Annotated in this window: 94 protein-coding genes, 1 tRNA gene and 3 pseudogenes (1 of these 98 running past the window's edge); 39 read left to right on the top strand and 59 right to left on the bottom strand. The window is 62.9% G+C overall.

The window, feature by feature from the left end; translation table 11 throughout:
- Positions 1–350: the 5' portion of a peroxiredoxin gene (locus tag ABD050_RS12775; RefSeq protein WP_343889745.1), read on the bottom strand. It extends 193 nt beyond the left edge of the window; the window shows 350 of its 543 coding nt (coding positions 1–350); it begins with the start codon at positions 348–350; its stop codon lies beyond the left edge, outside the window.
- Positions 351–479: 129 nt separating this feature from the next.
- Positions 480–1,310 carry a CsgG/HfaB family protein gene (locus ABD050_RS12770; RefSeq protein WP_425542452.1) on the bottom strand — a complete coding sequence of 277 codons (831 nt, stop codon included), beginning with the start codon at positions 1,308–1,310 and terminating at the stop codon, positions 480–482.
- A 238-nt stretch (positions 1,311–1,548) separates the two neighbouring features.
- Here ABD050_RS12770 and lepA point away from each other — a divergent pair, with 238 nt between their 5' ends.
- The gene (lepA, locus tag ABD050_RS12765) at positions 1,549–3,360 is read left to right on the top strand and encodes a translation elongation factor 4 (protein ID WP_343889742.1); all 1,812 of its coding nucleotides are present in this window, start codon (positions 1,549–1,551) and stop codon (positions 3,358–3,360) included.
- Positions 3,361–3,566: 206 nt separating this feature from the next.
- Here the strand turns inward: lepA and ABD050_RS12760 are convergent, their stop codons facing one another.
- Both ABD050_RS12760 and ABD050_RS12755 read right to left on the bottom strand, forming a co-directional pair.
- Positions 3,567–3,878: a type II toxin-antitoxin system RelE/ParE family toxin gene (locus ABD050_RS12760; protein WP_343889741.1), complete on the bottom strand. Its 312-nt coding sequence runs from the start codon at positions 3,876–3,878 to the stop codon at positions 3,567–3,569.
- The gene (locus ABD050_RS12755) at positions 3,875–4,129 is read right to left on the bottom strand and encodes an antitoxin (RefSeq protein WP_343889740.1); all 255 of its coding nucleotides are present in this window, start codon (positions 4,127–4,129) and stop codon (positions 3,875–3,877) included. The genes ABD050_RS12760 and ABD050_RS12755 overlap by 4 nt, the downstream gene beginning before the upstream one ends.
- Before the next feature lie 786 nt (positions 4,130–4,915).
- On the opposite strand from ABD050_RS12755, the gene ABD050_RS12750 reads away from it, so the two are divergent.
- The 7 genes from ABD050_RS12750 to ABD050_RS12720 all read left to right on the top strand — a co-directional run bounded on the left by ABD050_RS12750 (position 4,916) and on the right by ABD050_RS12720 (position 12,646).
- Entirely contained in the window at positions 4,916–6,817 is a 1,902-nt protein-coding gene (locus ABD050_RS12750; RefSeq protein WP_343889739.1) for an HAD-IIIC family phosphatase, read from the top strand.
- Positions 6,818–6,820: 3 nt separating this feature from the next.
- The gene (locus tag ABD050_RS12745) at positions 6,821–7,066 is read left to right on the top strand and encodes an acyl carrier protein (protein WP_343889738.1); all 246 of its coding nucleotides are present in this window, start codon (positions 6,821–6,823) and stop codon (positions 7,064–7,066) included.
- A gap of 3 nt (positions 7,067–7,069) precedes the next feature.
- Positions 7,070–8,068, top strand: coding sequence for an alginate O-acetyltransferase AlgX-related protein (locus ABD050_RS12740; protein WP_343889737.1), 999 nt, complete (start codon positions 7,070–7,072; stop codon positions 8,066–8,068).
- A complete protein-coding gene (locus ABD050_RS12735; RefSeq protein ID WP_343889736.1) occupies positions 8,068–9,585 on the top strand; it encodes an MBOAT family O-acyltransferase in 1,518 nt (505 codons plus the stop codon). Before ABD050_RS12740 ends, ABD050_RS12735 begins: the two co-directional genes overlap by 1 nt.
- A 34-nt stretch (positions 9,586–9,619) precedes the next feature.
- Positions 9,620–11,065, top strand: a complete 1,446-nt coding sequence (locus ABD050_RS12730; RefSeq protein WP_343889735.1) for a MaoC/PaaZ C-terminal domain-containing protein — start codon at positions 9,620–9,622, stop codon at positions 11,063–11,065.
- 331 nt (positions 11,066–11,396) lie between these two features.
- Positions 11,397–11,828 (top strand): VOC family protein, encoded by a 432-nt coding sequence (locus ABD050_RS12725; RefSeq protein ID WP_343889734.1) that lies wholly within the window; start codon positions 11,397–11,399, stop codon positions 11,826–11,828.
- Positions 11,829–12,028: 200 nt separating this feature from the next.
- The gene (locus ABD050_RS12720; protein WP_343889733.1) at positions 12,029–12,646 is read left to right on the top strand and encodes an outer membrane protein; all 618 of its coding nucleotides are present in this window, start codon (positions 12,029–12,031) and stop codon (positions 12,644–12,646) included.
- A 90-nt stretch (positions 12,647–12,736) separates the two neighbouring features.
- On the opposite strand, the gene ABD050_RS12715 is transcribed toward ABD050_RS12720, so the two are convergent.
- The 11 genes from ABD050_RS12715 to ABD050_RS12665 all read right to left on the bottom strand — a co-directional run bounded on the left by ABD050_RS12715 (position 12,737) and on the right by ABD050_RS12665 (position 27,872).
- Positions 12,737–13,843: an NADH:flavin oxidoreductase/NADH oxidase gene (locus ABD050_RS12715; protein ID WP_343889780.1), complete on the bottom strand. Its 1,107-nt coding sequence runs from the start codon at positions 13,841–13,843 to the stop codon at positions 12,737–12,739.
- Between the two features lie 589 nt (positions 13,844–14,432).
- Positions 14,433–15,143 (bottom strand): NTP transferase domain-containing protein, encoded by a 711-nt coding sequence (locus tag ABD050_RS12710; protein ID WP_343889732.1) that lies wholly within the window; start codon positions 15,141–15,143, stop codon positions 14,433–14,435.
- Positions 15,140–16,228, bottom strand: coding sequence for an inositol-3-phosphate synthase (locus ABD050_RS12705; RefSeq protein ID WP_343889731.1), 1,089 nt, complete (start codon positions 16,226–16,228; stop codon positions 15,140–15,142). The genes ABD050_RS12710 and ABD050_RS12705 overlap by 4 nt, the downstream gene beginning before the upstream one ends.
- Entirely contained in the window at positions 16,225–17,103 is an 879-nt protein-coding gene (locus tag ABD050_RS12700; protein WP_343889730.1) for a CDP-alcohol phosphatidyltransferase family protein, read from the bottom strand. The genes ABD050_RS12705 and ABD050_RS12700 overlap by 4 nt, the downstream gene beginning before the upstream one ends.
- 96 nt (positions 17,104–17,199) lie before the next feature.
- A complete protein-coding gene (locus tag ABD050_RS12695; protein ID WP_343889729.1) occupies positions 17,200–19,203 on the bottom strand; it encodes a putative bifunctional diguanylate cyclase/phosphodiesterase in 2,004 nt (667 codons plus the stop codon).
- Positions 19,204–19,352: 149 nt separating this feature from the next.
- Positions 19,353–20,696 (bottom strand): c-type cytochrome, encoded by a 1,344-nt coding sequence (locus ABD050_RS12690; RefSeq protein WP_343889728.1) that lies wholly within the window; start codon positions 20,694–20,696, stop codon positions 19,353–19,355.
- Positions 20,693–22,876 (bottom strand): xanthine dehydrogenase family protein molybdopterin-binding subunit, encoded by a 2,184-nt coding sequence (locus ABD050_RS12685; protein WP_343889727.1) that lies wholly within the window; start codon positions 22,874–22,876, stop codon positions 20,693–20,695. Before ABD050_RS12685 ends, ABD050_RS12690 begins: the two co-directional genes overlap by 4 nt.
- A gap of 45 nt (positions 22,877–22,921) precedes the next feature.
- The gene (locus ABD050_RS12680) at positions 22,922–23,377 is read right to left on the bottom strand and encodes a (2Fe-2S)-binding protein (protein WP_343889725.1); all 456 of its coding nucleotides are present in this window, start codon (positions 23,375–23,377) and stop codon (positions 22,922–22,924) included.
- Positions 23,378–23,503: 126 nt separating this feature from the next.
- Positions 23,504–24,886, bottom strand: a complete 1,383-nt coding sequence (locus tag ABD050_RS12675; protein WP_343889724.1) for an efflux transporter outer membrane subunit — start codon at positions 24,884–24,886, stop codon at positions 23,504–23,506.
- 173 nt (positions 24,887–25,059) lie between these two features.
- Positions 25,060–26,214 carry an HlyD family secretion protein gene (locus tag ABD050_RS12670; RefSeq protein ID WP_343889723.1) on the bottom strand — a complete coding sequence of 385 codons (1,155 nt, stop codon included), beginning with the start codon at positions 26,212–26,214 and terminating at the stop codon, positions 25,060–25,062.
- Complete coding sequence (locus ABD050_RS12665; protein ID WP_343889722.1) at positions 26,211–27,872, bottom strand: MFS transporter; 1,662 nt, start codon at positions 27,870–27,872, stop codon at positions 26,211–26,213. Before ABD050_RS12665 ends, ABD050_RS12670 begins: the two co-directional genes overlap by 4 nt.
- A gap of 330 nt (positions 27,873–28,202) precedes the next feature.
- Between ABD050_RS12665 and ABD050_RS12660 the strand changes: the two genes are divergently transcribed.
- From ABD050_RS12660 to ABD050_RS12640, 5 genes and pseudogenes are all read left to right on the top strand, one after another.
- Positions 28,203–31,547, top strand: a complete 3,345-nt coding sequence (locus tag ABD050_RS12660; protein ID WP_343889721.1) for a trifunctional glycoside hydrolase family 18/polysaccharide deacetylase/glycosyltransferase family 2 protein — start codon at positions 28,203–28,205, stop codon at positions 31,545–31,547.
- A 36-nt stretch (positions 31,548–31,583) separates the two neighbouring features.
- Positions 31,584–32,345, top strand: a complete 762-nt coding sequence (modA, locus tag ABD050_RS12655; protein ID WP_343889719.1) for a molybdate ABC transporter substrate-binding protein — start codon at positions 31,584–31,586, stop codon at positions 32,343–32,345.
- A gap of 15 nt (positions 32,346–32,360) precedes the next feature.
- Positions 32,361–33,050 carry a molybdate ABC transporter permease subunit gene (modB, locus tag ABD050_RS12650; protein ID WP_343889718.1) on the top strand — a complete coding sequence of 230 codons (690 nt, stop codon included), beginning with the start codon at positions 32,361–32,363 and terminating at the stop codon, positions 33,048–33,050.
- The gene (locus tag ABD050_RS12645; protein ID WP_343889717.1) at positions 33,040–33,642 is read left to right on the top strand and encodes an ATP-binding cassette domain-containing protein; all 603 of its coding nucleotides are present in this window, start codon (positions 33,040–33,042) and stop codon (positions 33,640–33,642) included. Before modB ends, ABD050_RS12645 begins: the two co-directional genes overlap by 11 nt.
- A gap of 52 nt (positions 33,643–33,694) precedes the next feature.
- Positions 33,695–33,883: pseudogene (locus tag ABD050_RS12640) on the top strand (SDR family oxidoreductase); the annotation flags it as partial.
- Between the two features lie 187 nt (positions 33,884–34,070).
- Here the strand turns inward: ABD050_RS12640 and rpoC are convergent.
- Both rpoC and rpoB read right to left on the bottom strand, forming a co-directional pair.
- On the bottom strand, positions 34,071–38,342 hold the full coding sequence (gene rpoC / locus ABD050_RS12635) for a DNA-directed RNA polymerase subunit beta' (protein WP_343889716.1): 4,272 nt from the start codon (positions 38,340–38,342) through the stop codon (positions 34,071–34,073).
- A 74-nt stretch (positions 38,343–38,416) separates the two neighbouring features.
- Entirely contained in the window at positions 38,417–42,568 is a 4,152-nt protein-coding gene (rpoB, locus tag ABD050_RS12630) for a DNA-directed RNA polymerase subunit beta (RefSeq protein ID WP_343889715.1), read from the bottom strand.
- A 96-nt stretch (positions 42,569–42,664) separates the two neighbouring features.
- On the opposite strand from rpoB, the gene ABD050_RS12625 reads away from it, so the two are divergent.
- From ABD050_RS12625 to ABD050_RS12615, 3 genes are all read left to right on the top strand, one after another.
- Positions 42,665–42,895 (top strand): hypothetical protein, encoded by a 231-nt coding sequence (locus ABD050_RS12625; RefSeq protein ID WP_343889713.1) that lies wholly within the window; start codon positions 42,665–42,667, stop codon positions 42,893–42,895.
- Positions 42,892–44,166, top strand: coding sequence for a hypothetical protein (locus ABD050_RS12620; protein ID WP_343889712.1), 1,275 nt, complete (start codon positions 42,892–42,894; stop codon positions 44,164–44,166). The genes ABD050_RS12625 and ABD050_RS12620 overlap by 4 nt, the downstream gene beginning before the upstream one ends.
- 133 nt (positions 44,167–44,299) lie before the next feature.
- Positions 44,300–45,610 carry a hypothetical protein gene (locus ABD050_RS12615; protein WP_343889711.1) on the top strand — a complete coding sequence of 437 codons (1,311 nt, stop codon included), beginning with the start codon at positions 44,300–44,302 and terminating at the stop codon, positions 45,608–45,610.
- A gap of 427 nt (positions 45,611–46,037) precedes the next feature.
- Here the strand turns inward: ABD050_RS12615 and ABD050_RS12610 are convergent, their stop codons facing one another.
- The 9 genes from ABD050_RS12610 to ABD050_RS12570 all read right to left on the bottom strand — a co-directional run bounded on the left by ABD050_RS12610 (position 46,038) and on the right by ABD050_RS12570 (position 53,009).
- Positions 46,038–47,018 carry a right-handed parallel beta-helix repeat-containing protein gene (locus ABD050_RS12610; RefSeq protein ID WP_343889710.1) on the bottom strand — a complete coding sequence of 327 codons (981 nt, stop codon included), beginning with the start codon at positions 47,016–47,018 and terminating at the stop codon, positions 46,038–46,040.
- Positions 47,019–47,561: 543 nt separating this feature from the next.
- Positions 47,562–47,942 (bottom strand): 50S ribosomal protein L7/L12, encoded by a 381-nt coding sequence (rplL, locus tag ABD050_RS12605; protein WP_343889709.1) that lies wholly within the window; start codon positions 47,940–47,942, stop codon positions 47,562–47,564.
- A gap of 63 nt (positions 47,943–48,005) precedes the next feature.
- On the bottom strand, positions 48,006–48,527 hold the full coding sequence (rplJ, locus tag ABD050_RS12600; RefSeq protein WP_343889708.1) for a 50S ribosomal protein L10: 522 nt from the start codon (positions 48,525–48,527) through the stop codon (positions 48,006–48,008).
- 305 nt (positions 48,528–48,832) lie between these two features.
- Positions 48,833–50,569, bottom strand: a complete 1,737-nt coding sequence (locus tag ABD050_RS12595) for a VanW family protein (RefSeq protein WP_343889707.1) — start codon at positions 50,567–50,569, stop codon at positions 48,833–48,835.
- 127 nt (positions 50,570–50,696) lie between these two features.
- Positions 50,697–51,395, bottom strand: coding sequence for a 50S ribosomal protein L1 (rplA, locus tag ABD050_RS12590; protein ID WP_343889705.1), 699 nt, complete (start codon positions 51,393–51,395; stop codon positions 50,697–50,699).
- A gap of 4 nt (positions 51,396–51,399) precedes the next feature.
- The gene (gene rplK, locus ABD050_RS12585) at positions 51,400–51,831 is read right to left on the bottom strand and encodes a 50S ribosomal protein L11 (RefSeq protein ID WP_343889703.1); all 432 of its coding nucleotides are present in this window, start codon (positions 51,829–51,831) and stop codon (positions 51,400–51,402) included.
- 172 nt (positions 51,832–52,003) lie between these two features.
- Positions 52,004–52,540, bottom strand: coding sequence for a transcription termination/antitermination protein NusG (gene nusG, locus ABD050_RS12580; protein ID WP_343889702.1), 537 nt, complete (start codon positions 52,538–52,540; stop codon positions 52,004–52,006).
- Positions 52,541–52,554: 14 nt separating this feature from the next.
- Entirely contained in the window at positions 52,555–52,752 is a 198-nt protein-coding gene (secE, locus tag ABD050_RS12575) for a preprotein translocase subunit SecE (RefSeq protein ID WP_343889779.1), read from the bottom strand.
- Positions 52,753–52,932: 180 nt separating this feature from the next.
- Positions 52,933–53,009, bottom strand: a tRNA-Trp gene (locus ABD050_RS12570).
- Between the two features lie 313 nt (positions 53,010–53,322).
- Between ABD050_RS12570 and ABD050_RS12565 the strand changes: the two genes are divergently transcribed.
- The 3 genes and pseudogenes from ABD050_RS12565 (at position 53,323) to ABD050_RS12555 (ending at position 55,690) form a co-directional block, all read left to right on the top strand.
- On the top strand, positions 53,323–53,544 hold the full coding sequence (locus ABD050_RS12565; RefSeq protein ID WP_343889701.1) for a hypothetical protein: 222 nt from the start codon (positions 53,323–53,325) through the stop codon (positions 53,542–53,544).
- Positions 53,545–53,620: 76 nt separating this feature from the next.
- Positions 53,621–54,355, top strand: a complete 735-nt coding sequence (locus ABD050_RS12560; protein WP_343889700.1) for a helix-turn-helix domain-containing protein — start codon at positions 53,621–53,623, stop codon at positions 54,353–54,355.
- A gap of 226 nt (positions 54,356–54,581) precedes the next feature.
- Positions 54,582–55,690, top strand: a pseudogene (locus tag ABD050_RS12555) (IS110 family RNA-guided transposase).
- 347 nt (positions 55,691–56,037) lie between these two features.
- On the opposite strand, the gene ABD050_RS12550 reads toward ABD050_RS12555, so the two are convergent.
- The 11 genes from ABD050_RS12550 to ABD050_RS12500 all read right to left on the bottom strand — a co-directional run bounded on the left by ABD050_RS12550 (position 56,038) and on the right by ABD050_RS12500 (position 66,864).
- On the bottom strand, positions 56,038–56,565 hold the full coding sequence (locus ABD050_RS12550; protein ID WP_343889778.1) for a HupE/UreJ family protein: 528 nt from the start codon (positions 56,563–56,565) through the stop codon (positions 56,038–56,040).
- Positions 56,566–56,593: 28 nt separating this feature from the next.
- Entirely contained in the window at positions 56,594–57,223 is a 630-nt protein-coding gene (ureG, locus tag ABD050_RS12545; protein ID WP_343889699.1) for an urease accessory protein UreG, read from the bottom strand.
- Positions 57,220–57,966, bottom strand: coding sequence for an urease accessory protein UreF (locus tag ABD050_RS12540; protein ID WP_343889698.1), 747 nt, complete (start codon positions 57,964–57,966; stop codon positions 57,220–57,222). Before ABD050_RS12540 ends, ureG begins: the two co-directional genes overlap by 4 nt.
- On the bottom strand, positions 57,932–58,432 hold the full coding sequence (locus tag ABD050_RS12535; protein WP_343889697.1) for an urease accessory protein UreE: 501 nt from the start codon (positions 58,430–58,432) through the stop codon (positions 57,932–57,934). The genes ABD050_RS12540 and ABD050_RS12535 overlap by 35 nt, the downstream gene beginning before the upstream one ends.
- Positions 58,433–58,443: 11 nt before the next feature.
- Positions 58,444–60,153, bottom strand: coding sequence for an urease subunit alpha (gene ureC / locus ABD050_RS12530; RefSeq protein WP_343889696.1), 1,710 nt, complete (start codon positions 60,151–60,153; stop codon positions 58,444–58,446).
- Complete coding sequence (locus tag ABD050_RS12525; protein WP_343889695.1) at positions 60,153–60,479, bottom strand: urease subunit beta; 327 nt, start codon at positions 60,477–60,479, stop codon at positions 60,153–60,155. Before ABD050_RS12525 ends, ureC begins: the two co-directional genes overlap by 1 nt.
- Positions 60,476–60,778, bottom strand: a complete 303-nt coding sequence (locus tag ABD050_RS12520) for an urease subunit gamma (RefSeq protein ID WP_343889694.1) — start codon at positions 60,776–60,778, stop codon at positions 60,476–60,478. Before ABD050_RS12520 ends, ABD050_RS12525 begins: the two co-directional genes overlap by 4 nt.
- Positions 60,779–60,781: 3 nt before the next feature.
- Positions 60,782–61,444 (bottom strand): urease accessory protein UreD, encoded by a 663-nt coding sequence (locus ABD050_RS12515; protein WP_343889693.1) that lies wholly within the window; start codon positions 61,442–61,444, stop codon positions 60,782–60,784.
- 184 nt (positions 61,445–61,628) lie between these two features.
- Positions 61,629–63,155 carry an amino acid permease gene (locus ABD050_RS12510; protein WP_343889691.1) on the bottom strand — a complete coding sequence of 509 codons (1,527 nt, stop codon included), beginning with the start codon at positions 63,153–63,155 and terminating at the stop codon, positions 61,629–61,631.
- Between the two features lie 107 nt (positions 63,156–63,262).
- Positions 63,263–63,676, bottom strand: a complete 414-nt coding sequence (locus ABD050_RS12505; protein WP_343889690.1) for a DUF3830 family protein — start codon at positions 63,674–63,676, stop codon at positions 63,263–63,265.
- A 428-nt stretch (positions 63,677–64,104) separates the two neighbouring features.
- The gene (locus tag ABD050_RS12500) at positions 64,105–66,864 is read right to left on the bottom strand and encodes a TonB-dependent receptor plug domain-containing protein (RefSeq protein ID WP_343889689.1); all 2,760 of its coding nucleotides are present in this window, start codon (positions 66,862–66,864) and stop codon (positions 64,105–64,107) included.
- A 520-nt stretch (positions 66,865–67,384) separates the two neighbouring features.
- On the opposite strand from ABD050_RS12500, the gene ABD050_RS12495 reads away from it, so the two are divergent.
- The 4 genes from ABD050_RS12495 to ABD050_RS12480 all read left to right on the top strand — a co-directional run bounded on the left by ABD050_RS12495 (position 67,385) and on the right by ABD050_RS12480 (position 73,469).
- The gene (locus tag ABD050_RS12495) at positions 67,385–69,016 is read left to right on the top strand and encodes an amidohydrolase family protein (RefSeq protein ID WP_343889688.1); all 1,632 of its coding nucleotides are present in this window, start codon (positions 67,385–67,387) and stop codon (positions 69,014–69,016) included.
- A gap of 45 nt (positions 69,017–69,061) precedes the next feature.
- Positions 69,062–70,585, top strand: a complete 1,524-nt coding sequence (locus tag ABD050_RS12490; protein ID WP_343889687.1) for a serine hydrolase domain-containing protein — start codon at positions 69,062–69,064, stop codon at positions 70,583–70,585.
- Positions 70,586–70,655: 70 nt separating this feature from the next.
- Complete coding sequence (locus tag ABD050_RS12485) at positions 70,656–71,687, top strand: alpha/beta fold hydrolase (protein WP_343889686.1); 1,032 nt, start codon at positions 70,656–70,658, stop codon at positions 71,685–71,687.
- 51 nt (positions 71,688–71,738) lie between these two features.
- Positions 71,739–73,469 (top strand): N-acyl-D-amino-acid deacylase family protein, encoded by a 1,731-nt coding sequence (locus ABD050_RS12480; RefSeq protein WP_343889685.1) that lies wholly within the window; start codon positions 71,739–71,741, stop codon positions 73,467–73,469.
- A gap of 91 nt (positions 73,470–73,560) precedes the next feature.
- Here the strand turns inward: ABD050_RS12480 and ABD050_RS12475 are convergent, their stop codons facing one another.
- The 3 genes from ABD050_RS12475 to ABD050_RS12465 are packed head-to-tail and all read right to left on the bottom strand — an operon-like array spanning position 73,561 to position 77,435.
- Entirely contained in the window at positions 73,561–74,835 is a 1,275-nt protein-coding gene (locus ABD050_RS12475; protein WP_343889684.1) for an alanine racemase, read from the bottom strand.
- Between the two features lie 55 nt (positions 74,836–74,890).
- Complete coding sequence (locus ABD050_RS12470) at positions 74,891–76,996, bottom strand: malate synthase G (RefSeq protein WP_343889683.1); 2,106 nt, start codon at positions 76,994–76,996, stop codon at positions 74,891–74,893.
- 10 nt (positions 76,997–77,006) lie between these two features.
- Positions 77,007–77,435, bottom strand: a complete 429-nt coding sequence (locus ABD050_RS12465; RefSeq protein ID WP_343889777.1) for a GlcG/HbpS family heme-binding protein — start codon at positions 77,433–77,435, stop codon at positions 77,007–77,009.
- Between the two features lie 121 nt (positions 77,436–77,556).
- Between ABD050_RS12465 and ABD050_RS12460 the strand changes: the two genes are divergently transcribed.
- The gene (locus tag ABD050_RS12460) at positions 77,557–78,468 is read left to right on the top strand and encodes a LysR family transcriptional regulator (protein WP_343889776.1); all 912 of its coding nucleotides are present in this window, start codon (positions 77,557–77,559) and stop codon (positions 78,466–78,468) included.
- Positions 78,469–78,615: 147 nt separating this feature from the next.
- On the opposite strand, the gene ABD050_RS12455 is transcribed toward ABD050_RS12460, so the two are convergent.
- From ABD050_RS12455 to paaG, 7 genes are all read right to left on the bottom strand, one after another.
- Positions 78,616–78,987, bottom strand: a complete 372-nt coding sequence (locus ABD050_RS12455) for a hypothetical protein (protein WP_343889682.1) — start codon at positions 78,985–78,987, stop codon at positions 78,616–78,618.
- Positions 78,988–79,215: 228 nt separating this feature from the next.
- Entirely contained in the window at positions 79,216–80,793 is a 1,578-nt protein-coding gene (locus tag ABD050_RS12450) for an aldehyde dehydrogenase family protein (protein WP_343889681.1), read from the bottom strand.
- Positions 80,777–82,156: a phenylacetate--CoA ligase PaaK gene (gene paaK, locus ABD050_RS12445; protein ID WP_343889680.1), complete on the bottom strand. Its 1,380-nt coding sequence runs from the start codon at positions 82,154–82,156 to the stop codon at positions 80,777–80,779. Before paaK ends, ABD050_RS12450 begins: the two co-directional genes overlap by 17 nt.
- A gap of 187 nt (positions 82,157–82,343) precedes the next feature.
- On the bottom strand, positions 82,344–82,970 hold the full coding sequence (locus ABD050_RS12440) for a TetR/AcrR family transcriptional regulator (RefSeq protein WP_343889679.1): 627 nt from the start codon (positions 82,968–82,970) through the stop codon (positions 82,344–82,346).
- Positions 82,971–83,057: 87 nt separating this feature from the next.
- Positions 83,058–83,366 carry an EthD family reductase gene (locus ABD050_RS12435; RefSeq protein WP_343889678.1) on the bottom strand — a complete coding sequence of 103 codons (309 nt, stop codon included), beginning with the start codon at positions 83,364–83,366 and terminating at the stop codon, positions 83,058–83,060.
- Positions 83,366–85,393: a phenylacetic acid degradation bifunctional protein PaaZ gene (gene paaZ / locus ABD050_RS12430; RefSeq protein WP_343889677.1), complete on the bottom strand. Its 2,028-nt coding sequence runs from the start codon at positions 85,391–85,393 to the stop codon at positions 83,366–83,368. Before paaZ ends, ABD050_RS12435 begins: the two co-directional genes overlap by 1 nt.
- Before the next feature lie 20 nt (positions 85,394–85,413).
- On the bottom strand, positions 85,414–86,205 hold the full coding sequence (paaG, locus tag ABD050_RS12425; RefSeq protein WP_343889676.1) for a 2-(1,2-epoxy-1,2-dihydrophenyl)acetyl-CoA isomerase PaaG: 792 nt from the start codon (positions 86,203–86,205) through the stop codon (positions 85,414–85,416).
- Positions 86,206–86,368: 163 nt separating this feature from the next.
- On the opposite strand from paaG, the gene pcaF reads away from it, so the two are divergent.
- The 8 genes from pcaF (at position 86,369) to ABD050_RS12385 (ending at position 92,717) form a co-directional block, all read left to right on the top strand.
- The gene (gene pcaF, locus ABD050_RS12420) at positions 86,369–87,571 is read left to right on the top strand and encodes a 3-oxoadipyl-CoA thiolase (RefSeq protein ID WP_343889675.1); all 1,203 of its coding nucleotides are present in this window, start codon (positions 86,369–86,371) and stop codon (positions 87,569–87,571) included.
- 73 nt (positions 87,572–87,644) lie between these two features.
- On the top strand, positions 87,645–88,640 hold the full coding sequence (paaA, locus tag ABD050_RS12415) for a 1,2-phenylacetyl-CoA epoxidase subunit PaaA (RefSeq protein WP_343889674.1): 996 nt from the start codon (positions 87,645–87,647) through the stop codon (positions 88,638–88,640).
- A 32-nt stretch (positions 88,641–88,672) separates the two neighbouring features.
- The gene (gene paaB / locus ABD050_RS12410) at positions 88,673–88,957 is read left to right on the top strand and encodes a 1,2-phenylacetyl-CoA epoxidase subunit PaaB (protein ID WP_343889673.1); all 285 of its coding nucleotides are present in this window, start codon (positions 88,673–88,675) and stop codon (positions 88,955–88,957) included.
- Positions 88,957–89,715, top strand: a complete 759-nt coding sequence (paaC, locus tag ABD050_RS12405) for a 1,2-phenylacetyl-CoA epoxidase subunit PaaC (RefSeq protein ID WP_343889672.1) — start codon at positions 88,957–88,959, stop codon at positions 89,713–89,715. The genes paaB and paaC overlap by 1 nt, the downstream gene beginning before the upstream one ends.
- A 4-nt stretch (positions 89,716–89,719) precedes the next feature.
- The gene (paaD, locus tag ABD050_RS12400; RefSeq protein WP_343889671.1) at positions 89,720–90,217 is read left to right on the top strand and encodes a 1,2-phenylacetyl-CoA epoxidase subunit PaaD; all 498 of its coding nucleotides are present in this window, start codon (positions 89,720–89,722) and stop codon (positions 90,215–90,217) included.
- A gap of 14 nt (positions 90,218–90,231) precedes the next feature.
- A complete protein-coding gene (locus ABD050_RS12395; protein ID WP_343889670.1) occupies positions 90,232–91,314 on the top strand; it encodes a 2Fe-2S iron-sulfur cluster-binding protein in 1,083 nt (360 codons plus the stop codon).
- 233 nt (positions 91,315–91,547) lie between these two features.
- Positions 91,548–92,054, top strand: a complete 507-nt coding sequence (locus ABD050_RS12390) for a flavin reductase family protein (RefSeq protein WP_343889669.1) — start codon at positions 91,548–91,550, stop codon at positions 92,052–92,054.
- Positions 92,055–92,342: 288 nt separating this feature from the next.
- Positions 92,343–92,717, top strand: a complete 375-nt coding sequence (locus tag ABD050_RS12385; protein ID WP_343889668.1) for a nuclear transport factor 2 family protein — start codon at positions 92,343–92,345, stop codon at positions 92,715–92,717.
- An 82-nt stretch (positions 92,718–92,799) separates the two neighbouring features.
- On the opposite strand, the gene glnT is transcribed toward ABD050_RS12385, so the two are convergent.
- From glnT to ABD050_RS12330, 11 genes and pseudogenes are all read right to left on the bottom strand, one after another.
- A complete protein-coding gene (gene glnT / locus ABD050_RS12380; RefSeq protein WP_343889667.1) occupies positions 92,800–94,092 on the bottom strand; it encodes a type III glutamate--ammonia ligase in 1,293 nt (430 codons plus the stop codon).
- Between the two features lie 116 nt (positions 94,093–94,208).
- On the bottom strand, positions 94,209–95,540 hold the full coding sequence (locus ABD050_RS12375) for an FMN-binding glutamate synthase family protein (RefSeq protein ID WP_343889666.1): 1,332 nt from the start codon (positions 95,538–95,540) through the stop codon (positions 94,209–94,211).
- Positions 95,541–95,550: 10 nt separating this feature from the next.
- Positions 95,551–96,237 carry a GltB/FmdC/FwdC-like GXGXG domain-containing protein gene (locus ABD050_RS12370; RefSeq protein WP_343889665.1) on the bottom strand — a complete coding sequence of 229 codons (687 nt, stop codon included), beginning with the start codon at positions 96,235–96,237 and terminating at the stop codon, positions 95,551–95,553.
- The gene (locus tag ABD050_RS12365; RefSeq protein WP_343889664.1) at positions 96,237–97,022 is read right to left on the bottom strand and encodes a class II glutamine amidotransferase domain-containing protein; all 786 of its coding nucleotides are present in this window, start codon (positions 97,020–97,022) and stop codon (positions 96,237–96,239) included. Before ABD050_RS12365 ends, ABD050_RS12370 begins: the two co-directional genes overlap by 1 nt.
- Before the next feature lie 180 nt (positions 97,023–97,202).
- On the bottom strand, positions 97,203–97,769 hold the full coding sequence (locus ABD050_RS12360) for a helix-turn-helix domain-containing protein (RefSeq protein ID WP_343889774.1): 567 nt from the start codon (positions 97,767–97,769) through the stop codon (positions 97,203–97,205).
- 112 nt (positions 97,770–97,881) lie between these two features.
- A pseudogene (locus ABD050_RS12355) lies at positions 97,882–98,624 on the bottom strand (bifunctional 5,10-methylenetetrahydrofolate dehydrogenase/5,10-methenyltetrahydrofolate cyclohydrolase).
- Between the two features lie 4 nt (positions 98,625–98,628).
- Positions 98,629–99,486, bottom strand: coding sequence for a formyltetrahydrofolate deformylase (purU, locus tag ABD050_RS12350; protein WP_343889663.1), 858 nt, complete (start codon positions 99,484–99,486; stop codon positions 98,629–98,631).
- Positions 99,487–99,508: 22 nt separating this feature from the next.
- Complete coding sequence (locus tag ABD050_RS12345; protein ID WP_343889662.1) at positions 99,509–100,012, bottom strand: sarcosine oxidase subunit gamma; 504 nt, start codon at positions 100,010–100,012, stop codon at positions 99,509–99,511.
- Positions 100,005–102,956 (bottom strand): sarcosine oxidase subunit alpha family protein, encoded by a 2,952-nt coding sequence (locus tag ABD050_RS12340; protein WP_343889661.1) that lies wholly within the window; start codon positions 102,954–102,956, stop codon positions 100,005–100,007. The genes ABD050_RS12345 and ABD050_RS12340 overlap by 8 nt, the downstream gene beginning before the upstream one ends.
- Positions 102,953–103,204 (bottom strand): sarcosine oxidase subunit delta, encoded by a 252-nt coding sequence (locus ABD050_RS12335; RefSeq protein ID WP_343889660.1) that lies wholly within the window; start codon positions 103,202–103,204, stop codon positions 102,953–102,955. The genes ABD050_RS12340 and ABD050_RS12335 overlap by 4 nt, the downstream gene beginning before the upstream one ends.
- Positions 103,205–103,217: 13 nt before the next feature.
- On the bottom strand, positions 103,218–104,471 hold the full coding sequence (locus ABD050_RS12330; RefSeq protein ID WP_343889659.1) for a sarcosine oxidase subunit beta family protein: 1,254 nt from the start codon (positions 104,469–104,471) through the stop codon (positions 103,218–103,220).
- A gap of 80 nt (positions 104,472–104,551) precedes the next feature.
- Here ABD050_RS12330 and ABD050_RS12325 point away from each other — a divergent pair, with 80 nt between their 5' ends.
- The gene (locus tag ABD050_RS12325; RefSeq protein WP_343889657.1) at positions 104,552–105,568 is read left to right on the top strand and encodes a GlxA family transcriptional regulator; all 1,017 of its coding nucleotides are present in this window, start codon (positions 104,552–104,554) and stop codon (positions 105,566–105,568) included.
- A gap of 124 nt (positions 105,569–105,692) precedes the next feature.
- Here the strand turns inward: ABD050_RS12325 and ABD050_RS12320 are convergent, their stop codons facing one another.
- A complete protein-coding gene (locus ABD050_RS12320) occupies positions 105,693–106,475 on the bottom strand; it encodes a TetR/AcrR family transcriptional regulator (protein WP_343889655.1) in 783 nt (260 codons plus the stop codon).
- A 619-nt stretch (positions 106,476–107,094) separates the two neighbouring features.
- Between ABD050_RS12320 and ABD050_RS12315 the strand changes: the two genes are divergently transcribed.
- The 6 genes from ABD050_RS12315 (at position 107,095) to ABD050_RS12290 (ending at position 114,933) form a co-directional block, all read left to right on the top strand.
- On the top strand, positions 107,095–107,907 hold the full coding sequence (locus ABD050_RS12315; protein ID WP_343889654.1) for an alpha/beta fold hydrolase: 813 nt from the start codon (positions 107,095–107,097) through the stop codon (positions 107,905–107,907).
- Between the two features lie 265 nt (positions 107,908–108,172).
- Positions 108,173–110,323, top strand: coding sequence for a PQQ-dependent dehydrogenase, methanol/ethanol family (locus ABD050_RS12310; protein ID WP_343889653.1), 2,151 nt, complete (start codon positions 108,173–108,175; stop codon positions 110,321–110,323).
- A gap of 95 nt (positions 110,324–110,418) precedes the next feature.
- Entirely contained in the window at positions 110,419–111,996 is a 1,578-nt protein-coding gene (locus ABD050_RS12305) for a class I adenylate-forming enzyme family protein (protein ID WP_343889652.1), read from the top strand.
- Positions 111,997–112,112: 116 nt separating this feature from the next.
- Complete coding sequence (locus tag ABD050_RS12300) at positions 112,113–112,469, top strand: hypothetical protein (protein ID WP_343889651.1); 357 nt, start codon at positions 112,113–112,115, stop codon at positions 112,467–112,469.
- 250 nt (positions 112,470–112,719) lie between these two features.
- On the top strand, positions 112,720–113,184 hold the full coding sequence (locus ABD050_RS12295; RefSeq protein WP_343889650.1) for a MaoC family dehydratase: 465 nt from the start codon (positions 112,720–112,722) through the stop codon (positions 113,182–113,184).
- Between the two features lie 453 nt (positions 113,185–113,637).
- A complete protein-coding gene (locus tag ABD050_RS12290) occupies positions 113,638–114,933 on the top strand; it encodes an MFS transporter (RefSeq protein ID WP_343889649.1) in 1,296 nt (431 codons plus the stop codon).
- Positions 114,934–115,343: the final 410 nt, after the last annotated feature.

Below are 115,343 nucleotides of genomic sequence, written 5' to 3'. Positions count from 1 at the left end.
GTGCCGACCGGGAAGGCGTTGCGGCACGCCTCGACCGAGAATTTGGCGAGCTTGTCGATCGGGTCAGCGGAAAGCCCGATCAGGGTCGCGCCCTGCTTCTCGAACTCGTAGCTCGCGACCGCGAACTCATGCGCCTCGATCGTGCAGCCCTGGGTGAAGGCGGCCGGGAAGAAATAGAGGACCACCGGGCCCTTCTTCAGCGCTGACTTGAGCGAGAAGGTGAAGGGCTTGCCGCCCACGGCGGCCTGGGTGGTGAAATCGGGTGCCTTGGCGCCGACCGGCAGGGCCGCCGTGGCGGGGACAGCAAGGCTGGCGACGGCGAGCAGGGCGGGGACGGCGAGATACTTCATCGAGACTCTCCCTTGGATTTGCCCGCTTTCTAGCCGGGTTGTTTCGCGGGCGCCACCAGAGGAAATCACAGGAAAGGGCCCGTCGCGTAGGTTACGCGGCGGGCCATTCCCGTTCAACAGGTCGCCAGTTTATTTGGCGAGCGGCGCTGCTTCCGCCGCATTTTCGGGCAGGCCGCCGAGCTGGTCGACCAGCTTGATATAGGCGTCGAGATAGGCGAGCACGATCACCTGGCCGATCGCGGTATCCTGATAGCCGCCGGCGCCGGCCGCGGCAAAGGCGCCGCCGCCAAACGCGCCAGCGCCGCCGCCCCAGCTCACGTCGGACTTGCGGGCATGGCCTTCGGTCAGCGCCTCTTCCTCAGTGGTGCGCGCATTGACCACCGACAGGGTGACATTGGCTTCCTTCTTGTTGACGTTGATGCCGCCGGCAACCGCGCCGGCTGCGCCGAGAAAGCCGCCCGCGTGGCCCAGGAGCCCGCCGAGCGCGGCACCCGCGCCGCCGCCGCCCGAATGCTGGTTGGCAGTGACGATATCGGGCTGGAGGAAATAATCGGCCGCCTTCACCTGGCCCTTGCCGAGGTTCGAATTGTCCTGAAGCTCGCCGGAATCGGCCATCGCCCGTTCCATGTTGCGGCTCTGCATCGCGCGGCCGCGATTGACGAGGCCGAAACAGCCGGACTTCTGGACGAAGATCTTGATGATCGCCTCGGGGCTGCCGAGATTATATTCGCGCCACCATTGATTGTCCGGCTCGACGATCGCGACGGTGCCGATGCGGTGGCGGCAGTGCGGGATGTTGAGCTCGCCATTCTTCTGGATCTGATAGGCCGAGGAGCCCTTGTCTTCCTTGGCGAGGGCAGGGGTGGCGGCAACGAGCGCGCAGAGCGCTGCGGCGGACAAAAACGTCTTCACGAGAAAAATCTCCTCCCATTGGCTCCGCAAAGGCGAAGCTGCGGCCATCTCCATCTCGGCTTCTGCCGATGATGGTGATCAGCCATACGCTGCCTGGCTACGACCCCCGCCAGCACCGTGATATACGTATTTACCAGAGCGACGGACGCAAGGGTAGGCGATTTCCGCCATTTCCCGCGGGAATGTGCCAGCATTCTGCGCGGAAAATGCGACCGAAGCGCATAGCCTGCCCCTCTTCTCGCCCCCTCTTCGCATAGCGGCTCCCGCCTGCTAACGCGCGGCGATCATGTCGACCGATCTTTCCAGAATCCGCAACTTCTCCATCATCGCGCATATCGACCATGGCAAGTCGACGCTGGCCGACCGCCTGATCCAGGCGACCGGCGGGCTCAGCGACCGCGAAATGTCCGAGCAGGTGCTCGACAATATGGATATCGAGCGCGAGCGCGGCATCACCATCAAGGCGCAGACCGTGCGGCTGCGCTACAAGGCGAAGGACGGGCTCGATTACGAGCTCAACCTGATGGACACGCCGGGGCATGTCGACTTCGCTTATGAGGTGAGCCGAAGCCTCGCCGCGTGCGAGGGCGCGCTGCTGGTGGTCGATGCCGCGCAGGGCGTCGAGGCGCAGACGCTCGCCAATGTCTATCAGTCGATCGAGCATGACCACGAGATCGTGCCGGTCATCAACAAGATCGATCTGCCCGCCGCCGATCCCGACAAGGTCAAGGCCGAAATCGAGGAGATCATCGGCCTCGATGCCTCGAACGCGGTGCTGACCTCGGCCAAGGCCGGGATCGGCATCCAGGAAGTGCTCGAAGCGGTCGTCACCCGAATCCCGCCGCCCAAGGGCGATATCGACGCGCCGCTGAAGGCGATGCTGATCGACAGCTGGTACGATCCCTATCTCGGCGTCGTCATTCTCGTGCGGGTGATGGCCGGCGTGCTGAAAAAAGGCCAGCAGATCAAGTTCATGCAGACCGGGACGCTCCACCTCGTGGACCGGGTCGGCTGTTTCCGCCCGAAGATCGAGCAGCTGAGCGAACTCGCGGTCGGTGAAATCGGCTTCATCACCGCGCAGATCAAGGAAGTGGCGCAGACCAGGGTCGGCGACACCATCACTGACGCGAAGCGGCCCGCCGCCGAGCCGCTGCCGGGCTTCAAGGAAGTCCAGCCGGTCGTGTTCTGCGGGCTGTTCCCGGTCGATGCCAACGACTTCGAGAAATTGCGCGAGAGCATCTCCAAGCTGCGCCTCAACGACGCCAGCTTCAGCTTCGAAATGGAGACCAGCGCCGCGCTTGGCTTCGGCTTCCGCTGCGGCTTTCTCGGCCTGCTCCATCTCGAGATCATCCAGGAGCGGCTGACCCGCGAATACGACCTCGACCTGATCACCACCGCGCCGTCGGTCGTCTATCAGATCGAGCTGATGCATGGGGCTGGGCATATCGAGCTGCACAACCCGGCCGACATGCCCGATCCAAGCCGGATCGCGAGCATCGCCGAGCCGTGGATCGAGGCTGTGATCTATTGCCCCGACGAATATCTCGGCTCGATCCTGAAGCTCTGCCAGGATCGGCGCGGCATCCAGAAGAACCTGACCTATGTCGGCGGGCGGGCGCAGGTGACCTATGAACTGCCGCTCAACGAAGTGGTGTTCGATTTCTACGACCGGCTGAAGAGCATCAGCCGGGGTTATGCGAGCTTCGACTATCACCAGATCGGCTATCGCGAGGGCGACCTCGTCAAGATGGGCATCCTGGTCAACAACGAGCCGGTCGACGCGCTGAGCATGATCGTCCACCGCGGCACCGCCGAGGCGCGCGGGCGCGGCATGTGCGAGCGGCTGAAGGACCTGATCCCGCGCCATCTGTTCAAGATCCCGATCCAGGCAGCGATCGGCGGCAAGGTCATCGCCCGCGAGACGATCGCTGCGATGCGCAAGGACGTGACCGCGAAATGCTATGGCGGCGACGCGAGCCGCAAGCGCAAGCTCCTCGACAAGCAGAAAGAGGGCAAGAAGCGGATGCGGGAATATGGCTCGGTGAGCATTCCGCAGGAGGCGTTCATTGCGGCGCTGCGTATGGGGGATGACGCCTGAGGCTGAGGCGCCGATCGCGCCCGATCGCCTGCCCTCACCGTGCCACCATCGGCGCCGGCCAGCGGGCGAGGGCGCGGCGGATGGCAAGTAATGGGGGCGAGCCGGCCGAATTCCGGTGGCACTGCACTGAACTTCACTATGAATGGGCGAGCGGAACCTCTCTCAAAAGTAATTGGCCGCCTCGCCTGCGGCGTGACACTACGGGGCTACCGTAGGCGATCCGCCAAGCGCACCATCAAATCCATCCGCTCGTGAAAAATCGCGACGATAAGGGCCGGCGCGCCGTTCCGGGGCAGGCAGAAGATATAGTGATGCTCGCAACGGCTCATCCGTAAGCCCGGATAGAGTCCTGCCATATCCCGGGATACGCTGCAGCCGGATGCGATGCGTTCAATACAGATTTTCAGGCTGGCGACATATGCACGCGCCTGTGCATCGCCCCATTGCTTACGTGTATAGCGGACAATGTCCCGCAGATCGGCTTCCGCTGCCGATGACAGCGCGTAGCTCGGAATCACATGCGGCTTTCCCGGCTCAACTCCTCGTCAACCACCGCGTCGATACTAAGCGTGGAAACCCCACCGGCTGTCGCGTCGGAAATGCGCTTCTCCAGCAACGCTTTCAGCTCCTGCCATGCCTGGTCGTCGCCGGTCTGGGCGGGAAAAAGGCGCTCGATCGCATATTGTTTGATCGACTTGCCCTGCAAAGCGGCCAGCGCCTTCAGGCTCTGATGCTGCTGATCTGTAATATCGATGGTCAGACGGCTCATGGGGGCCCCGCAAAACGCTGTAGGTTCGCACATTAGCACAAATGTGGGTCCACGGCGACAATGATCTCGGCGCCTATATGGTGACGGCAAGGCTCCTCGCATCGTCCTTCCAGACATTGACCGGGCCGACCCTCGCACCGCGCAAGCGCGGGCCTGTTCCGAAAGATCGACAAGGGTCGTTGCACGCCTCACCGAACCGCCCCCACCGAAACCACGCGATTCAATCGCGGCCGGGATTGTGGAAGGCCGCGGTGCGGACTGGCACTGCGCTGGTTCCGCCCCGCTCTTTGACATGACCGCCCTATAACGAACGACGCTTCGCCGCTGCACCGGCGATACGTCCCGCTGTTATCCCGCTGTTTCCCGCTGTTATTCAATAACAGCGGGATTCCATGTAAGCTATTGATAATACAAGGAAAATTCTCGCGATAAATCCAACATAACAGCGGAGAAAAAGTTTTTTCCGAAGAACAGCAAAAAACAGCGGGAATCCGCGGTCCCAACTGCACTTGCGGTGATGCGCCCGACACCCGCTTCGCGACCCGCGTCGACAGCCCGACTCATGAGAGAAAAGGTCGTTTTCGCAGGTGGTTGCAGAAGCTCACCCGCTCACGACCGGGGTTGCATTGGGTGACAGCCGCACGTTCCATACCCCTTTGCCAATAAGCGATGAGCCAATGCCCGCTGCGGCCGTTGCGATACCGGGAGGCACCGGATATGCGGGAAACAACACCCGATGGCTGACGATCGGCTTTCGGCCAGCACACCTCCTTGATAGAAGATCATATGTATCGCACCTGGCTTGCGCCCAGCGGTGACCTGGCCGCTGATCTTCGTCAGATTGTTGCCGCCGAGGGCGATCCGACGTCGGAAATCCTCGCGATGAAGGCGCTGGCAAATCGCAATCACGATTTTGCGAGCATGACCCGGCTCGACCGCGCCATCGGCAAGACGCTCGACCGGGGCGGCGATATCCCGGCCTCCTTCCAGCGCGAAAGGCTTGCCGTCCTCAGCACGTCGACGTCGGGCCACCTCGCCCCCTCGATCCGCGTCGCCTGTCTCGGCCGGCAGATCGTCTGCGCGCTGTACGAACCCGATTTCGGCCAGATCCAGCAGGAACTGCTCGATCCGGGATCGGGGCTGCACGCCTTCGCGCCGATGACGGTGCTGTTCGCGGACGACCCCTATTCGCTGTTCGGCACGACCGGCCTTGCCGGGATCGACGATGCCGCCGGCGCAGAGGCTGCCGTTGAGGACCTGGTCTCGTCGCTGCGCAAGCGGTGGCGGACAGTCCGCACCTCGTTCAACGCGCACATCATCCAGCAGCTGCCCTTCAATCCCTTCGTCCGACTGCTCGGCGAGAATGAAAGCCGCTTGCCCGGGTCGCCGGCATCGCTGATCGCTGCCTTCCAGGCGCGGCTGCGTGCCGCCTGCGACGAGGATGGGGTCGATGTGATCGATCTCGCCCACTGGTCGGCGCGCGACGGGCTGGCGCTATGGCATTCGACCGCGCTGTGGCATCGCAGCAAGCAGGAAGTGCACCCGCGGTGCGCCCCGCTCTACGGCGATCTCGTCGCCCGCCTTCTCGCCGCGCGGCGCGGCAAATCGGCCAAGTGCCTGGTGCTCGATCTCGACAACACCCTGTGGGGCGGCGTCATCGGCGATGACGGTCTCGAGGGTATCGCCATCGGCCAGGGGTCGGCGGTGGGCGAAGGCCATCTCGCCTTGCAGCATTATGCAAAGATGCTCGCCCGGCGCGGGATCATCCTGGCGGTCTGCTCCAAGAACGACCACGCAACCGCGATGCTGCCCTTCGAGCAGCATCCCGACATGGCGCTTCGCGCGGCCGACATCGCCAGTTTCGTCGCCAACTGGACCGACAAGGCGGCCAATCTCAGGCGAATCGCGAGCGAGCTCAATATCGGCCTCGATTCGCTCGTCTTTGCTGACGACAATCCGTTCGAGCGCGAGCTGATCCGGCAGGAGCTGCCCGACGTGCACGTCGCCGAACTGAGCGATGAACCCTCCGACTATGCCCAGATACTGGCCGACAGCGGCTGGTTCGAAAGCGTGTTGCTGACGCGCGAGGATCTCGCCAAGACCGAGCAATATCGCACCAATGCCGAGCGCCGCGCCCTGCTCGACGAGACGACCGACCTGGAAAGCTATGTCGGCGCGCTCGCGATGGAGCTCGACAGCGCACCCTTCACGCTGCTCGAAATGCCGCGGATCGTGCAGCTGATCAACAAGACCAACCAGTTCAACCTGACCACCCGGCGCCATGGCGAAGCAGCCGTGCGCAAGATGCTCGACGATCCCGACATGGTCACGCGACGCTTCCGCCTGACTGATCGGTTCGGCGACAACGGCCTGATCGCCACCGTGATCGGCGCGCTGCAGGGCGACGACAAACAGACCATGGTCCTGGACACCTGGCTGATGAGCTGTCGCGTCCTCGGCCGGCGGGTCGAACATGCGATCCTGAACGTGATGGTCGACGCTGCACGCGAGGTCGGCGCGCGGCGCATCATCGGCGAATATCTTCCGACCGAGCGCAACGGGCTGGTCAAATCTCTCTATTCCGACCTGGGTTTCTCGCTTATCGACCAAAGCGACGACAGGTCGCGCTGGTTGCTCGACTGCAGCGTCTATCAGCCGCATCCGACGAGCATCAGGATATTGGGGTAGAATGTGACTGACAGCGAAATACTGGAGCGCCTGACCGATATCTTCCACGACATCCTCGATGACGACTCGATCGTGCTCCAGCCCGAGACGACCGCCGCCGACATCAAGGATTGGGATTCGGCGAACCACATCAACATCGTCGTCGCCGTCGAAGGCCGCTTCGGGATCAAGATCCGCAATGCCGAGGTCGAGCGCCTGAAGGATGTCGGGGACTTCGTCGCGCTGATCCGTTCCAAACTGGATCGCTGAGCCGTGTCGGGCGGGGGCGACAGGCCGGCACGCGCCGGGCCGGGGCGGCGCGGTATCAGCGCGCTCGCCTTCACGCTCGTCCTGCTGGCGACGGCGCTGGTCCTGCGCGCGCTGCCCTATCCGCGCTCGCTCGATATCGCCCAGTTTCGCAAGATCCACGCGACGTCGGCCAGGATCGCCGTGCTCGGCCCGTCGACGATCGACAATTTTTCGATCTGTGACCGGGACCGGCGCACCATCCCGCAGATGATGGCCGACGATAGCGGCGCCGGCGTGGCCGATATTTCGAGCGGCGGCCAGCAGGTCAGGGACGCGGTCAACCTCGCCGCGCTCGCCGCGCGGCGGCCCTCGATCACCGATGTCGTGCTCGCGATCTCGCCGGCATCGATCGACGAGCCGACCACGCCGCCCTATCGCAAGGCAGTCCTGTATCGCATGCTCGCGCCGTCGTTCAACGGCGCCGCCTTCGCGACCGTGCAGGATTTGTGGCAGGGCCTGAGCGACCAGCCTCTGCGCGGGCAACGCGCCTTCACCGTCGCGGGCCGTCGGCACGGCGATTACGCCGCGGTGTCCGCCGTGAAGTTCGCAAGGGAATACCGGCTGCAAGGCTGCCCCGAGCCGGCCACCCATGATGTGCTTTTCACGCATGATTATTATTGGTGGATGTATGTCGCCGAAGGGTCGAACAGCGCGCTGCCGCGCCTGCTCGCCCGGCTCGACGGCGATGTCAGGCGGCAGGGCAAGCGGCTGCATGTCGTGCTGCTGCCGGCCAATATGGAACTGATCGGCCGGCTCGACCCGCGCTGGCCCCGCATCGTGATGGATCGCAACCGGCGCTTCGCCGCGACCCTGCGGCACCTCGGCATCGACCTTCTCGACCTGTCCGATCAGCTTCCGGATGCCCAGTTCATGCAGCGCTGGTGCGCCTGCACCCACCTCGCCGAGACGGGCCGGCGCCATGTCGCGCTCGCCATCGATGCGCATCTGGCGGGCCATCACTGATGGTCTTCAGTTCCTACGTCTTCATCTGCATCTTCCTGCCCGCGACTTTGTTCGGTTATTGGGTCTTCACCCATGTCAGCCATCAGGCCTCGAAATGGTGGCTGTGCCTGGCGTCGCTGGTTTTCTACGGCTGGTGGGATATTCGCTGGCTGCCCGTCATCCTCGTCTCGATCCTGTTCAATTTCATGATCGGCCGCGCGATCATCGCGCGGACCCAGCAGGAAAAGACCAGCGGCGCGCTGCTTGCGTTCGGCGTCGCCGTCAATCTGGCGGCGCTCGCTTATTACAAATACATGTTCTGGCTTCTCGGCCTGGTCGGCCTGGGGGCCACGATGCCGGTCGCGATCGGACTGCCGCTCGGCATCTCCTTCTTCACCTTCACGCAGATCGCCTTCCTGGTCGACGCGAGCGAGGAATTTCACGGCCGCTATTCCCCGACCAACTATGTCCTGTTCGTCACCTTCTTCCCGCATCTGATCGCCGGGCCGATCGTCCATCACCGCGATTTGATGCCGCAATTCGAGGAGAGCCGGAATTTCCGGCTTCACGCGCGCGAAATCGCGATCGGGCTTGCCATCTTCGCGATCGGCCTCGCGAAGAAAACGGTCATTGCCGACAATGTCGCCACTGTCTCGGCGCGCATGCTCGATCATCCCGGCGGCACCGGCGCGGTGTGGCTTGGCGTGCTTGCCTATTCGATGCAGCTCTATTTCGACTTTTCGGGCTATTCGGACATGGCGGTCGGCCTCGGCCGGATGTTCGGCATCAAGTTCCCGGTGAACTTCAATTCGCCCTACAAGGCGACCAGCATCATCGATTTCTGGCAGCGCTGGCACATCACGCTGACCCGCTTCCTGACTGCCTATGTCTATAACCCGATCGCCCTCGCGCTCGTCCGCCGCCGTGCCCGCGCCGGCCTGTCGACTTCGAAACGCGCATCGCAGTCGCTGCGCGGCTTCCTCGTCCTGATCGCCCTGCCGACCTGGATCACGATTGTCCTGGCCGGCATCTGGCACGGGGCGGGCCTGCAATATGTCGCATACGGCGTGCTCCACGCGCTCTATCTCACGATCAACCACGCCTGGCGGACCTTCGGCCCGAAATCCGTTGACGACCCCGGCCCCGTCGCCCGCGCCGCGCGCGCGATCGGCTATGGCCTGCTTGTCTATATCGGCGTCCTGGTTGCCCAGGTCTTCTTCCATGCGGGGTCGCTGCACGAGGGTGCCGTGACGGTCGCGCAGATGGTCCGCCTGCACGGTGTCGACGGTCCTTATGCGCCGATCGCCGTGACTGACCTGCTGCTGGTCGCGGCCGCCGCGGCGATAGCCTGGCTCGCGCCGAACACATGGCAGCTCATGGCCCCGCACGATCCCGCGCTGGCAACCGAGGACCGGATTGCGCCGTCGCGGGTCCATGTCCAATTCACCCTTGGCTGGGCGGTGCTGTTGGGCGTGATCCTGTTCCTGGGCCTGTTCAACATTCAGGGCGAGCAGCCCTTCATCTACTTCCAGTTTTAGGGCGGGCGTAGCTGGGTATGAAAGGGGCGCCGCGATGAGCGATGCGATCGCAAGCCGACACTTCACCGAGGCCGACCAGCAGGCTTTCGCTGCGCTGTCCGGCGACCGGAATCCCCTCCACATGGATGCCGTCGCGGCGCGGCGCACCCAGATCGGCGCGATCGCGGTGCATGGCATGCACACCATCTCATGGGCGCTCGACCAGCTGGCGCAGCGGCCCGACGTGCGCGCCCGTGGCGTCGGCAGCCTGCAGGTCCGCTTCCTGTCGGCAATCCGGCTGGGCGACAGGGTCGAACTGCATCCGGGACGGTCGACTGACCAGGCGCAGACCTTTCAGGTCCGCGTCGACCAGGCCAATGTCGCGATGATCAAGCTGACGCCCGGTGCGAGCAACGGCGAGGCTGGCGTGCCGGACGAGAGCGGCACCATCGAGTCACTGACATTGTTCGAACGCGACCCCGAGACGCTCGAGGGCAGGCGGGGGAGGGTGCCGCCGGTGGCGCGCCTCGAGTCCTTCGCAAGGGCGTTTCCCAACGCCGCCGCCTGGCTAGGCGCCGACCGGCTGCGCGGCTTCGCCGCACTTTCGGCGCTGGTCGGGATGGAATGTCCGGGGCTGCACTCGATCTTCTGGTCGCTCGATATAGCCCTGGATGAGGACCGCGCCGAGCCTGGCATCGCTTATGAAGCGACCGGCTATGACGAGCGCTTCCGGATGGTCCGCATGGCGGTCCGCGGCAGCGGGCTCACCGGGCAGGTCGAAGCCGTGTCGCGCATGCCGCCGATCGAACAGTCGAGCATTGCCGACCTTCGCAAGATCGTCGCCGATGGTGCCTTTGCCGGGCAGCGCGCGCTGGTGATCGGCGGATCGCGCGGGCTCGGCGAGCTGACGGCGAAGATGCTCGCAGCAGGGGGCGCCGAAATATGCCTGACCTATTTCATGGGCGATGGCGACGCTGAGCGCGTGGTCGGCGCCATCGAAGCCGCTGGCGGCAGCGGCGCTGCGCTGCGCTATGATGCCGGCCTGCCGGCGGCGGCGCAGCTGGATGCGCTGCCGTTCGAGCCGACTCACCTCTATTATTTCGCGACCCGCCAGATCGCCGGCCGACGCCAGGCGATGTTCGAACCCGCACGGTTCGAAAGCTTCACTGACGTCTATGTTCGCGGCTTTCACGACATTTGCGAGGCGCTGCTTGCCCGCGGTGCCGGGCCGCTGGTCGCTTTTTATCCGTCCTCGGTCTTCGTCGAGACCAAGGAGGGCGATTTCGTCGAATATGCGATGGCCAAGGCGGCGGGCGAGATACTGGCGGCGTGCATGGCGAACACGCTGGCGCGGCTTTCAGTGATCGTCGAACGGTTGCCGCGGCTGCCCACTGACCAGACGGGGAGCATTCGCGCGCTTGAGATGGCGTCACCTAACGCGGTGATGCTGCCGATCCTGATTGCGGCCCAGGCACGCTTCCTCGCCGCGGCGGCGAAATAAGCGCTGCGCACCCCAGGGAACAGGCTCTCGAATTCGCCGGCAGCACCTCATCGCGCTTGGGCACAGTCGCATCACCTTCATCCTTGGCGACCCGCGACATCACGCTACCGGGCGGAGATTGGAGGGCTCTCTGCTTGCGCTGGCGGAAGCCGGAATTGCACGAGATGAAACATTGATTGCGCAAGGGCTGTTCACCTACCGATCGCGACACGACGCGGCCGAGCGCATCAAGTCGGTTGCGGTTGGAATCGAGCGCGACGGGCTAGGCTGTTATGGAAGTCATGACAGGTCGAGCCTCGCCGGCGAGCGAGCTCCGCGGAAGGAACTGTGCATGAACGCTCCATTGCAAATTACCCCCCATCTCTATTTCCGGGGAAACGCCGAAAGCGCCCTCCAATTCTATGCCGAGTGCGGCCTCGGGAAGATCATCGAGCTGCGCCGCTATGCAGGCACCCCTCTGGCTGACCGCGAGGGCGGCGCGTGGCGTAACAAGGTGCTTCATGCGGTTTTCGAAGGACCGGGGCTTCGTCTGTACGCTGGCGACGGTGCGGATTCGGAGCCGATGAAAGGGTGTGCCATCCTGATCGAACTTGACGACGTGGCGGCCGCGAAGAGCCTCTTCGCCAGGCTATCCTCCGGCGGGCATGTCACCCTTGGCTTTGCGAAGCAGCATTGGGGCGACCATTACGGGAACTTCACCGACAAATTCGGTGTGCAATGGGCGGTGAATGCCGCAGTGGCCGACCCGTCTCGGGTCGGATGAAAATCCCGCCGGCCTTTGCCTGAAGGCAAGTGCTTGAGCGCCGCCGCGCCTCGGCAGCACTGTTGTAATGCTGCAACACACTTTTTTCAAAAGGCATCGATTCAAGCGTTTATGAATAATTTCGTGGTGCAGTGCAGCGAAATTCCTCTAGGGGCGCCCTCCGCCGCCAATCGAAGCGGCAATATTCCAGGAAGAACAATATGAATACCAAGCTCCTTTTCGCCTCGGTCGCAGCTCTTGTGATCGCCACGCCCGCGATGGCCCAGGACGCGTCGTCAAGCTTCAAGGGCGGCGCCCGCGTCGAAGCGCGTCTCGGCGTCGATGATGTCGTGCTGAGCGTCAATGGCGACAGCGATTCCAAGGTCGGTCTCGCCTATGGTGGCGAAGCCGGGTATGATTTCGTCACCAAGTCGGGCTTCGTGATCGGCGCCTATGCCGGTATCGAGGGCGCGACGACCAAGGATTGCACCGCAGTCTACGGCAATGACGAAGCCTGCATCAAGGCAGGGCGCAACATCACCGCCGGCATCCGCGCGGGTGGCATCGTCGGCAAGGGCCTGCTCTACGCCAAGGGCGGCTACACCAACGGCCGGATCACCGCGACCTATCGCAGCAACACGACGCCCGCGAACAACTTCTCGGACGGCGCCAACGCTGACGGTTTCCATGTTGGCGCGGGCTACGAGGTCGACATCTCGTCGAACACCTATGCCAAGATCGAATATGTCTACACCAACTACAGCCTCGGCAACGACCTTGGCCTCAATATCGATGCGCAGCGTCATCAGGGCGTGGTCGGTTTCGGCTTCCGCTTCTGATCGTCTCGATCACGACAAGCGAGGGGGCGGCAGCGATGCCGCCCCTTTTTTTGCGCGAATCTATTTCGGTGGCCGAAATAGGACGCTCCGTCACGATCCCCCGAACAACCCCTTGAAGCGCCGCGGCTGGCACCTGAGATACTGGCGCGGTGCATGCACCTGCGCCCCGAGCGCCGCCGCCGCGTGCCACGGCCAGCGCGGGTCATAGAGGATGCCGCGGGCCAGCGCGATCAGGTCGGCATCACCGTTGCCGATGATCGCTTCGGCATGTTCAGGCTCGGTGATCAGCCCCACCGCGACCACGGGTATCGCCACCGCCTGCTTGACCGCACGGGCGAGCGGCACCTGATAGCCCGGCATCACCGGAATCTGCTGGGCTGGGTGAAGCCCCCCACTCGAAACATGGATCGCCGCGCATCCGCGCGCTTCGAGCGCCCGGGCAAAGGCAATCGTCTGCTCCGCGTCCCAGCCGCCCTCGACCCAGTCGGTCCCCGACACCCGCATCGTCACCGGACGGTCGGCGGGGAAGGCGGCCCGCACCGCGTCGAAGATCTCGAGCGGAAACCGCATCCGGTTCTCGAGCGGCCCGCCATAGCCATCGTCGCGCTGGTTCGAGAGCGGCGACAGGAACTGGTGCAGCAGATAGCCATGCGCGCCGTGGAGCTGGACCGCATCGATGCCGAGCCGCGCGGCACGCTTCGCCGCCTGCACGAAACCGTCTCGCACCCGGTCGAGCCCGGCGCGGTCGAGCGCCGCCGGCGCATTCTCGCCGTCGGCGAACGCAATGGGGGAGGGCGCTTCGGTCTGCCAGCCGTTCGGCGCATTCGGCGCGATCTGTTTGCCGCCCTTCCAGGGTATCTCGGTGGAGGCCTTGCGTCCCGCATGGGCCAGCTGGATCGCGATCGGGATCGGCGACCAGCGCCTGATGCTCTCGATCGTGCGGCTGATCGCTGCCTCGTTCTCGTCGCTCCACAGCCCCACATCGGCCCAGCTGATTCGTCCTTCGGGCAGCACAGCCGTCGCCTCGATGGTCAGCAGCGCTGCGCCTGACAGAGCGAGCTGGCCGAGATGAATCAAATGCCAGTCGGTCATGCAGCCATCCACCGCCGAATATTGGCACATGGGCGCGATCACGATCCGGTTGGCGAGAGGGAGTCCTCCGACGTCGATCGGCTGGAAAAGATAGGGCTGGCTCATGAGGATCTCCGCTGCTGACGTGCCGGGAACGCCCATGGCTGCATTTCGGGCCTGCGCAAGCGTCGATTGCGCGGTGATCCGATCCATAAAGTGGTGAGGCGGTGCTCGCGCCCTGCGCCCTCGCATGTTTATTCAGCCAGGCCGTCGCCTTATCGTGCGCTTGCGGTTGCGGCCGATACCGCGCTCTGGCTTCGTCGCTGAAGACATTCGGGAGTTCATCAGGACCGGGCCGCCTCGATTCAATCTTGCGGAAAATCATGGGAGGGCGCTTGCGGACGGGATGCCACTGCGGTCATTCCTCCGCTCTTTGACATGACCGAACACTATAGCTGACGGTGGCTTGCCGCCGATGTTTCAAGCGACGCCGCTGTTCCCCGCTGTTCCCCGCTGTTCCCCGCTGTTATCGGCCCCGCCTTCCCGCTGTTCCGCCGCTGTTATGCGATAACAGCGGAATCGCGCATAAGCCATTGATAATAAGTCAGGAAATTGCGTACAAAATCCAACAAAACAGCGGGAGAAAAAACGTTTGTCGAAAACAGCGGGGAACAGCGGAAAATCCGCGCGGCCACGCTGAATGTGGCGCCCACGCTCAGGCGGCGCGGGCCAGCAGCCACTGCTCCGCAAGCGCATGTGCCTTGGGGTCGTCGACATCGATCCAGCCGAGGCCAGTGCAATCCACCACCTGCGCCAGCCCGCGTTCCGCCAGCGCCCCCACGCCCGCACTCAGCGACGGCGCCGCCAGGCGCTTCAGCGCATGGAACAGGGCGGGCCCGATCGCGAACACGCCGGTGTCGAAACAGTCGAAAATCGGGATGCCCTTGCCGATCGCCACGATAGCGCCGTCCTGCGTCTCGACCCGCGTCACATCCTCCATATCGACTGCCTCCTGCTCAAGCAGCCGATCGATCCCGAGGGTCAGCCCGCCCTGCGCGCCGGCATCGGCGACCCGGCGATACAGGGCCGGTTCGACCATGTGATCGCACATCGCCAGCAAGGCCTCGCCGCCATCGGCCGCCGCCTCGGCCGCCAGCACCGACACGCCATTCGGCTTGCGATAGTCGGCGGACATCACCGTCTCGATCGTCACCGGCCAGTCGCGTGCAGCCAGGGCAACACTGATGGCTGCCGCCTCATAGCCGAGCACGACGATCACCCGTGCCATGCCAGCCGCGGCGAAGCCCGTGATCGCGTGCTCGATCAGGCTGCGCCCGCCGACGGTGCACAAGGGCTTTGACGATGCCAGCGCCCGCAGCCGGCTGCCTTCGCCCGCCGCGAGCAGGATCGCTGTGTCGATCGTCACGCCGCGATGAATTCCTCGACTGCCGTCTGGGCGAGATCGTCGGTCATCTGAGTGCGCGGATGCTTGCAGAAATAGGCGGACGCCCCGTCAATCGGCCCGGCAAGCCCGCGGTCGAGCGCAAGCTTGGCGCAGCGGATCATGTCGATCGCGACGCCGGCCGAATTCGGGCTGTCCTCGACCGAGAGGCGAAGCTCGAGGTTCATCGGCACGCCACCGAACAACTGCCCCTCCATCCGCAGGAAGCACACCTTGTTGTCATTCTGCCACGCGACATAGTCGGAGGGACCGACATGGATGTTCTCATCCTCGAGCCGCTCGGCCGCGACAGCCTGGACGGCTTCGGTCTTCGAGACCTTCTTCGAGGCGAGCCGCTTGCGGTTCGACATGTTGAGGAAGTCGGTATTGCCGCCGGTGTTGAGCTGATAGGTGCGGTCGAGCTTCACGCCGCGCTTGGCGAACAGGTCGGTCAGCACGCGGTGGACGATCGTCGCGCCGAGCTGCGCCTTGATGTCGTCGCCGATGATCGGCACGCCGGCCGCCTCGAATTTCGCCGCCCAGACCGGGTTGCTGGCGATGAAGACGGGGATGTTGTTGACGAAGGCGACGCCGGCCTCGAGCGCGCATTCGGCGTAGAACTCACTGGCTTCCTGCGATCCGACCGGAAGATAGTTCATCAGCACGTCGGTGCGCGACGCCTTCAGTTCGGCAACGATCTCCTCGCGGGTCGGCTCGGGCAGGTCGGCGACCAGGAAGGTCCGCTCATCGGCGTAATCGATCATATGTTCGGCGACGCCGTCGAGCACCCGGCCCATCTTCACCTTGGTGCCGGTCGGCTTGACCACCGGCGCGAAGATCGCCGTGCAATTGGGCTTGGCGAAGATCGCCTCGGATACGTCACGGCCGACCTTGCGCTTGTCGACATCCCAGGCGGCAACCACCTCGATGTCGCCCGGGCGATAGCCGCCGAGCTCCCAGTGCATCAGGCCGACCATGTCGTTCGCCCCGTCGCGATAATGTTCGAGGCCCTGCACCAGCGAACTCGCGCAGTTGCCGATTCCTACCAGGGCGATCTTGATGCTCTTCATGGGTGGTTGATATCCTTCGATGGAATTGAAAAACTGGAATCTGGTGCAACAGTGCCCGCGAAGGCGCGGAGCAGGTTTGCCTCGACATGACGATGCCAGGCAACGCCTGCGCAGGTGACGATGGAAAGAGGGACGAGCTCGAACCACCAGAACCAGCGTGGATCGCCAACCAGGCAGGCGAGGAAGATCGCCCAGACCCTTGTGTTGGCGGTCAGCAGGATCATCAGCCGCATCGGCCCGGCCGCGCGCTCGCCATAAGCGGCCGCCACGGCGGGCGCAATCGCCCGATCCTCGAACAGGGCGTCGAACCCGATCGAGAAACGGTCGATGCTGGTCGTCAGCCATTCATAGCCGCGCACCACGGCGCTGCCCGCAGGCTGGGCCGCGGGCGCGCGGGGCAGGCCGCGGATGCGGCGATGGAAGCGCGCGCGCTCGCCCTCGTAAAGGCTCGACTGGACGATATGCGCAGCGCCGGCGCCGAGCGCCCAGGCCCAGCCCTCGCCGGTACCGATCATGCCGGCGATGACGACATAGATCAGGATGAACACGCCATGGTCGCACACCCCGTCGAGCACGCGCCCGATCGCGCTTGCCGTGCCGGTCGCGCGCGCGACCATGCCGTCGAGTCCGTCAGCGATCAGCCAGCCGATCGACAGCACGAGGCCGACCAGCGCGAATCGCCAATCGTCCCAGCGCGCATAGGCGATTGCGGCCATCAGGCCGAGCACGAAGCCGGCCACGGAGACCAGATTCGCCGAGATGCCGCGCGCGACTGCCCAGGGCAGCAGCGATCGCGCGGCAGAGTGGATTATCCAGAGGTTGGTAGGATCCTCTATCCGGCGATCCCGCGACCCGTCCGGCGGAGCCTTTGTCATGGCCACGTCATATATTCTTCACGGGGCCGAAGTCCAAACAATGTTAAGAACCGGGTGAAAATTCCGACACCCCGGCTGGCTTTCGCCCGGGCCGCTTCACCTGTCGACCGCCCGCCGGCCCTGCACCACGCGATTTCGGGGCGCTGCGGGCCGCGGCCCGGCGGGGATGGCGTGATCCTCGCTCATCACCGGGAGAAACCGCCGGTGGATCATCCCCGGTACGAGCGACGCGGGAATCGCCTGGCTGAACAGATATCCCTGGCCGAGATCGCAGCCCTTGCGCCGCAGATAGGCTGCCTGCGCCCGGCTCTCGATCCCCTCGGCGACCGTCATGATGCCGAGATTCTGGGCGAGGTTGAGCACTGCCCCGACAATCGCTGCATCTTCCTCCTCGTCAGTATCGGTCAGCTTGCTGACGAAGGAGCGGTCGATCTTCAGCACATCGACGGGAAACTGCTTCAGGTGCGAGAGCGAGGCATAGCCGGTCCCGAAATCGTCGAGCGCGATCGTCGTGCCGGCATAGCTCAGCGCGTTCAGCGTCCGCTCGACGCTTTCGGCGAGCTGGCCGAAAAAGACCGACTCGGTAATCTCCAGTTCGATCAGCGACGGCGGTATCTCGAAGCGTTCGAGTCGTTCGAGCAGGCGCGATGCGAACCGTCCGCGCAGGAAATCGGCGGGAGAGCCGTTGATCGCGATCTTGCCGAAGCCGATTCCGGCCTGCAGCCAGCCGCGCATGTCCGCAAAGACCAGGTCCATCATCCGGTCGGTCAACTGCGTGGCGAGCTCGTTGTCCTCGAACGCAGCGCTGATGGCATCGGGTGCCTGGGGCCCTTTTTCCGGATGGTGCCAGCGGAGCAGCGCCTCGAATCCGATGACCTCGCCGGTCACCAGCCGTACCTTGGGCTGGTAGAAGGGGAAGATTCGGTCCTCCTTGAGCGCACCGCGCGCCTCGGACAGCATCCCGGTCCTGCGTTCCATTCCCTGCCTCAGCGCCGGCACGAAGCCGCGGATCGCACCGCCGCCCTGGGCCTTGGCGGCGTAGAGCGCGAGGTCGGCGCTCTTGAGCAGTTCCTCGGCGTCGCCGCCATCGGCCGGCCACATCGCCGCGCCGGCGCTGACGCTGGCATTCACCAGCCGGCCCTCGAACAGCATCGGCCGGTCAAGGCCGTGCAGCACTGCCCGAACCGTCTCGGCGTGCGCTTCTTCAGCCCGCAGGCCCGGCAGGATGATCGCGAACTCGTCGCCGCCGAGGCGGGCCACGGTGCCGTTCGCCGGAACCGCCCGGGCCAGCCGCGCTCCGATCTCCTTCAGCAACGCATCGCCGGCGGCATGGCCCATCGCGTCGTTGACTGATTTGAAATGGTCGACATCGAGGACGACCAGCCCGACATGCCCGCCGGTGCGGTCGGCTTCGTTGAGCGAGGTATCGAGGCGCTCGGCGAACAGGGTGCGGTTGGGCAATGTGGTCAGCGAATCGGCATAGGCAAGCGACCGCACTTGCGAATGGGTGATCATCCGATCGACCAGATAGTCATATTGGTTGCCGACGAGGCGCAGGATCAGGGCGAAGATCAGCAACAGGTTCAGCCCGGTGGCGACCTGCTCGGTCAGGCCGGAGAACAGCAGCCAGCAGATCACCGGCGCGGTGGCGAAGATGATGGTGGCGAAGGCAGCCCTGGGCAGGCTGGCGAGGCAGAAGGAGCAGGCGACCGCACCGAGCGCCATGAACAGCGGCACGCAGGGCTTGTCCCCCAGGCCGTTCTTGAGCAGCGCGACGCCCCAGATCCCCAGCGCGATCGCGACGACCGCGGCAACCAGCGTGGTGTTCGTCAGATAGGCGCTTGTCTTCGCCGGATCGGGCGTGCGGTTGCGGCGAACCAGCCAGACGATCACTCGAATCAGGATCAGGCCAAGAAAACAGACCGGCACGATGATCGAGAGAAAGGGCGGTGCAAGGCCATGGATCGAAAATGCGAGAATGCCCGTGTTGATGGTGAGTACCGCATAGAGGATCGGCACCTGGGTCCGAAGGATCTGGAATTGTTCGGCCTGAAGCTCGGCCTTGAGTTCGGGAGGAAGACGCCAATATTGATTGTGCAATGATCGTCTCCCGGATCAGACGATTACGCGCGTGCCCCTTTAAGAAATGTTTATAGGGCCGGATCGGCTGGGCCGGCCCCCGCCGTCTTTGTGCCGCCTTGGGACTGATGTGCGGAACGTCCCTTTGCGTCGCCGTGCACGACTTTTCGTCAGGTCGCCTTGCGCAGCCGTGCGACCTGTTTCGGCGTCACGCTCGACGGTTTCGCCCCGAACCGCGTCGTGACGTAATTGGCCACCGCCGCGATCTCCGCATCGCTATAGGCATGGCCGAAGGCCGGCATGACGCTCTGCCCCTGCGCGGTTCGCCGCGAGGCGCCCGAGATGATCACCTGGGCGACATTGGTCGCGCTCGGATCATTGACCGCGCGCGATCCGTTGAGCGTGGCGAGGCCGTTCAGCGCACCGTTGCCGCTCCAGGCGTGGCACCCGATACAGGCGCCCTCGAAGATCTTCTTGCCAAGCGGCGCCGCCGAGTCGGCAGCGGCGAACCGGTGAGTCGCGGGGGCGGGGCCGGTCGCCGGCCGTGGCTGATCAGGCGTCGAGACCGGCGGGATGGTGCGGAGATAGGTCACCATTGCCGCGATGTCGGACGGGGTCAGATGGCTGAGGCTGAGATCGACGGCTTCGCCCATCGGCCCCGCTGCGGTGCCGCGCCCCGGCGCATGGCCCTGCGACAGATACTGCGCGAGCTCGGCATCGCTCCAGCCGCCGACGCCGGTCGCCTTGTCGCCGGTGATGTTGAACGCGCGCCATCCCGCCGCCACAGCGCCGGCATATTTGTGCCGGTTGTCGAGTGCCTGCAACAGGTTGCGCGGCGTGTGGCAATCTCCGCAATGCCCCATTGCCTCGGCGAGATAGGCGCCGCGGTTCCAGGCCGGGCTGCGGTCCGCATTGGGTTCGAAGCGCCGCTTCGGGTTGAACAACAGGCTCCAGACCGACATCAGTCGCCGCTGGTTGAACGGGAAGGAGAGGGCGGTCGGCGGCGGCTCCCGATGCGCCGCCGGCACGGTGCGCAGATAGGCGCGGATCGCGAGCGCGTCGGCATCGGTCAGGTAGGTGTAGGCGGCATAGGGCATCGCCGGATAGAGATGCTGTCCCTGGTCGTCGATGCCTTCGCGCAGCGCCCGCAGGAATTGCGCGTCGCTCCAGCCGCCGATCCCAGTATCGCGATCGGGGGTGATGTTGGGGGACCAGATCGTCCCGAACGGAAGCTTGAAGGCCAGGCCGCCCGCAAAGGGCGCGCCTCCCTTCGCGGTGTGACAAGCCTGGCAATCGGCTGCCTTCGTCAGATATTCCCCGCGTGCGACTGGGTCGGTCGAAGCGAAATCAGCCGGCACGCCAGTCGGCGAGGTGCCGCTATATTTCTCGAGCGCGACCCGGTGTCCGCCGGCAAAGTCCATCGCGCCGGGGCCGAAGGCGATCCAGGAGAAGACGAGCAGACCAAGTACAAGGATCATGGCGATCACCGCCAGGACGATACGGCCGCGGCTCATGCCTCTTTCCTCCCCGCCAGCACGTCGCGGTCGATCGGCAGGCGGCGCAGGCGCTTGCCGGTGGCGGCGAAGATCGCATTGGCGAGCGGGGCGAAGGCAGCGGTCGTGCCGGCCTCGCCGATCCCGCCCGGCATCTCTCCGCTGCGGATGACATGGACTTCGATCGGCGGCGTCTCGTTCAGGCGGAGCATCCGGTAGTCGTGGAAATTGCTCTGCTGTACCCGGCCCTTGTCGATCGTGATCTCGCCGAACAGGGCAGCGGTCAGCCCGAAGACCAGCCCGCCCTGGAGCTGGGCGACGATCGTGTTCGGATTGACCGCGATTCCGGTGTCGACCACGCAGACCATCCGGCGCAGCGTAACATTGCCGTCACCGTCGACCGCAACCTCGGCGACCGTCGCGATCCAGCTCGTAAAGGCGGGTTGCACCGCGACCCCGCGCCCGCATCCCGGGGGCAAGGGCGTGCCCCAGCCCGACTTGTCCGCGGCGAGCCTGAGCGCCGCCTGCAGACGGGGGGCCTTGCCGAGCATGTTCAGCCTGAACTGGACCGGGTCGGCGCCTGCCTTGTGGGCGAGCTCGTCGATGAAGCTTTCGATGACGAAGACATTATGCGCCGGGCCGACACCGCGCCAGAAGCCGGTCGGCACGCCCGGCGGCTCCTCCCGCACGAAATCGACCCGGAAATTGGGGATGTCGTACGGCATGTCCTGGGCGCAATCGACAGCGTCGAAATCCTGGCCGTTGACGAACGCCGGCGGCAGCCAGCGCGCCAGCACCGAGGATCCGGTGATGACATGGTGCCAGCCCTGGATCCTGCCGTCCTTGAGCGTCGCGCTCAGCCGGTCGTGCCAGGCAGGGCGATAGACGTCGTGCTGGATGTCCTCCTCGCGGCTCCACACCACCTTGACCGGCGAGTCGACATGCTGGGCGATCCGCACTGCCTTTTCGACCTGGTCGACCTCGAGCCGCCGCCCGAACCCGCCCCCGATCAGGTGATTATGGACGATCACCTTGTCGAGCGGCAGCCCGGTGACCTTGGCGGCGATTGCCTGGGCGCGGCTCACAACCTGGATTCCCGTCCACACCTCGCAGCCACCGCCGCTGACGTGCACGGTGCAGTTCATCGGCTCCAGCGCAGCATGGGCAAGGAAGGGCACGTCATAGGTGACCTCGATCGGGTCATGCTCCAGCGCCTTGGCGACATCGCCGATATTCTTGGCGTTCACCCCGACACGCCGGCTTGCCGCGACCAGCCGCGCACGCACCTGCGCCGTGTCGACGCCGGCATTGGCGCCCTCGATCCAGCTGATGTCGAGCGCCGCCAGCCCCTGCAGCGCAGCCCACATATGGTCGCCGACCACAGCGACGAGATCGTCGAGCACCACCACCTGCCGAAAACCGGGCACCAGCTTCGCCCGGCTGTCGTCGACATGGCCGACCCTGCCGCCGAACACCGGCGAATGCGCGAAGGTCGCGAACTTCACCCCCGGCGGCATTGCGTCGATGCCATATTTCGCCTGGCCGTTGACCTTTTCGGGCGTGTCGAGCCGGCGCAGCGACCGGCCGATCAGGCGAAAGTTCTTCGGATCCTTGAGCGGCGGGTCGGCCGGCGGCTTCAGCCCCGCGGCGCGCGCGGTCAGCGCGCCATAGCCGATCCGCCGCCCGCTCGAATCGTGGATCACCTCGCTCGCTTCGGTTCGGCAGCTCGCCGGATCGACCTTCCATCCCGAGGCAGCCGCCTGGACGAGAATCGCGCGCGTGCCCGCCCCCGCCTTGCGAAGCGGCATCCAGAAGGCGCGGATCGAGTTGGAATTGCCCGTCGCCTGAAGCCCGAAAACCGGATTGGCGTAGAGCGCGTCGTTCGGGGGGGCGTGCTCGACTGCCACCTGGTTCCAGGCCGCGTCGAGTTCCTCGGCGAGGATCATCGAGATCGAGGTGTAGGTGCCCTGGCCCATCTCGACCTGGGGCATGACCAGCGTCACCTTGCCGGCCGGGTCGATCCGGATGAAGGCGTTGGGCGCAAAACCGGAGACCCTGGCGGTCGAGCCCTCCGGTTCAGCGGCCAGCCCCGGCCCAACGAACCCGACCAGCAGACCGCCACCCAGCGCAGCGCCGACCTGGAGCATGGCGCGGCGGGTGAGAAGCGGCGCGGCTGGCGTTGGTGCGGCGGAGACTGGCATTGCACGAGACCTCAATAGGAAGGGACGGGTCGCGAACGTGTCGGGTCAGGGTGTCGCCGCTGCCGCCTTGATGGCCTCGCGGATACGCACATAAGTGCCGCAGCGGCAGATATTGCCGGCCATGGCGGCATCGATATCGGCGTCGTCGGGCGCCGGTGTTGCGGCCAGCAATGCGGTTGCCGACATGATCTGACCCGACTGGCAATAGCCGCACTGCACGACCTCATGGTCGAGCCAGGCGCGCTGGATCCGCGCTCCGGCTGGCGTCGCGCCGATCGCCTCGATCGTGGTGACGGCGCGGTTGCCGAGCGTTCCGACCGGCAGCTGGCAGGATCTGAGCGGCGCGCCGTCGACATGCACGGTGCAGGCGCCGCACTGAGCGATTCCGCAGCCGAATTTGGTGCCGGTCAGCCCGAGCACGTCGCGCAGCACCCAAAGCAAGGGCATGTCGGTTGGGACATCGACCTGATGTGCGGCGCCATTGACGTTCAGCTCGAGCATATCGCTCCTTTGCCGCCGCTTGCGCGGCCCGCATGATGCCGTCTGACGGGAGCCGGACGGCCTGTAGGGCAGAGCGTAGACTACGTCCTGCCGTCGACAGACGTCAAGGCAGTGCGCCGCTCAATTCTATCGCTGCACTGCCGCCGCGTCGGCTTCAGTCCATCCGCCGCCGAACGACTGGTACAGCGTTACATAAGCGGTCAATCGGTCGGCCCTGACCTGGACGAGCGAAAGCTCGGCGGCCAGCAGCCCGCGCTGGGTGTCGAGCTGGTCGAGATAGGAAGAATAGCCCGCCTTGTAGCGGTTGGCCGCGTTGTGGAGTGCGGCGGCAAGCGCGTCGCGCTGAGCGGCGATCGCGGTCGCCTGCTCGGCCGATCGCTTGACGCCGGCCAGGCTGTCGTCGACCTCACGAAAGGCGGTGAGCGCCGCCTTGCGATAGGCAAAGGCAGCCTGGTCGCGCCGCGCGGCGGCGACATCCTCCTGCGCACGCAGCCGCCCGCCATCGAATATCGGCGAGAGGACGCTGCCGCCAAGCGAGAACACGCCCACCGGGTTGGCAAGCGCCGTGGTCAGGATCAGCCCGGCCGATCCGGTCAGGCTGACATTGGGCAGGAGTGCCGCGCGGGCGCTGTCGAGCGTCCGGTCGGTTGCGACAAGCGTCTGCTCGGCCTGATACAGATCGGGCCTGCGACGAAGCAGGTCGGCCGGAAGGCCATCGGGAATGGTCGGCGGCGCCAGCGCTTCGAGTGGCAGGCCGCGCGCGATCGGTCCGGGATTATCGCCGAGCAAGAGGCTCAGCGCATTCTCCTGGCGGCTGATCGCGAGTTCCGCCTGAGGCACGAGCTGCTCGGTTGCGCGATATTCGCCCTCGGCCTGATGGAGTTCGAGGTTGGAGGTGTAGCCGGTTTCGGCGCGGCGCCGCGCGATCCTGAGCGCTTCGGCGCGCGAGGCCAGCGTGTCGCGGGCGACCTGAAGTCGCGCATCGAGCGCGCGCAACGTGATATAGCCGCTGGCAACGCTGCTCGCGATGCCGAGCCGCACTGCGTCTCTCGCGCCTTCGCTCGCCAACAGCTGCGCCCGCGTGGCCGCGTCCGCCGCGCGGAGTCGTCCGAACAGGTCGAGATCATAGCTGACGGTCGCGGCTGGTTGCGCGGTCACATTGGTGGTGGGGATTCCGAACGCATTGAGTGCTCGCGCATCCGCCGCCGGCAGCCCCGCGTTCACCTGCGGCGCAAGCGCGGCACGCGCCGTGCGCTCGCTTGCCCGCGCTTCCTCGACACGCGCGGCGGCTGCGCCGAGATCGGGGTTGTTGGCGAGCGCACGCTCGACCAGCCCGGGCAGCACCGGGTCGCCGAATGCTGACCACCAATCCGCGCGGATCGGCTGGGTGGGGCCAAGCGCGATGCGCCATGCCGGCGGCGGTGCGATTGCGGTCGTAGCGGGCGGTGCGGGTCGAGGGCCGAGGCAGGCCGAGAGGAGGAGAGTCAGCGTTATTGCCCTTGTGGCCATCCTTCCGGATCCAGAGTTGGAAGGCGGGCGCATATCTCCCTCTTCCAGCGGGAGAGGGAAGGAGCCGCGAAGCGGCGGACGGGCGAGGGTGAATCGGTCGCCCTCCCTCGGCGCTGCGGTGCAGCCCGCGCCTCTCCCGGCGAGAGAGGGGAAGAAGGCTCCGAACCCCATCCTCATCGCACCCTCGGCCCGCTTGACGTATCCACCTGGGCCTGCACCGACATGCCCGGCCGCAGCCGGAGTGCCAGCGGCTGCCCCGGATCGATCCGGATTCGCACGGCGATCCGCTGCGGCACCTTGGTGAAATTGCCCGTCGCATTGTCGGACTTGAGCACGGCGAATTCGGATCCCGCCGCCGGCGACAGCCGCTCGACCCGCCCGGTCAGCCGCGCATTGGCCAGCCCGTCGACGGTGAAGCTCGCCGGCTGCCCCACCGCCATGCGCGCGGTCTGCGCTTCCTTGAAATTGGCGATCACCCAGGTGTCGGGCGGCACCAGGAACATCAGTTGCGATCCGGCGGTGACATATTGCCCGACCCGCACCCCGACCTCGCTCAGCCGGCCGGGCTCAGGCGCGCGGATCACCGTGTTGTCCAGGTCGATCTGCGCCAGCTGGCGCGCCGCCTCGGCGCCGGAGAGGCCGGCCTGCTGCCCGCCGCGCCCGACCTCGACGGTGCGGATGTCCTGCCGCGCAATCTCGCGCGCCGCCTTCGCCTGCAATACGCCGGCCTGGGCCTGGCGCAGCGCAGCCAGCGTCTGGTCGCGCTCGCGCAACGAGACCGATCCGTCGGTCACGAGATCATTGACCCGGTTCATATCGGCCTGCGCGCGCAGCAACTGAGCATCGGCGTTCGCGACCGCGGCATCCTGCGCCTGAAGGCTCGCTGCGCGCGACCGCGCCGCCTGGTCTGCATTGGCGAGAGTCGCCTGCTGCGCCGAAACCGCCGCGCCCGCCTGTTCGATCCGCTGGCGATAGATGCGGTCATCGATCTTCACCAGAGGCTGGCCCATGACGACCGTGTCGAAATCGCGCACCAGCACCTGAGTCACATAGCCGCTCACCTGCGGGCTGATCACGGTGGTTCGCCCACGGACATAGGCATTGTCGGTCGACTGATAGGCATTGGCGAAGGGCGGCAACCGCCATGCCGCCAGCACCGCGATCACCCCGAGCAGCGCGACGACCGCGATCACGACCACCGTATTGCGTGAAGCTCGTGGCGGTCGCCAGCCCGTGCCGATGGGCGCGCCCAGTTCCTCTGCCGCTCGCTCCTCGGTAACCGGGACGGGATCGACCGGAGCGGCCGGCGGGATGCGGGTGTCGGTCATGACAGTGCCTCGATACGGGCCGCGCGGCGTGCGCGGAGGGAGCGGCGGATCAGCAGGAAGCCGAGATACGCGGTGGTCAGCGCTGCCAGCAGGGCAACGAGCCGGAAGGTATCGTCATAGGCGAGTACATTGGCTTCACGCGTCGCTGTCTGCGACAGCAGGGCGCCACCCTCTGCACTGCGCAACGTCGGATCGCCGACTACCCGGCCGACGCCGGCTGACCCCGCCGCCAGCCGCGCGGTCACGATCGGGTCGGTCGGGTCGATCGACTGGACGATTGCCGCGCTGTGGGCCTTCTCGGCATAGGTCTGGTACGTGCCGAGCAACGCCGCGCCGCCAAGCCCGCCGATCCCGTTGACGATCCCGAACAGCGCGATGAAGCTGATGATATGCCCGCTGCCCTCCTTCAGCGCGCGCGTCATTCCGAACAGCAGTGATGGCCCGAGGAAGAAGGTGCCGGCAAAGGCGATCACTGCCTGGGTGACGTAAAGCTGCGGCGCGCGGGTCAGGCTGGTCGACTGGCTGTCGACAAAGGCGGCGACCGCCACCAGCCCGACCGCGAGCATGATCGGGTGCGCCAGCTTTTCGACATTGAGCGTCGCCGCGCTGGCGATCACGCCGGCGACCGTGGCGAGGAAGATGATCGCGAACAGGGTGCCGAGCTGGTCGTTGTTCTGCCCGAGCGCGGTCAGCAGCCCGATCGCGCCATAGGTCTGCTCGGAGAGCACGATCCGCGCCATGACCGTCACGACCGTGAAGCGCAGGATGTCGGCACTTCCCAGCCAGCGCGTGTTGAGCAGCGGGTTCGCGCGGCCATGTTCGATCGCCAATGCGGCGGCGAGCATCGGGATCGCTGCAATCAGCGCCCAGCCGATCCACGGCGCCTCGTTCCACCAGACGATCCGCCCCTGGCCGAGCACGGCGGCGACCAGCGCGACGCCAATGGCGAACAAGGTGAAGGTCACGAAATCGAGCGGCTCGAACGCCGGCTTGCGCTCGGCCGGTGGCAGCCGGAGCAGGCTCACCGCCGCGAGCGACAGCAAGGCAAGGCCTAGCTCGAACAGATAGAGCGCGCGCCATTGCGACATCGCCAGCAGGTCGGGCGAGAACAGCCGCGCAAGTGGCGTCGCGCATTGCGGGATGCCGATCCCGATCACGATCGCCTTCAGCCGCCATTTCGCCGGCAGCGCCTGCATCATGTAATAGAGCCCGAGCGAGGAAAGCGCCGCCCCGGCCATGCCGCTCGCCGCGCGCACCAGGATCGCCGTCCCGAAATCGCGGACGAACAGATGAGCGAAGGTCAGCAGCACATAGAGGCCGAGAAAGATCATCGCGAAGGGCCGCAGCCCATATTGCTGGCGGAACTTGATCAGCAGCAGATTGATCGAGACATTGGTCATCACATAGACGGTCGGCAGCCACGCGATCTCGGCCGGATCAAGCCCGAGGGCGCCTTGCAGGGTCGTGGTGTTGACCGAGATCATCGCAGTGCCGAGCCCGCCGGTCAGCCCGACCAGCACCGAAATCGCGCCATAAGCGAGCCGCAAGCCATTCGAATGCTCGGGTGAGGCAGGTGAGCCAGGGATCACCGCCCGCTCATGGGGCGCGAAGTCCCAGCGTTCCTCGGTCAGGAAATCACGGATACGGGCGGCGAGCATCGTTACGCACTACGCATGATCGGGCGGAAAGATCATCCCGCTGATCCCTGACGCTCGGTGGCCAGGCTTGTCCGGTGCGGTTCGCCGCTCCGGAACGGGGACGATTCACTTTTGTCCGAGGAAATGCTGAACTCCTTGCCCAGTGCTGCTTGTCCGATATCTTCTTCATTCCCATCGCGAATAGTGTGGATTTTCAGCCCGGTGCCGAGGCGCCGTCCTCTTGTACGAGGCGTCGCTCGATGACAGATTTGTCATGCATCCGTGCTAGTGCGGCCACGCCGGGCCTATGATAGCGTCGTTCCAACTGTCTCCAAGGATATCGAAACCCGCATGAGCCTAGCTCCGATTTTCTACGACGCGTCCGGCAGAAGGCGGCGTCGATTCGGCTTTGCGGTCGGGGCGTTCATCCTCCTCGTGCTGCTCTCTGCGATCGCGCTCGTGGTCTCGATCGGCGCTGTGCCGCGGCCGCCGTTGCTTCCGGTCGATTCAGAGCATCCAGCGCTCACCAGATTGCCGCCGCCCCATGAGCCGTTCCTCAAGCAGACCCGGCGCGAAATCCTGCGCACCGCGCGGCTGCTGACCGGGAGCAGCCCGCGCGGCGTGCATGAGGATGCGCCGCTCGCGATCGGCTTTCATGTTCCATGGGACGAATCCAGCGCCGGCTCGCTCAGGCGCAACATCGGCGAGCTCGACTGGCTGATTCCGGGCTGGATTTCGATCACCGGCCCCAATCACACTTATACCATCTTCAAGGATCCGGCAGGCAGGGCGGCCATCAACCAGGCGCCGCACCGGCCGCTGCTCTTGCCGATGGTCTCGAATGTCATCAACGGCGATTGGGATGCACCGGGCATGGCGGCGTTGCTCCATTCCCCCGCGCTCCGGCGGAAATTGCTCGACCGGCTCGAGCCGTGGCTCGCCGCCAATGCGGCCGGCGGGGTCTTTTTCGATTTCGAGGAACTGCCGCCCGCCGCCCAGGCCGATTATCGGACCTTCCTGCGTGAAGCGAAGGCGCGATTCGGCCGGCATGGCTGGGTAGTTGCGATCGCCGTACCGGTGGGCGGGGATTCGGGATGGGACGTGAAGGCCTTCGCCGCGATCGTCGATCGCGTCTTCCTGATGGCCTATGACGAGCATGAGCTGGGTGGCCCGCCCGGCCCGATCGCCTCGCAGCAATGGTTCGAGCAGGCGGTCGCCTATGCCGCCCGCGGCGTGCCGCGCAACAAGATCGTCGTTGCGATCGGCAATTACGGCTATGACTGGCACGACAAGACCGGCGAACCGCTCGCGATCGACGAAGCCTGGCAAGCGGCGCGGGAATCGAGCGCTGTACCGGTGTTCGACCGGGTGAGCGGCAATAGCAGTTTCGCCTATGAGGAGGGCACGAGCCGGCACGATGTCTGGATGCTCGATGCCGCCTCAGCCTATAACCAGATGAAGTTCCTCGCCCGCTCCGGGATCAGCGGTGTTGCGTTATGGCGGCTCGGCTCGGAGGATCCGGGCCTGTGGACCATCTTCGGCCGCTCGCATCGGACCTTGCCCGATCCGTCCGCAATCAATTCGATTCCGCAGGGCACCGACGTCGATATCGAGCGTGGCGGAGAGATATTGAAGATCGCCTCGGTGCCCGTCGCCGGCGTGCGAAAGGCCATTACCGGCCGCGACGGCTCGATCGTCTCGGTCGATTTCACGCGGCTGCCGTCACCCTATGTCGTCGCGCGGACCGGCTACAAGCCGGGGCTGGTCGCGCTGACTTTCGACGATGGTCCCGATCCGACCTGGACTCCGCGCATCCTCGATATCCTCAAGCGCGAGCGGGTACCCGCGACCTTCTTCATCGTCGGCGAGAATGCACTGACCCAGCGGCCACTGCTCGAACGCATGGTGCGCGAGGGGCACGAGGTCGGCAGCCACACCTACACCCATCCCAATCTCGCCGGCGCGTCGGATGCCGAGACTGCATTCCAGCTCAACACAACGCAGCGCCTGTTCCAGGCGTTCACGGGCCGCTCGCTTCGCCTGTTCCGCGCGCCCTATTTCGGAGATGCCGAGCCGACCACCGCCGACGAAATCGAGCCGGCGCTGCAGGCGCAGAATCGCGGTTATATTTCGGTCGGCCTGCATGTCGATCCCGGCGACTGGAAGCGGCCCGGCGTGCAGGAGATCGTCGACCAGACGATCGCCGGCGTGCTCGCCTCGAACCCGGACCGCAGCGGCAATATCGTCCTGCTCCACGATGCCGGCGGCAACCGCGCCGAGACAGTCGAGGCGCTGCCTCAGATCATCGATCAACTGCGTGCCAAAGGCTATCAGTTCGTCCCGGTGTCGACTCTCGCCGGCATTTCCCGCGATGTTGCGATGCCGGTCATCTCAGCGAGCGATCAGGCGGTAGCCCGCGCCGACCTCTTCATTTTCGGCACGCTCGGCGCGATCGTCACCGCGCTGGGCTGGATCTTCCTGTTTGCCATCACCATCGGCATCGCCCGGGCCGTCACGCTCTCGGCGCTGGCACTGATCCAGGCCCGGCGCGAAGGGAAGACCGTCTTCCCGCCGATCGACCCGACGCGCTTCGTGACGGTGATGATCCCAGCGTTCAACGAGGAAACGGTGATCGTCCGGGCCGTGCACGGTGTGCTGGCGAGCGTCGATGTGCGGATCGAGGTGATCGTCATCGACGACGGCTCGAGCGATCGAACCAGCGAGCTTGTTCGCGAAGCCTTCGCCGACGAGCCGCGGGTGCGGCTGTTGACGCTCGAAAATGGCGGCAAGGCGCGCGCGCTCAACGAGGGGCTGAAGCTCGCGACCGGCGAGATCGTCGTCGCGCTCGATGCCGATACCCAGTTCGAGCCGGTGACGATCGCGCGGCTGGCGCGCTGGTTCGCTGACCCGGCGCTGGGCGCGGTGGCGGGCAACGCCAAGGTCGGCAACCGGGTCAACCTCGTCACCAGATGGCAGGCGCTCGAATATATCACCGCGCAGAATCTCGAACGCCGCGCGCTGGCGCGGCTGAACGCGATGACCGTGGTGCCCGGCGCGGTGGGCGCCTGGCGGCTCGCGGCGATCGAGAGTGTGGGCGGCTATCCCGACGACACCCTGGCCGAGGATCAGGACCTGACGATCGCGATCCAGCGCGCTGGATGGCGAGTCCATTATGATCAATATGCAGTCGCCTGGACTGAATCTCCCGAAAGCTTCAGCGGCCTCGCCAAGCAGCGTTTCCGCTGGGCATATGGCACGCTCCAATGCCTGTGGAAGCACCGTGCGGTAATGGCGACTGGAAAGCCTCCCGGCCTGGCACGGGTCGGGCTTCCGCAGGCGATCGTCTTCCAGATCCTGCTTGCGGCCATCTCGCCGATCATCGATCTGGCGCTGATCGTGAGCTTCGTCATGACCTGGATCGCTGTCGAGGCGCATGGCTGGGCGCAGACTCAGCATGATGTCGAGAAGATGCTGGTCTATTGGCTTGTTTTCACCGCGATTGATCTGCTCGCGGCGGTCGTCGCCTTCGCGCTCGAACGCCGCGAGAATTGGCGCCTGCTCTGGCTGCTCATCCCGCAGCGCATCGGCTATCGCCAGGTGATGTATTATGTCGTGCTGAAGGCGATCGCCCAGGCGCTGCGCGGACCGCGCGTCGGCTGGGGCAAGCTTGCGCGGACGGGACGAGTGAGCGTCTAGCGCGGTCGCTTGCCATTTACCTGAGGGCTTGAATCAATGAGACTGATCATCCGCGCGCTGGTGCTGTTGCTGGCGGTGTTTGCAGGCCCTGTCCGGGCAGCGCCTGCGCAACCACCGCTGGTGCTTGCCGCCGCCAGTCTCCAGGAATCGATGACCGCCGCTGCCGATGCCTGGTCGAGGAAAGGCCACCCGCGCCCGGTGATCTCGTTCGCGGCGTCGTCAGCGCTCGCGCGACAGGTCGAGGGGGGCGCGGGGGCCGACCTGTTCGTCTCGGCCGATGAGGAGTGGATGGACGCGCTGGCGGCAAAGGGGCTGATCGTCCCCGTCAGCCGGGTCACTTTCCTCGGCAACCGGCTGGTGGTGATCGCGCCCGCCGGGAGCAAAGCACGGATTCCGCTGAAGCCGGGTCCGCTCGCGCGGCTATTGGGCGCCGGCCCGCTGGCCATGGCGGATACCGAAAGCGTGCCGGCGGGAAAATATGGCAAGGCCGCGCTGCTGAAGCTTGGCGTCTGGGATGCGATGTCGCCCCACGTCGTTCGCGCGGAGAATGTCCGGGCAGCGCTGGCGCTGGTCGAGCGCGGCGCTGCGCCGTTCGGCATCGTCTATGCGACGGACGCCATCGCGTCGACGCGGGTGCGGATCGCGGGCGTGTTCCCTGCGGCGAGCCATCCTCCGATCGCCTACCCCATCGCGCTGCTCAAGGCCTCGACCAATCCGGAAGCTGAGGCGTTCCGGCGCTTTCTCGTGTCGCGCGAAGGCAAGGCGATCTTCGTGCGGTTCGGGTTTCTGGCGCGGTGAACATGGATTACCCCTGTGCTCACCCCTGACGAATGGACCATCGTCCTCCTGTCGTTGAAGGTCGGCACCGTCGCGATGCTGGTAACCTTGCCGATCGCCTTCGCGCTTGCCTGGATCCTCGCGCGTGCTGCCTTTCCGGGCAAGTTGCTGCTCGACGCCGTCATTCACCTTCCGCTGGTCGTTCCGCCAGTGGTGACCGGGTGGCTCCTGCTCCTCGCTTTCGCGCCGCGCGGGCTGATCGGGGGATGGCTGATGGGCTGGTTCGGGGTCTCGGTGCTGTTTCGCTGGACGGGCGCCGCGATCGCGGCGGGGGTGATGGCGCTGCCACTGATGGTACGCGCGATGCGGCTATCGATCGAGGCGGTCGACCGGCGGCTCGAAGGCGCGGCGCGCACCCTCGGCGCTGGGCCGGCGCGGGTATTCTGGACCATCACGCTGCCGCTCAGTGTGCCCGGCGTGCTGGCCGGCGCCGTGCTCGGTTTCGCGCGCTCGATCGGCGAGTTCGGCGCAACCATCACCTTCGTCTCCAACGTGCCCGGCCAGACCCAGACCCTGCCGCTGGCGATCTATTCGGCGCTCCAGCAGCCGAACGGCGATGCGATGGTGTGGCGATTGTCGGCAATCTCGGTCGCGCTGTCGCTGGCGGCGCTGCTTGCGTCCGAATTGCTCGCCAGACGCGCAGGGCGGGGGCTGCATGTCCTTTGACGTGACGCTCACGAAGCGCCTCGGCGACGCGGAGATCGCCGTTGCCTTTGCCGGCGGTGGCGGCGCGACGGTCCTGTTCGGGCCATCCGGGATCGGCAAGACAAGCATCCTCAACATGGTCGCCGGCCTGCTGACGCCCGACACCGGCCATGTGCGGATCGACGGCGATACGCTGTTCGACGCGGCGACGGGTGTCGATGTGGCGCCCGAACGCCGCCGGGCGGGATATGTCTTTCAGGAGCCGCGGCTATTTCCCCATCTGCGGGTGCGTGCCAATCTGCTCTATGGCGCGAATGAAGACTCAATTCCCGGCGAGGCGATTGCCTTTCTCGGGATCGATCATCTCCTCGATCGCTGGCCGCGCACCCTCTCGGGCGGCGAGGCGCGGCGGGTGGCGATCGGCCGGGCGCTGCTCAGCAACCCGCGATTCCTGCTGCTCGACGAGCCCCTCTCGTCGCTCGACCGGGCGCGGCGCGAAGAGGTGATTCAGACCATCGAATATATCCGCGACATCCGCAAACTGCCGATCCTGATGGTCACCCATGATGCAGCGGAAGCGGAGCGGATCGGCACGCGGATCGTGGCGATGTAAGGACCCGGACGCGCCGCCGCGGGTTATTGCGTCTCCACTCAGGCAGGAGGCGATGATGGGCGACGCAGTGCTGAAGGATCCGACCAGGGGCTTCCCCAAGCCGCCCTTCGAACGTCAGACCCAGCCCTGGCCTGGGCTCGCCCGCGAGATGAAGCCCCGGCCCGATCATGGCGAGGAGAGCTACAAGGGATCGGGGCGGCTCTCGGGGCGCAAGGCGCTGATCACCGGGGGCGATTCCGGGGGTGCCTGACCCGCAAGCAATGGGCCGACAAGGGCATCAGTTTCGACGTGAAGTAAGCGCCATCGTCAATTCTCGAAGGCCCTGTCCGCCGTGTCGGGCAGGGCTTTTCAGTGCGTGATGGCCAGTAAAAAGCCGCCGTCCGGATATCCGGACGGCGGCCTTTTCATGTCGGTACTGAACGGCTGGATCAGCTGTTCAGATACTCGCCGGCATCCTCGTCGGTGCCGTGGCCCGACGGGGTGACGGTCGCGAGCGCGTCGCTGCCCGTGTCGTCGCGAACGTCGCGGGTCAGTTCAGCTGCCCGTTCTTCGGCGGCCGAATTCGGAGCGACGAGCGCCACCTCGGCGAGCCGCCGCTGCTGGACCCGGAGCGCCGCGTCGCGGCTGGACGCTGCGACCCGGAGGCGGTTCATGCCGGCGCCGGTGCCTGCCGGGATCAGCCGGCCGACAATGACGTTCTCCTTGAGGCCGATCAGCTGGTCCTGCTTGCCCTGGACCGCCGCCTCGGTGAGGACGCGGGTGGTCTCCTGGAACGACGCCGCCGAGATGAAGCTGCGGGTCTGCAGCGACGCCTTGGTGATGCCGAGCAGGACAGGCTTGCCCTGTGCACGGGCCTGCTTCTTGTCGAGCTTCGAGTTGATGTCGTCCATCTCGTCGCGATCGACCTGCTCGCCGGCCAGCAGCGTGGTGTCGCCGCCGTCAGTGATCTCGACCTTCTGCAGCATCTGGCGAACGATCACCTCGATGTGCTTGTCGTTGATCTTCACGCCCTGGAGCCGATAGACTTCCTGGATTTCCGACACGAGATATTCAGCGAGCGGCTCGATGCCGAGCACCTCGAGAATGTCGTGCGGATCGGGCGAGCCGCCGATCAGATTGTCGCCGCGCTTGACGTAATCGCCTTCCTGGACGTCGATCACCTTCGACTTCGGCACCAGATACTCGACGACCTCGCCGCCATCCTCGGGCTGAATGCCGATCTTGCGCTTGGCCTTATAGTCCTTGCCGAACACGACACGGCCCGAGACCTTCGCGATGATCGCATTCTCCTTCGGCTTGCGTGCCTCGAACAGCTCGGCCACCCGCGGCAGACCGCCGGTGATGTCGCGGGTCTTGGCAGCCTCGCGGGAGACACGAGCGAGCACGTCGCCGCCCGAAACCTGCGCGCCGTCCTCGACCGAGAGCGTTGCACCCGGTGCGAGCATGTAGCGGCCGGCTTCGCCCGAGCCCGAGTCGAGCAGGGTCAGGCGCGGACGCAGATCCTCCTTCGACTTGGTCGCGGCACGATATTCGACGACGACGCGCTGCGAGATGCCGGTCGCTTCATCGGCCTGCTCGGTGAGCGTCTTGCCCTCGATCAGGTCGACATATTTCACGATGCCGGGATTCTCGGTGATCACCGGCATGGTGAACGGATCCCATTCCGCCATGCGGTCGCCCTTGGTGACGATATGGCCGTCGTCGAACAGGACATAGGCACCATAGGGGATGCGGTGCACCGCCCGCTCGCGCCCGTCCATGTCGACGATCGCGAGCTCGCCCGACCGGCTCAGCACGACGCGGCGGCCGCGCTGATCCATGATGATGCGAAGATCGCGATACTCCATCGTCCCGTCGGCAACCGCCTCGAGGTTCGACTGCTCGTTGAGCTGCGCCGCGCCGCCGATGTGGAAGGTCCGCATCGTCAGCTGGGTGCCAGGCTCGCCGATCGACTGAGCGGCGATGACGCCGACAGCCTCACCGATGTTCACCGGCGTGCCGCGGGCCAGATCGCGGCCGTAGCACTTGCCGCAGACACCGATCTTCGTCTCGCAGACCAGCGGGCTGCGGATCTTGCACGACTGGGTGCCGAGCGCTTCGATCTTCGTGATCATCGGCTCGTCGAGCAGGGTGCCCGATGGGATGACGACCTCGTTGGTCTTCGGATCGATGATGTCCTCGGCCGTGGTGCGGCCCAGGATACGCTCGCCGAGCGATGCGATGGTCGAGCCGCCCTGAACGATCGCGCGCATCTCGAGCGCACGCTCGGTGCCGCAATCATTCTCGATGATGACGCAATCCTGCGACACATCGACCAGACGGCGGGTGAGGTAGCCGGAGTTGGCGGTCTTCAACGCCGTATCCGCGAGGCCCTTGCGGGCGCCGTGGGTGGAGTTGAAATATTCAAGGACGGTCAGGCCTTCCTTGAAGTTCGAGATGATCGGCGTTTCGATGATCTCGCCCGACGGCTTGGCCATGAGGCCGCGCATACCGGCAAGCTGCTTGATCTGCGCCTGCGAACCGCGGGCACCCGAGTGCGCCATCATGTAGATCGAGTTGATCGGGGCTTCGCGGCCGTTCGGCAGCTTCTTCACCGACTTGATCTCGTCCATCATGGCGTTCGCGACCTGGTCGCCGCAACGGCTCCAGGCGTCGATCACCTTGTTGTACTTCTCCTGCTGCGTGATCAGGCCGTCCTGATATTGCTGCTCGAAGTCCTTCACCAGGGCGCGGGTCTCATCGACCAGCGGAACCTTGGCGTCCGGAATGATCATGTCGTCCTTGCCGAACGAGATGCCTGCCTTGAACGCGTGCTTGAAGCCGAGCGCCATGATCGCGTCAGCGAACAGCACGGTCTCCTTCTGGCCGGTGTGGCGATAGACCTCGTCGATCACGTCGCCCACATCCTTCTTGGTGAGGAGGCGGTTGACGGTGTCGAACGGCACCTTCGAGCTCTTCGGGAGACACTCGCCGAGCAGCATGCGGCCCGGGGTGGTCTCATAGCGCTTGAGGTACTGCTCGCCCTTCTCGTCGGTCTGCGGAACACGGCTGATGATCTTGGTGTGGAGCGTCACCGCACCCGCCTCGATCGCCTGATGGACCTCGGACATGTCGGAGATCATCATGCCCTGGCCGGGCTCATCCTCCTTCATCATCGAGAGGTAATAGAGACCGAGCACCATGTCCTGGGACGGCACGATGATCGGCTTGCCGTTGGCGGGCGAGAGGATGTTGTTGGTCGACATCATCAGCACGCGCGCTTCGAGCTGGGCCTCGAGGCTCAGCGGGACGTGAACGGCCATCTGGTCACCGTCGAAGTCGGCGTTGAAGGCCGAGCAGACCAGCGGGTGAAGCTGGATCGCCTTGCCCTCGATCAGCACGGGCTCGAATGCCTGGATGCCGAGACGGTGAAGCGTCGGCGCGCGGTTGAGCATGACCGGGTGCTCGCGAATGACTTCGTCGAGAATGTCCCAGACTTCCTTGCGCTCCTTCTCGACCCACTTCTTGGCCTGCTTCAGGGTCATGGAGAGACCCTTGGCGTCAAGGCGGGCGTAGATGAACGGCTTGAACAGCTCGAGCGCCATCTTCTTCGGCAGGCCGCACTGATGCAGCTTGAGCTCGGGACCGGTCACGATGACCGAACGGCCCGAATAGTCGACGCGCTTGCCGAGCAGATTCTGGCGGAAGCGGCCCTGCTTGCCCTTGAGCATGTCGGACAGCGACTTCAGCGGACGCTTGTTGGCGCCGGTGATCGTGCGGCCGCGGCGGCCGTTATCGAACAGGGCGTCGACGGCTTCCTGCAGCATGCGCTTTTCGTTGCGGACGATGATGTCCGGCGCGCGCAGCTCCATCAGCCGCTTCAGGCGGTTGTTGCGATTGATCACGCGGCGATACAGATCGTTGAGATCCGACGTCGCGAAGCGGCCGCCGTCCAGCGGCACCAGCGGGCGCAGCTCGGGCGGGATGACCGGTACGACCTCGAGGATCATCCATTCCGGGCGGTTGCCCGAATCGATGAAGCTCTCGACGACCTTCAGCCGCTTGATGATCTTCTTCGGCTTCAGCTCGGACTTGGTGACCGCGAGCTCTTCGAGCAGGTCCTTGCGCTCGCCCTCGAGATCGAGGCTCTCGAGCATGATGCGGACCGCTTCGGCGCCGATGCCGGCCGAGAACGCGTCCTCGCCATATTCATCCTGCGCGTCGAGCAGCTCGTCCTCGGTGAGGAGCTGATACTTCTCGAGCGGGGTGAGACCCGGCTCGATGACGATATACGCCTCGAAGTACAGCACGCGCTCGAGCTGCTTGAGCTGCATGTCGAGCAGCAGGCCGATGCGCGACGGCAGCGACTTCAGGAACCAGATATGCGCGACCGGCGCGGCGAGCTCGATATGGCCCATCCGCTCGCGGCGGACCTTCGAGACGGTGACCTCGACGCCGCACTTCTCGCAGACAATGCCCTTGTACTTCATGCGCTTGTACTTGCCGCACAGGCACTCGTAATCCTTGATCGGACCGAAGATGCGCGCGCAGAACAGGCCGTCACGCTCGGGCTTGAACGTGCGGTAGTTGATGGTTTCCGGCTTCTTGATCTCGCCGAAGCTCCACGAGCGGATGCGGTCAGGCGACGCGATACCGATCTGGATCTGGTCGAAAGTCTCGGTCTTGGCGACCGGATTGGCGAAGTTGGTCAGTTCGTTCATGTCTCAATTCCCTCCAGGGAAAAATTCTGTGCGTGCGGGGGAGGGGGCGCTGCCCGAAAGCAGCGCCCGATCCATCATTCCGCCGCGATCGCGACGCCGTCCGAGTCGAACTGCTCGACGCTCTTCAGCTCGACGTTCAGGCCCAGCGACCGCATTTCCTTGACCAGCACGTTGAAGCTCTCGGGGATGCCGGCCTCGAAGGTGTCGTCACCCTTGACGATCGCCTCATAGACCTTGGTGCGGCCGACCACGTCGTCGGACTTCACCGTCAGCATTTCCTGCAGCGTGTAGGCGGCGCCGTAGGCCTGGAGCGCCCAGACCTCCATTTCGCCGAAGCGCTGCCCGCCGAACTGGGCCTTGCCGCCCAGCGGCTGCTGGGTGACGAGGCTGTACGGCCCGATCGAGCGCGCGTGGATCTTGTCGTCCACGAGATGGTGAAGCTTGAGCATATAGATATACCCAACCGTCACCTTGCGATCGAACTGGTCGCCGGTCCGGCCGTCGAACAGGTCCGACTGCCCCGAGGTGTCGAGCCCGGCGAGCGTGAGCATCGCCGAAACGTCAGCCTCACGGGCGCCATCGAACACCGGCGTCGCCATCGGCACGCCGCCCTTCAGATTCTCGGCGAGATCGATGATCTCCTCCGCCGTCCGGGCTTCGATCTCGGCATGATATTGCTCGCCATACACCGTCTTCAGGCGATCGCGGACCACTTCGGGCATCTGGCCAGGCTTGGCGTCCGGATTGGCTTCGCGCCAATCCTCGAGCGCCTGGGCGATCTGGCCGCCAAGGCCGCGCGCGGCCCAGCCGAGATGAGTCTCGAAGATCTGACCGACGTTCATGCGCGACGGCACGCCCAGCGGGTTGAGCACGAGATCGACCGGCGTCCCGTCGGCGAGGAACGGCATGTCCTCGGCCGGAAGGATGCGGCTGATGACGCCCTTGTTGCCGTGACGGCCAGCCATCTTGTCGCCCGGCTGCAGCTTGCGCTTCACCGCGACGAAGACCTTGACCATCTTGAGCACGCCCGGCGGGAGCTCGTCGCCCCGCTCAAGCTTCTCGCGACGATCGTGGAACTTGTCGGTGATCAGCTTCACCGCATCGTCATACTGGGTCTTGACCGCTTCGAGGTCGCTCTGGACCTTGTCGTCGGCGACGGCGAACTTCCACCACTCATGGCGGTCGACGCTGTCGAGAAGGTCGGTGTCGATGACGACGCCCTTCTTCAGGCCCTTGGGTGCCGCGGTTGCGGTCTGGCCGAGCAGCATCTCGCGAAGCCGCGACCAGGTGGCGCGGTTCACGATCGAGCGTTCGTCGTCCGAGTCCTTCTTCAGGCGCTCGATCTCCTCGCGCTCGATGGCCATCGCGCGCTCGTCCTTGTCGATGCCGTGGCGGTTGAACACCCGGACTTCGACGACGGTGCCGGCAACGCCCGGCGGCAGGCGGAGCGAGGTATCGCGCACGTCCGACGCCTTCTCGCCGAAGATGGCGCGAAGGAGCTTTTCCTCAGGCGTCATCGGCGATTCACCCTTGGGGGTGATCTTGCCGGCCAGAATGTCGCCCGGCTCAACCTCGGCGCCGATATAGACGATGCCAGCCTCGTCGAGGTTGCGGAGCGCTTCCTCGCCGACGTTCGGAATGTCGCGGGTGATGTCTTCCGGCCCGAGCTTGGTGTCGCGCGCCATGACTTCGAATTCCTCGATATGGATCGAGGTGAAGACGTCGTCCTTCACGATGCGCTCGGAGATGAGGATCGAATCCTCATAATTGTAGCCGTTCCAGGGCATGAACGCGACGAGCGCGTTGCGGCCAAGCGCCAGCTCGCCGAACTCGGTCGACGGGCCGTCGGCGATGATGTCGCCGGCGCTGACCACTTCGCCCACCTTCACCAGCGGACGCTGGTTGATGCAGGTGTTCTGGTTGGAGCGCTGGAACTTCATCAGCGTGTAGATGTCGACGCCCGACTGGCCGGCCTCGACCTCGCCCGTGGCGCGGACCACGATACGCGCCGCGTCGACCTGGTCGACGATGCCCGAGCGCTTGGCCGAGATCGCGGCGCCCGAATCGCGCGCAACGGTCTCTTCCATGCCGGTGCCGACGAACGGCGCCTCGGCGCGCACCAGCGGCACTGCCTGGCGCTGCATGTTCGAGCCCATCAGCGCGCGGTTGGCGTCATCGTTTTCCAGGAACGGAATGAGCGATGCCGCGACCGAGACGAGCTGCTTGGGGCTGACGTCCATCAGCGTGATGTTGTCAGGGATCGCCATCAGGAATTCACCTGCCTGACGCGACGATACCAGATCCTCGACGAAGCCCTTGGTCTCGTCGAGCTCGGCGTTGGCCTGAGCGATCGTGTGCTTGGCCTCTTCCATCGCCGACAGATAGACGACGTCGTCGGTGACCTTGTGGTCGACGACCTTGCGGTAGGGTGTCTCGATGAAGCCGTATTTGTTGACGCGGCTGAAGCTGGCGAGCGAGTTGATCAGGCCGATGTTCGGGCCTTCCGGCGTCTCGATCGGGCAGATGCGGCCATAATGGGTCGGATGAACGTCGCGGACTTCGAAGCCGGCGCGCTCCCGGGTGAGACCGCCCGGCCCGAGCGCCGACACGCGACGCTTGTGCGTCACTTCGGAGAGCGGGTTGGTCTGATCCATGAACTGCGAGAGCTGCGAGGACCCGAAGAATTCGCGGACCGCGGCGACCGCTGGCTTGGCGTTGATCAGGTCGTTCGGCATCACGGTCGACACATCGACCGAGGACATGCGCTCCTTCACGGCGCGTTCCATGCGGAGCAGGCCGACGCGGTACTGGTTCTCGAGCAGCTCGCCGACCGACCGCACGCGGCGGTTGCCGAGATTGTCGATGTCGTCGATTTCGCCCTTGCCGTCCTTCAGGTCGACAAGCGTCTTCACCACCGCAAGGATATCCTCGGTGCGGAGCGTGGTGACGGTGTCCTCGACGTCGAGATCGAGGCGCATGTTGAGCTTGACGCGGCCGACGGCCGACAGGTCGTAGCGGTCGGGATCGAAGAACAGGCCGCTGAACAGCGACTCAGCCGTCTCGAGCGTCGGCGGCTCGCCGGGGCGCATCACGCGGTAGATGTCGGACAGTGCCTGCTCGCGCTCCTCGGCCTTGTCGGCCTTGAGCGTGTTGCGGATCCACGGGCCGGTCGCGACATGATCGATGTCGAGCAGCTCGATCCGGTCGATGCCGGCCTTGTCGAGCAGTTCGAGATTCTCGCCCGACACTTCGTCGCCGGCCTCGATATAGATCTCGCCGGTGGCTTCGTTGATCAGGTCATAGGCCGAATAGCGGCCGAAGATTTCCTCGGTCGGGATCAGCAGGTCGACCAGGCCGTCCTTGGCTGCCTTGTTGGCGGCGCGGGGGGAAATCTTCTGGCCCGACGGGAATACGACTTCGCCGGTCTTCGCATCGATGATGTCGAACATCGGCTTCTGGCCGCGCCAGTTCTCGGGCTGGAACGGAATGATCCAGCCGCCCTGGCCGCGGACGAAGGTCACGCGGTTGTAGAAATAGTTGAGGATCTCTTCCGAGGTCAGGCCGAGCGCATAGAGCAATGCCGTGACCGGCAGCTTGCGCTTGCGGTCGATACGGACGTTGACGATGTCCTTGGCGTCGAACTCGAAATCGAGCCACGAACCGCGATACGGAATGACACGGGCGGCGAAGAGATACTTGCCCGAGGCATGGGTCTTGCCGCGGTCATGATCGAACAGGACGCCCGGCGAACGGTGCATCTGCGAGACGATCACGCGCTCGGTGCCGTTGATGATGAAGGTGCCGTTCTGCGTCATGAGCGGCATGTCGCCCATGTAAACGTCCTGCTCCTTGATATCGAGGACCGACCGGGCCTCGGTATCGGCATCGACCTCGAACACGATCAGGCGCAGCGTGACGCGCATCGGCGCGGCATAGGTGATGCCGCGCTGGCGGCACTCGTCAGTGTCGAACTTGGGGGGCTCGAGCTCGTAGTTCACGAAGTCGAGCTCGGCGGTGCCGGCGAAATCGCGGATCGGGAAGACCGAGCGCAGCGTCTTTTCCAGGCCGGACACATAGCCGATCGAGGGATCCGACCGCAGGAACTGTTCGTAGGATTCGCGCTGAACCTCGATCAGGTTCGGCATCTGCACCACTTCGTGGATATTGCCGAACACCTTGCGGATGCGGCGCTTGGCAGTGCCGCCCTCGATTGCCTTGGTCGCCATGGAGTTTATTGCCCTATCAGCCAGAAATCATGCCCGGAATCCACCGGGCGGGCACGCATAAAGACGCAAAAAGCCGCGCATCCTCCTCAGCGGAAAATGGCAGCTTCGAGCGTCTTTGAAACCACATCCTCCAATACGATCGACATGCTGCGCGACGGCACGTCATTTCCCGAAAGCTGTGGTGAGGAAGGCGATATAGGGAGCGTGTCGGAGCCTGTCAATTCGTCCGAAACATTTCGCTTTATCGACGCGCCGCAACGCCTCGGCCCGATTCCGAGCGCGACGCGGGTCCGATTGCGGGTTCCCTTCATTGAGTCCCCGTTATGAAAAGCAATCGCACCCCAAATCGCCGCGCGTTCGCCGCGCTCATCCCAGCCACCCTGCTGCTTGCAGCGCCGGGCCTTGCGCAGGAGGTGCCGACCGCCGCGCCACCGCCAGCGACGCAGACGGTAGCGCCGCCGCCGGTGGTGCCGACCCTCCCGCCGGAGACGATCACGGCCGCGCCGTCGGCGGCCGCGCCCTCGGTGACACCTGTCGACGAAAGCCCCGCCGCCCGGGCGCCGGCACGCACCGTCCGGACCGCTCACGCAGCGGCGCGCCCCGTTCGTGCGACCCGGACACCCGTCCCGGCAGAGGTCGCGCCGGCCCCGGCCGCCGTCACACCCGCGCCTGCCGAAGTGACCCCGGCGCCGGTGACCCCGGCTCCTGTCGAAGCCGCCGCGCCAGCGCCGGCGCCTGCCGCGACCACTGAAGCCACGACGACGACCGAAAGCGCGCCGTTATGGCCGTGGCTCGTCGGCCTGCTCGTCGTGCTCGGCGCGATCGGCCTGTTCATGATGCGCCGTCGCCGCCCGCTTGTGGACGAAGAGTATCATGACCAGCGAGTCTATGAAGAGCCAGTGGTCGCCGACGCTTATGTCGCGCCGCCGGCGCCCCTCGCCGCCGAGGGACCGGCTTTCGCGCCGGCCGCGGCGCCGCAGTTCCTGCGTACCGCGCCGCTTGCCGCCGCCAGCGACGCGCCGGCACCCCTTGCCAATGAAGACGCGGCCCTGGCAACGCCCGAAGCCGAGGAAGTGGCTGGACTGACCGCCGGCGACGCGCCCGTTGCCGACCGGCCATGGCTCGAATTCGCGCTTCGCCCCGTCCGTGCCGGTGTCAGTGCCGACGAGGCGCTGGTCGAATTCGAACTGACCGTCGGCAATGCCGGGTCGGTCAAGGCGAAGGATGTTCGCATCTCGACCTTCATGTTTGCCGCAGAGCCCGGGACCAGCGCCGAGATGGACCAGATGCTGATCGATCGCGGCGCCGACGGCGTGCCGCCGATCACGATCGAGCCGGGCGAAGGGACGCGTATCGACGCCACGCTCGCGCTACCCAAAGCGGACCTCATCGAGTCGACCAATGGCGCCATCCTGCCCGTCGTCGTCGCTGATGCCCGCTATACGCTGGCGGACGGTAGCGAGGGACGCACATCGGCATCGTTCACCATCGGCGTGAGTGAGGAGGGGACTCCAGCCATGTCGCCCATCTCGCTTGGTGCTCGCGGGATGCATGACGAGGTCGAGGCGCGTCTCTACGGCGTTCCCGAACACGCCTGAACTCTGACGTGAACGCCGGGCCCGCCCTCCACCAGGAGGGCGGGCCCGGTCGCGTCGGCGGACCGGCTCGCCTTACCGCTCATCCTTGTCGTATCGCGTTCAGAAATGTCGCGCTAAAGGGCCTCCTGTGGGGATGATCACAAAGCTTACCGCTCGCCGCATGCGGGCCTGTTCGGTCCTGATGCTCGGCATCGCGACCACGGCCGCCTGGGCCCAAAACAGCCAGACACCGGCCCCGGCGCCGACCCTGATTCCGGGACTCGAGCATTTCAGTTTGCCGCCCGGCCCCGGTACGCAGCCGACGCGCCCGACCCTGCCGCCGCCGGTTGTTCGCACGGTGCCGACGCCGACGCCGAGCCCAACCCCGGCACCAACCAGAACCCCCGCGGTTTCGCGCCCGACTGCGACGCCGAGGGCGGCCCCGACCCAGTCAGTGCCGCCCCCCCTTGCCCAGCCCAGGGCGGTGCCGAGCTCAACGCCCGTCGTTACACCGACCCCAGTGCCGACCGAGGCGCCCGCCACCGAGCCGCTGCCGCCGGCAGCGGAACCGCCGCCGATCGAGCCGCTGCCGCCCGCTCCGGCCGCGACCCCCGAGCCCGAAATGGATCACGGGTACCGCCTGACCGGCTGGCAGGCGATCGCGGCGATCGCCGGTGGGGCCGCGACATTGTTCCTGCTGGGATGGCTGACCTTCCTCTATCTGCGGCGACGCGAGGAGGTACTCGACGAAGGCGAGCCCGAGCGGCGGGCGCATGCCACATTCGATCTTCTGGCAGGGGATTGGCCGCAGGTGGTGCCGACCGCATCCGAACCGTCACCACCGCCACCGCCACCGCCACCCGTATCATCGCCACCGCCGTCACCGCCACCGCCGTCACCGCCACCCGCATCATCACCGCCACCGCCACCGCCGTCTTTCCTGTCGCCGACGGCCATGGCGTCGGCACGGGCGACGCTCGACGTCGAGTTCAAGCCCAAGCGCGCCGGCACCAACCTGCTGAGTGCCGCAGTCGAGTATGAGATTTCAGTGGCCAACTCCGGCGAGACGACAGCGCGCGCGGTCAAGGCCGATGTCCGGATATTGAGTGCCGGTGCTGAACAGGATGCGATCCTCCGGGCCCTGTTCGCCGGCCCGATCGAGAAGCCGGCGACCGCCCCGTTCGATCTGCCGCCGGGCGAGACGGCAACTCTTGGCGGCATGGCGATGATGCCGAAGGAAACGCTGAGCGTGATGACGGTCGAGGGCAGGGCGTTGTTCGTGCCGGTGCTTGCGATCAACCTCCTCTATGAATGGGAAGGTGGATCGGGGCAGACCGCGACCTCGTACGTCATCGGGATCGATCGCGGCGAGGGAGCCAAGCTGGCGCCATTCCGCCTCGATGGCGCTTCCCGGATGCGCGACGACATCAGCCGGATTCCCTATACGGTCTCGGCGCGGCGCTGACGCCGGGTTCCGACCTGGATCCGGGATTTTCCGCTGTTCTGCGCTGTTCTTGCGGAAATTATTTTTCCGCCGCTGTTATGTTGGATTTTGCGTTCGATTTTCCTGATTATTATCAGTAGTTTATCGGCAATCCCGCTGTTATCGAATAACAGCGAAATAACAGCGGGGGAACAGCGACGATATCAGCGGGAGGAACAGCGAGGAACAGCGGGAAACAGCGGGCCTGTTGGAATGGCAGCGCCGCCAGCTGGAAAAACCGGTCATGTCAAAGAGCGCGGCGACGGGCCGTCCGTCTGCTCACTCGCATGATCTTCGCTATAGTTGAATTGACCAGACCTCGGCGACAGGCCGGACCCAAGGCGCGGCGCCCGATCCCAATAGAGACGGTCCTGCCGGGGCGATGACGCCCCGGCAGGTCCCGCTTGGGTTATTTCTGAACCACCGACGTCGTCGGGAGGCCGGGATTGCCGGCATCCGGGCCGAGCCGGTTGTTGGTGAACGACTGGATCGTACCGCCGCCCGATGTCTTCAAGCCCTGGCCATTGGCATAGATGCCCGAATTGGAAACCCGGACGGTCGCGCCCACCAGAGCGGCAATGCCGATATTGGTATTGCCGGCGATGGTCGCGCCATCGACGTTGACTGTCTCGCCAATCGTCCCGCCAACCGAGTTGGCTTCGATACCGCGCCCATAATTATACGAAATATTGCTGTGGATCACGGTAGCGGTGGCGCCGTCATTGACTTCGAGGCCGACATTCGTGTCGGAAATCGTCACATTGTCCAGGATGGCGCCGATGGCGACGGCCCCGGAGGAGGTGAGCTGGACTCCGTTGCCCAGCGTGTTGGAGATAAAGACATCCTTCATCACCAGCTTCGCGCCGACGCTCGCCGTGCTTGGCTCGAAGCTGACGGCAGGAACGCCGCCGGTGCCCTGGTTGTTGATGAGGACATTCTGCATCGTCAGCGATTTCCCGCTGAGGAAGCGCACCGCATAGGTGCCGACCGTGACGCCGGCGCCATCGATGTTGAGGTTGCGGAGATATACCTTGATGGTGGGCGCCGTTCCCCCGTTCGGATCGTTGATGATCACGCCCGGAACCCCGGAATTCAGGATGCCGCCGGCCGAACCGCCTTCGCCCTCGGCGCAATCGAGCGTGATCGATTTGGTGATGGTGACCGAACCGAACCCGCCCGGATCGAGGCAGTCGATCTCGCCGCCAGCCGCTGTCTTGGAGATTGCGCCCGCCCATGTCTTGCACGGCGCTGTGCGGCTGCAGGGATTCGCATCATCGCCGACACCTGAAATCCAGGTGCGAGTCGCCTGCGCGCTGGCCGGTGCAGCGAAGCACAGGCTGAAGAGCAATGCGCTCACGGCAATGCCCAGCATCTTGATCAATCTAGTCATGGACCTACGTCCTCCCCGTTGAAGCAATCCCGATCAGTGAAAAACGCGACCCCGATACAGACAAACGTAGAGCGCCGCTTCTCGCAGCAGAAACCGTTCGCGATGAATCAATTACCGTAATTCGGCGCTTCGGGCCAATGAAAAGGAGTCCCGGGCGGGGCCTGTGAAGATACGTTTGCCTATATAAAAGAGAGGGGCGGCACCTCGCGGTGCCGCCTTCTCGCTCATTCCGGCTATCTGCTTCGGCAGGGCGAAGAAGATCCGTTCGGCAGGAGCGAAGTGACGCAAACGACATCGCCGGATCCGGCCGGTTCGGCTTCCGGCGAAGTCACGCCTTATTGCCTGGCGCGAGGGATCGGCCTTCCGTTGACGCCGTCATTGCCCGCATCGGGACCGGGCCGGTTATTCGCGGACGAATAGATCACGGCATTTCTCGTGCGGAGACGATCTCCGGCGGGCAAAGAGAAAGGGCGGCGCCTCGCGGCACCGCCCTCTTTGTCTCGAATGACTTGATCGAATGACCAGGCCCCGAAGGGCCTGAAATCACTTGATCTCGACAGTCGCGCCAGCTTCTTCGAGCTGCTTCTTGATCTTCTCGGCCTCGTCCTTCGAGACGCCTTCCTTGACGGCCTTGGGAGCCGACTCGACGAGCGTCTTGGCTTCGGTCAGGCCGAGCTGCGTGATCGCACGCACTTCCTTGATGACGTTGATCTTCTTGCCACCGTCGCCGGTGAGGATCACGTCGAACTCGGTCTGCTCTTCAGCAGCCGGGGCAGCGGCGCCACCACCAGCGGCCGGGCCGGCAACGGCGACGGCAGCGGCGGCGGAAACGCCCCACTTCTCTTCGAGCAGCTTGGAAAGGTCGGCCGCCTCGAGGACGGTCAGGGCGCTCAGCTGGTCAACCAGCGCGTTCAGGTCTGCCATGATATATTCTCCGTATCGGGCGATCTCGCCCGGGGTTCAGTTCAAAAGTCTTGATGCCTGGGGTCAGGCAGCTTCCTTGTCCTTGTCGGCATAGGCCATGAGCACGCGGGCGAGCTGCGCCGCAGGAGCCTGGGTGACCGTCGCGAGCTTGGTTGCGGGTGCAACCAGGAGGCCCAGGATCTTGGCACGCAGTTCATCCAGCGAGGGCAGCGTTGCGAGCGCCTTCACGCCTTCGACGTCGAGGACGGTCGCGCCCATCGATCCACCGACGATTTCGAACTTGTCGTTCGTCTTCGCGAAATCGACCGCAACCTTGGCTGCAGCGACCGGATCGATCGAGGTGGCAAGGCCTACCGGCCCGGTGAGCAGATCGCCCAGCGAGAGATAGTCAGTGCCGTCGAGCGCGATCTTGGCAAGCTTGTTCTTCGAGACCTTATAGGTCGCGCCGGCGTCACGCATCTTGTTCCGCAGCACAGTTGACTGTGCGACGGTGAGACCGAGGTTGCGGGTGACGACCACCACGCCGACCTCGGAAAAGGTGCGGTTCAGCTCGGCGACGAACTCGGCCTTTTGAGCACGATCCATGCCATTCTCCACGTTTTTGATCCGCGCGCCGAAGCGATCGGATCGGTTAAACCGGAGGCGCAGACTTCCCGCGCATCCGGGTTGTCCGTCGATTGGGGCATGGGAACTGACCGCTACGAAAGCGGCAGCAGACCGACGCGCCTGCGCGCGAGCGGTGAAATTCCATTCCCCGTCTAGGTGGGAGATTAAGGCCGGAGGATTCCGGCCACCCACTGTCTCGGACGGTAACTCGTCAGGCGCGAACGTCTGGCGAGCGAGGTGGGGCTGTTAGCGGGGTTTCGGGGAAAGTCAATGTCGGGCGGGTCTCAGTACATCGTCATTGTTGCCAACAGCGCCTCGCGCAGATCGCGACTTTCATCAGGGGCGATCAGGGTGAGGCCCGGCTGTGGCGGTATACCGCATGCTGGTGTTGCGATGACCGGCAGCCCGGCGTGCAATGCCCGCAGAAGGGCTTGGGGTCGATGTTCGATCAGGGCGGGGAGAACGACGCCGGCGATTTCGCCAGGATATTCGCCACGCCCAAGCCGGCGAACATTCAGCCCCGCCCAGAAATCCGGACTCTCCTCCGCACCTCGTTCGACCAGCAGTTCGATGTCCAACCCGCGCATCGCGTCCCGCATCGCGTACGCGCCTTTGCGCGCCAGCGCCGGGCCGGCGAACAGGAAGGTCCGGCCACCGCGTTTTGTCGGGAGGGGCGGGGCGGAGCCCCAGTCGAGCAGCTTGGCCCGGCCGTTGGGGAAGTAGGCTGCGACGGCGCGATGCGCTGTGATGAGGCGGGTCGCTGCGCCCAAAGCTTCGCGCTCAGCCGTGACGATCGCCTCGGGCGCGCGGAAATCGCCCAGCGTCGGGCTTTCGCGATGGCGGGAATGGGCTTCGTCGAGGATATGGTGGAGTGCCTCGACCGGCAGCCGATCCATCAGAACCTCGAAGCTGCGGCCCTGCAGCGCCCCCGACAGCCAGAGATGCGGGAGGAGGCTTTGCGCCACCACGAGATGCGTGTGGGCCGACGAGAGGCGGCGCGCGTGCGCTGCGGCGAGCCGCGCGTCGGCGGCCAGCATCAACCCGGCGCGCGGCGTGCCGACGGGCGCCAGCCGAAGGGCGAAAGCCCGGCGAAGGGCGGCAAGATCGGCGGTCTTTTCCATGGCGATGGCCGGCCAGGCTCGGGCACCTGCTCCGAAACGGCGGGTTGAGAGGTGAAGCGTATCGGCGGACCTGGCGCGTTCCTGGTACAATGCGGAAAATTCGGGCGTCGCTGAGTCGACGAGCCAGGCGGTCGGCAAAGAGGCGGCTTCCACATCCGGATCGTGGCGATGGCAACGCGTCTGGCCACAGCTCAGGCAATCATGCGCTTCGCGCCCCGCGAAAAAGTCGGGCGCGGGTGGTTCGATCCCGGCGCCATAACCGCGGATCGTCAGTTCGAGATCGTCGGCGGTGAGGCGTGCCTCGATCCGAAAGGAGCGCCGGCCCCGCATCCTCAGATCGAGATAATTCCAGAAGACCGTGGCATCGCGCCCCGCCGCGGCGCGTGATCCAGGCACGATACGTGTGTGCGGATGGCGCTCGACGATCTCGAGCCCGGCCTGAAGCCCGGCGTCGTACAGCGCGTTGGATAGCTGGCACAGCCCGCCGCCGATCGTCGCGATCATGCAGCCCTCGCGCAATTCGCGCCCGGCGACATAGCCGCGCCGGCGGACCGGACGGCCGACCTGGCGCCAGAAGCTCAGGATCAGTCCCGCCTCGACCTCGATGCCGTCGAGGCCGCGCAGCGCACATCGCAGGTTCTGGATCTTGCCGGCGTTGAGCAACCGGTCCTTCTCGCCATCGGCGCCGGTCCAGAGCGGTGTGCGCACGGTTGCCAGCACGGGCGCGTCAGCCAGGGCGACAGCGCGGGCGTGGCGCAGGGGCGCAAGGCCCGGCGTGATGTCGCGCAGAAGGCGGTGCGCGCGAAGCGCGCTCGCCCTGGCGGCGAAGACCAGCGCGCTCACGCGTGTCGGCACACCCGCAATGGGCAGCGCCGCAGCAGTCGCGAGCCGATCGTTCACGGGGCGCCCCTCATCCGAGAACAACAGGATTCCTGCTCGTGGAGGGCAAGTCAATCGCCGCACCGAAAAAGCAAAAGGGCCGGAGTTTCCCCCGGCCCTTCGCATTTCTGTCGGATCGTACCGAAGATCAGGCAGCCGCAACCTCGGCGGTGTCGACCTTGATGCCCGGGCCCATGGTCGAGCTGACGGCAACCTTGCGGACATATTTGCCCTTGGCGCCCGACGGCTTGGCCTTGACCACCGCGTCGACCAGCGCGTCGAAATTCGCGCGCAGATCCTCGGCCGGGAAGCTTGCCTTGCCGATGCCGCTATGGATGATGCCCGCCTTCTCGACGCGATATTCGATCTGGCCGCCCTTGGCTGCCTTGACCGCTTCGGCGACGTTCATCGTCACGGTGCCGAGCTTCGGGTTGGGCATCATGCCCTTCGGCCCGAGGATCTTGCCGAGGCGGCCGACGACACCCATCATGTCAGGGGTCGCGATGCAGCGATCGAAATCGATCTTGCCGCCCTGGACGATCTCCATGAGATCCTCGGCACCGACGACATCGGCACCGGCCTCACGGGCCTCGTCTGCCTTGGCGCCCTTGGCGAACACGCCGACGCGCACCGTCTTGCCGGTGCCCTTGGGCAGGGTGACGACGCCGCGGACCATCTGGTCTGCGTGGCGGGGATCGACGCCGAGGTTCAGCGCGACTTCGATCGTCTCGTCGAACTTGGAGGTCGCATTGGCCTTGGCGAGCGCGATCGCCTCATCGACGCCGTGCAGCTTCTCGCGGTCGATGGTCGTGGCGAGGGTCTTCGCCTTCTTGGTCAGCTTTGCCATGATCTCAGCCCTCCACCACTTCGAGGCCCATCGCGCGGGCGGAGCCTTCGATGATGCGCGTTGCCGCGTCGATATCGTTGGCGTTCAGGTCCTTCATCTTCGTCTCGGCGATCTGGCTCAGCAGCGAGCGCTTGATCTTGCCGGCCGAAAGCTTGCCCGGCTCCTTCGAGCCCGACTTCAGGCCAGCTGCCTTCTTGATGAGATAGGACGCCGGCGGCGTCTTGGTCTCGAACGAGAAGCTGCGGTCGGCATAGACGGTGATGACGGTGGGAAGCGGCGTGCCGACTTCCTGGTCGCCGGTCTGCGCGTTGAACGCCTTGCAGAATTCCATGATGTTCACGCCACGCTGGCCAAGCGCGGGGCCGATCGGCGGCGACGGGTTTGCCTTGCCCGCCGGCACCTGCAGCTTGATATAGCCGGTAATCTTTTTTGCCATGTCTCACTCTCTTTCAAGTTTAGCGGTCCAGACGGCTTTTGACGGCCTCCCGCGGATACGCATTTTACAAACGCCCTCAATCCGTCATGCCGGACTTGTTCCGGCATCCACCGGGCCGCAGGCGCGGACGGTGAAGTGGACCCCGGAACAAGTCCGGGGCGACGAAACCAAATTACTTCGCGCGCTCGACCTGCTCGAACTCGAGCTCGACCGGCGTCGCGCGGCCGAAGATCGAGACCGACACCTTGACCCGGCTGCGATCGAAATCGAGCTCCTCGACGATGCCGTTGAAGCTCGCGAACGGGCCGTCGAGCACCTTGACCGAATCGCCGATCTCGTAGTCGACCTTCATCTTCTGCTTCGGCGCAGCGGCTGCCTCGTCCTTCGAGTTCAGCATCCGCGCAGCTTCGGTCTCGCTGATCGGCTGGGGCTTGCCCATCGATCCGAGGAAGCCGGTCACCTTCGGCGTGTTCTTCACCAGGTGATAGACGTCGTCGTTCATGTTCAGCTTGGCGAGGACATAGCCGGGCATGAACTTGCGCTCGACCGACACCTTCTTGCCGCGGCGCGCCTCAGTCACCGTCTCGGTCGGCACTTCGATCTGCTCGACGAGCTGATCGAGGCCCATGCGGGTGGCCTCGGCCATGATCGAGTCGCGCACCTTGCCCTCGAACCCGGAATAAGCGTGAATGATGTACCAGCGCGCCATGTGTCGTCCCAAATTCAGTTCGCGAGCTTCAGCAGCGCATTGACGATCGCCTCGAAGATCGTGTCGATCCCGAAGAAGAAGACCGCCAGCAGCGTCGTCATGATCATCACCATCACGCCGGTCATGACCGTCTCGCGCCGGGTCGGCCAGACGACCTTCCTGGTCTCCGCCTTGACCTGGTTGAAGAACTCGAGAGGTGTCGTCTTCGCCACGCTGTTCAGCTCGCTTTCAAAAACGCCGAAAGATCGAGGCATGGGGCCGCTGCCCGGTCCCAAGGAACCGGCGCCGTCCAATCCTCGATTTCGGATTGACCGCGCAGATAGCGCCGACGTGCCCGGAAAGCAAGAGAGAGTGCGGCGTTCTGCCGGAGCCGATCGGTCGGATGCGAGGAGTGGCAGGGGAGCTCGGACTCGAACCGAGGGCCTTCGGTTTTGGAGACCGACGCTCTAACCAACTGAGCTACACCCCTGTGCGCTGCCGGGCTTTAGCGTGGTGTTGAAATAGGGGCAATAGCGAACGCCTGGAAGGCGCCCAGTGGCTAGCTAAGTGCCTGTTACAAAATATAAAATCGGCATCGCTCTGAACAAATTCGCCGCCTCTTTGCGGCGCTTGGGTCAAGGACGTTCGCACAACCACAATTCGTTGCGCCTTCGAAACGAAGGACATTTCGGGACAATTCGGGACCGGGAGGGACATCAATTGTGCCCGGATTGTGCCCGTGAAACCCAGACAGGGCAGCGCTTTGACCGGGCAGGGCGATCGAGGCACGCCAGCATGAGCTCGTGATAGAAAACGAGATTGTGGGTGAAGATGACGATCTGGCGGCCTGTCGCGGCTTCATCGACCAGCCGGCGTGCCACGCGCCGGACCCGTCCATGGTCAAGGCTGGTGACCGGGTCATCGAGGATGATACCGCAGCGGCAACTTCAGCGCTTGAGTGCACGGATCGGTATGCTCAACGCCGGATCAGAGCGGATTTATCTTTCTTTAGAAAAAAGCTCTAATCGCGTATCCGGGGGCGAGGCAAGACGGCCACTTGGCACGCGACCGAGGGCCGCATCGATGGAAGGACGGAAAAGCTTGAGTCAGCGAACCTCTCTCGGCGGTGTCATCCGTCGCATTCGCTACGAACGGGAATGGTCTCTTGCGGAAATGAGCGCCGTGGTAGGTATTCCGCTGTCCACGCTTGCGAAAATCGAACGTGGCGAGCTTTCGCTGACATACGACAAGCTATTGCAGCTAAGCGAGCGGCTTGAAATCGGCTTGCCAGAGCTGTTCTCCATGCCAGTCGTTACGCAAAATCCGGTCGGAACGGGGCGCCGGAGTGTATCCGGCGAGGCCAACACCATTACCGTTGCTTCTCGTAATTACGACGATAATTATCTATGTAGCGATTTGCGCGCGAAGATCATGACGCCGATTATTATCGACGTTAAGGCCGCCGATATTGAGGAGTTTGGTCCCCTCATAACCCATGACGGCGAAGAATTTGTCTATGTTGTTTCCGGCTCCATTGTTGTTCACACAGATTTTTATGAGCCGACAGAGATAAAGACGGGAGGCGGGCATTATCTGGACAGCCAGATGGGGCACGCTTATGTGAGGGCTCCCGGTTGCGATTCCGCAACGATCCTTGCGGTGTGCGCGAGCAGATCCGACGGACTCGACCAGGCGCTCATCGAGCAAATGGTTGGATTTTCCGAACAAGCCTCTGGCGCTCCCCGGGTTGGCAAAAAGGCGAAAGCCAAAGGCGGGAACCGCCCTCGCAGCAGCCCTTCCCCTGTCCGCGCCCGTGCAGGATCGGCTCGGCGTTAGCGGCGCGAAAGATACGTTCGTATCCGTACGATGGCAGTCCTCGCTGCTGTCTTGCACGAAAGTCGGCGCAGATAGGTCAATCGACGGGCCAGGCCCGCTTTGGCACAGTCGACATCGCCCAGCTAGACCACATGTTCGCCTGAGGCTGGGCAAGCCCACCTCGTAATATGCAGTGCAGAGTTCGCACCGGGCTGGTCTGGCGCGATCTACTGCATGGAGGCGAACGATGAGCCAGTTGGTGAAGTATGTGGGGCTGGACGTCCACAAGGACACGATAGCGGTTGCAGTTGCGGAGGATGACAAGCGTTCCGAGGTTCGCGAGCATGGCACGATTGCGAACACACCGGCGGCGATGACGAAACTGCTAGGCAAGCTCGGCGGACCGGGGATCGAGCTGCACATTTGCTACGAGGCCGGACCCTGCGGATACGGCATCCAGCGTCAGGTGGCGGCTGCCGGTCATAGCTGCGCCGTGGTCGCCCCATCATTGATCCCTCGTCGCCCGGGAGACCGCATCAAAACGGATCGCCGCGATGCGGTGAAGCTGGCCCGATTACACCGTGCGGGCGAGCTGACGTCAGTATGGGTTCCTGACAGGCTCACGAAGCGATCCGCGACCTGGTCCGAGCTCGGCTGGCCGCGGTGCGCAGTCTGCGACATGCTCGTCAGCAACTGTCTGGCTTTCTGCTCCGGCACAGCCACCATTATCATCGCCCCGCATGGACCCAGATGCATCGGCGTTGGCTGTCCGGGCTGCGCTTCGCACAGGACGCGCATCATATCGTGCTGGAGGACTGTATCGCGACGATCGACGCCGCAAAGGAGCGGCGTGACCGCCTGACGGCTCAGATCGAGAAGCGATTGGCGGACTGGACACTGGCGCCGGTCGTCGAAGCCATGCAGGCGCTGCGGGGCATGGCGCTTGTCGCTGCGGTTACGATCGTCGCGGAGCTGGGGGACATCAGCCGCTTTTCGAAAGCTGAGCAGCTCATGTCCTATCTCGGGCTGGTACCTTCGGAGGACTCCAGCGGGAAGCGGCGCCGGCAGGGCGGCATCACTAAGGCCGGGAACGGCGCGGCTCGACGGATGCTGATCGAGGCAGCCTGGAGCTACCGTTTTCCGGCGCGGATCAGTAGGGAGCAGCTCTTGCGCCAGGAGCAACTCGCCGCACCGATCCGGGCGATCGCCTGGAAGGCGCAGGAACGGCTCTGCCTCCAATATCGCAAGCTCGGTCGTGCCGGCAAACCGATCACGACCGTCACAACCGCGATCGCTCGCCAACTCGCCGGCTTTGTCTGGGCGATCGCCCATGAGGTAAACGCGCCCACAGCGTGACGGTTGTCACCAACAGCGAAAAGGAGACTGAATCCCGCCTGGCCCTTCATCTGTATTTGGGCAAAGTTGGGGGCACGATCACGGTAGGAGAACCCTCGTTACCACTAACAGCCGGATTTCAATCCGACGCTGGTTCCTAGACAGCGGAAACTCCGCGACGCATCAGGTCCGGCGGTAACCAACCCGCGTATCAGAGCATGATCAACCGTCGTTTTGAGGCCGTGCCTCCTACTTCGCCCAACTACAGACCGATCGAATGATTTCTGCCGACCAAAGGCAGGAAGCCATTTCTCGCGCTCACTCATTGATAAGGCGAACATGAGAGCAGTACGCTGAGAACGACGTGCTCAGCACCGGCTGAACCGTGTCGGCGCAAGGAGACGCGCTGCCACGGTCATTCCGAGCATGTGGAGGGCCAAGGTGGCGCAGACCATGCCGATCGCGAAGCTGATCGGCGAACCACCAATGTCTGCACCATGTGCAAAGCCATGTGCGAATCCGAACAGCGCAACGGCAAGGAACTGAAGACCCAGCGGCGTCCGCCGGGCAACAAGAATAAGGAAGGGAAGGCCGGCCAACGAGGCAAGAATGACCGCTTCAGCGCTGAAATTCAGACCAACAGGCACAAGGGCGAAGCCGATGATCATCGCCGCAACGAATGTGGCGGGACCGGACCATTTCGCTTTCACGGGCAATAGGGCCGCCCAGACGCCCACCATCACCATGACGGCGAGATGATCGAACCCGGTAAGGGGATGAATCAGGCCGCCAAGAATTCCGAGATTCTCGCCATGACCAGGGTGCGCCATTGCTGGCGTGGCGAAGAATATTCCTATTGCCGGGATCGCAAGTCGCGCATGTCGAATAAGCTTCATGGTCTTCAACCTCATCACAGAAAGAATGTCAGTCGGCGGCACGAAGAGGGGCTAGTCCACCGCGCTCGACGATGAAGTCGGCGACGGCACGCCCGCCATGCCCGGCCTTGATGTTGGCGAAAAGGAATGGCCGCTCGCCCCGCATTCTGCGCGCGTCATGGTCCATCACCTCGAGTGACGCGCCGACCAGGGGCGCGAGATCGATCTTGTTGATCAGCAGCATGTCCGAGCGGGTGATGCCAGGGCCGCCTTTGCGCGGAATCTTGTCGCCCGCCGACACGTCGATCACATAGATCGTGATATCGGCCAGCTCGGGACTGAACGTCGCGGCGAGATTGTCACCACCGCTCTCGATCAGGATCAGATCGAGGCCGGGGAAATCGCGTTGCAATTGGTCGACCGCAGCGAGGTTCATCGATGCATCTTCGCGGATCGCGGTGTGCGGGCAGCCCCCGGTCTCGACACCAAGGATACGTTCGGGCGCAAGCGACCCGGCACGCACGAGAAACTCGGCGTCCTCGCGCGTGTAGATGTCATTGGTGATGGCGGCGATCTGGTGTGTCTCGCGGAACTGGCGGCAGAGCGCGTCCATGAGCGCGGTCTTGCCCGAACCGACGGGGCCGCCGATGCCGACGCGCAAGGGAGTGGAAGACGTCATGTTCTGAACAGCCTCGTATATTGGGTCTCATGGGCCATCGTGCCGAGATCGGCGACGAGCGTCGCGCCGCCGATCTGCTCGAGAGGATCATCAGCGGGCAGGGCGACCGCGCGAGCGGTCACACGCCGGATGCCGGGACGTAGCGCAAACAGGATCTTCTGCGCGTCGGTCTGGCCGAGCGGCACCAGTCGCTGCGCGGCCGACACCAGATTGGCGACGACGCCTTGCAGGAAAGCGCCCAGAGCAGGTTCGATCGGCACATCGCGTCGCGCGGCCAGGCAACCAAAGACCACCGGATAGGCAATGTCCATGTCCCTGACTGCATCGAGCGGCGCGAGCAACACCGCGCCGAGGGTGGACCTTGCAATGCGGCGGAACGCAGCCCCCTGCGCCGTCATCTCCAGGCGGCGTTCGGCCGACGTCGCGCTGGCATGGGCGAGTTCCGCTATCGCGAGCAATGCCCGATCGTTGTCGGCGAGAGCGGCGCGATGGGCGTGAACAAAGAACACCGCGTCGTTCCAGATCGGGCCGTTCGCAACCAAAGTCTCGATCCACACGAAAGCACTGTCGGCATCGGGCAGGAACCCCGCATCGCAACCCCATTCGAGCCCCCCTGAAAAGGCGAAGGCGCCGATCGGCCATGCCGGGGACGACCATGTCAGCAGATCGAGCAGCGCCTGCTGCCCGTCCACATCCTCGCAGATCGCCTCAGTGATGGGCATGATGATGGCCGGGCGTGCCATGATCGTGACTATGGTCGTGAAGGCCGGCCCCGGCATAGGCGCCACCTTCGGGGTCGAACGGTGCCGCGATATCGGTGCAGCGGCCGCCCAGCCCCTCCACCATGGCGCGGATGACGTGGTCCTTGCGGATGCGGATGCGCCCGCCACCGTCGCCTGCCACGAACTGGGTGGGCAGATGGCGATTGCCGAGATGCCAGGCGATGCGGACCAGCGCGGCGCCGTCCATGGCCATGATCTCGAGCAGAGCCTCGTCGGCGGCCTCGATCGCGATTGCGCTGCCGTCGTCGAGTCGCGCGACATCGCCACCACGCATGTGGACGGCGCGCGGCATGTCGAGCAGCAGCGACTCGCCCGCCTGGGTGGTGAGAACGAGGCGCCGGCGATTACGATGATCGAAATCCAGCAACAGGCTGTCGGCGGGCGTTTCTGTCGGGAATGGATGCTCGACGGCGATGATCCTGCGCATGTCCGGGTCTCTCAATACAGGAAATAGCGTTGAGCCAGCGGCAGCACCGTCGCCGGCTCGCAGGTGAGAAGTTCGCCATCGGCGTGAACCTCATAGGTCTCCGGATCGACCTCGATCACCGGCAGCGCATCGTTCAGCTTCATGTCGCGCTTGCCGATTGATCGGGTGCCGCGAACCGCCATCACCGCGCGGCGCAGCCCGAGCCGGCCAGCCAGGTCGGTCTCGACCGCGGCGGCGGAGACGAAGGTTATGCAGGACGCCGCCATCGCCAGACCGAAGCTGCCGAACATAGGCCGGCTGTAAACGGGCTGCGGCGTCGGGATCGAGGCGTTCGCGTCGCCCATCATCGCCTGGATGATCATGCCGCCTTTCAGCACCAGGTCGGGCTTCGCCCCGAAGAAAGCCGGATTCCACAAGACGAGGTCGGCGAGCTTGCCGACTTCGACCGATCCGATCTCGTGCGCCATGCCCTGGGCGATCGCGGGATTGATGGTGTATTTGGCGACGTAGCGCCGGGCGCGCAGATTGTCATTGTCGCCGGTTTCGCCGGGGAGCGGCCCCCGCTGCACCTTCATCTTGTGCGCTGTCTGCCACGTCCGCGTGACGACCTCGCCGACGCGACCCATCGCCTGGCTGTCCGAGGACAGGATCGACAGAGCGCCCAGATCGTGGAGGATATCCTCCGCCGCAATCGTCTCCTTGCGGATCCGGCTCTCGGCGAAGGCGAGGTCCTCGGCGATCGAAGGATCAAGATGATGGCAGACCATCAGCATGTCGAGATGCTCGTCGATCGTGTTGACGGTGAACGGCATGGTCGGGTTGGTCGAAGACGGGATGACATTGGCGAGGCCGGCCACCTTCAGGATGTCCGGCGCATGGCCGCCACCGGCACCCTCGGTGTGGAAGGCGTGGATGGTGCGCCCCTTGAAGGCGGCGATGGTGTCGTCGACGAAGCCGCTCTCGTTGAGCGTGTCGGTGTGGATCATCACCTGGATGTCATGGTCGTCCGCCACCGACAGGCAGCAATCGATCGCGGCCGGCGTCGTGCCCCAGTCCTCGTGGAGCTTGAGCGCAGCGGCGCCTGCGCGGATCTGCTCGATCAGGCCCTCGGGGCGGCTCGCATTGCCCTTCCCGGCAAAGGCTATGTTCACCGGCAGGCCCTCGGCCGCCATCAGCATCCGCTCGATATGCCACGGCCCCGGCGTACAGGTGGTGGCGTTGGTGCCGGTCGCCGGACCGGTGCCGCCGCCGATCATCGTCGTGATGCCCGAGCTGATCGCCTCCTGCACCTGCTGCGGGCAGATGAAGTGGATATGCGCGTCGACGCCGCCGGCAGTGACGATCTTGCCCTCGCCGGCGATAATTTCGGTGCCGGGGCCGATGATGATCGTCACCCCCGGCTGGATGTCGGGATTGCCGGCCTTGCCAATCGCTGCGATGCGGCCGCCGATCAGGCCGATATCAGCCTTTACGATGCCTTTATGGTCGAGGATCACGGCGTTGGTGATGACAGTATCGACCGCGCCCTGCGCGCGGCTGCGCTGGCTCTGGCCCATGCCGTCACGAATGACCTTGCCGCCGCCGAACTTTACTTCCTCGCCAAGGATGGTGGCGTCCTGCTCGATCTCGATGATCAGCGCCGTGTCGCCGAGGCGAAGGCGATCGCCTATGGTCGGGCCATACATGGCGGCATAAGCTGCGCGCGACATGCGGTAGGCCATCAGTCGAGCGCTCCCATGACATCGCCACGAAAGCCGATCACCTGCCGGTCGCCGCGCATCGGCACGAGGAATACCGTGCGTCGCTGCCCCGGCTCGAAACGGACCGCCGTACCCGCCGGAATATCGAGACGGCGGCCATGTGCCACCGCGCGGTCGAAGGAGAGCGCCGGATTGCTTTCCGCAAAATGATAATGACTTCCCACCTGGATGGGCCGATCGCCCGTGTTTGCGACCTCGAGCTTTGTGACTGCCAGGCCCGCATTGAGGACGCGCTCGCCCGGCATGGTCAGAATCTCGCCGGGAATGATCGGCTGTTCCGCTGTCATCGGATGGGATCGTGCACGGTGACGAGCTTGGTGCCGTCCGGGAATGTCGCCTCGACCTGCACGTCTTCGATGATCTCCGAAATACCGTCCATGACCTGGTCGCGCGTGACAATATGGGCTCCGGCCTCCATCAGGTCGGCCACGGTCCGCCCATCGCGCGCGCCCTCGAGGATGAAATCGCTGATGATGGCGATGGCCTCCGGATAGTTGAGCTTGACGCCACGTTCCAGCCGTCGCCTGGCAACCGTCGCGGCCAAAGCGATCAGAAGCTTGTCGATTTCTCGCGGCAGAAGCATCATGCGTCAGTTCCTCCAGGCAGACGGAAGCGCCCGCTCTCCGCGCAGGGCGGCGAGGGCCGGCAGCAGGTTCTGGTGCAGGGCGGCGCCATCAGCCGCCAGAAAGCGAGCGAGAAGCAGACCGTTCCAGCTCGATGCTGCCGACCGCCCAAGGACCCGATCGGCGACAGCGCGCAGCGCTTCAAGCCGGGCACTCGCATCCTGTGCGACGAGCAGAAGCGTCGCGATTGCCCTCGCTCCGTTCCCGACGGCGGGCAACTCGAGCATCGCCTGAGGGCTTCCCTCGAGGCGCAGACTGTCAACATATATCAGCTGGCCGTTGCGCCGGATGCGCCACCGGTCGAGGAGACGTCCCGTCGTCATCGTCTCGCCCATGGCGGTGCGGCCGAATATTATCACCTCAACCGCCAGAAACGTGGCGTCGCCGCACATCTCCACATCGAGCGTGCGATCGAGGTCGGACCGGTCGAACAATATCGTTTCTTGTGGCAGCCATTCCACATCGGCATCAGCAGCAATACGGAGCTTGGTCGTGACGTAGGCGGGGCCACCCGTCGAACGGTAGATTTTCTCGGCAGCCAGTGTCGTCACCATTCCGCGGGATTGCTCTCCCCAGTCAAATTCCTGGTTTAGTCTGTCGCCGCCTGTGAGCCCTCCCGCGGTGTTCATCACAACGGCTTCGATAGGAGCGTCCGCTGCGCCGCGCGGAAAACGAACCCGGAGGCACCCTTCTTCGCGACGGGATGCTATTCTCGTCACACCCGAGCGATCGTGTAGCGTCAGCGATAATGTGCCTCTGCTCCGCGCCAGCGCAGCGGGGCAATTCGGTGAGGGCGCAAGTTTCGACCGCACGCTATAACCCACGTGGCTGAACCACCGGCGATGTCACGTCGTCGTCTACGTAATGGACTTCGCGCAGTCCGCGACCCACATGACTCTTGCGACGACCGTAGGAGAAATAGACGATCAGTCCCAGTGCCGCCCAAACGACGAATAGCGTGAGCGTGTAGCCGGACAGATTGAAGAAGAGATACAGGCAGCCCAAGATCGAAAGTGGCGCGACGATATTGATAAACGGGGCGCGGAAAGGTCGTACGCGATTGGCGTCGGTTCGACGAAGCACCATTACCGCGACCGACACCATCGCGAAGGCGAACAAGGTTCCCGCGTTCGAAATATCCGCCAACGCGCCTACCGGGAAGATCGCTGCGAAGAAGGACACGAACACGCCCGTGATCATCGTAATCACATGCGGTGTCTTGAATCTTGGATGAATTTTGGAGAGCCGTTCGGGGAGCAGGCCATCACGGCTCATCACGAAGAATATTCGGGTCTGGCCATAGATCATCATCAGGATGACCGATGGTAGGGCGATACCGGCCGCCAGCCCGATCAAATTGCCAATCTGCGGCCAGCCAATGCTGCGCAGCGTCCAGGCCAGCGCTTCCTTAGAGCACACGACCGCATCATTGGCGATGCCGTTGCATGCGCCGGTCAATGCCGACGATCCCGGCGCTAGCCCCGCGCCGCTGGCATCAAGCATAGGTTGGGCGCCGACCGATCCGATCAGGCCCGCCGCAACCAGGACATAGAAGATCGTGCAGATGCCAAGCGAGCCAAGCAGGCCGATAGGCATATTGCGCTGCGGGTTCTTTGTTTCTTCCGCTGCGGTCGAGACCGCGTCAAACCCAATATAGGCAAAGAAGATAGAGGCGGCAGCAGCGGAAATACCGCTGAAGCCCAACGGGGCGAAAGGCATGAAATTCTTCGAATTCATCGCCGGCACCGTAAGCGCGATAAAGACTGCCAAAGCGGACACTTTTATCGTGACCAGGACGGCATTGACCCGCGCACTTTCTGTGGTACCTAGGACCAACAGCCCCGTGACCAGCAGCGCGATGATCATTGCAGGCAGATTGATGATGCCGCCGCCGCTCGGCCCGGATGTCAAAGCTGCGGGGATGTGAATCCCGGCAAAATTCGTGAGCAAACCGACAAAATAGCCCGACCAACCCACTGACACTGCCCCGGCCGAGAGCGCATATTCGAGCACCAGCGCCCAGCCGACGATCCAGGCGAGCATCTCTCCCATCACGGCATAGGTGTAGGTATAGGCGGAGCCCGCTACGGGCACCATCGAGGCGAGTTCAGCGTAGCAAAGCGCCGCGACCGCGCATACGATCCCTGCGATGACGAAGCTTACCAGCATACCCGGTCCCGCCTTTTGAGCAGCCTCCGCCGTCAGCACGAAAATGCCGGTGCCAATCACCGCGCCGATTCCCAGCATGGTCAGCTGAAAGGCTCCCAGGGAGCGGTGCAGAGACCGCTTTTCAGCCGTCAGTAGAATTGCATCCAGGGACTTCACGCGGCCTAGCAACATTCTAATCTCCCAGTGGGCACTATCGCAACGGGCCGAGTTCCAGCCGGAGGGCGCAACCGCGCGACACGAAGCGTTGAAGCACGAACAACGATCGCGTGCGCACGCAGCTATGCCGCGGAAATCGTGATGTCCTGAGCACCTTCCCAGAGCGCGCGGCGCCCCACTTCCGGCAGCTGCTCGATACCATCGACGATCGTCAGGAAATGATTCCCCGCAAGCTGGCCCATCTTGCTCGAAAACAAGACGCCGCCATAAGCCAGAAGTATTTCAGTCTCTCCGAAACCACCCGGATATAGAATGATCTGTCCGGGCGCCGGGTGGCTGGTATGGTTTTCAAAAGGAACCGCGAAATTCGTATCGCCCAATGGAATCCAGCAACCTTCCCCGCTCCAGCGACAATGAACCAGCTTTTGAGAATAAGGGAGCAGTTCTATAAATTTCGCGGCTGTTATCGGCGCCAGCGCCGTTTCAATACGGCCCGTAAACCGCAAGTCGCCTATCAAAATCCGAACTGTCGTCATTAAAGCCTCCGTAGTGCGGCTTCCCTTGCCGCTCTCAATTGATACGCGGACCGATGCACAAAATGCAATCCTATTAGAGAATATTTCTCGTATTAGATTATTTGTTCCGGCTTCTTGGTCCAACCTCTCGGACAGCCGCGCAACTGAATCCTTGCAGGCGATGCCGTCGGATCGGGGATGCGCGGCTCTCCTGGACCATCGCGCGTTGCCAAGGTAGGCGAGGGGATGGTGGCTATGGCACGCGCTGACCGCCTCAATCACCAGGAGACCAACGACACTAGCGTTGCGCAATTCACGGCAAGCTTTCGCCAATTGACGAAAAACCCGTCACGACCGCCTGGTGGAGAAGAAGGGGAGTCGGGCGCTCCTCTCCCCTTCTCTCAACGCATAGGCCAATCTGCCCGTTCTACGGCACCACCCCTAACTCGCTAGATCTTCACCTTGACGCTCAAGCTGAAATATCTGCCCATCACATCGTAAAAGGGCGTGGCATAGAGAACATAGGGCGGATCGCGATCGAAGATGTTCTGAATGTTCGCCGAAATTGTAAACTTATCTATCTTCAGATAACTGCCAAGATCGAGATAAGTGCGCGAGCTTATCTTGTTGTTCACGATTGGGGAAAGGCTGTCATAATTACCACCACCGACGTAGCGGACACGGGCATCGATGCCCAACTTCTCGCTGTCATAGCTTATGGTTCCTGTGCTGCGCCATTTGGGGACGTTGAAGGAGATGATGTCGCCGACGTCTCCAGCCCGGTTATAGATTTGTACCCCGTCATTGATGATCAGACTGGGGACATAGTTTGTGATCGAACGCATCCGCAAGGTTCCGCTCGCTTTCGGGAACAGCCGGGAGAGAGGCGTCTCATACGCGATGTCAATGTCCAGGCCGTGGGTCTTGTATGACGCGAGATTGATGTAGGTGCTGTTGATCGTCGTTATTTTCCCGCTGCTGTCCCGCGTGATCTGGGCACAGGTCACGGTATTGCCGTTGGCGCACTGGTTGACGATGTCCTGCTCCGAGAGCGATGCAATCGCTTCGTTGATATCGATGCGGTAATAATCCAGCGACATGTGGAGTCCCGGAATATAGTGCGGCGAATAGGTTCCACCTATGGTCAGGGTGTGCGATATCTCAGGCTTCAAAGCTGTATTGCCGCCGCTAAAGATGACCACGGGCGTATTCTGGTTGTTCCTCGTCGGGTCGATGACGAATGAGTTTATCTGGTAGTTCGTTGAATACAGTTCTTTGATGTTGGGAGATCTGATGTCTCGCGAGTAGACGCCCCTCAGCAGGAAGTCGTCGAACAGGCGGACCGTTCCGCCATATTTCCATGACCAGATGCCGCCGCTCGTGCTGTAGTCGCTATAGCGCGCCGCGCCATTGAGATCGACCTTCGCGACGTGCTCGATATCGAGGATCGGCACCACGGTTTCGGCAAAGCCTTCCTTGACATCGAACTGACCCGCGATTCCGGGCGCATTGTTGAAGCTTCCCAAAGCCCCCGCCGAGGATAGGGGGTCAACATAATTGACGACTTGCTTTTCCTCGCGGTAATCCACGCCAAGGGCGACGGAAACCTTACCCGCCCAAGTCGAGAAGGGATCGCCATGAATGCTGCCGCCGGCAGCGAGCAGCGAATTGGTCGTGGTGAGGTTGACCTGATCGGCGTTCGCAAAAGCATAATTGATCGCCGCCTGTGACGCGTTGCCCGCACCGAATATGTTAAGCGGTTTGCACGCGGTGGTCGGGTTCGTGAGCGCAACGCGACAGACGATATTTCCCGACGGATCACGGACTGCGTCGATCGCCTGTTCGAAATTCGCCTCTATTCGCTGGTTATAGAAACCTTGCGACTGGCGGATCGCGCCATAATCGAAATAGGCATCGTAGGACCAGCTTCCGCCGATATGGCCCGAAGCGCCCAGCGAGCCTTCGAGCGTGCGGCGATAATATTTGAGCGTTTCGTAGCCGGCGGGATCTCCGAATATCCGCCCGAGAAAGAAGGTTTGGGGCCCGCTCGCCAAGGCGGCCCGCACAGCCGGCGTCAGGAAGGCGTTGTCCTTCTGGATGACGATGCCATCAGTGGTCGATCCGTCCACTTCTTCCGGAAAACTCAGGCTATCGTCCCACATCTTGGTGAAGTTGAAATCCGCCGAGAGCTTCAGCGCGTCGCTTACTTCATACGTCCCGCGCGCATACGCATTGGCGCGATGATAAGGCGCCGCTATCACCTGAAAGTCCCCGCCGGAGACGCCGTTCCCGCCGATCGTGCTGTTCGAATTGGTCTGGCTGCCGAGCGGTACCGGGCTCAGCGAACCATCGGGATTGAATTGCATCCCCGCCAATGCGCCGGATGTGATGACCCCGCCTTGCGAAGCCACAGTCGTGTTGACGTTATCCGCCAGGAAGAGCTGACCGCTATTGGTCCCGAACAGATTGGAGTCGAGATTGGGCCGCGAACCGTCACCGCGCCCGTACAAGCCTTGATCACGGAAATATTCGCCGGTGATCATGAAATGACCGCGTCCACCGGCGAATTTGGTGCCATAGGTCAGGTTTCCGCCATAACGCTCACCATCGCCGCGCGATGAGATGCCCGTATTCAGCCCCGCATTGAACCCCTCGAGATCATCATCAAGAATGATATTCACGACGCCCGCGACGGCACCCGATCCCCAGGCGGCTGACGCACCGCCGGTCACGACATCAATGCGCTTTACGATGCTCTGCGGGATCGTATTGAGATCATTGGCGCCAACAAAGCGATGGCCATCGAGCAGGGTGAGCGTGCGCGCGGAACCGCGCGTGGATCCGAGACCACGAAGATCGATTACGGCCGCGCTGCTGTTTGTGCTGCCGTTCGTGAGCATCGGCGTGCCCGCGGCTCGAAACTGCGGCTGATCCGAGAGCACTTCACCGATGGTTTGCCGATTTGCGTTTCGAATGGCTTCTTCGCCGAGCGTCAGGGTCGGCGTCGGCGCGTCGAACCCGTCACGTACAACCCTGGTAGCCGTCACCGTGATTTCGGATGATTCGGATTCCGGGCTGTCCGACCCGGCCGGCAACGACGTCTGCGTCGCTGGGGCTGGCGGAATTTCCTGGGCGGACGCCGAACCCGTTGAAGCCAATGCTATCGTTAGGGCGGCAAGGCTTACGCCTAGGTTTGAGTGATTGAGCATTTACAATTCCCCTTTTCATTTCATGCATCAAAACCTTCCGCGCCTCCTGCGTGACCGCCGCCCCACGCCTCGTTGATGGGCTATTCCGGTAGCGGCCGTCGATTCGTCCATATGATCCGTTTTCGAGATATTTGTCAAATCCGAGAAATTTTGAATTGCAGCTACGATTGAGGCGACCGGCATTTGACAAAATAGTATCTGAATATGTTTTTATCTATGTTAAGAAAAAACTGGTATTTCTGTATATCGGCTTCAGCAATTTAAATAAACATGATCCACTATGTTTCGAGATGTGCATTAAAAAAAGCCATTATGATTTCGATTTGATCTGATATTAGTCAAAACTATTATGATCGCGGCCGTGGATTTGACTTTGCAATAGGGGATATATGTCATATGAATCTTTACCCCTTCGGGATCACTCTCGCGCAGTCGGAGAAGGGGAGGCCGAGCGGCGCCCTACTTCGAGAGAATTTCTCATATTCGGTTGCGCGCGTGGCGTTTTTTTGGGAGACACACCGTGGCTGATGAGAGAGATCTGAAAATGGGCAGGTTCAAATTACGCGACGCGTGGCGTTGGCGCTCCGGCATGGGACCGGCACTTTTGTTGGCGGCGCTTCTGTCAACAGCGGCCGACGCGGATGGACTATGGGCCTCTGCTCACGGCGAAAAGGACGCTCGCCGCTACGACCTCGTGATCAATGGGGGGCGTGTTATTGACCCCGAAAGCGGCCTGGATGCCCAGCGCAATCTGGGCATTGTCGCCGGCAAGATTGTGGCGATCAGTATCACTCCGTTGTCGGGACGAGAATCGATCGACGCCACGGGACTGATCGTCTCGCCCGGATTTATCGACCTTCACTCCCATGCCCAGCAATTCGTCGGGGCTCGTATGCAAGCGCTCGACGGTGTGACCACCGCTCTCGAACTCGAGAGCGGGACGTTGCCCGTGGATGTGTTTTATAACCGCGTGGCGCACGAGGGGCGCCCGATCAACTTCGGTGCATCCACCTCCTGGATGAAGGCGCGCCAGCTTGTGATGGATGGAGTCCAGCCGTCCGCCGATTTCGACCACGAAAGTAATACGCCCAATGCGGAGACCAAAGTTGCGAGCGAGCAAGAAATGCAAGCCATGTCCAAGCTCCTGTCAAGCGGACTGGATGCCGGAGGGCTAGGTATCGGGTTCCCATTGGGATATGCCACTCCGACTGGACGCAAGGAATATTACGAACTCAATCGGCTGGCGGCGAAGCGCGGCGTGCCAACGTTCGTCCACTATCGTTTCCAGAGCACCGACGAGCCGGATAGCTCGTTCGAAGCAGCTCAAGAGGTGATCGCGGTGGCCGCGGCCACCGGAGCCCATATTCACATCTGCCATATCAACAGTTCCGATCTTCGGGACGGCAAGCGCATCGTTGCGATGTTCAAGGCAGCCCAGGCGCGAGGCGTCCCGATTACGGTCGAAGCCTATCCCTATAGCGGAGCAGCCTCCGCGATCGGTTCCTCGATATTTCGGGGCCCCAATTGGCGCCAACGTCTTGGCAATCTTCAGATTTCCGACTTGGATCTCGATGGCAAGCCTCTTGATCAGGCAACGTTCGACAGGTTGCAGCGAGATGCCCCCGACACGATCGTGATCGCGCATATGACACGTCCGGGCATCGTAGCGGGCGATCAGGAGCTGCTCGACGAAGCCGTACTCTTCCCAGGTGGCGCGATCGCGTCCGATTCCGTGCCCTGGACCGTCAACGGCAAGATCATCAAGGATGACGTCTGGCCGCTTCCCGCCAATGCATGGTCTCACCCGAGAAGCGCCGGCACATTTTCCCGGTTCCTCGGACAATATGTCCGCGATCGCCACCTGATTTCCCTGCTCGAGGGCATCAGGAAACTGACATTGATACCAGCGCAAACGTTGGAATCTGTCGCACCGGAGATGGCCAACAAGGGGCGTATTCGGATCGGCGCCGACGCGGACATCGACGTGTTCGATCTCAAGACGATTACGGACAAGGCGACGTTCGATAAACCGGCCCAGCCGTCAATCGGTATGCGCTGGGTTCTGGTTGCGGGCGTGCCCGTCGTCGTACGCGGCAATCTTATGCCGCACGCACTTCCTGGCAAACCCATCCGTGGGCCACGTCGCGACTAGGATGACCTTGCCGTTTCAACATGGCGCAAAGAAGGAGCAGCAATCATGATCCTCGACCGGCCGATATTGAATCGCCGCGCGATCTTGACGGCAGGACTGCTGGGTGCCGGCCTCTCGCGCTGGGGCACGGCGTCGGCGATGGGGCTGACTCGACCGGGCACTGGCGCAGTCCGCACGAAGTTGGCCGCGATCGGTCGCACCGTGGAGGAAGAAACGCGCGCTGGGCGTGCAACCGGCATCGCGATCTCGGTCGCAGAAAAGGGCCATATCCTCTGGGAGGCTGGATTTGGCGCCGCGCGCCAGGGGCCCGCAATAGCTGCAACCGCACATACCCCTTTCAGCCTCGCCTCCATCTCCAAGACCTTTGCCGCTGCTGCGGTCATGCGCCTGGTCGAGGTCGGAAAGCTTGATCTGGACGCGCCGATTGACCGCTACCTTCGATCGCCACTGCCCCAGTCGCATTTTGACGCGAAGTCCGTGACCTTGCGATTATTGGGCGGGCACGCCGCCGGATTGCCCACGCTTTTCGACATGTTTGATCCTGCCCGCCCGCCAGCAGCGATTGCTGATCTCGTACGCAGCTATGGGGAACTGGCTTATCCACCGGGGGAAAGATACGAGTACGCCAATCTGGGATACAGCCTCTTGGGTGAGGCGGTCAGCCACGTCACCGGCCGGCAATTCCCGGCCAGCCTGAATGACCTGGTCATTCGACCCTTGGGCCTTCGCAATACTTTTTATGACGCCGATCCCGCGCGGATGGAGGCCGCCGCCGGCCGCTACGACCAGAATGGCCGCGAAATACCCTTCTATACGACGGCAACGCCGCCTTCTGGCGAAGTGTATGCGAGCGCACATGATCTCAGCATCTTTGCTGCGCATATGATGGGAATAACAACTGAAGGGCGCGGGCCGCTCCTCGGCCCTAAAGCCCTCGACACACTTTTCTCGCCAGTGCTTACCAGCCGCTCGAAGGCCTTTACGACGTTCGGCTGGTCCGGGCGCGACGTCTCCGGCGAGCGCATGATCGCCAAAACCGGCGGCCAGCCCGGGGTCGCTGCGCGGCTGACGCTGCTACCGATGCGCAAGATCTCGATCGCCGTCATTGCCAACCGCGATGACAACCGCGACCTTGTGGCAGAAATCACCTCCCAAATTGCTTCATCGCTCATGTCCGATTGGAGCAATCCCGATTTTCATATGGATGACCTCCCGCCGCCGGACGCAGGCCCACAGGACTGTGACGGGACGTGGACCGGCTCTATCCGAGGTGGCGACGTATCCGAGGATATTGGCCTTCTCATCAAGGCCGGTGGTGCATCCACATGCAGATTGGGAAACGATAGCGCTCGACCGATCCTGGATATGACAAATCATTCGCCCGTGCTCACGTTCGGTGTGGACGGTGATCTCTCTGCCGGTGCCGCCACTGATGGCTCTCCACCCAAGATGGATTTCAAGCTTGTCGCTCGAAACGATGGACTCGTCGGGCGGTGTCTCCGCATCCGCGACAGGCCCGGCTTTACCTCGACCGAACCCTACATCGTCACGTTATCGCGATCATCATGACGCTCAAATCTCTGACGAGACGTTTCTCGAACGGAGAAAGGCATAGGCTCCTCTTTGCGGAATCGGCAGAATGACAAAGACCAGAATGGCAGCACGTGCACTGTTGATTGCCCTGCTTGGTGTCGGATGTGTTCTCGCTGTCGGAGCGGCTTATAATGCTCTCAGCCTTCGCCACTATCGCTCGACCGCCGGCGTTCCGGGAAAGCTTTTCACGGTCGACCGCTACAAAATGCATCTCTTTTGCACCGGTCACGGCGGCCCGGCCATCATCCTCGATGCCGGGCTCGGTGACGATTCCCTCATATGGGCAAAGGTGCAACCCGAACTCTCACAGCATACGACCGTATGTGCCTATGATCGAGCGGGTTTCGGTTGGAGCGAGCCGCGGCCTGGTCGCCGGGACGCGAATTCGATCGCCGACCAGTTACATGGTCTGCTCCGCACCGCCCAGATAGCTCCTCCCTACATTATGATGGGCCACTCGATCTCGGGCCTCTATCTTCGCGCTTATGCCAATCGTTATTCTTCCGACCTGGCAGGGCTGGTCTTCGTGGACGGCGCGACGCCCCTTCAAGATGACCGCATTCCCAAGGCCCTCGTCGCCATCCAGGATGAGCAGCGTCGCGACATGCCCTGGGACCGGTTCCTGGTGGCCGTCGGTTGGTATCGGGCCAAGGGCGCGTGTACGCAGATTCTACCGGGCTTCGAGCACTACACGGCCTGGATAAAGGCCGATAGTTGCGTGCCGTCGCAAATCACCGCCGTGGAAGCCGAGCTCGATTCAGAACGCCTTTCCGGCGAAGAGACCCTGCATGCAGGACCCTTCGCCAACCTTCCCATTCTGATCCTTTCACGCGATCCTGCCGTGCTTCCATCCAACTGGCCGAAGGACGTCGGCAAAGCGAATGCGACGATCTGGAATCGCATGCAGGAAGAAGCCAAATCCCTGTCACCACATTCCAGGCGCATCATCGCCAAAGGCAGCGACCATTACATCCAGATCGACCGGCCCGATCTGCTGAACAAGGAGGTTCTCGCCTTCATGACAGATATCCAGAAAAAGGATTTTTCCCGTCTGGACGGCACGACAACATTTCAATGATGTGGAAAGGGCATGGTCACCCTGGTTCAACGCCAGCGAACGAGGCTTGAGATGAAAAGACTTTCCACGTTGATCATGATCTCGCTGATGTGCGCCACGGGATCGAGCGCCGGCATCGGCCATGAGCCGCGATCGCCCGAACCTGCCGTCAGCATCGCCATCAGAGGCGGCACGATCTATGATGGGCTGGGTGGAGAGCCATTTCTTGGCGACATACTTGTGGCCAATGACCGCATCGTTGCCGTCGTGAAGGGTGGGTCCAGGGTCAAGAGCCGTTTGAACATCGACGCTCGCGGTCTGGCGATCGCTCCAGGCTTCATCAATATGCTCAGCTGGGCGAACGAAAGCCTGTTGGTCGATGGCCGAGCCATGTCGGACATCAAGCAAGGCGTGACACTGGAAATCCTGGGGGAAGGCGAATCCATGGGTCCGCTCACGCCGGACATGAAACGCGACATGGAACGCAGCGAGGGCGATCTCAGATATCCGGTGACATGGACAACGCTCGGCGAATATCTGGAGCATACGGCCAACCAGGGGATCGCACCGAACGTGGCGTCTTTCGTGGGCGCGGCGACCGTCCGGATTCACGAGCTGGGCAAGGACGATGTCGATCCGACGCCGGAGCAGCTCGGACGCATGCGCGGTCTCGTTCGGCAGGGGATGCAAGAAGGCGCCCTGGGTGTGAGCTCAGCGCTCATTTATGCGCCCGGCGCTTATGCGGAGACGCCCGAACTTGTCGCGCTCGCGCGGGAGGCGGCACTCTGCGGCGGCATATATATAAGCCATGTCCGGTCCGAGGGCGACCGGCTCCTCCCCGCCATCGATGAACTCATCGACATCAGCAGGCAGAGTGGTGCGCCGGCCGAGATCTATCACTTGAAGCAGGCCGGGCGCGCCAATTGGGGCAAGATCGATGCAGCGCTTGCGCGGATTGAGGCTGCACGTGCCCAGGGACTGCGGATCACGGCGGACATGTATAGCTATACGGCCGGTGCGTCGGGTCTCGACGCAGCGATGCCGCCTTGGGTCCAGGCTGGAGGCTATGACGCCTGGGTCAAGCGACTGAAGGATCCGCAAATACGCGCTCGTGTGGTGAAGGAGATGTCGCGCCCGGCAAAGGATTGGGAGAATCTGTATCTCGCTGCCGGCGGGGCCGATAATGTCCTGCTGATAGGGTTCAAAAATCCGGACCTCAAAAAATATACCGGGAAGACGCTGGCCGAAGTCGCAACGGCGCTGGGCGAAAGCCCGATAGAGGCCGCGATCGATCTGGTCATCAGGGATGGAAGTCGGGTCAGCACCGCCTATTTCATGATGGATGAGGCAAATGTCAGGCGGCAAGTCGGCCTGCCCTGGATCGCATTTGGATCGGACGAAAGTGCGCCGGCATCGGAGGGCGTGTTCCTGCTATCGAACAGCCATCCTCGCGCCTACGGAAATATCGCCCGCCTTCTCGGGCATTATGTGCGCGAGGAGAAGGCGACGACATTGCAAAGCGCCATCCAGCGTCTGACCAGTTTTCCTGCGAAGAACCTTGGCATTCGCGATCGGGGGAGCCTCACCGCCGGCAATTTCGCTGACCTTGTCGTGTTTGATCCGAAAACGATCGGTGATCACGCAACCTACGCCCAGCCTGCGCACTATGCGTCCGGCGTAAGAGACGTGTTCGTCAACGGCATTCCGGTGCTGCGCAACGGTCAGGCGACCGGTCGGAAGGCCGGGCAGGTCGTGCGGGGGGCAGGGTGGCAGGGCTGGCCCAATGGCGGGCAGTGCCACTAGCCTAACACCTCACGGTCCCCGAGCAGCGTTGCGACACGCCTTAGGCATCATGCGTTGCCATTGTCGGCCGGGCCTTTCGTCTGCTTCGATCTTAAAACATGGTGGTGATGAAGCTGGTCATCACGTAATCGTCATCCACGACAGGCAGCGCGCGCCATTTGTCAAAGGTCGTGCACGGATGGGAAATGCCGAAGCCGACCATGTCGCCGACCTCGAGGTCAGCCGACCCGACCATGCAGGCATGCTGATCGTATAATTTGGTGATGCTGAGCGTGCCCGTGAGAGGACGCGGCCGTGCGTCGACCAGGGGCCGATAATGCCAGATGGCGACCGGCAGATCAGCGTCAAAGCCGACGTCGCGTTTACCGAGACTGGCGATGGCCTCGCCCTGTTCCGGGACAGATTGGATCACGGCCCAGACCTCAAGCGCTGCGCGTGGTCCTGGTCCGATCAGGTCGATGTCCGGGCGCCGTTCCCGTATCGCCTCAAAGGCCCGAACATAGGTTCCGTGGTCATGAACGATATAGCATCCCGACCTCAGAATGATCCGTTGCCGGCCGGCAAGATCGACCCGCGTCAGCAGCTCCGCGCACAGATCGAACAGACTTGATCCACCACCCGTGAGCAGAATCTCGCCATCGGCAAAATGCCCCGCGGCATAGACCTCCGAAACTAGCTCCAGCATGCCTGAGAGCATGGCTCGTGCCTGATCGGGGCCGTCAGCGTCAGACGGGAAGATCCCTTCAAATATTTCGATGCCTCGCAGAGCCAGGACGTCCCGCTGTGTCACCACATAGGCGCTCAATGCGGCACCGGCAGAGATCGAACGCACGCCGGTTCGACCGCGCGCCGCCCCCATCTCGACGAGGACGTTCAAGGGCCGCGAAAGCTGGCGTCTGCGGGCCGCTGCCGCGAGCCGGTCGGTGCCTTCGATGGAATCGACCAGGCAAAAGAATTCGAACCCAGGATCTTTCTCCAACTCATCCAGGACCAGCGCGATGTCGCCGGGCGACACCAGCTGGTTCGCCAGCAGGATCCGGGTCACACCCCATTGCCGATAGACTCTGACATGATGCGCCGTCGCAGCGGTCATCCCCCAAACCCCCGCGTCCTTCTGCAGGGCGAAAAGCTCCGGGCTCATCGTGGTTTTCCCATGCGGGCAGATGTCGGCGCCGACCGCCTCCAGGAAAGCCCGCATCCACAGGATATTATGCCGGATTGCGCTATCCTTGAGGATCGCTACCGGCATGGGAAAATCGCCTTCCAGAAGGCTCGCCTGCCTGCCCGCAACCTCTGTTCGGGAAAGCCCATGAAGCGATGCCGGAAACCCTTTCAGGCGCCAGTCTATCGTGACAGCGTCATGCATAAATCACTGCTTCCTTATCATCAGACATCTGCCCGGGCACCGACCGCGGAGATTGCTATCCTCGATTGTGCAGGGCGGCCTCCTTCACTTCGGCGCGGAATCGATGAAGCAGCGGCTCGGTATAGCCATTCGGCTGCGAGCCCCCCTGGAATACCAGCGCTCGCGCCGCCTTCAAGGCGATGCTCTCGTCGCAGAGTGGGCGATACAGCGGGTCGCCGACATTCTGCGCATCAACCTTCCTTGCCATGCGGTCGAACGCAGCATCCACATCGGCTGCCGTGGCAACCCCGTGCAACAGCCAGTTCGCCATATGTTGCGACGAGATCCGCAGCGTCGCGCGATCCTCCATCAATCCGATATCGTCGATGTCGGGTACCTTCGAGCAGCCGATACCCTGGTCGATCCAGCGTACGACATAGCCAAGGATGCCTTGCGCATTGTTGTCGAGTTCGCGCGTTATCTCGTCGCGCGTCCAGTGCCTGCCGGATGCCAGCGATATGGTCAGCAACGCATCAAGCTCGGGTATCGCTTCGGACGCGATCGCGCGTTGCCGGTCGAATACATCGACCTGATGGTAATGCAGCGCATGCAACGTCGCCGCGGTCGGTGATGGCACCCAGGCGGTATTGGCGCCCGACAAGGGATGGCCGATTTTCTGGGCAAGCATGTCGGCCATCCGGTCGGGCGCCGCCCACATGCCCTTGCCGATCTGCGCTTTGCCAGACAGGCCACAGGCCAGGCCGATGCGGACATTACGATCTTCATAGGCCTTGATCCAGGCGCTGCCCTTCATCTCTGCCTTCGGGATCATGGCGCCTGCCTGCATGCTGGTGTGCAGTTCGTCGCCGGTGCGATCGAGAAAGCCTGTGTTGATGAAGGCGACCCGCTCTCGTACTGCCTCGATCGTGGCGGCCAGATTGGCTGAGGTGCGGCGCTCCTCGTCCATCACCCCGACCTTGATCGTATGGCGGGCGAGCCCCAGCAGATCTTCCACCGCGTCGAAAAGCCGGTCGGTGAAGCCAGCCTCGGCCGGCCCGTGCATCTTGGGCTTCACGATATAGACAGAACCAGTCCGGCTGTTGCGAAGAGGCCCGACACCCCTGAGGTCGTACAGCGCGATTGTGCTGGTCAGGATGGCATCGAGAATGCCCTCCGGCGCTTCCTCGCCCTGCAGCAGAACGGCCGGTGTAGTCATCAGATGGCCGACATTACGCACGAAGAGGATACTGCGGCCCGGAATGATCAGAGCCCCGCCGTTGGCGGCTTCATAGACGCGGTCGGGATTGAGGCGCCGCGTTATCGCGACCCCGCCCTTATCGAACGTCTCTTCCAGATCACCGCGCATCAAACCCAGCCAATTGGCATAGGCGGCTACCTTGTCTTCGGCATCCACGACGGCGACAGAGTCTTCCAGATCGACGATCGTTGACAGGGCCGCTTCCAGGAGCACGTCGGCAATACCGGCAGGATCGGCCTGGCCTGTGTGATGTTCGCGATCGACAACGACCTCGATATGAAGGCCATTATGCAGGAAGAGCCACGACTCGCCTGAACGGCCCACCAACTGAGCGGCATCAGCCAAAACTAGCTCGCCTCCTGCAAAATCTCTCCATGATCCGGCGGCGAGTGGCACGACCTCGTCCAGAAAAAATTTCGCCCGGTCGATCACCGCGGCGCCACGAACGGCGTCGTAGCCGCTGCCCGCCGGGACTCCCGGCAGGGCATCGGTGCCGTATAAAGCATCGTACAAGCTGCCCCAGCGCGCATTGGCCGCATTGAGGACGAAACGGGCATTGAGTACCGGCACCACCAGTTGCGGCCCGGCCATGGTCGCGATCTCGGCGTCGACATTCGTCGTTCCGATCACGAACGGCATCGGCTCAGGCACAAGATAGCCCAACTCGACCAGGAAAGCGCGATACTCGGCTGTGTCGATCGGCAGGTCACGGTGCGCGATATGCCAGGCATCGATCCTCGACTGGATGTCGTCCCGCCTACGCAGCAACTGGGCATTTTCCGGGCCGAAACGCGCGAAGATATTGGCGACGCCCTTCCACCACTCGTCCGGTTCAATGCCAAGTGCCGGCAGGACCAGCTTCTCGACGAACGCGACAAGCGGTGTCGCCACCTTCAGGCCCGCCCGGTCGATCATATCAGGCATATTGAATCTCTCACTTCTGGGGGAGTAGCCCGGCTGCGGCGATACCGGCCAGGACGCAAAGCTCATCATTTTCTGACGTATCGCCGGTGGCACCGACCGCCCCGATCGCGTGACCATCAGCATCGACGATGATCACCCCACCCGCGGCGGGTACCACGCCATTGGCGGAGATCGGTCCAAGCGATGCCACAAAGGTCGGTCGCTCTGCAGCCATCTCGGCGATCTTGCGGCTCGATACCCCGAGCGCCAACGCGCCGGACGCCTTGGCAGTGGCGATGTGTGGCCGCAGGGTAGAAGAATTGTCCTGCCGCTGGAAAGCGATCAGATGGCCCCCTGCATCGAGCACCGCAATGCTCAATGGCTTGCACCCTTGTTCGGCGCCTTGGCCAAAGGCTGCGGCGATAATGGCGTTGGCCTGTTCCAGCATGAGGCGGCTCATGAATGTCTCCGATCGTACCATGTTGAGCGAGTCGCTCATTCCTCTCCAGTGCTGGGTAGACCGGCCAGTATTTGCTCGGTAGACGATAAAAATCGAAGGCTCTTGTTCCTGTGGGGAATAAATCGTGGATCCCGATGTCGCCCTGTTCGCAGCAATCATTGAGGCGGGGAGTCTGAGCGCAGCTGGGCGCGCCCTCTGCATTTCGCCTGCAATGGTCTCCAAACGTTTGGCAAGATTGGAGGACCGTCTTGGCGTTCGCCTGGTCCATCGGACGACCCGTCGACTCGAACTGACCATCCGCGGGGAAAGATTTCACCGGGACGTGGTGGCAATACTGGCAAAGCTCCGCGAAGCCGAAGAGCGCGTCGCCGATCGCTTGACCGTGCCGGCAGGTCCGCTTCGAATTTCGGCTCCCACCTCCTTTGGCCGACTGCATATCGCGCCGAGGCTAAAGCCGTTTCTCGACCTTTATCCGGCGATCGAGCTCGAGATCGACTTGTCGGACGACTTTGTTGATCTTTTGGCCGGGGGTGGCGATGTGGCAATCCGCATTACCTCGCGGCTGGAGCCAGGGCTCGAGGCAGTTAGGCTCGCGGACAGCCAACGAATCCTATGCGCCGCGCCGCAATATCTGGCCCAACGCGGTATTCCCGCGAACGCTGCCGCGCTTGCAAACCATGATATTCTTGCGGCGTCCGGACAATTGCCCTGGCGGCTTCTCGGCCCGAGCGGGGATTTGATGATCAATGGTAAAAGCCATGTCCGCACCAATTCGAGCGAAGTCGTTCGGGAACTCACAGTGGCTGGGGTCGGCATCTCATTGCGGTCGCTCTGGGATATCAGCGAAGAACTCGTCGCCGGTAATCTTGTACGGGTACTACCCGAACTCCAGGGATCGGCCGATGTCGGTATATTTGCTGTGTACCCAAAAACGCCGATGAGACCCGCCAGCTTGAGCGCCCTTCTTGCCTATCTTGGTTCATTGTGGGGTGCCGTGCCGCCGTGGGAAATACCCGTTCTCTTCGTGGAATGAGCGCCCTCAGCGATCAACGACTCGTTTAAGCGCGACCTCGGATCAATGATCATAAATCAGATAGCTGCGGCATCATTGGCTCGACGCGTTTCGGGTAAACGGTGTGGCGGAAGCGGACGCGCACCCACCGTGGGTCTGAAGCAAGCTTCACAAAGCCCGCGCGATTGCCGAGTTGATTCGCTGCCATAGAAGGTCGGTTCCCTGAGCACGTCCGCGCGGGTGAACGGCGAAGGCGGCCGTTCTGTCTGCCCTTGTTGTACCGCCTTGACGGTTTCGAATCGAGTCCCACATTGGCCGGCCCAAACGTGCATGGAGTTCCTCCAGCAGCGTCCTGGTCCGGTCGAACAATGCCTGGATCTGGGCGGGCGTCGGCTCGGTCAGGTCGATCGGCTGGCGGATCAACAGTCCCAGCAAGGTCGAGAATTCGGTGCGGACCGTTCGCCCCGGCGCATAGGAGTCGGCCAAGGCCTGGCTGTCCATCTCGCCGTCGAAGGTCACATAATTGTCGCGCAGCGACATCCAGGCGAGCGCGTGGCTCACCTGGCCCCATCATCTTCATTCCGGGCTCGGCTACACGCACCCTGCACCAGCATCAGGGCCGCCCCTCCCGATCCGCACGACTACCCTCGGCGGGCGGGCGGGAGGGGTGTATCAATTCACGACCCTCACATTTCCACGCGCCGCGCCCACGCTTCTTTGAGCGATGCCTAATTGATTGTCCTAAGTCGAGTAGGGTGACCGCCAAGGTCAATGTGCGATACAAACCGACTTGAGCTCGGTATAGGCATCGAGCCAGTCCACGCCGAAGTCGCGTCCGACACCGGACTGCTTGAACCCGCCGAACGGCATGTTTGGATCGATGAACACATGAGAGTTCACCCACACCGTGCCGGCTTCGAGGCGTGGGGTAATGTTCATCGCTGTCGACAGATCTCGGGTCCACAAGCTTGCGCCAAGACCAAGATTACTGTCGTTGGCACGCGTGATCGCTTCTTCCGCATCGGCAACGCGTGCTACGCCCAAAATCGGTCCGAACACCTCCTCGCGAGTTAGTTTGAGGTGATCGCCGGGATCGAGCACCAGGGTCGGAGAAATATAATATCCTTCGGACGGCACGGCCGCGCCGGTGACCAGTGAAGCACCGGCTGAGCGGGCGTCATCAAGGTAGGCCTTGACCTTTGCCTGGTGGCCGGACGAGACGAGTGGATTGATTTGCGTTTCTGGGTCCAGCCCCGGGCCGACCTTCATTCCGCTGATGGCGCCCTGCAAGGCTCCCACCAGATCGTCATAGAGCGGAGCCTCGACATAGACTCGCGAGGCGGCTGCGCAGACCTGGCCCCCATTAAGAAATCCGCCGGCCATGAGACCAGGGATGACGGTGGCGAGATCTGCATCCTTCAGCACGATCGCAGGGTTCTTGCCGCCGAGCTCGAGGGTTACCCTGGTCAGATTGTCTATCGCTGCTCGACCGATCACCTTGCCGGTCGGCGTTGATCCAGTGAAGCTGATCTTCGCGACGAGCGGGTGAGAGGTGAGGGCCGCTCCCGCTCCCGCGCCGCTGCCCGTTATCACGTTGAAGACACCGGCGGGCACGCCGGCCTCAAGGGCAGTTTCGGCGAGCATTAGTGCGGTTAGCGGCGTCACTTCCGACGGTTTGAGAACTACGCTGCAGCCAGCAGCCAGCGCGGGCATCACCTTCCACAAGGCGATCATCATGGGGAAATTCCACGGCGCGATGCCAGCGACAACGCCGATAGGCTCCCGCCTCGTATATGTCGTCCAATGCTGTGGCCCCCCCGGAAGCGACGTGTCGAACGTGCGGCCGCTGATCTTGGTAGCAAGGCCGGCTGCGTATCGCATCCAATCGGAGGAGGCGCCGACCTCGAACATGCGCGAGATCGCGATCGATTTGCCCTGCTCGAGTGTCTCGAGTTGGGCATACACTTCACCCTTTTCGACGACCAAATCCGCGAACTTGAGTAGAACTCGCTCTCGGTCAGCTGGACGCATGTGCCGCCAGCGACCGTCGCGGAAAGCGGCGTCGGCCGAACGGACGGCACGGTCGACGTCTGTCGCGGTGGCATCGATGGCGGTGGCGATCACCCTACCTGACGACGGATCATAGACCGGCAGGGTCGCGGATCCATCACTGGCGACACGTTTCCCATCAATAATAATTGCGGGGTCTAGAGCGAGGAAGGCCGTGACCTGCGCTTCGAGTTTGAAAGGACCGTCATAGGTCATGCCGTATCTCTCCCAACTAATTTGCTGCTTGCCTGATGCGACGATTTTCTTCGTTTTGAGGCCCTCAGCAGAGGGCCGCATCGACAAGCTCTTTCGGGCGCAAGTCGCGGACGCGCACCGCCTTACCCGAAGATCGTTCGACCGATCCGGGCGCGCAGAGCGTGACCGTCGCGCTGATACCTATCGCAGTTTTGATGTAACCCGCGAGCCGCTTGGCGGCAGCGGCGTGTTCGTCCTCCGCCAGATCGGACTTTGCTTCGACCCGTATCGTGACCTCATCCATGCGGTGCGGCCGCACGATCTCCATCTGGTAATGAGGGCTAAGTCCCTCGCAACGCAGCAATTGCTCTTCGATCTGAGTCGGGAAGACGTTCACGCCGCGAATGATCAGCATGTCGTCCGACCGGCCCGTGATACGGCCGAGACGACGGAACGGCGACCTGGTGCCGGGAAGGAGGCAGGTGAGGTCGCGCGTCCGGTAACGGATGACTGGCATCGCCTGCTTGGTCAGCGAAGTGAACACCAGTTCGCCATAGCTCCCGTCGGGAAGCACTTCGCAGGTCGAAGGGTCGATGATCTCGGCGAGGAAGTGGTCCTCCCATATCGTCGGACCATTCTTGTCGGCGGCATATTCCGACGCGACGCCCGGGCCCATCACCTCGGACAAGCCGTAGATATCGACGGCCTGGATGTTGAACGCGGTCTCGATCTCGGTTCGCATCGCGTCGGTCCACGGCTCGGCGCCGAACACACCGATTTTGAGCGAGGTCGAGCGTGGATCGACGTCCTTGCGCCGAAATTCGTCGAGGATGGTCAGCATGTAGCTTGGCGTGACCATGATGATATCGGGCTCGAAATCGAGTATCAGCTGAACCTGTTTTTCGGTCTGTCCTCCCGACATCGGGATGACGGTGTAGCCGGAGCTTTCCGCCCCGAAATGTGCTCCGAGGCCGCCAGTGAAGAGGCCATAGCCATAGGCGATGTGGACCTTCATGCCGGGGCGGCCGCCTGCGACTTGCAGCGATCGCCCGATGAGCGTCGCCCAGTTCGCCAGATCTTCTTGGGTGTAGCCGACGACAGTCGGCTTCCCAGTCGTGCCGGATGACGCATGAATTCGCGCAACCTCGTTCATTGGAACACTGAAGAAGCCAAACGGGTAATTGGTGCGCAGATCCGACTTTGTCGTGAAAGGGAATTTCGACAGGTCGGAAAGGCAGCTCAGGTCGTTTGGGCGTACCCCCATCTCATTGAAGGTACGACGGTAGTGCGGGTTGTTGTCATAAGCATGTTGGAGCGTGGTGCGCAGACGTTCGAACTGAATCTCGGCCAACGAGTGCCCGCCCAAATCGAGCCCAAGCAGGGGCGGGAAGGCCAAAACCAATTCCGTGGTCGACACTAAAGCCTCTCCTGTATGCACCTCGAGATCGCCGTTCTTGTCCGACACGCATCACGGCGGTCGTCGACGGTTTTTCAAGGCGTCTCATGTCCGTTTCGGCCAAGCGACCGGCCGTGTGCTCTCCTCAGCTCTGGGTTCCAGAGCCGGAAATCTCACCGAACTTATAATTTACCGTCCAGACGGTCAATTGATTTTCCGAGGATTCCCGTCAGGCCGCTGAGGCCCTGCGCCAAGCCTAAATCTTCGGCGTCTTTTGTTTCTTCCGGGTACCCTGCGGAGCGAGGCCGGCGAGGAACATCTCGGCGGCCATCATCGCAATCTCGGAACCTCGGATCGGCCCGTTCTGATCGAACCAAGTATGCGTGAAGTTGAGCATGCCAAAGAACATCATCACGAGCGCGCGCCGCCGCGGCTTGTCCCCCGAAAGGTCGCTCCGCACCTCCAGAAGGAGGCGGTCCATGACGTCAAGCAACTGCCGCTGATGATCGATGATGATCGCGCGACGCTCCGCGGGGAGGTTGCCGAGCTCATTGAGCAATACCTTCTGGTTCGCCTCCGCGCCGGCATATAGTCTCATCAGCGCAAGTGCGATCGATCGGATCCGGGCATCGGCGGGGTTATTGCCAGTTTCTATCGCCCGGGCGGCCTCGACCAGACTCTGTACGTGGGAGTCCATCACGTCAAAGAGGATGTCCTCCTTCGACGGATAATAGTGATAGATCAGGGATTTTGAGGTTTTACAGGCGGCGGCGATCTCCGCCATGGACGCGCCCAGAAAGCCTCGCGCCGCATAAAGCTTCGCTGCCGTCGCCACGATCGCTTCACGTCGCTGCTCAAAGTCTGCCGCCTGTGTTCTCGCCATTGCCCTGATCGCGTTCTTTCTGAGATCCGGGTTCAGTAGGCTAATGCGCGCGGAACTTCCATCCGCGCGCGTCAGGTAGCCAATTGATCAGCCTTGCTCGCTGACCGCCAGAATTTTGAATTTCCCCTTGGCAAACGCCATCGCGTCCTTGCCCGCCGCGCGATTTTCAGGAGACGCCATTGCGAGATCAAAGGCCGCCTGGTTGCCAAAATGGAGCTCCGTGATAACGAAATAGGGGGATGACCCTCCCAGCAAGTTCGCATCGACTCGATTGATGACAGCCTTCTGCAAGCCGGGGATGGAACGGGCGATCGGCATATGAACGGTTTCATAGTGCGCGAGCCATGCGGCTTCGTCCTCGGGCTGGTCGTACAGGATGAGTAATTTGTTTGGCATCAGCCTTGGTCCTCATTGGCGTTCATTGTGAGCAGTTCGTAGGTGGCCACGGTTTCGCCGTCCTGATTTGTCACCAAGGCATCCCAGCGGACCTCGCCATATTCCTCATTCCGGCGGCTTTTCGATTTCGCGGTCAATCGGACTTGAATCGCATCGCCCGGCGACACCGGCTTCACGAAGCGCAGATTGTCGAGACCGGTATTGGCAAGGACCGGGCCTGGCGCCGGATCGACGAATAGACCGGCAGCGAACGACAGGATCAGATAGCCATGCGCAACCCGACCCGGGAAGAAGGGATTCGCAGCGGCGGCATCTTCGTCCATGTGGGCATAGAAGGTGTCGCCGGTGAAGTGAGCGAAATGCTCGATGTCGTCGAGCGTGATCGTCCGCGGTGCCGAGGTGAACGACTTGCCGATTTCAAGAGTGTCGAATCCCAGACGGAAGGGATGGGGCGCCCCGTCAATCGTCGGTGCGCCTACAATCCAGCGATGTCCCACCGACGCCAGCATGCGCGGCGAACCCTGCAATGCACTCCGCTGCATGTAGTGATGGACGCCGCGAATTCCGCCCAGCTCCTCACCGCCGCCGGCGCGCCCGGGGCCACCATGAACGAGGCCCGGCAGCGGTGAGCCATGACCGGTCGATTCCCGCGCGCAGTCGCGATCCACAATCAGCACCCGACCGTGATAGGCGGCGGCGCCCGTCACCACCGCGCTGGCGACGGCAGGATCATAGGTGAAGACCGACATGACCAGCGACCCCTGTCCACGATTGCAAAGGGCGATCGCATCCGGAAGGTCGGCATAAGGCATCAGCGTCGAGACTGGGCCAAACGCCTCCTTGTCATGGACGTTTTCGCTCGCCCACGGCGCATCGCAGCGCAACAGCACCGGCGACATAAAGGCGCCATTCTCGGCCGGCGGCGTGTCCGGATCGCCGAACACGATTCTGGCTTCCTTAGCGAGCTCGGCGATCGTTGCGCGGACGTCGCGCAATTGCCGTTCGCTGACCAGCGCGCCCATGGTGACGCCTTCGACGGAAGGGTCACCGACCACCACCTTGGCAAGGCGCGCGGCAATTGCCTGCTCGACGGCATCGATCAGGGAAGCGGGCACGAAGGTGCGGCGGATCGCTGTACACTTCTGCCCCGCCTTGGTGGTCATCTCGCGGATGACCTCTTTCACGAACAGGTCGAACTCGGGGCTTTCCGGCGTGCAGTCGGGGCCGAGCAACGTGGCATTGAGGCTGTCGCGCTCGGCGATGAACCGGACGCTTTCCCGTGCGATGACGGGGTGTGATTGAAGCTTTTGCGCGGTGGCGGCAGAGCCCGTGAACGAGACGACGTCCTGACAGGTCAGGTGATCGAACAGATCGCCCACCGAACCGACGATGAGCTGAAGGGCGCCGTCCGGAAGAAGTCCCGTGTCGAGCATGATGCGGACACAGGCTTCGGTCACATAGGCGGTCGAGGATGCCGGCTTCACGATCGCGGGGACGCCGGCAAGGAACGCCGGCCCCAGCTTCTCCAGCATTCCCCAGCACGGGAAATTGAACGCGTTGATGTGGATCGCGACGCCGTGAAGCGATGAGAAGATATGTTGACCGACGAAGGTTCCGCGTTTCGAAAGGGGCTCGATCGGGCCATCGAGCAACACCGTATCGTTAGGCAGCTCGCGACGGCCCTTTGACGCATAGGCGAACAACGTACCGGCCCCGCCCTCGATATCGATCCAGCCGTCGGTGCGGGTCGCCCCGGTGTGGGCGGAAAGCGCGTACAGCTCCTCCTTGCGGGCGATGATCGCTTCGGCGAGACCCTTCAGCATTCGTGCCCTGTCGTGGAAGGTCATTGCGCGGAGCGCCGGCCCTCCGGCGCTGCGCGCATATGCCGCCATCCGGGCGAAATCGACGCCGCTCGAGCCGAGTTCCGCAACCGTCTGTCCGGTAACCGCCGACTGTACGGCATCTACCCCGTCCCTTGCCTCGAACCAGCTGCCAGATACGAAATTCATGAGTTTGATTGGCTTCATCGGATTTTCTCCAGATCTCGTCAGCGGCCGACAAAGGCCGGAGTGCGCTTGGCGAGGAAGGCAGAGACACCTTCCTGGTAATCATAGGTACGGCCCAGTGCTCGCATCGTGTCGCGCTGGATATCGAGTTCGGTATCAAGGCTGTTGAGCCAGCTCTCGCGAATGAGCTTTTTGGTCGCGGCGAGGCCAGCGGTCGGCGCTGTCGCGAATTTCGAGACCAGGGCCTCGGCCGCACCCGCCAGCTCCGCATCGTCGACGACCTTCCAGATCAGGCCCCATTCTGCCGCCCGCTCGGCGGGCACCGGTTCGCCCGTCAGGGCCATTCCCAGCGCGCGCGCCTGCCCGACGAGCCGAGGCAGGATCCAGCTGCCCCCGCTGTCGGGGATGAGCCCAATATTAGCGAAGGATTGGATGAACTTTGCTGATCGCGCGGCAATGACGATGTCGCAGGCAAGGGCGATGTTCGCGCCGGCCCCGGCGGCAACGCCGTTGACCGCGCAAACCACCGGCAGGGGCAGCGCGACGAGCCTGCGTACGAGCGGATTGTAGAAGCGTTCGACCGAATCGCCGAGGTCAACCGGAGCGGATCCCGGCGCCACCGTCCGGTCCGCCAGATCTTGGCCCGCGCAGAAACCGCGACCGGTCCCGGTGACGAGCAAGGTCCGTACGCTCGGATCGGTTTCGACCCGGCCGAGGGCATCCGCGACTTCCCCGTGCATGGCAGCCGTGAAGCTGTTGAGGCGATCGGGCCGATCAAAGGTGAGCCGTGCAATGCCGTCGGCAATCCCGAATTGGATGCACTCATACATCATTTTCTGTCTCTCCTTGCGGCGGCGTCGCCTGCGACCTATAACAGATCGACCGGACGGTCAATTAATTGAGGTGGCAACATGGCTGCGGGCGAAGGCATTCTCGCGCACGCTGTCGCAGTTTCCAGCGAATCCGTGGGGTCGATATTGCTTGGAGAAATATGCAATGGCTGAGGCTTTCATCTGCGACGCCGCTCGGACTCCCATTGGCCGGTACGGCGGCGCCTTAGCCGAGGTCAGGGCCGACGACCTTGCCGCAATTCCGATTCGCGCACTCAAGGATCGCAATCCCCACGTCGATTGGTCGAAGATCGATGACACCGTGCTGGGCTGCGCCAATCAGGCTGGCGAGGACAATCGCGACGTCGCGCGCATGGCGGTGCTGCTGGCAGGCCTGGGAGACAGTGTGCCGGGTACGACCCTCAATCGCTTGTGCGGGTCGGGTATGGATGCCGTCGGCACCGCAGCTCGCGCCATCAAGGCAGGGGAGGCGCACCTCTATCTGGCAGGGGGCGTCGAAAGCATGACCCGCGCCCCCTTTGTAATGGGCAAAGCCGGTTCCGCCTTCGCGCGCACTGCCGAGGTGTTCGACACGACGATCGGTTGGCGCTTCGTCAACAAGACACTGAAAGCTGCGTACGGTATCGATTCGATGCCTGAGACAGCCGAGAATGTAGCGAAGGATTTTCAAGTCTCGCGCGCTGATCAGGACGCCTTCGCTGTGCGCAGTCAGGCGCGCGCGGCGAAGGCGCAGGCGGGTGGCCGCTTTGATGCGGAGATAGTGCCGGTATCGATTCCCCAACGGAAGGGTGATTCGGTCGTCGTCGACCACGACGAGCACCCCCGGTCGACATCTATCGAGGCGCTCTCCAAGCTCAAGCCTATCGTGCGACCCGATGGTACGGTGACGGCGGGCAATGCGTCGGGAGTCAATGACGGTGCGGCGGCGCTACTGGTCGCATCCGAAGAGGGTGCACGGATTCACGGATTGACGCCACGCGCGCGGGTCGTCGCGACGGCCGTCGTCGGCGTCCCGCCACGTATCATGGGCTATGGCCCCGCGCCCGCTACCCGCGCGGTCCTGCACAAGGCCGGGTTGAAGCTCGGCGACATCGACCTGATTGAGCTCAACGAGGCTTTTGCGTCTCAGGGCCTTGCGGTGTTGCGCGACCTTGGTCTTCCGGATGATGGCGATTTCATTAATCCCAACGGCGGCGCGATCGCGCTGGGTCACCCGCTTGGGATGTCCGGCGCTCGGCTGATCCTGACAGCGACCGAGGAACTGCATCGAACCGGCAAACGCTATGCTTTGTGCACGATGTGCATCGGCGTTGGACAGGGCATTGCAACGATCATCGAGCGCGTGTGACGAGACGAGTGTTATAATTGACCGTCCGGTCGGACAATGTTACGCAGCGCCAAGAGTTGGAAAGGATCGCATCATGTACGTCCAGGAGGTGAGGGCCACTTCGCTCGATGGTCGCCCAGGACCATTGGTGATCGAGGACGCCGATCGTCTGGCAGCGTTCGAGGCGCGGGTGGCCGCGGACGAGTTCATAGAGCCGAAGGACTGGATGCCGGAAGCTTATCGGAAGACGCTGGTCCGCCAGATTTCGCAGCATGCTCATTCGGAGATCGTCGGCATGCTTCCCGAGGGGAACTGGATTTCGCGCGCGCCGACGTTGCGGCGCAAGGCGATCCTGCTCGCAAAGGTGCAGGATGAGGCCGGGCACGGGCTGTATCTTTACTGCGCGGCCGAAACGCTGGGTACATCGCGCGACGAGATGACGCAGGCGTTGCTCGAGGGGCGGGCCAAATACTCAACGATCTTCAACTATCCAACCCTCACCTGGGCGGACATCGCCGCGATCGGTTGGCTGGTAGACGGCGCGGCGATCATGAACCAAGTGCCTCTGCAACGTGCGTCCTACGGGCCCTATGCCCGCGCCATGGTCAAGGTCTGCAAGGAGGAGAGCTTTCACCAGCGCCAAGGTTATGAGGCGATGATGGCGCTTGCCGCGGGCACGCCCGAGCAGAAGGCGATGGCGCAGGATGCGCTCGACCGTTGGTGGTGGCCATCACTGATGATGTTTGGACCGCCCGACGATCAATCGCCCAATTCTGAGCAATCGATGCGTTGGCGGATCAAGCGTGAGAGCAACGACGCGCTGCGGCAGAAGTTTGTCGACATGACAGTGCCTCAAGCCGAACTGATTGGGCTCTCACTTTCCGACGCCGATCTCAAGTGGAACAAGGAGAAGGGCGGCTACGACTTCGGCACGCCTGACTGGGACGAGTTCTTCGCGGTGGTGCGCGGCGAGGGTCCTGTTGCCAGGGAGCGGATGAAGGCCCGCCGCGATGCGTGGGAAAGCGGCGCGTGGGTGCGCGCCGCCGCCATGGCCCATGCCGACAAGCGCGCAGCTCGGTTTGCCGCCTGACCGCTGTCGATAAGATCATTGAGGAAACTGTAATGAGCCGGGAATTGCCGCTCTGGGAAGTGTTCGTTCGCGCAAAGCACGGCCTGTCGCATCGCCATGTTGGGAGTGTGCATGCCGCTGACGCGCGGATGGCGATCGATAGCGCACGCGACGTATATACTCGGCGCATGGAAGGTATCAGTCTGTGGGTGGTGCCATCGGCATCCATCACAGCGTCCGATCCGGGTGAGGCGGCCGAGCTGTTCGCGCCGGCCGAGAACAAGGTCTATCGCCACCCGACCTTCTATGAAGTCCCTGACAGCGTGAAGCACATGTGATGGACAAGGCGCTCAGTCAGAAGCATGTCGAAGCCGTCACGGCGTTGGGCGACGATGCGCTGATCCTCGGCCAGCGGCTCGGGGAATGGTGCGGTCATGCGCCTACCCTCGAGCTGGACCTCAGCCTCGCAAATCTGGGTCTCGACCTGATCGGCCAAGCGCAGTTCTTCCTCGGTTATGCCGGCGAGCTCGGTGGGCAGGGTCACGATGCGGACGCGCTGGCCTATCGCCGCGATGTCTATTCCTTCCGCAACTGTTTGCTGGTCGAGCAGCCTAATGGCGACTTTGGCCAGACGATCGCACGACAATTCCTGTTCTCGACGTGGCAGAAGTTGCTGTTCGAGGAGATGGTATCACTGTCAGACCCTCGTCTTACCGCGATCGCGGAAAAGGCGGTCAAGGAGATCGGCTATCATGCGCGCTTTGCCGCCGATTGGGTGGTGCGCCTGGGCGACGGAACCGCAGAAAGCCGACAGCGCATGATTGCGGGTCTTGCCTGGTGCTGGCGCTTCGTGGACGAGTTGTTCGACCCGGCCGATGCGGATCTGGTCGCGGCGCGTCTGGTCGTCAATCCTGCGATCTTGCGGGAGGTCTGGAACGAGAAGGTTCAATCCGTTCTCGACGATGCCGGTCTCGACCGTCCCGCCGCTGGCCGAGGTATCACCGGGGGGCGTCGTGGTCGGCATAGCGAGCATCTCGGCCATCTCCTCTCGGAGATGCAGTTCCTTCAGCGTGCCTATCCTGGCGCGAGCTGGTGAGACCATGGCGACGATCGCATCAGACCTTTCCGACCGGATAATCGAAATCCTCGGCATGGTCCCCGACCCGGAGATTCCGGCCGTGAGCCTGGTCGATCTTGGGATCGTGCGCGGTGTCGAGCACGATAACTGCGGGGCCGTCCGGGTCCTCCTCACACCGACCTATACCGGCTGCCCGGCAACACTTGTCATCGAGAGAAGCGTTCGTGCGGCGCTCGATCGCGCTGGCTTGAGCGATGTGGCGATCCAGTCGCGATTGTCGCCACCCTGGACCACCGACTGGATCACCGAGGAAGGCCGTGAGAAGCTTCAGGCTTATGGGATAGCGCCGCCGGAGCGCGGTGATGGCAAAGGCATGCTCAAAAGCGAAGTGCCGGCAATCTGTCCGCAGTGCGGTTCTGTGCAGACGCAGGAGGTCAGCCGTTTCGGCTCGACGCCTTGCAAGGCGCTGTGGCGCTGCCTCGACTGCCGCGAGCCCTTTGACCGCTTCAAATGCATCTAGGATCTTCTCAGCCCATGTCAGCCAAGAACGATTTTCACCGCCTGCGCGTAGCGCAGGTGCGGCGCGAGACGAGCGACGCGGTCTCGATTCTGTTCGACGTTCCAAATGACCTGGCCGATCGCTTCGTCTTTAGGCCAGGCCAATATCTGACATTGCGCACCGACATCGCGGGTGAGGACGTCCGGCGAAACTATTCGATCTGCGCATCGCCGCTGGACGGCGAGTTGCGCGTCGTGGTGAAGATGCTCGCCGGCGGCACCTTCTCGACCTTTGCAAACGAGACGCTCAAGGTCGGCGACGAGATCGAGGTGTTGCCGGCGGCGGGACATTTTACGGCGCTGTTCACGCCGGATGCCGCTCGACACTACGCCGCTTTCGCTGCTGGATCGGGGATCACCCCTATTCTGTCGCTAATCAAGACCGCGTTGATGACCGAGCCGGAAAGCCGGTTCACGCTCTTCTATGGTAACCGAATGAGTGGTCGGGTGTTGTTTCTGGAAGAGCTGTACGCGATTAAGAACCGCTACATGGGCCGTCTCGAGGTCTTCCATTTCCTCACGATGGAAGAGGAGGATGTGGACCTGTTCAACGGTCGCCTCGACCGCGCTAAATGCGATCGGATCCTGGCGAGTCTGATCGATCCTGCCGAGGTCGATATCTTTTTCGCCTGCGGTCCCGAAGGAATGATGGAGGCGGCCGAGCAGGCGCTGCTGGCGCGCGGCGTGCCCGAGGACAGAATTTTGCTCGAGCGCTTCTCGAGCGCCGGATCGAGTACCGTCCTTGATGAAATCGCGAGTGCCCGCGCCGCCGCCGCCGCTGGCCGAAATATGGCGGTCGTGCTCGACGGGCGGAAATTCACTGTGCCCTTTGATGCCGATCAGGGCAACATTCTCGATAGCGTTCGCAAGCTCGGCGTGCCGGCACCCTATGCGTGCAAGGGCGGTGTCTGCGCAACTTGCCGGGCAAAGGTCGTGACGGGCAAGGTGGACATGCGTCTCAACTATGGGCTCACCAAGGATGAGTTAGCACAGGGTTATGTCCTGACCTGTCAGGCAACGCCGTCGAGCGACGACGTGACCATAAGCTACGACGCATGACTGGCGCGATCCGGCCCATCGGATCCTACGTGGACCAGCCGCCTGCGGTTCGCGCGGCATGGGCGCTGTGCTGATCGAGTTGAGCGATAGCCGCGTCGCTAGGGGTGATGCGGTGGCGACGTGACGGAACAGTGCGGTTTTCGAGTGGATCGGCAATGCCGCAGATGCCTCGCTCGACCATGCCGCGAAGAGATCTGACAAGCTGTCGAAAACTGACGAAGATGGAGAGCTGAATGGCTGAGGCTGACTATCCCGCAGACACCGAGGGTCTTACCGACGCGTTCAAACGTGCGATGCGCCGCCTCGCATCGACGGTCAGCATCATAACGTGCGGCGATCGCCACGCGCCGTTCGGGATGACGGCCACAGCCGTCACATCACTCTCAACAAACCCGCCATCATTGCTCACCTGCGTCAACCAGAGCGCAAGCATCCACGATGCGCTGGGTATAGGCTCCAGCTTCTGTGTGAATTTGCTCGGTGGCGATCACGGGGAGCTAGCTGCGATTTTTGGCGGCCAGCAGGCGCTGGAGGAACGTTTCAAATTCGGCTCCTGGGATCTGCAGGGTCTGCCGAGGTTGATCGGTGCACAGGCAAGTGTGGAATGCAGCGTCGACAGAGTTGTGGCGTATCATTCGCATTCGATCATCATCGGCCGAGTGCGGGCCGTCCACTTGGGCGACTGCATCTCTCCTCTGATCTACGGGGACGGGCGGTTGCATTCGATCACGGAGCTATAAGGGGTCGGTACATAGAACGGGCAGAGAGACGCCTTGCTGGGTCGCCGGCCCGTTATGCCAATCGCAGCGGGCGTGGCGGATTCCGAGCCCGATGCCGCCAACGCGGACTTTTCAACTGACCGGCGCGCCGAGCGGATACACGGGTTGCAGGAGAATCCGCATGAATCCTGTCAGGCGCTCACCCGCACGCTCTGATAGTGTTGACCGCGCTGCCGGGCTGCTACCAGACGCCCCGCTCCGCAAGCATCCGGCGACACCGAAGCGACCATCAGCAAGGCTGCAACTCCGATGACGTTACTTGAGCAGTATATCGCCGGTTGGCGCGCGCACGACACGAATGCGATTCTCGCAACGCTCACTCCGGATTGCGTCGTCGCCGAGAGCTTTGGACCGGTCTACCGCGGCCACGCTTGGGTGAAACGCTGGTTTGCGGCGTGGTTCGCCGAGAAGGGCCGCGTCATCGACTGGACAATCCACGATTTGCAGTCGTTGCGTGATGTAGAGATCGCAGAATGGACATTCCACTACACATGGTGCGGCGCAGAGAAGAGCTTCGACGGTGCGACCATCGCAAAGCTGCACGAGGGCAGAGTCTCGTCTCTGCGCGAGTATGCCACAATCACCCCGCTCTATGATTGGCGGGGTGAATGGCAGCCATTTTAGACGCCCCGCGCCGAACGTCGAATCCCACCGAATGACTTCACCTTTCGTACGGTGAGAATGCTATCAACCCGCCAATAGAGCTTCAGCAGTCGAGCGTGGTATCGCGCTCCCACTGGGTCAAGTGACGGGCATAGTCGTTCCACTCGCCATGCTTGAGCCTGAGGTAAGCTGGCACAAGCATTCCGAAGGCGTCCTTGAGCACATCCGAGCCCTCGAGCGCGCGCAGCGCATCGAGCATGTTCAGCGGCAGCTTCTTGACGTCGCGAACGCTATGGCCTTCGGTATACATGTTGATGTCTAGGTGTGGACCGGGGTCGCGCTCGTTTTCGATGCCGTCGAGGCCCGCGGCAAGTGTTGCCGCCGCCATTAAATAGGGATTGGCTGCCCCGTCGGCGAGGCGCAGCTCGAACCGGTCGCCTTCGGGCACGCGTATCATATGCGTGCGGTTATTGCCCGTCCACGTGACGGAATTTGGCGCCCAGGTCGCGCCGGACAAGGTGCGTGGCGCGTTGATACGCTTGTAGCTGTTGACGGTCGGGTTGGTGATTGCCGCCAATGCATCCGCTGAATGAATGACGCCGCCGATAAACTTCAGGCCAAGCGGCGACAGGCCGCCATTCTCGCCGACAAAAACATTCTCGCCACCCTTCCAGATCGAGACATGCATGTGGCAACCATTGCCCGTCAGGTGAACAAACGGCTTGGGCATGAAGGTCGCGCGCAGGCCATGCTTCTCGGCAATGCTTTTGGCCATATATTTGAAGAAGGCGTGGCGATCCGCGGTGACCAGCGCATCGTCATATTCCCAGTTCATTTCGAACTGCCCATTCGCGTCCTCATGGTCGTTTTGATAGGGCTTCCAGCCGAGCGCGAGCATCGCGTCGCAGATTTCCGTGATTACGTCGTAATGGCGCATCAGCGCCTGCTGATCATAGCAGGGCTTCGCCTGGGTGTCCGCCGTGTCTGCGACGCCCGACCCATCGGGGGTGATGAGAAAGAATTCGCACTCCACGCCGGTTTTCATCTGCAGTCCCCGTTCGGCTGCGCGCGCGATTTGAGACTTGAGTGCATTGCGAGGGGAGGCTTCGACCGGAGCGCCGTTCATCCACAGATCGGCGGCAAGCCAGCCCACTTCGGGCTTCCACGGGAGTTGGATCAGGCTCTCCGGATCGGGTCGGGCGAACAGATCGGGGTCGGCTGGGCTCATGTCCAGCCAGGTCGCGAAGCCGGCGAAGCCCGCTCCGTTTTTCTGCATCCCGCCGATCGCGACCGCCGGCACTAGCTTGGCACGCTGATTGCCGAAAAGATCTGTGTAGGAAATGAGGAAATATTTGATGCCCTGCTTCTGGGCGACGTCCGCGAGATCGATGGTCATGCTCGATGTCCTTGCCTGATGGGGCGGCGGCTCTCTTAAGCCTGCGGCTCCTTGTGAACTCGTTCCGCCTGCGGAGCAGAGAGTCCGGCCGTTACGCGTGACTGCTGGCAGCCCTCCTAAAAGGGACCCTGACCGGGGATCCAGCTGGTGCCGGCCAGCGGCACACGCGCCATCGCAGCTGCTTCAATGGTGAGCGCGACGAGATCCTCGGGTTCGAGGTTGTGAACGTGGCTCTTGCCACAGGCGCGCGCGATTGTCTGGGCCTCCAGCGTGAGCACGGCCAGGTAATTGGCAAGACGCCGGCCCGCCGCGACAGGGTCAAGACGCGCGGCGAGCAGCGGGTCCTGCGTCGTGATGCCGGCCGGGTCTCTGCCCTCCTGCCAATCGTCATACGCCCCGGCGGTGGAGCCGAGCTTGCGATATTCCTCTTCGAGCGCCGGGTCGTTGTCGCCAAGTGCAACGAGCGCGGCCGTGCCGATCGCCACCGCATCGGCACCCAGTGCCAGTGCCTTGGCGACGTCCGCGCCGTTGCGGATGCCGCCCGAGACAATGAGCTGCACCTTGCGATGCATGCCCAGATCCTGCAGCGCCTGCACCGCCGGGCGGATCGCCGCGAGTATCGGTATGCCGACATGTTCGATGAAGACGTCCTGCGTTGCCGCCGTCCCGCCCTGCATGCCGTCGAGCACCACCACGTCCGCGCCGGATTTCACGGCCAGTGCGACATCGTAATAGGGGCGGGTGGCACCCACCTTGACGTAGATCGGCTTTTCCCAGTCGGTGATCTCACGCAATTCCTCGATCTTGATTTCAAGATCGTCCGGCCCTGTCCAGTCGGGGTGGCGGCAAGCCGAGCGCTGATCGATACCTTTCGGCAGGTTGCGCATCGCGGCGACGCGATCGGAGATCTTCTGGCCGAGCAGCATACCACCGCCGCCGGGTTTAGCCCCCTGGCCGACCACCACCTCGATGGCATCCGCCTTTCGCAGATCGTCGGGGTTCATACCGTAGCGCGAGGGCAAATATTGATAGACCAGTATCTTCGATTGCCCGCGCTCCTCCGGAGTCATTCCGCCGTCGCCAGTGGTGGTCGACGTGCCCGCCGCTCCCGCGCCACGTCCGAGCGCTTCCTTGGCCTGCGCCGAGAGCGAGCCGAAACTCATGCCCGCTATGGTGACAGGGATTTTCAGGTGGATCGGCTTCTTTGCGAAGCGGGTCCCGAGCCAGACGTCGGTGCCACATTTTTCGCGATATCCTTCCAGTGGGTAGCGCGAAATTGATGCGCCCAGGAACAGCAGATCGTCGAAATGGGGAAGCGAACGTTTGGTGCCGGCGCCACGGATGTCGTAAATGCCGGTTGCGGCCGCGCGACGGATCTCGGAGAGCGTATAGGGATCGAAAGTTGCCGACTGGCGCGGCAACGTTTGTGGAATGTTCGCCAAGTCCATCTCATTGTCCTCAGTAGGCCGCAGCGTTGTCGACGTGGAAATTGTAGAGCGTGCGCGCGGAGCCGTAGCGTTTGAATTCGTCCGTTGAGACATTGGCGAGGTCGGCGGCGTCCAGCAGCTTGCGCAGGTCTGCCTTGTGCTCCTCGCGCATCTCTTTCTCGATGCAATCGGCGCCCAGACTTTTCACTGTGCCGCGTACGAATAGCCGCGCCTCGTAAATGGAATCGCCCAGTGCATCACCGGCATCACCCAGGACGACGAGGTTGCCCGATTGACCCATGAATGCGCTCATTGGGCCGATCGAGCCCTTCACGACGATATCGACCCCCTTCATGGAGATGCCGCAGCGCGCCGATGCATCACCGTCGATTACCAGCAAGCCGCCCTGTGCGGTGGCGCCAGCCGACTGGCTGGCGTCACCTTTCACATGCACTTTGCCGGACATCATGTTCTCGGCCACGCCAACTCCGGCGTTGCCCTCGATTGTCACCGATGCGTGGGCATTCATCCCTGCGCAGTAATAGCCGGCATGGCCCGCGATCTCGATCGTGACGGGAAGATTGAGACCGACCGCGAGCGCGTGCGCGCCACCCGGGCTTTCGATGCGCCACAGCGTTTCGTTGGTGTCGGCGGGAAGCGCGTGGAGTTGCGCGTTCAGTTCGCGCTTGGTCGTGTTGGCGAGATCGACGACGGGCATCAGTGACGCTCCCAGGCATAGACGCGGGCGGGCTCGGGCTCGAAGACGCGTGCCGTTTCGATGCCTGGCAAACCGACCAGAGCCCTATATTCCGAACCGAAGGCGACATATTGATCCGTCTCGGCCATCACCGCAGGCTTGCAGGAGATCGGATCGCGTACCACCGCAAAACCGCTCTCAGTGCCGACGACGAAGGTGAAGAAGCCGTCGAGGTCGTCGAGGCTGGCTTCCAACGCTTGCGCCAAGGTCGCGCCCTCGCGCAGTTTCCAGCTCAGATAGCCAGCGGCGACTTCGCTGTCGTTGTCGGTGGCGAAGTGAATGCCTTGCGGCTCGAGCATGCGCCGAAGTGAGCGATGGTTGGACAGTGAACCGTTGTGGACGAGGCACTGGTCAGTGCCGGTTGAAAAAGGGTGGGCGCCGTCAGTTGTGACGGCACTCTCGGTCGCCATGCGGGTATGTCCGATGCCGTGCGTGCCGCGCATCCCGGCAAGACCGAAGCGGGCGACGACTTCCGCCGGCAGCCCGACTTCCTTGTAGAGTTCGATACGCTCGCCGGCGCCGGTCACGACGAGATCAGAACGTTCGGCGGCGAGCCAGCTGCGGACGCGCTCTTCCTCCTCTCCCGTGAAGGTGAGGACCAAGTGGCTGTCACGCACCACGCCCTCAACGTCGAGTTCGCGCGCTACACCGTCAAGCCTCTGACCCCGTAGCGTCAGCTTGAGATGGTCGGAGTCACCATGACCATAGATCGCGAAGCCGGCACTGTCCGGGCCGCGGTCGGTCATTACTTCAAGCATGCCGGCGAGCAACGCGCCGAGCTGCGGCTCCAGCGCTTTGTCCTTGAGAAACAGCCCAACAATTCCACACATTTCGGGAGAAACCTTCCGTGATCAGGTTTCCCCCTCTTACGGGCGGAGGTCGCGCGGGTCAATCCATAGGAACAAAACTTTCCTAAGAGGAAATCGTTAGCCCTCGCTGCGCGGATAGATGATCACCGACAAATAGCTGGTTTCCTCATCCGTCAGAGATTCGGGCCCGTGCGGAGCGCTACTGTCGAACAACAAGGCGTCGCCGGACGTCAGATGATAGACCTCGGTGCCATGCCGGTAGTGCACCTGGCCCTTCAGCATGTAGATGAACTCGACGCCTGAGTGGCGAAAGCTGGTATGAGCAGCCGCGTTTTCGCGCAGCGTGATGAGATACGGTTCCACCGCCACGTCGCCTCGCAGCACATGGCCGAGGAGCTGATAGACATGGCCAACCTTGGTACCGCGGCGGTCGATCGTAAGCCCCTGACCGGCTGGCACGTAAGAACAGTCCTGACGTTCCTCGAACGAGGCAAACAGCGACGAGAGCGGGACCTGCAAGACGCCTGAGATGGATTGCAGCGTAGACAGTGAGGGCGATATGCCGCCATTCTCGATCTTGGAGAGCATCCCGTTCGATATGCCCGCGGCACTTGCGAGATCGGCGACGGACAGATCGTGTTGCCGGCGAATCGTTCGGATCTGATTGCCAAGGGCCTTTTCCAGACTTCGCTCGGCCGCGGCCGGTGCCGCGGAGCCTGTCGCGAGATTATCGTCTTCGGCGGGATGGGGACGGGGAAAAATGATGAAATCCTCGGCTGGATAAATCTAACCATATCTAGGCGGCCCGCACCGCAAAGTCACTTACAAGTCCTCGGCGACGGCACGCTGCACGAACGGTGTTTGCAAGCAGGCACGCGATTGTCATCGGCCCGACCCCGCCGGGTACTGGTGTGATCGCACCAGCATGGCCCATCTCGTCGATAGCCGCATCGCCGATAATGCGCGTGATGCCTCTTTCGTCGAGAACGCGGTTGATTCCGACATCAATCACGATCGCGCCAGGCCTGATCCAGTCGCCGCGCACCAATCCAGGCGCTCCGGCCGCGACGACGAGGATGTCGGCGCTGCGCACGATCTCGGGCAAGGCGCGCGTCGCGATGTGGGTGACCGTGACTGTGCATTCCCGCTCGAGTAACAACATCGCCACTGGCTTGCCGACGATGTTGGACTTGCCGATTACCACGGCCTTCAATCCGCGATATTCGCTGACTACCGTATCGAGCAACATCATGCAGCCTAGACCACATGTTCGCGCTCGTCGCTGTTGAGCTTGTGGACGAGATCGCGCAGTTCCGCTTGTGTGGCGGAGGTAGGCAAGCGGAACTCGAAGGATGCGAGGCCGGCGGCGCGGGTCTGGCGGATCTTTGAGCGGACATAGATCATGCTCGCCGGATCCTCGCCGACCAACACGACCGCAAGCCCGGGGACGATGCCCTCGGCAGCGAGCCGCACGGCCTCCTGCGCGACCTGCGCGCTCGCTTCCGCCGCGATACGTGTGCCATCGATTAACGCCGCCATCGGATCAATCCCGAAATACGACGGTCTTGCGGCTGTTCGCAATTGCGCGGCCGTCGAGGTGGAAGGCGACAGCGCGGGCTAGCACACGGCGCTCGATGTCCCGGCCTTTCCGAACAAGATCCTCGGGAGTGTCGTGATGGCTGATCCGCTCGACATCCTGTTCGATGATCGGACCCTCATCGAGATCGGCGGTGACGTAGTGGGCCGTCGCCCCGATCAACTTCACTCCTCGCGCGTGCGCCTGATGATAGGGCTTGGCACCTTTGAAGCCGGGGAGGAAACTGTGATGGATGTTGATGCAACGACCTGAGAGGAAGCCTGCGAGATCATCCGACAGGATCTGCATGTAGCGGGCTAGCACGACCAGTTCGGCGCCGCTTTCCGAGACGATGCGCTTGATCTCGGCCTCCTGCGCCGCTCTGGTGTCCGTCGTTACCGGGAGGAAATGGAATGGGATCGCGCCAAAGTCGCTCCCGGCATAGGTGTCGCGCGGATGGTTTGAGACAATCCCGACTACATCCATGCTTAACTCACCAATACGATTGCGGTAGAGCAGATCGACAAGGCAATGATCGAATTTGGATGCCAGGATCAATACTCTGCGCGGTTCGTCGCGAGGGCGGAACGACCAATCCAGCGAAAGGTCTTGGGCGATCGTCCCGAAGCTTTCGCAAAAGGAGGCGGCGCTTTCGACGGAGGGAAGGCTGGCGACGATGCGCATGAAGAAGCGGCGCGTCTCAACATCGTCGTACTGGTGTGCCTCTTTGATGTCGCCGCCATAGTGAAACATCGCGGCAGTTACGCGCGCGACGATGCCGGGCTGATTGGGACAGGATAAAGTAAGCAGATAGGAAACGGTCATCGGAACCTCGGGAAGGAGGAGGTCAAAGCGCCGCGACGGTCTGATTAAGCCAGTGGCGAAAGCTTTGCGAATAGCTACGAAACATCGCGACATCGTAGGTTGGCTGCTCGTCGACCTGCCACATTATGATGCCGATATGCGCAATGACGGTGGTCGCCGCCGATCCCGTGCTGAACGCTGTGGGATGGAAGTCGATCGCCGCGCCGCGCTGTAAAACGGTACGTGCGGCGGGCCCGGAGAGCCGCTGCACGGCGTAGCCGCCCGATTGATCTGATACTGAAGCGAGACCCGCCAGCACCTGTTGTAATGTTTCGGCGAAATCGGGAGCGGCATCCTCCTCGGTAACGAGCCAGGTGCCCGGCCCGGTGCCGACAACCGTACGACCGCCGATGAAGGTCGCGAGCGGGCGGTCGGGCATCCTGGCGCCCAGCGCCGCGCAGATTTCGGCCGCAGCGATGCCTTTGCGGGCCATGACGCTTGCGATGCCCAGCCGGTTCCGTGGTTCGGCGCTGAAGGGGTCAGGCACGAACTCGTACTCCTTCAGGATCGACGAACACGGGATTGCAGACCTCCGCCTGGACATCGGCACCACGCACCGGGTCGTGAACGGTGATGCGCTCACCATGACGATTGGGGCCGTCGACGAGCAGCCCGAGCGCGATCGCGTGGCCGACCGTGGGAGACCAGCAGGCCGATGTTACATAGCCTTGGTCGTACGCGGTTGTCCGAGGCGCGTCTGGTGGCAGGAGGTGTGCGCCCGCGCGAATCTGCTTTGACTGGTCAACGGGAATGAGTCCGACAAGTGACGGCCGTTTGAGGTCGGCGAGGCCCGGTCGTGCAGCCATGACGCGGCCGATGAAGTCCTTCTTTTTCGACATCATACGGGCCATGCCCAAGTCGCCGGCGGTGGTCATGCCGTTCAGTTCGTTTCCGGCGAGGTGCCCCTTCTCAATGCGCATCACGCCAAGTGCCTCCGTCCCATAGGGCACGGCATCGAAGGTGCGGCCGATTTCGAACAAGTGACGGATCAGCGTATCACCATGTGTCGCCGGGACGCTCACTTCAAAGGCGAGTTCGCCCGAGAAGGAGAGGCGGAAGATGCGCGCGGGCGCGTCATTCCAGCGGAATTTCGCGGCCGCCATGAAGGGCAAAGCTTCGTTGGAAAGATCGATGCCCGGCAGCGCTTGCGCGAGCAAGGCGCGCGAATGCGGCCCGGCCACCGCGTAGGTCGACCATTGCTCGGTGACGGACGTGGCCTGAACATCGAGACCTGGCCAGAGCACGTGGCGCGCATAATCGATATGTTGCATCACCCGCGCTGCGTTGACGGTCGTGGTGGTAACGAAAAAGCTGTCCTCCGCGAGCCGGGTGGTGGTGCCGTCGTCCATAACAATGCCGTCGTCGCGCAGCATCACGCCGTATCGCGCCTTTCCGATCGATAGGGTCGAGAACGTGTTGATGTAGAGCCGGTCTAGCAGTGCAGCGGCATCGGGCCCATGGACGTCTATCTTGCCTAGTGTCGAGACGTCGCAGATGCCGACGCCGTTGCGCGTCATGGTGACCTCGCGATTGACCGTCTCCATCCAGTCCTTTTCGCCGGGACGAGCGAACCATTGCGCGCGTTTCCATTGGCCGGCATCAACGAAGGTAGCGCCTTGCGCGATCGCCCAATGGTGGCTGGCGGTGTGGCGTTCGGGGCGGAAGTGCGTTTCGCGGTGGGGCCCGGCGAGCAGGCCGATCGCGACCGGCTGATAGGGCGCACGCGACAGGATGGTACCGGCTTCCGCTATCGACTTGCCGGTGGCGGCTGCGAGCAGGGCATGGCCGTTGAGTTGGCTGGTCTTACCCTGGTCGGTCGCCATGCCGAGCGTGGTGTAGCGCTTGAAATGCTCGATGGAGACGAAGCCTTCTCGGGCCGACAGCGCGATGTCCTTGTCGGTCACATCATGCTGGAAATCAACGAATGCCTTGCCGCGCCCGAGTACGTGCCAGAGCGGGCGACCGCTGGCTGGCTCGTCGCTCGCGGCGAAGCGTGGCTTTAGCGCAGGCATGCCTAGCGCCTCGGCCGCCGCGGCGCCCTGCGTGACGCCATCGTTCAAGGCTTCGTGAAGCGCAAGTCGACCCGCCGCTGCCCCGGCCGCGACGAATCCCGGCGGGGTTTGATCGAGCAGGAAGCTCTGCGCTGCATCCGACCAGATCGGTCGGGCACCCATATTGCTGCCGAGGCCGATCGCCGGGTTCCAACCGCCCCCCATCGCGACCAAGTCGCAGGCGATGCGGCGCCTGCGCCCGTCGGCAAGATGAACCTCGACCTTGCGCACCGGTGCACCGATCGCGTCGCAAAGCCGCGCACCTAGCAGGATGTCCGCGCCTGCCTTGAGAAGAGCCTCCGCCGCAATAGGCGCAGTTTCACGCGGATCGATCACCGCGGCTACGGAAACGCCCGCGGCAAGGAGATCGAGTGCGGTCTGCCAGCCGCTGTCGCTCGCGGTAAAGACCACGGCGCGACGCCCGGGCAGCGCGGCGAAGCGGTTGACGTAGGTCGACACGGCAGAGGTGGTCATCACGCCGGGCCGGTCATTGCCGCCGAACACAAGCGGTCGTTCGATCGCACCCGTCGCCAGCACGGCTCGTTTCGCGACGATCTTCCACAGTCGTTGACGCGGCTGCGCGGGGTAAGTGTGTGCAAGATGGTCAGTCAGGCGCTCGACCGCTGCATATTCGCACCCGTCATAGACGCCGAACACGGTGGTGCGGCCCAGCACGTTGACGTTCGGAAGCGCCGTCAGTTCGGCCACCACAAGCTCTGCCCAAGCTGCGCCGGGCGTGTCGTCGATCTCCAAATGCTCTGCGAGCAGGCGACCGCCGGGCCGGACATCCTCGTCGGCTAGGATCACACGCAGCCCGGCACGTCCCGCCGTGAGCGCAGCGGCGAGCCCGGCGGGGCCGCCGCCGATCACCAGCAAGTCGCAAAAGCCGTGCTCGCGGTCGTAATGGTCCGGATCGGGCAGCATTGAGAGCCGGCCCAGGCCGGCGGCACGCCGGATGAGCGGCTCATACAGTTTCTCCCAGAAGGCGGCAGGCCACATGAAGGTTTTGTAGTAAAAGCCGGCGACGAAAATCGGCGCGAACAATTGGTTCACGGCCATCGCGTCGAAACGCAGGCTCGGCCATCGATTCTGGCTCGTCGCCTCCAGGCCGTCAAACAGCGGCGTGACGGTCGCACGGGTATTCGGTTCGGCACGGGCGCCGGTGCGAAGTGTGATCAGCGCATTGGGCTCTTCGCTACCAGCCGTCAAAATGCCGCGCGGCCGATGATATTTGAATGAGCGCCCGATCAAACGCACATCGTTGGCCACCAGCGCGGAGGCAAGGGTATCGCCTTCGAAGCCGGAATAAGACGTCCCGTCAAAGGTAAAAGAAAGTGACTTCGATCGGTCGATCAGGCCGCCGTTGGGAGAACGGCTCATCGGGCGGCCTCCGCTGCTAGCGTCGCGCCGTGGATCGCATGGGAGCGAGTGTCGCGCGTTACCACGATCCAGCTTCTGCAACCCTGCGCGTGATACCAATGTTCGCGGATCGGGCCCGCGGGATTATCCCGCAGATAAACATAGTCGAAAAAGCCTTCTTCGCCGTCAGGGCGCACGGGACCGGCATCGCCACGATATACGAACTCCTGGGAGTCACGGTCGCCACAATAGGGGCAGGGGATGCGCATGGTGCAACTTGCCTCAGTGAAGGTTGGGCTGGGCGCCAACGCCCTTTTCGTCGATCAGGTGGCCGGTCCGGAACCGGTCCAGCCGGTAGGCGGCGGCTGTGCCGTGTGTGCGATCGGTCGCGAGCAGATGTGCAAAGCACCAGCCCGAAGCCGGTGTCGCCTTGAATCCGCCATAGCACCAGCCGGCGTTGACGTAGAGCCCCGGAACGGATGTAGTATCGATGATCGGGGACCCGTCCATCGACATATCCACGATGCCGCCCCAACTGCGCAGCAGGCGCGCGCGTCCGATCATCGGCATGATCGCCATTCCGCCTTCGCACACGTCCTCGACGACGGGCATGTTTCCGCGCCGCGCGTAGCTGTTATAGCCATCGATATCACCGCCGAAGACAAGCCCGCCTTTGTCCGACTGGCTGACGTAGAAATGACCAGCGCCGAATGTAATGACGCCGGGGACGACCGGCTTCAGTCCCTCGCTCACGAACGCCTGGAGCACATGGCTTTCGATCGGCAGTCGCAACCCCGCAAGTGCCGCGACGCGCGAACTGTTGCCGGCCACCGCCATGCCCACCTTGCCCGCGCGGATCGGGCCGCGCGTCGTATCGACGCCGACGATCGCACCCGCGCCATCGCGCAGAAAGCCGGTCAGTTCGCAGTTCTGAATGATGTCGACGCCCAGATCGGACGCGGCGCGCGCGTAGCCCCAGACGACCGCATCGTGGCGCGCGGTGCCGCCGCGCCCCTGATAAAGCCCGCCCTGGATCGGAAACCGAGCATTGTCGAATGCAAGAAAGGGCGCGATTTTGCGTACGGCTTTCTGATCGAGCAGTTCGGCGTCGGCGCCATGCAGCCGCATCGCATTGCCGCGCCGGGCGAAAGCGTCACGCTGGCTGTCCGAATGGTAGAGGTTGAGCACGCCGCGCTGACTTACCATGGCGTTGTAGTTGAGTTCCTGCTCCAGCCCTTCCCAAAGCTTCATGGACCATTCGTAGAAAGGCTCGTTACCCGGCAGACCATAATTGGAACGGATGATGGTGGTGTTGCGCCCTGCATTGCCGCCGCCGATCCAGCTTTTCTCGATCAGCGCGACACGGCGGATGCCATGCACTTTCGCAAGATAGTAGGCTGTCGCCAGGCCGTGACCGCCCCCGCCGACGATGACGATGTCATACCCATCCGATGGCGCAGCATCACGCCATGTAGGCGTCCAGCCGCGATGCCCGCCGAGCGCCTTTGCAGCGAGAGAGAAGAGAGAGTAGCGCATGGTCCGACCGGCACCTGTGATAACTGAGGAGAAAACTATATTCTCCCCCATCGCAGCGCTTATCTGATACCGACATTCTTATGCATCACGACGACACAATGGTACAAGGTCGGGCAGTTCACATCGGTCTCTTGCTGATCGATGGTTTCGCCCTCATGTCGTACGCGTCTTTTGTGGAGCCCTTTCGTGCGGCCAATGTGCTATCAGGGGCCGCATTGTATCGATGGAGCAACGTCACGATCGCTGAACCTGAAGTGGCCGCGTCCAACGGTGCAAGGCTTCTCTCTGATGCTCGTGTAGGGGATGTCTTCAAAGGCGACTTGCTTCTGGTCTTTGCTGGTGGGCGACCGGCCCTCTTCTATGACGAAAAGTGCTTCGCGTGGCTCCGCCGTCTTGCTCGCCAGGGTATCAGAATTGGAGGCGTATCGGGCGGTCCCTTTGTGCTCGCCGCGGCTGGATTGCTCGAGAACAAGCGCGCTACGGTGCATTGGGAACACGCTGCGGAAATGGAAGCCCGGTTTCCGCGGGTGGAGCTTCAAAGCAGCCTTTTTACGATCGATGACGACCGGCTTACCTGCGCCGGAGGGATAGCGGCGCTCGATTTGGCACTCGCCCTCATCGACGCCGATCATGGGGCCGAACTGACTCGGCAAGTGCGGGAATGGTTTATCGGTGCCGGCGTGCGCCCGGCCGACAATGTGCAGCGAGCCACAGTGTCGGAACGCTATAAAACGACCAACCGTCGGCTTGTCGCGATGCTGACCGCCATGGAAACGGCCGTTGAAAGCCCGGTGCCGCGCAAGGCGTTGGCTGACGCGGCGGGTGTATCGCAGCGGCAGCTCGAACGCTTGTGCATCCGTGAAATGGGTCGGACGATGGATGAGACTTATATGGGGATACGCCTCGACCATGCGAAAAATCTGCTCACGTCGCGAAGCTGTTCGATTACCGAAGCGGCATTCGCATGCGGGTTCAGAAGCGCCTCTCACTTTTCGCGGCGGTTCAAAAGATCGTTTGGGATGTCGCCCTCGCGTGCGGGCACGCCGCTGGTGGGCTCGGAGGCATCCAAGCGTAAGCCGGCAGGCCTTAAATCCTAATGATTCTGGAAAATCTTCTGGGAGAGCCGCGGACCTACGGCATTTCGATCGATGCCAAGTTCTAATTCCGGCCTTAGCAGAGGCGGTCGCGGTTCGCGACACGACCGCCTTGCGCCGGATCGGTTCAGGGTCTCGTTGGCATCGACCATTTGGCTAGCAGTTTTGCTCCCTTGGGAAGCTTGGCCGGCAGCGGCGCGTCAGGATACATCACCCTTAGCCATACCAGGGTGGAGGCGTGTGCGACCAGTTCATCGTCGCCCCCAAGCTCCTCAAGAACCTTATACAGGGCCGGATCCGGATAAACGATAAGCCGCCTGACGATTTCATCCATCATCGCTCCGAGCAGAAGCGTGAATAGTAAAGCGGGTTTTCGGCCGGGACGGTGCCGGACGACTGCAGTTGCGACGCGCTCGTACCATGCGCCGTTGATCTGTTGAAAGAGTTTCGAGAATTCAGGCTCCTGGTCGCTGACCTGGAGGACGCAGCGCATCAAACCGGCGTTAGCTCGAGATATCAGTATCCATTTCACATTGGCCCGGAATACCGCGTCATACAGATGATCGCCGGAGTGCCAGGCGTCGGGCTCGAACGCTAACGACTGTTTGGAAAAGACATCGTCGAGCATGCTCGTCAAAACTTGGAGAGTGATTTCGAGCTTGTCGGTGAAATATGTGTAGAACAGGCCCTCAGCCACGCCTGCTTCTGTTGTGATGTCCGACACCCGCATAGCGTGATAGCCATGTTGCTCAAGCAAGCGCGCGCAGGCAATGCGTAAGCGCGCCCGTGTCCGGTCGCCTTTTTTCGTTGGTGGACGCTCAGCGAGATTTGCCTCCATGAAATTAACATAGGAGAGGCTCGGGGCGGACTGAGGTTCGCGAATTTCCGCTGCTTTCATCTTTTTGGTCATGAACCTGAGAATAGATTCAAGAACGGGCCTGGGCAACAGCCGGTGTCAGGCTGGCCGGCCCAACTGGAACGGGGGAAGCGTCCGCAAGTCCCTTCAGGAGTTGTCAGGCCGGGGATAGCCCCGGGGCGCCCGCTATCGGCCCAAACGACCTGTCGGAAGCGCCGGATGAATGCGCTGCACATCGTGCCACCACGGAATTTCGCATGGCGGGAATTCTGCAGACACGACCGTCGAGGCAAGGGGGGATGGCGTCAAAAATCCAGCCCTCGAGCTCGATAGGATGCGCGGGTTCCCGAGTAGGATCTTAGGAGATCAAGCTGAAGACCGACCTTGACACCATTTCAAACCCGAGCTCAACCTCAATTCCGTGGTGCGCGGTTGATATGCTTTGTATCGGCATCGGCGCGGCAATCGGTGGCACGCGATAATGAGGGTGGCAGAGACATGGAGGCGGGCGTGCGCGGCTTGGTTCTTCCCAGGATCCAACGCCATCGGGGCGATCGCCTGTCTAAGGCGTGCGCGATGCTTCCGTACGGCCGGCCATCGGTCCCCGAGCGGCCGCAAAACAGGAAAGGCGAGGGCTGGCGGGGCTTACCTGCCGCCCTTCGTAGATGAAGATATGAGCAATTCTTATCACGACACGAAGGCCGGCAGGCTGTCGGTTGAAACACACGGCAGCGGACCGCCAATTTTCTTTTGGCCAAGTTTGTTCCTGGACCGGAGCATTTTTACCTCGCAGATCGCGCATTTTTCCAGGTCGTATCATGTCGTAGCGGTCGACGGTCCCGGCCACGGAGAGAGCGGCAAGTCCGTCTCCAACCTGACGATCGAGGATTGCGCCGACGCGGTCGAAGAAATTCTGACGAACCTGGGTATTCGCAGGGCATCATTCATCGGTGCCTCGTGGGGCGGCCTCGTTGGGATCGCCGTCGCCACGAAATACCCGGAGCTTGTCGATCGTCTCGCGATTATCGGATCGCCGCTCGCAGCCCCTGACCGGTGGGAACGATTGCAGGGCGGCATTCTCCTTATCCTCTACAGCCTGTTCGGTGGCAGGGAGCGGATGATGCGGACTTTGCTTTCGCAGGGGATTGGAAGCGAATTTCGTCGGGCGCGATCAAATGACTTCGACGCTCTTGTCCGACGATTGGCACGGGTCCCGCATCGCCGCCGCTTGCCGGCGATGCGGGCGGTCATGCTGGAGCGCCAGGACATGCTATCTTGTCTCGCGCAGCTTCAGATACCGGTGATGCTGATCCGCGGGAAAGATGATGCCTTTCTCTCTGTGGAGCAGTTCGCCCGCCAGGCGGCCGCTCTGCCGGCCGCCGCGGTTCGCGTGATCCCCGGCAGCGGCCATCTTCCAAGCCTCGAGAAAGGCGAAGAGACGACAGCGGTGCTTGTCGATCTGTTGCGCGGAAGCCAGGACTCCTAGCATCGGAACAGGGCGTTCGGGCGGTCGGGAACGCACAAATGGTAAGGCATTGAGGTGCCTTACGCGGAGATGCAGCTGGGCAGCGAACGCGCCGCTCCCGTTAAAGTGCGCGTTTCGATTGACGCTCGCATAAAAATGAGGATAACCTCAAAAAATAACATCGCACGCCTCGGGATTATGTCCCGATGCGTAACGCGCAGTTCGGAATCATGGGGCGCTGAGTGTCGAGTCTTCGGCAGGCGCGCCCGAATTGGGGATGAGGGAAATGCAGCTCGGCTCGCGTGCAGGCATGGTTCGCACCGTGAAGTTTGTCTCCCTGGCACTGCTTTGCGCCGGCGGCGCCTCAAGCTGCTCAACCCGCAAGGTCGATCAGTTGAGCGCCGGCGCGTCCGACTGGCTTGGCTATGGGCGGGATGAGGGCGAGCAGCGGTTCAGTCCGCTGACGCAAATCGACGCGAGCAATGTGGGGCGGTTGGGCTTGGCATGGTCGTTGGATTTGCCGGGCGAAAACGCGCTTCCGTCTACACCGCTGGCAGTTGACGGGGTGCTCTATTTCTCGGGCAGCTTTGGAACGGTGTATGCGGTTGATGCCGTGGCGGGCAGGGAGCTGTGGAAATATGATCCGCACGCCAATGAAGTCTCGCCGCGAGGCGCGCGCAAGATTTACGGCAACAACCGCGGCGTCGCGTACTGGGACGGCAAAGTCTATGTGGCGACGAAAGACGGCCGAATGATCGCGTTAGACGCAAAAAGCGGCAAGCCGGTCTGGACTAGCCAGTTTCTTATCGAGGGTGACCGTTCAACGAGCAGTGGGGCGCCTCGCGTGTTCGATGGCAAGGTCATTATCGGCAACAGCGGCGCTGAGCTTGGCGCGCGCGGTTATGTGACGACGCTGGATGCTAAGACGGGCAAGTTTTTGTGGCGGTTCTTCACAGTGCCGGGCAATCCGGCGGTAGATACCGACGAAACGACGAGGCTTGCGGCGAAAACCTGGTCTGGCGAGTGGTGGAAATACGGTGGCGGGGGAACACCGTGGAATGCGATGACGTATGATGCCCAATTTCACCAGGTTTTGATCGGGACCGGCAATGGCGGCCCGTGGAATCCCCGGTTCCGGTGTGAAACCAAAAGCGGAAAAATCACCGACAACCTATTTGTAGCTTCGGTCGTGGCACTTGATGCAAACACCGGTAAGTATAAATGGCATTATCAGTATAATCCATGCGAAGCATCAGACTGGAAGGCGACGATGGATATCATCCTTGCTGACCTGACGATCGATGGAAAACCACGCAAGGTGATGATGCAGGCGCCGTCGAATGGCTTTTTCTACGTAATTGACCGGACAAATGGGAAACTTATCTCGGCCGAGAAGATCGGCAAAGTAAACTGGGCCGATCGCATCGATCTCCAGACCGGTCGTCCTGTTGAACGACCCGGCATTCGTTATGAAAAATCGCCCTCTATTCTCTATCCGAGTATCCTCGGCGCACATAATTGGCAGGCGATGTCCTACAACCCGAAGACCGGTCTCGTTTACATCCCCTATATGCAGCTTGGTGTGAAAATGAGTCCTTCGGCTGCCGCCGAGGCGGATGTCAAAGCCGATCCCTCCAAGCTCATCATCCGGCTTGGCGCCTTGCCCGAGCCTTTTGCCGATCCCAAGGATCCGCTCGACAATACGGGGTCGCTACTGGCCTGGAACCCCATAACGCAAAAGTTGCAATGGCGGGTAAACTACCCATCACTGTGGAACGCGGGCACAATGACATCGGCTGGCAATTTGGTTTTCCAGGGGACCAACACCGGCAAGTTCTTCGCCTACGATGCTTCGACTGGCAAGCGACTCTGGTCGTTCGACGCGAAGCTCGGGATTCTTGCGCCACCGATCACCTATAGCGCGAAGGGTCGTCAATATGTCTCGCTGCTGGTTGGCTACGGTGCCGGGGCGGGCGAAGGCGGCGTGGCCGGATTGAAGCAAGGCTGGAAATATGGTCTCCAACCGCGCCGGTTGCTGACGTTCGCGCTGGACGGAAAGGCGAAGCTGCCCGAAACGCCGCCGGCAGACTTCACGATCAACCCGCTTGACGATCCTAAGATCACGCTCGATCCGAAAGCCGTCCAACTTGGCATGGCGGTTTTCCACCGCGGCTGCAATGCCTGCCACGGAGCAACGGCAGTCGCGACCGGCGGTGCCCCGGATCTCAGAGAGTCCGGCATCGCGTTCGACCGCAAGGCATTCGGGCAATTGCTGCATGATGGCACGCTGCTGTCAAACGGCATGCCTCGCTTCGACGATCTCAGTTCCCAGGAAGTGGATCAGATCTACCAATATATCCGGTCGGAAGCCCGGGCATACAAAGCAGGCAGGGCTCCGGATCAACTCGCCGGCGAGGCGATGAACAAGCGACCCTGAATGCTCATCCGGGCGGACGACCGCCACGCCGCCGACAGGGCGCGCGCGGGGGCCGGCATCCAACAACCTTAGTCGAACTCGGGAGCAGCTTTTATATGACCTTGCCGCCACTCTTGCCCAGGATCAGCGACTATCCCGCTTGGCACGCCGAACGGCGGCCCGATGCGGTCGCGCTGACGCTGGGTGCCACAGGCTGGACCTATCGTGAAGTGGCTGTGGCGGTGGATGCCCTGGCAAAAGCCATGCTGGCTGCCGGCGTGAAAAAAGGCGATCGCGTCGCTACGCTGCAGACCCCCAGACCCGAGTATTTCATCGCGTTTCTTGCTGCGGCCTCGGTGGGCGCAATCTGGCTCGGTTTGAACCCGCGCTACCGGAGGGCGGAGCTTGAGCATGTCGTCGCGGACGCCGAGCCCAGCCTGCTCATCACTCGGCTCGAGATCGAGGACAGATACTATGCCGAAGACATTAGCGCGCTGCGAACGGCATGCCCCTCGCTTTCGCGGGTGATAGCTTTCGCGGGGGAGCCTGCCGTGGGTGGCGACATCGAGCGGATGGAAGACTTTCTGGTTTCGGGAGCTGACGTATCGGATGCGGACTTGCGGGCCGCCCGCGCCGAATGCGGAGGGCGGGATCCGTGCGTCATTGTCTACACATCAGGATCGACCGGAGCGCCAAAGGGCGCGCTGCTTTGCCATGACGCCATCTCGGCATCGGGTATCGAAATCAATCGGGCCTGGCCTGTCGACCCGTACAGCGCGCTGAACTTTTTCCCGATCAATCATGTCGGCTGTCTGGTTGATGTCAGTACGCCCTGTCTGGTCGCTGGCGGCAACATGGTTTTCATGGAGCATTTCGATCCGCGAGAAAGCCTGAAGCTGATCGAGCGGGAGAAAATCACCTTGTGGGGTTCGGTGCCGAGCACCTTCCACATGCAATTGTCGCTCGATGATTTCGCATCGTTCGACCTGGCTTCGGTTCAGCTGATCGTCTGGGCGGGCGCGGCCATGCCGACGGAATTGATCGAGAAATTGCGGGACATCTGCCCGCGCCTTGCCACGAACTATGGTCTAACCGAAACCACCACCGCGGTTACCCTGGTAGAGCCGACGTCCGATCTGGATATTCTCGCAAAGACCGTAGGCTTCCCGTTTGCGCAGATCGAGGTTCGTATCGCCGGGGAAGGGGACCGGGTCCTCGGCGTCAACGAACCAGGCGAAATCCAGACCCGGTCGCTGTTCAACCTTCTTGGCTACTGGCGCCGTCCCGACGCCACCGCCGAGGCATTCACCGACGACGGATTTCTTCGCACCGGCGACGTGGCCGAACAACGGCCCGACGGCCGGTTCCGTATCGTTGGACGACTGCGCGAAATGTACAAGTCGGGCGGCTACAACGTCTATCCAAGGGAAGTCGAGGAAACGATCGAGCGCCACCCCAGCGTCTCTCTGGCCGCGGTCGTGGCGGCGCCGGATCCCCTGTGGCAGGAGGTTGGCATTGCCTATGTTGTGACAGACGGGTCCTCCTCGTCGGAAGAGCTGCTTAGCTACTGTCGCGACCAGCTCGCCAATTTCAAGATCCCGAAACGGATTTACATCGAGAAAACTCTACCGCTGCTTCCAATCGGGAAAGTCGACAAGGTAGAACTCAGGCGCCGGGCCGCTGAACTCGTATGAATGATGCAATCGCGGACGGTTGAGAAGCATGGCTTAGCTAAATAGACGATAGTTTTAGAGTTATAATGTCGTTCCTGGCTGCGGAAAGGGGACTGAAATCATGAAAGGACATAGGTATGACTTCCGTCGTCGACGTTATGGATGATGAAGGGTTTCAGCCTTCGCAGGCAAAGGATCAGGAAGGCGGCGGGACGGCCTGGCGCAAAGACTTGAACGTCGATGCGGAGCGTGGCGTGGGCGTGATGATCTGGAAGGCCGATGCCGGCTATTTCGTGTCCGCCCGGCCTCCCTATGCCGAAACATTCGTCGTTCTCTCGGGAACCGCCGATTGCTCGATCGGCGATGCGCCGTTCGCGCCTATAGAGACTGGCTCGATCGTCCATATGCCACTCGGCGCGGGGATGAGGCTCAGGATCAAGACGCCGTATCGAATGGTCGCAACCGCGATCGCTGGAGCGGTCGCCGACAAGTAAATTACTGACTGAACAGGCGGCTCTATCGGTCAGGAGCAAGTCAAGTGGTTGTCGTCTCGCTTTGGAACGGTGGCGCGGATGCACGAGGTGTTTATTTCTGAATGCCCGGTCGAGGACGTCAGCGATCATCGCGGGACGGCGACCCTTTTGGCCCCTCCGATCGCGCGCTCAAAGGAAGAGAATCACTGACTGAAGGTGGGCTCACGCCGCTTCTGCCGTCCTTTTTAAAGTTAAATTGGGGAGTATCGACATGACTGATCTAACACAGACAACAACCGCCCAAGAATCCGCTCTCGTGTCGGATTGGCTGGTCGTCGACCAAGACATGATCAGCCGGTTCGGGGAACTCACCCTTGATCCGGACCCGATGCATATGGATCCCGAGTGGGCGAAGGCGAATGGCCCCTATGGTGGTACGATCGCTTATGGGTTTTTGACGATCTCTCTTCTCTCGCACCTTGTGCATCTCGTTCGGCCTGACACCGGTGGTGCCAGGACCGGCTATTTTCTCAATTACGGCTTCGACCGCTTGCGTCTCGTATCGCCGGTTCGTGCGGGTGCACGCATACGCGGGCGATTTCTGCCGAATGGCCCCAAGCCGGACGAAAAGGGACGCATCCTTAATCGGTACGACTGTTCGATCGAGATCGAAGGCGAGGATCGGCCAGCATTGGTCGCGGAATGGCTATCGCTTTGGGTCCCAAACATCGTGTGAGCTGGCGAGGGCGCGCCCGCCGCTGCGCCGAAACTCTAAGATCGCTCTCAGTGGCTCCAAAGGTGAGCCATAGCATCGCGTTCAACGCGCCCTTGAAAACGGGAACAATGTATCTCGGCACGGCCACTCGTTCGATGACGTTGAACACGTGCGCGACGGGATGGCCCGTATACAGCCACTCGGCTGCGGCGATCTTCATTCGGCGAGCTTACGCCCGCTCCTTTACCCGGGGAGCGGGCGCCAGCAGGTCTTCCTGACGCATATCTTCAATGGTGGCATTGGCGCGAAACGCGGCTCCACACCTGTCTAATAGATCAAATTTACCGCGCAGAACGGACAAAGCGACAGCCTGCCGCGCCGAGAAAACGCCATGTCCGAGCCCGAGGCTCAAAAAAGAACGTTTGCTCCTTAATGAAATTTGTGGATCATATGGTAACTTTTCGGAGGTGGAGCATGGCTGTCGATAACGAGCGGACGCCAATGAAAGCGTGGCTCCTGCTAAGCATATTGTTCCTTGGCTACGCCTGTTCCGCTGCCGATCGGGAGATCATCAGTCTGCTGGTCGAGCCGATCAAAAGGGACCTTTCATTTTCCGACACTCAGATCGGCCTGCTCCAGGGGGTCGCCTTCCTGGCGTTTTACTCGATCGCTGGCATCCCCGCAGGGATGCTGGTTGACCGGCGCCCGCGCATGAAGTTGCTTGCCGTGGCGCTGTCTTTGTGGAGCTTTATGACTGCCTTCTGCGGGATGGCGCGGACTTTTACGCTTCTCTTTATTGCCCGGGCGGGTGTTGGCGTAGGCGAGACATTTTTGTCGCCCGCTGCGTTATCCTTGATCAGCGATGTCTTTCCCAAGCGGCGGCACGGCTTTGCGATCGGCATTTATGTCGGGGGATCGCTGGTCGGGTCGTCGATCGCGGTCGGCTTTGGCGGACTGCTATATGGCTGGCTCGCCCCGAGAGGTGCTGTAAATCTGCCGCTGCTCGGCCATTTAGAGCCATGGCAGATGACGTTCATCCTCGTAGGCCTTCCCGGCTTCCTGATCGCCGCGGCCTTCCTGCTCACGGCGGAACCGCCGCGTCTTGGAGCCCCCTCGCAGCCAGGCAGCGGTGGCGTCCGCGAATTCTATCGTGAACATTGGCGGTTTATCTCGTTTCACCACGCGGCCAATGGTTTCACCAATCTGCTGGCTGGAGGAGTCACCGCCTGGGGAGCATCCTATCTGATCCGGACCTTCGGATCGGACGTCGAGTCGGTCGGACCCCTGTTAGGGTTCGCCTTCCTCATCGGCGGCATCGCCGGGATGATCGGGGGCGGAGTCCTGAGCGATAAGCTGCTGCGGTATGGAGGGAGCGCGCGATTGTGGATGTGCGGCGGCTGCGCGGCGCTTGGAGCGCTTGCGGCGCTGTTCTTGCCGAGCGTGGACAGCGTCTATGCAGGAGCCTTTCTGATCGGACTGATCGTCATGTTCGGATCGGTGCCGTACAGCGTGGCCAACGCGGCACTTCAGGAGATCGTGCCGAGTGGGATTCGCGGCACCGTCTCGGCCATCTATTATTTTACGATCAGCGTGCTTGGCAGCATCGGCCCGTCTGCGATTGCGTTTGTCACTGATAAAGTCTTCGCCGATCCTGCCCGTCTGAGTGAGTCGTTGTCGATCGTTGTGACAACCGCGTTTCTTGTATCGATGATTCTCTATCTGCTCGCGATCCGGCCCTACCGCCTGGTGGGACAGCGGGGTGTGGTGTGATGACGTGGATCGTCCTTCGGCCAGGCACGTACACTTTCATAACGACGGGCATCGAACGCACGGTGCTCGCGGGCTGTGGCGGCCGGGTGCGCGCAATAGATATTTGAGACTGGCATGCAGCGTTCGCGACCGTGATCTGCTCACTTGCTTGGAAGACTTACTGCTCAGAAATGACGCGCGGTCAGGATGTTGGAAGCCTCGGTGATCCGCTTCGTGTAGCGCGACGATCTGGATGAGAGTCTAGCGACGATCAGGATGAGAGTCCGACGATCGCGACGATGGCTTTGTAACGGTGCTGATTGTCGCTGTCGCGGGTTAATCGGCGGCTTGATTGTCGCTGGAAGCGGCCTCCTCGATGGTTTTGATTGTCGCGTAGGTTGGCGGGCGGCCCGCGCGTGATTGTCGCTGGA

Origin of the sequence: Sphingomonas oligophenolica (assembly GCF_039522915.1) — a bacterium.
Classification (GTDB): domain Bacteria; phylum Pseudomonadota; class Alphaproteobacteria; order Sphingomonadales; family Sphingomonadaceae; genus Sphingomonas; species Sphingomonas oligophenolica.
The sequence above is the reverse complement of the archived record's forward strand: the minus strand, read 5'-3'. Positions and strand labels throughout refer to the sequence as shown.

Coding starts and splice junctions, on each gene's coding strand:
- pcaF (WP_343889675.1), top strand. CDS start 86,369: ATGGCTGAGGCTTTCATCTGCGACGCCGCTCGGACTCCCATTGGCCGG.
- ABD050_RS12385 (WP_343889668.1), top strand. CDS start 92,343: ATGACGTTACTTGAGCAGTATATCGCCGGTTGGCGCGCGCACGACACG.
- ABD050_RS12705 (WP_343889731.1), bottom strand. CDS start 16,228: ATGAAGAGCATCAAGATCGCCCTGGTAGGAATCGGCAACTGCGCGAGT.
- paaC (WP_343889672.1), top strand. CDS start 88,957: ATGGACAAGGCGCTCAGTCAGAAGCATGTCGAAGCCGTCACGGCGTTG.
- ABD050_RS12305 (WP_343889652.1), top strand. CDS start 110,419: ATGACCTTGCCGCCACTCTTGCCCAGGATCAGCGACTATCCCGCTTGG.
- ABD050_RS12500 (WP_343889689.1), bottom strand. CDS start 66,864: ATGCTCAATCACTCAAACCTAGGCGTAAGCCTTGCCGCCCTAACGATA.
- ABD050_RS12375 (WP_343889666.1), bottom strand. CDS start 95,540: ATGGACTTGGCGAACATTCCACAAACGTTGCCGCGCCAGTCGGCAACT.
- ABD050_RS12540 (WP_343889698.1), bottom strand. CDS start 57,966: ATGGCACGCCCGGCCATCATCATGCCCATCACTGAGGCGATCTGCGAG.
- ABD050_RS12720 (WP_343889733.1), top strand. CDS start 12,029: ATGAATACCAAGCTCCTTTTCGCCTCGGTCGCAGCTCTTGTGATCGCC.
- ABD050_RS12610 (WP_343889710.1), bottom strand. CDS start 47,018: ATGACTAGATTGATCAAGATGCTGGGCATTGCCGTGAGCGCATTGCTC.
- ABD050_RS12485 (WP_343889686.1), top strand. CDS start 70,656: ATGACAAAGACCAGAATGGCAGCACGTGCACTGTTGATTGCCCTGCTT.
- rplA (WP_343889705.1), bottom strand. CDS start 51,395: ATGGCAAAGCTGACCAAGAAGGCGAAGACCCTCGCCACGACCATCGAC.
- ABD050_RS12475 (WP_343889684.1), bottom strand. CDS start 74,835: ATGCATGACGCTGTCACGATAGACTGGCGCCTGAAAGGGTTTCCGGCA.
- ABD050_RS12730 (WP_343889735.1), top strand. CDS start 9,620: ATGAGCGATGCGATCGCAAGCCGACACTTCACCGAGGCCGACCAGCAG.
- ABD050_RS12435 (WP_343889678.1), bottom strand. CDS start 83,366: ATGCCAAACAAATTACTCATCCTGTACGACCAGCCCGAGGACGAAGCC.
- rpoB (WP_343889715.1), bottom strand. CDS start 42,568: ATGGCGACCAAGGCAATCGAGGGCGGCACTGCCAAGCGCCGCATCCGC.
- ABD050_RS12325 (WP_343889657.1), top strand. CDS start 104,552: ATGCATCACGACGACACAATGGTACAAGGTCGGGCAGTTCACATCGGT.
- ABD050_RS12320 (WP_343889655.1), bottom strand. CDS start 106,475: ATGACCAAAAAGATGAAAGCAGCGGAAATTCGCGAACCTCAGTCCGCC.
- ABD050_RS12300 (WP_343889651.1), top strand. CDS start 112,113: ATGACTTCCGTCGTCGACGTTATGGATGATGAAGGGTTTCAGCCTTCG.
- ABD050_RS12465 (WP_343889777.1), bottom strand. CDS start 77,435: ATGAGCCGCCTCATGCTGGAACAGGCCAACGCCATTATCGCCGCAGCC.
- ABD050_RS12535 (WP_343889697.1), bottom strand. CDS start 58,432: ATGCGCAGGATCATCGCCGTCGAGCATCCATTCCCGACAGAAACGCCC.
- rplJ (WP_343889708.1), bottom strand. CDS start 48,527: ATGGATCGTGCTCAAAAGGCCGAGTTCGTCGCCGAGCTGAACCGCACC.
- ABD050_RS12725 (WP_343889734.1), top strand. CDS start 11,397: ATGAACGCTCCATTGCAAATTACCCCCCATCTCTATTTCCGGGGAAAC.
- ABD050_RS12670 (WP_343889723.1), bottom strand. CDS start 26,214: ATGACCGACACCCGCATCCCGCCGGCCGCTCCGGTCGATCCCGTCCCG.
- ABD050_RS12290 (WP_343889649.1), top strand. CDS start 113,638: ATGGCTGTCGATAACGAGCGGACGCCAATGAAAGCGTGGCTCCTGCTA.
- glnT (WP_343889667.1), bottom strand. CDS start 94,092: ATGACCATCGATCTCGCGGACGTCGCCCAGAAGCAGGGCATCAAATAT.
- ABD050_RS12680 (WP_343889725.1), bottom strand. CDS start 23,377: ATGCTCGAGCTGAACGTCAATGGCGCCGCACATCAGGTCGATGTCCCA.
- paaG (WP_343889676.1), bottom strand. CDS start 86,205: ATGATGTATGAGTGCATCCAATTCGGGATTGCCGACGGCATTGCACGG.
- ABD050_RS12685 (WP_343889727.1), bottom strand. CDS start 22,876: ATGCCAGTCTCCGCCGCACCAACGCCAGCCGCGCCGCTTCTCACCCGC.
- ABD050_RS12335 (WP_343889660.1), bottom strand. CDS start 103,204: ATGCGCATCCCCTGCCCCTATTGTGGCGACCGTGACTCCCAGGAGTTC.
- ureG (WP_343889699.1), bottom strand. CDS start 57,223: ATGACGTCTTCCACTCCCTTGCGCGTCGGCATCGGCGGCCCCGTCGGT.
- ABD050_RS12620 (WP_343889712.1), top strand. CDS start 42,892: ATGAAAAGCAATCGCACCCCAAATCGCCGCGCGTTCGCCGCGCTCATC.
- paaD (WP_343889671.1), top strand. CDS start 89,720: ATGGCGACGATCGCATCAGACCTTTCCGACCGGATAATCGAAATCCTC.
- rplK (WP_343889703.1), bottom strand. CDS start 51,831: ATGGCAAAAAAGATTACCGGCTATATCAAGCTGCAGGTGCCGGCGGGC.
- ABD050_RS12295 (WP_343889650.1), top strand. CDS start 112,720: ATGACTGATCTAACACAGACAACAACCGCCCAAGAATCCGCTCTCGTG.
- ABD050_RS12480 (WP_343889685.1), top strand. CDS start 71,739: ATGAAAAGACTTTCCACGTTGATCATGATCTCGCTGATGTGCGCCACG.
- ABD050_RS12440 (WP_343889679.1), bottom strand. CDS start 82,970: ATGGCGAGAACACAGGCGGCAGACTTTGAGCAGCGACGTGAAGCGATC.
- ABD050_RS12450 (WP_343889681.1), bottom strand. CDS start 80,793: ATGCGGCCCTCTGCTGAGGGCCTCAAAACGAAGAAAATCGTCGCATCA.
- ABD050_RS12520 (WP_343889694.1), bottom strand. CDS start 60,778: ATGATGCTTCTGCCGCGAGAAATCGACAAGCTTCTGATCGCTTTGGCC.
- ABD050_RS12525 (WP_343889695.1), bottom strand. CDS start 60,479: ATGACAGCGGAACAGCCGATCATTCCCGGCGAGATTCTGACCATGCCG.
- ABD050_RS12315 (WP_343889654.1), top strand. CDS start 107,095: ATGAGCAATTCTTATCACGACACGAAGGCCGGCAGGCTGTCGGTTGAA.
- ABD050_RS12645 (WP_343889717.1), top strand. CDS start 33,040: ATGTCCTTTGACGTGACGCTCACGAAGCGCCTCGGCGACGCGGAGATC.
- ABD050_RS12715 (WP_343889780.1), bottom strand. CDS start 13,843: ATGAGCCAGCCCTATCTTTTCCAGCCGATCGACGTCGGAGGACTCCCT.
- ABD050_RS12510 (WP_343889691.1), bottom strand. CDS start 63,155: ATGTTGCTAGGCCGCGTGAAGTCCCTGGATGCAATTCTACTGACGGCT.
- purU (WP_343889663.1), bottom strand. CDS start 99,486: ATGACCGTTTCCTATCTGCTTACTTTATCCTGTCCCAATCAGCCCGGC.
- ABD050_RS12755 (WP_343889740.1), bottom strand. CDS start 4,129: ATGAGCCGTCTGACCATCGATATTACAGATCAGCAGCATCAGAGCCTG.
- ABD050_RS12505 (WP_343889690.1), bottom strand. CDS start 63,676: ATGACGACAGTTCGGATTTTGATAGGCGACTTGCGGTTTACGGGCCGT.
- ABD050_RS12615 (WP_343889711.1), top strand. CDS start 44,300: ATGATCACAAAGCTTACCGCTCGCCGCATGCGGGCCTGTTCGGTCCTG.
- paaZ (WP_343889677.1), bottom strand. CDS start 85,393: ATGAAGCCAATCAAACTCATGAATTTCGTATCTGGCAGCTGGTTCGAG.
- rpoC (WP_343889716.1), bottom strand. CDS start 38,342: ATGAACGAACTGACCAACTTCGCCAATCCGGTCGCCAAGACCGAGACT.
- ABD050_RS12770 (WP_425542452.1), bottom strand. CDS start 1,310: ATGGCCGCAGCTTCGCCTTTGCGGAGCCAATGGGAGGAGATTTTTCTC.
- ABD050_RS12395 (WP_343889670.1), top strand. CDS start 90,232: ATGTCAGCCAAGAACGATTTTCACCGCCTGCGCGTAGCGCAGGTGCGG.
- ABD050_RS12490 (WP_343889687.1), top strand. CDS start 69,062: ATGATCCTCGACCGGCCGATATTGAATCGCCGCGCGATCTTGACGGCA.
- modA (WP_343889719.1), top strand. CDS start 31,584: ATGAGACTGATCATCCGCGCGCTGGTGCTGTTGCTGGCGGTGTTTGCA.
- ABD050_RS12330 (WP_343889659.1), bottom strand. CDS start 104,471: ATGCGCTACTCTCTCTTCTCTCTCGCTGCAAAGGCGCTCGGCGGGCAT.
- ABD050_RS12310 (WP_343889653.1), top strand. CDS start 108,173: ATGCAGCTCGGCTCGCGTGCAGGCATGGTTCGCACCGTGAAGTTTGTC.
- paaA (WP_343889674.1), top strand. CDS start 87,645: ATGTACGTCCAGGAGGTGAGGGCCACTTCGCTCGATGGTCGCCCAGGA.
- ABD050_RS12340 (WP_343889661.1), bottom strand. CDS start 102,956: ATGAGCCGTTCTCCCAACGGCGGCCTGATCGACCGATCGAAGTCACTT.
- ABD050_RS12455 (WP_343889682.1), bottom strand. CDS start 78,987: ATGTCGCTGCGCGACAATTATGTGACCTTCGACGGCGAGATGGACAGC.
- ABD050_RS12515 (WP_343889693.1), bottom strand. CDS start 61,444: ATGAACACCGCGGGAGGGCTCACAGGCGGCGACAGACTAAACCAGGAA.
- rplL (WP_343889709.1), bottom strand. CDS start 47,942: ATGGCAGACCTGAACGCGCTGGTTGACCAGCTGAGCGCCCTGACCGTC.
- ureC (WP_343889696.1), bottom strand. CDS start 60,153: ATGGCCTACCGCATGTCGCGCGCAGCTTATGCCGCCATGTATGGCCCG.
- ABD050_RS12675 (WP_343889724.1), bottom strand. CDS start 24,886: ATGGCCACAAGGGCAATAACGCTGACTCTCCTCCTCTCGGCCTGCCTC.
- ABD050_RS12700 (WP_343889730.1), bottom strand. CDS start 17,103: ATGACAAAGGCTCCGCCGGACGGGTCGCGGGATCGCCGGATAGAGGAT.
- ABD050_RS12750 (WP_343889739.1), top strand. CDS start 4,916: ATGTATCGCACCTGGCTTGCGCCCAGCGGTGACCTGGCCGCTGATCTT.
- ABD050_RS12550 (WP_343889778.1), bottom strand. CDS start 56,565: ATGAAGCTTATTCGACATGCGCGACTTGCGATCCCGGCAATAGGAATA.
- ABD050_RS12390 (WP_343889669.1), top strand. CDS start 91,548: ATGGCTGAGGCTGACTATCCCGCAGACACCGAGGGTCTTACCGACGCG.
- ABD050_RS12690 (WP_343889728.1), bottom strand. CDS start 20,696: ATGAGCCGCGGCCGTATCGTCCTGGCGGTGATCGCCATGATCCTTGTA.
- ABD050_RS12665 (WP_343889722.1), bottom strand. CDS start 27,872: ATGCTCGCCGCCCGTATCCGTGATTTCCTGACCGAGGAACGCTGGGAC.
- ABD050_RS12625 (WP_343889713.1), top strand. CDS start 42,665: ATGGCAGCTTCGAGCGTCTTTGAAACCACATCCTCCAATACGATCGAC.
- ABD050_RS12370 (WP_343889665.1), bottom strand. CDS start 96,237: ATGCCCGTCGTCGATCTCGCCAACACGACCAAGCGCGAACTGAACGCG.
- paaB (WP_343889673.1), top strand. CDS start 88,673: ATGAGCCGGGAATTGCCGCTCTGGGAAGTGTTCGTTCGCGCAAAGCAC.
- nusG (WP_343889702.1), bottom strand. CDS start 52,540: ATGGCGCGCTGGTACATCATTCACGCTTATTCCGGGTTCGAGGGCAAG.
- ABD050_RS12470 (WP_343889683.1), bottom strand. CDS start 76,996: ATGCCTGATATGATCGACCGGGCGGGCCTGAAGGTGGCGACACCGCTT.
- lepA (WP_343889742.1), top strand. CDS start 1,549: ATGTCGACCGATCTTTCCAGAATCCGCAACTTCTCCATCATCGCGCAT.
- ABD050_RS12365 (WP_343889664.1), bottom strand. CDS start 97,022: ATGACCGACCGCGGCCCGGACAGTGCCGGCTTCGCGATCTATGGTCAT.
- ABD050_RS12735 (WP_343889736.1), top strand. CDS start 8,068: ATGGTCTTCAGTTCCTACGTCTTCATCTGCATCTTCCTGCCCGCGACT.
- ABD050_RS12660 (WP_343889721.1), top strand. CDS start 28,203: ATGAGCCTAGCTCCGATTTTCTACGACGCGTCCGGCAGAAGGCGGCGT.